The following is a 114,017-nucleotide window of genomic DNA, read 5'->3' on the forward strand; positions in this document are numbered from 1 at the left end:
GGAAGCCAACGAGAATCCACGCAAGGAGCGCAGGTTCGCCTGCCAGGAAGGGCACAATGACACACGAGAGAGCGATCATCCGTACCAGCGTGTCTGCGTCGCGGTACTCGACTACCAGGACGACCGGATCAATACCTGGAAGATCTGGGACCTCTACGAGTGCGGCGACTACGCGCTATATAACTGGTACCGCCATGGCTGGATTCGGAACAACCAATCCGGCTGGGAGCCTGCCTGGTACATCCACCCATGCTGAATGATGCACACCACGGCATCTGTATGTGATCAACTGTCGGCCCCCGGATCGTGCTGATGTCTGCGGATCCTCCCTCCTCGAAGGCATGACGATGACGATCCACGATTGTTGACTGTCTTGCTGGTCGGTTCGGCCTGCAGGGGGTTGCTCGTCACGTTCGCCGTGGTCTGGTTGCCGTAGTGGCCGCCGATCATCCCCGGGGGGAGCATCGCGACCGGCTTCGGTGTGCACGCCTTCGCCAGTTGACCTGCGCCGCTCCAACGCCACGCTGATCAGGTCCGGCGGATGGTTCTTCACCCGGCATACAGCTCACGCGTCGTCATCAGCCGCACCTTTTGTCGTATTCCCACATCGGTCATCCCGGCACCGGCGCCGATCCGGGAAACAGAGCCTGAACCCGCGGTGACTCACACGCATATCAAAGGAATGCGTTTTCCACCTGTGAGAAGTTCCGTCCCGAAGTTGTTTGTCCAGCACGCCGTACGCGTGCTGGACAACTCCGGGACGGCTAGACCAGGGGCTACGGCTTATCGAGTCACCCGACGAAAGGGATCGACATGGAACGACAGTCCCGCAGGAAGCTCACGGGCGGTCTGGGCCTTGTGGCGGCGGCCGTGTTCGCGACCGCTGTCATCGCCTCCGTACCCGGCGTGTCGTACGCTTCGGCCGCGAGCACCTCCTCGAGCAGCAAGACCGCCACGATCCTCGCCCCCAACCGATGCCACCTCAGGACAGAGGCCAATCCGAACAGCGTGTGGGTGCCCCCGAACTACGAAAACTGCTACGACTGCCTTTCAAGAGCGGCCTACCTGCACCCGCGAACCGGCATCGACTACTACTGCACCTACAACCCCAGCAATGGCAAGACCGACCTGCATTACGACCTGTAAGGCCGGATCCAGCCCAGCCCTGCATTACCGGGCGTCAGTCGTGTTGGAGCCGCCCGTCTTCCCACGGGGGCGCGGGACGGGCGGTTCATCGCGTCATCAACTCCCGATGGCTATAGTCGATTCCGGTTGTCAAGCGGCGATCTTCGCAGCTGGACAAGCGGCGATCGTACGGCCATGGGGGCGGGTTCATGGGACGACCGGAACGACCGCTCGACCCTGACGCGGGCCCGTTACAGCGGTTCGCGTACGAGCTGAGGCAGTTACGCGCCGGGGCCGCTCGGCTCAGCTACCGCGAATTGTCCAGGCGCGCGCACTACTCGGTGACCGCGCTGTCCGAGGCGGCAGGTGGGGGGATCTTTCCCACGCTGGCGGTCACCTTGGCCTATGTCGAGGCCTGCGGCGGCGACACCGAGACCTGGGAGAAACTCTGGCGACAGGTCGCCGCGGAGCTGGCCGCCGCCGACGCCGGCGCGGAGGACCAGATGGACCAGGACGCGCCCTACCTCGGCCTGGTCACCTTCGATCCTGACGACGCGGACCGGTTCTTCGGCCGGCGCGAGCTGGTGCACGAACTGTCCGCGCGATTACGCGACACCTCCCTGCTCGCGGTGTTCGGCGCCTCAGGAAGCGGCAAGTCCTCCCTGCTTCGAGCCGGCCTGCTTCCGGCGTTGCGCAACAGCGCCGCCTCGAAAGGCCAGGACCGGCCGACGCTCCTTCTCACGCCAGGCGCGCACCCCTTGGACGAACTCGCGGTGGGCCTGGCCAACCTCAGCGGAACCTCCGCCCCCTCCCTGTACGCCGACCTGGTGGCCGCCCCTTCGAACGTCCGGCTGGCGATCGGCCAGATACTGGCGGGCAGGCCGAAGAGCGCGCGCATCGTGATCGTCGTCGACCAGTTCGAGGAGGTCTTCAGCCTCTGCGACGACCAGAAGGAGAGATCTCTCTTCCTGGACTCGCTGCTCGCCGCGGCGGAGGAGACCAACGATCGAGCCCGCGTCGTCCTGGGAATCCGCGCGGACTTCTACGCCCGGTGCGCCGAACACCCGCCGCTGGTGGCCATGCTGCGCGACCGGCACCTGCTGATCGGGGCCATGGAGGACGACGACCTCCGGCAGGTGATCATCGGCCCGGCGCTCCGGGCGGAGCTCAAGGTCGAGCGGGCGCTCGTCGAGACCATCCTCAGCGACGCAAGAGGCGAGCCCGGCGCGCTGCCACTGATCTCCCACGCTCTGCTGGAGACGTGGAAGCGCCGCAAGGGCGGCACGCTGACGCTCGCGGGGTACCGGGAAGCGGGCGGCATCCAGGGCGCCATCGCGCAGACCGCCGAGCAGATCTACGACGGGCTCGACGCCGGTGAGCGAGGTCTGGCCAGGAACGCGTTCCTCCGCCTGACGGCGCTGGGGCAGGGAACCGAGGACACGCGCAGGCGCGTCCCGCCGGCGGAGTTGCTGGCCGGGCCGGACGGGGCGGCGATGCAGGCCGTACTGTCCCGGCTGACGGCGGCGCGGCTGCTCACCGTCGACGAGGACAGCGTCCAGGTGGCTCACGAGGCGGTGATCCGTTCCTGGCCGAGGCTGCGGGGCTGGCTCGCCGAAGACCGGGAACTCGTCCGGCTCCAGCGGCGGCTCACCGACGCCGCCACCGAGTGGGAGCAGCACGGGCGCGAGGACGAGCTGCTGTACCGGGGAACGCGACTGGCGGCCTGGGAGGAGCGCGCGCTCGACCGGCTCAACGACCTGGAACACGCGTTCCTGACGGCCAGCAGGGCACGCGCGCGCCGGGAGCGGGCGGCGGCGGGCCGTCGGGTGCGCGCGGCTCTGATCAGCCTGGTGATGGTGGCGAGCGTGGTCGCCGTGCTGGCCGTGATGGCGCTGGTGAACGCGGACCAGGCCGAGAAGGAGCGAGATCTCGCCTACTCTCGCCAGTTGGCGGCGGACGCGCGCGGCCAGCTCCAGCTGGACCCGCAGCTCGGGCTGCTGCTGGCCCGGCGGGCGTCTGCGGTCAGCCCAACGGAGGAGGCCACGGCCGTACTCCGGCAGGCCACCGTCGACGCGCGGATCCGGCTCATCGTCGCCATCCCTGCGGGCAAGGTCTGCGGCGTCGCCTTCAGCCCGGACGGGCGGCATCTGGCCGCCGGCAGCGGGGACGGCACCGTACGGGTCTGGCAGGTGTCCGCGCAAGGGCTGCCCACCGGCGATCCGGTGGTGCTGCACAGCCATGCCGGTGAGGCGTGGAACCCCGTGTTCAGCCCGGACGGACGCTACCTGGCGACAGGCGGCATCGACGGAACGGTCAGTGTGTCCGACTGGGCCGGCGGTGGCGATCCGCTGGTGCTGCGCGGCCACCGTGGTCCGGTGTGGGGCGTCTCGTTCAACCCCGACGGGCGACGCCTGGCAAGTGCCGGGGACGACGGCACGGTGCGGATCTGGAAGGCACCGGATGGCGGCAGGTGGACCGGCGGTTCGTCCGCGGCAGGCGGTGCTCCCCAGGTGCTGCGCGGCCACGATGGGCGGGCTCTGCAGGTCGTGTTCAGCCCGGACGGGCGGAGACTGGCCAGCGGCGGCGGCGACGGCACCGTCCGGATCTGGGACCCGGCCGGTAAGGCGAGAACGGTCGTGCTGCGCGGCCACGAGAATTCGGTGGAAGGACTGCAGTACAGCCCGGACGGGCGGAACCTGGTCAGCGGCAGTACCGATGGCACGGTGCGGGTGTGGGACGTGACCGGACAGAACGCACCAGCGGTGCTGCGCGGGCACGACGGCACGGTGGAGGGCGCGGCGGTCAGCCGCGACAGCCGGAGGATCGCCAGCGTGGGCAACGACGGCACGGTCCGGATCTGGAACATGGCCAGCAACATCGATCCGCTCGTTCTGCGCGGCCATCGTGGGACGACGTGGAACGCGTCGTTCAGCCCGGACGGGCGTACGCTGGCGAGCGCGAGCGACGACGGGACGATGCGGCTGTGGGACGTGGCCTACACCGGTGAGGCGATGATCCTGCGAGGTCATACCGGGGGGACCGTGTACGACGCCGCGTTCGGCCCGGACGGGCGACGCGTCGCCAGCGCCGGTATCGACGGCACGATCCGCGTCCAGAACACCGACGGCAGCGGTGACACGCTGGTGCTGCGCGGCCACAAGGCGGACGTCCTCGGGGTCGCCTTCAGCCCGGACGGGCGGCGGTTGGCGAGCACAGGTGCTGACGGCACGGTACGGATCTGGCACGCCGACGGGACCGGCCAGGCTGTCGTGCTGCGCGGCCACAGCGGGAACGTGTGGAACGCCGCCTTCAGCCCGGACGGCACGCGCGTGGTCAGCGGAGGTGACGACGGCACCGTACGGGTCTGGCGCACTGACGGGACCGGAGCGCCGGTCGTCATGGACAGCCCTCAGCGCCAGGTCCGGTATGTCGGGTTCAGCCCCGACGGGCAGCGAGTGGCGAGCGCGGGCGTGGACGGCACGATCCTGATCCAGAACGCCGACGGGACCGGTCAGCCTGTCCTGCTGCGCGGCCACCAAGGCCTGGTGTGGTGCCTCGCCTTCAGCGAGGACGGGCGGCGGCTGGTCAGCGGGGGCAACGACGGCACGATCCGCATCTGGAACACCGACGGGACAGCGGACCCGATCGTCCTGCGCGGCCATCAGGGCGTGGTGTGGAGCGTCGGCTTCAGCCCGGACGGGCAGCAGGTCATCAGCAGCGGCAATGACAACACCGTGCGGATCTGGATGCCGGCCGAGGGGCGCGAGCCAGTGGTCTTCAGCGGCTCCGGCACCACGGTCAACTCCGTGAAGTTCAGCCCGGACGGGCGGCGGCTACTGTCGACCTACGACGACGCCACGGTACGGATCTGGCGCTGTGAGGTATGCGGCTCCATGCACCAGGTCCAGGCACTCGCCGCCGAGCGCACCATCCGCGAGCTGACCCCCGAAGAACGCAAGATCTACCTCGAACCATCCCCTTGATCTTGCCCGGCACGGCCCTGTCGGCATCCACGGCCGGAAGCCAGTAGCGCGATGTCGGGGACGCGTGTATCGAGACGACATGGACGTCTCTCTCGCAGTCAGCATCGCCAGCGCGGTCGCCGCGTTGACGGCGGTCGCCATCTCGATATGGCAGGCACGCGCGATGACACGCCAGGCTCTCCAGCCGGTCGTGTTGGGCACCTTCCAGGAAGCCCGGGATCCGGAATGGTTCGCGGCCCGGGACTACATCTTCGAGCACTTGACCGCCGACCATTCACCGGAGCGGGGCATTTCGGGTCTGCCGGAGCCTGCGCGAGCTGCGATCCGCAAGGTCGGGTTCTTGTTCGACAACGCCGGCTTACTGATCGTCCACGGAGCGGTGCCCGAGAAGCTGGTTCTGAGCTTCTTCGGCGAGAGCATCCCGGTGTTCTGGCGGATCCTCGAGCCGTTCATTCGCAAAGAAGCGGAGCTCAGGCAGATGGGCATCATGGTGTTCTTCGAGCACCTGGTCACTCGTGCCCAAGCACACCCAGCCGCCGATATCCGCCGTGAACTGGGACTCCGCCGGGTTGAGGCCGATCATCCGGTATCAGAGTAGCGACCGCCACTGCCATGTGTAGGAACCTCGTGCGTGTGGCTGTCGCCGGGAGCGCGGACAGACAGCTGCTTCCCGAGTCGCGTGACAAACCAGTGGCGATCACCGCACCCCAGTCGAATACGCTGCTACGAGATCATCAAGCAGAAAGGGCGGTCCCTCATGCCGCAGCGAGTAGCACCGGGCCTCATCTCCTGGGCGAGCGACATCGAGCCGGGCACCATCGAACAAGCCGCCCGCGCCGCCCGCCTGCCCTTCGTCCCCGGCCACGTCGCGCTGATGCCCGACGCCCATGTCGGCATGGGCGCCACCGTCGGCTCGGTCATCCCCACCCAGGGCGCCATCATCCCCTCGGCCGTGGGCGTGGACATCGGCTGCGGCATGGTCGCCACCGAGACCGACCTGACCGCCGCGGACCTGCCTGACACCCTGGCCGCGCTCATGCCGCTCATCGAGCAGCGCATTCCGGCCGGCGTCGGCCAGGGCCACGACGACCCGTCCACCGACGCCTCACTCCAGGCGATCGGCACGCCCAGCACCTCGCTGACGGGCAAGCAGGAGCACACGGTCATCGCGCAGTTCGGCACGCTCGGCTCCGGCAACCACTTCGTCGAGGTCTGCCTGGACGAGCGCGATCACGTGTGGACGGTGCTGCACTCCGGCTCGCGCGGCATCGGCAACCAGCTCGCCACCAAGCACATCAGCCAGGCCAAGCAGCTGATGAAGCAGTGGTTCATCGAGCTGGAGGACCCGGACCTGGCCTACCTCGTGCAGGGCACGCCGCACTTCACCGCCTACATCGAGGACATGCTGTGGGCCCAGCGCTACGCCATGGCCTCACGCGCCCGCATGGCCGAGGTGCTGGTCGCCTCCCTGTTCCAGGTCGTCGGGCACGGTTCGGCCCTGCGTACGATCAACGCCCACCACAACTTCACCCAGATGGAGCGCCACCACGGCCGCGACATGTGGATCACCCGCAAGGGAGCGATCAAGGCCGCCAGCGGGGACGAGGGCATCATCCCCGGCTCCATGGGCACCCGCTCCTACATCGTGACCGGACTGGGCAACACCGCCTCCTACAACTCCTGCTCCCACGGCGCGGGACGGCGCATGTCGCGTACCGAGGCGCGCAAGAAGCTCACCGCCGCCTCGCTCGCCGAGGCGATGGGCGACCGCACCTGGAACGCCGACCGCGCCGGGGCTCTGGTTGACGAGCATCCGGAAGCGTACAAGTCGATCGACCAGGTCATGGACGATCAGAAGGACCTCGTCACCGTTCAGCACACGCTGCGCCAGGTCTTCAACTACAAGGGCTGATCCCGATTCCCGACCAGCGCGCGGGCTGGTCGGGCCTGGGACACTTCGTACACGTCGACGACCGTCCGAAACGTGATCGAGTGCGTAGAGTGGGGCGCTATCCCGCGCTCGCGACCATGTGACCGGCAGCACCGATAAGGAGAACGTCATGCCTCCGGCGGATTCCACCACTCCCTCCCCGTCGCCCACGGTCACCTCTTCGCCCAGCCCATCTCCTGAACCTTCGTCGACGAGTCCGTCGCCCTCGCCGTCGCCGACCTCGTCGGGCAGTCCCTCGCCGTCTCCGTCGACCAGTCCCCCACCCTCGGACTCGCCTTCTCCGTCCACGAGTCCGTCACCCTCTGACTCCCCTTCTCCGTCGGCGAGTCCCTCGCCTTCCGGATCTCCCTCTTCGTCGGCGAGCCCCTCGCCCTCCGGCACGCCCACACAGCCAGGGAGCCCGTCCCCCAGCGCGTCAGAGCAGGAGGCGCCTCCCACGGCCCGGCCATCGGCGCCGTACTACCCCCAACCATCGCCGGAAGGGCCTGGCAGCGGCACTGGTCAACCGGAGACGCTCACCGACAAGACCAACTTCAAGAACGTGGTCGGCGCGTTCAACGACGAGCACACCGATCTCTTGCGGGACGCCCGCAAGATTCTCGACGACATCGGCGGCCTGGGCGACTTCGCCGGCACCGACGAGGCGGGAAAAAGGTTCCGAGAGGGCTATTCCAGAGGGCTCGAGAAAGCCGGCGACTACACCGGAAAACTCGGTGCCGCATATTCGGAGATCGCCGACAAGCTGGCCAGCATGAAAACCGCCGTCGACATCGCGAACTGGGCCACCATCCAGGCCCTGCCGAAGGTGTCGGATCCGCCCAAGTTCTCGCCGTCGGACGGCACGATCAGTTCCTGATATACGCGCACCTGTTGGAGATCTGATGACCACACCTGATGAAGGCATTCCCATTGTCGACGCCGAGATCAACCGGCTGCTGGCCGAGTTTCAGGCCGAAACACGGCCCCTGGAGGCGTTGCAGGAGAACCTCAACTCTCTTCGCGGCCGAGGTGCGGCGGCGAACGGCGAGGTAGAGGTCGAGGTGCTGCCGAGCGGGGCGTTGAGCGGTCTGAAAATCAATCCTCGTGCGCTCAGGCTCGGCTCGGAGGCCTTGGCGGAAGCCGTTCTCGCCGCCGCGAACGACGCCGCGACGGACGCGGCCAGGCAGATGAGCGAGATGATGATGGGCGGCTTGTCGCCGTTCGCGGAGGAGGCCCGGCGCTTCAGCCGCGAACAGGGCTGAGCGGCCGGGCTCCTGGCGATGTCCAGGTCGGCATCGGCTACTTGCCCGGTGCCGACGGATAGTAGCCCTGCCAGCGCCTGAACTGGTCCTGGCCTCCTGCCACCGTCAGTTTGACGAGCATCTGCTGCCACGTGGGCAGGAGGCTGCCGGGGTCATCGACCACGGCGCCGGGGTTGTTGAGCGCGTTTCCGGTGATGGAGAAGACGGTGGATCCGGTCAGGAACACGACGGCGTTCTGTGCCGCCTCGTTCTTCGGCAGGATCTTGAAGGCGTGTTTCCCGAAATTGGCCGGGTCCACGTTGTAGAAGACCATGCACGCGGCGAAGTTCTTCAGCATGTACTCGCCGCGGTCGCCCCACGACCCCATGTCCTCGCCCCTCGCCCCCTTGACCCCGTCGACGATCAACTGGTCGAGGAGCGTGTAGGCGGTAGTGCCCCCGGTGGCGTACAGGAGCCGCTTGCCCACGGCATGCTCGAATATCTTCGTCAGCAGTCGCGCCTGCGCCTTGCGCTCCGCCCAGTCGATGAAAAGCCGGACCTTCTTGTCGATCGACGGCCAGCAGAAGAACATCAGCAGTTCCAGCCACTGGGTGATCGCCATCGAATGGAGCGCGTGCTGGACCTGGGCCAGCATGTCGGCGTAGTCGTCCACCGCATCAGCCAGTCCGCGCAAATACGCCGACAATCGCACCGGGTAAGGGGCGATCTCGGTCCAGAAATATTTTTCGAAGGCAGTGACGCCGGCGCCCAGATTATGTTGCCCCAGGCTGTTCGCGGCGCCTGTGGCCGTTTCCTCGCTGGCATCCACCCGCGCCGCCAACTGCCGTAACAACTGCGCCGCCTGGCGTGCCTTTTCCGGATCCCCGTCGGGAAATGTGACCGCCAGCATCTGCCAGACGATCGCGGTCATGCCCGCAGCGGAGAGGAGGAATCCTCCCACCGGGAGCGCCTTGCCGGACGTCATTGGACTCACGTGCGAAGCCTTTCTCCAGGTCGGGGATGAAGATCCATCCGGCGCGCGCGAGCGGCCGGATCCGCCGGGCCCTTCGGCGACGACAGGTAACCGGCCAGAACCCCGCACACGCGCGGGCCCCGTGAATTGTCCCGGCCTTGACACCCCGAACCCCGTTCATCTTGCGGGTTACCTTAGCCCCGTAAGGCCGGTCCCACCATTCCGCGGCCCCCCTTTTCGCGGGCGGAAGTCCGTGCCGTCGGTAGAAGAAACGCGGGCTTTACAGGATCGAAACGCGGAATGCAGCCGAACGGCTATCCCAGCACGGTCCGTATCGCTATGGCTACTAACGGCATTACGACCCGTTGTAGATCTCCGCGATGAACGGCGTTCATCCTGGCAACGCTTGCCACGCCGCCCGCACCACTCTCCCGCTGGTGAGGAAACGCTCACTTCGGCAACGTGATCTGACTCCGGGATCTCGAACATGATTCCCCATCGACACTCATCGTAGTGATATGGATACTCTTCGTGTAAGCCCTCTGTCTCCCCGATCACTTCCACCTCGCGAGTGGCTTCACGCTGCCCGCGGACGGCGGTGAGCCGGGGAACAACGTAAGGAGAGCGATGCACAAGAAGTCCCTCGCCCTGGCCGTCCTCCTCACCGGCGCGTGCCTGGCGACGGCCACCGCCGTCACCGCGGCCAACGCCACCTCCGCTCCAGCCGAAGCCGCACCCGCGGCCGCGGTCCACGCGCTGCCGCCCGGCTACCAGCTCGTGACGCTGCCCAACGCGAACGTGCCCAACTTCCAGCGCCGGACCCTCTACTGCCCCGGCGCCAAGAAGGTCCTGGGCGGCGGCGCCGAAGCCCGTGGCAACGGCGCGATCCTGGTCGGCTCGTTCCCCACCGATGACGGCCGCGGCTGGATCGCCCTCGGCCGCCAGATCGGCTACAACGACGTCGGCATCAGCGTCTTCGCCATCTGCGCCGACTGACGTTCCGCAGTCTCCGGCCCCGGTCGCTCGCCGACCGGGGCCGTCCGCATGACGGAAACGAGCAGGGACACTACGAGGGGGACTTTCTGCCGCCAACCCGGGAGGCGCGATGCTCAAAGGCGTGATCACGCTGGTGCTGCTGCTGGTGGCCGGTTGCACCGCCGCCCCCGTGTCCTCGGCTCCCGTCTCCTCGACGACGACGATGACGTCGCCGCCCTCCGCCGACGGCTGCTCGAAGGGCGCCCGGCTCGGACCGGGCAGCCACACCTTGACGTTCGGCGGTCTCAAGCGCCGCTACCTGCTGTCGGTGCCCAAGGGCCGCGGCCCGCATCCGGTCCTGCTCAATCTGCACGGCCTCGGCTCCAACGCCGCCCAGCAGGCCGCCTACAGCCGCCTGCCCGAGGCCGGGTCGCGGCGCGGCTACATCGTGGCCACCCCGCAGGCCGCCGAGGGCCGGCTCGGCTGGACGCTGCCCTACACCTACGGCCCGGACGATACCGGCTTCCTCACCGCGCTGCTCGACCACCTCGAACAACGACTGTGCGCCGAGCGCCGGCGCGAGTTCGCCGCCGGCCTGTCCTACGGCGCCGGCATGTCCACCGGCCTGATCTGCGCCATGAACGGCCGCCTGGCCGGGGTCGCGCCCGTGGCCGGGATCAACATTGTCCAGCCCTGCGCCGAGGCCGAGCCGACCACGATCATCGCCTTCCACGGCACCGCCGACGACATCGTCCCCTGCCAGGGCGGCCACCCCCTGCAGAACTCCTCCGGCCGGCTGCGCGTCCTGGCCGACATGGTCGTCCTCAAGCCCGTCGAGCAGGTCGTCGACGCCTGGGCGCGCGTCCTGGGCTGCACCGGCCGCACCACCTCCGCCGTGTCGGCCCAGGTACGGCTGCGCGGCTGGAAATCCTGCCGCGACAGCGTGTCGGTAGGCCTGTACACGGTCAAGGGCGGCGGCCACACCTGGCCGGGACCCCTCCAGGTGCCGCGGCTGGGCGCCACCGCCCGCGGCCTCGACGCCACCGCCCTCATCCTGGACGCCTTCGACCGCACGCCGTCCCGCTGAGCCTCCGGACCCGTCCAGCCGCGCCTGTCCCGCTGAGCTTCTGGGCCTTCCAGCCGCGCCCGCCACCCTGTATGACCCATGCATGAGCGACGACGTAAGCGTCATCATCGAGGCCGTCCCCCGCGCCGGGCTGAGCGCCGAGCAACTGCGCCAAGCCGTGGCCCGCCACCCGGGCGTGCTGTCCGCGCTGGAGGTCGCCGATCCCGACCGGCTGACCATCGGCCCCGCCGCCGCACTCGGCCACGACCCGGGCGAGAACGCCCCCTTCCGGGCCACCGTCTTCGACCCGGCGGGCAACCGCGCCGTCGAACTGCGCGGCACCCTCGACCGGCCCGAACGCGCCGAGATCCGGCCCAGCGCCCACCGGCCGCCGCCCAGCCACGACGAACTGATCGAGGCGGCCGCCATCCTGCGCGCCGACCCCCACTTCCCGGCGGACGGCGAGGCGATCGTCTACCGGCCCATGCCGCCGCTGGCCGACCTGGAAAACCCCGACGGCACCACCGTGCGCCGCCCCACCCTCGGCATCTACACGCCGAACGAGCCCACCGGGGTACGCCACCGCATCGTCGCGGTCGACACCGCCGCAGGCGCCGTCGACTGGACTCCGGCGGGCATCGATGTGCGCATGCATCACGACTGCGAGCACACCGTCCCCGAAGGCATCGACCCCCTGGCCGACCGCGGCGGCCCCGACCAGGTGCGGGTACGCGTCCTGAGCGGCGCCACCGAGCTGTGGAACCTGCTGGTCGTACGGCCACGCGCCTCCGCCCCGCAGAACCCCGGCGTCGGATCGGGCGTGGAACTACGCGAGGTCCGCTACCGGGGCCGGCTGGTGCTGCGCCAGGCGCACGTCCCCATCCTGAACGTCGAGTACGAGCAGGGCACCACCTTCCGCGACGACGCCTCCACCGAGACCCGCTTCTCGGCCGGCGGCACCGACCCGGTCGGCTGGGGCTGGCGGCTGTGCGACAGGCCGCCGCGTACCATCCTCGAACGGCCCGACAGCGACTCCGGCGGCTTCCAGGGCGTCGCCTTCCACCACGACGGCGACGAACTGCGCATCGTCAGCGAGATACAGGCCGGCTGGTACCGCTACGCCAGCGACTGGCGGCTCGGCGACGACGGCACCATCCGGCCCCGCTTCGGCTTCGCCGCCACGGCCAACCCGATGACCTGCATGGTGCACCGCCACCACGCCTACTGGCGCTTCGACTTCGACATCGAGGGCGCCGCCAACGACGTCATCGAGCAGATCGACCAGGGGCCGATCGTCCCCGACCCGGTGCCCATCATCCGCGAGACCACCCGCCGCCGCGCCCCCGGCCGCTACTGGCAGGTACGCGACAAGTCCTCAGGCCGCGGCTTCCAGATCCACCCCGGCCCCTTCGACGACACCGCCGACGCCTACGGGGTGTCCGACCTGTGGTTCCTGCGCCACCACCCGGCCGAACTGGAAGACGGCAACCCCGGCCCGCGAGACCGGGCCGCACTCGGACGCTTCCTCAACAGCGAGAGCATCGACGGCGCCAACGTCGTCGTCTGGTACGCCGGGCACTACTACCACGACCAGGCCCACCCGCAGCCGCACCAGGGCGAGCTGATAGGGCCGGAACTGGTGCCGATCTGACGGCTAGGCTTGGCGTCCATGGATCAGGTGGGTGAGACGACGGCGCGGGCGCTGCTGCGCAGGCTGGCCGTCGAACAGGCCGAGTGCAGGGTGCCGTCGCTGACGGCGGCGATCGTACGGGAGGGGAGGCTGGCCTGGTTCGGCGCGCGCGGCTTCTCTGGTGAGGGTGACAGCGGGGTGCCCACCTTGGACACCCAGTATCGGCTCGGCTCGATCACCAAGAGCCTGGTCGCCACCGTCGTCATGCGGCTGCGCGACGAGGGCCGCCTCGACCTGCTCGACCCCCTGGCCAAACACCTGCCGGACACCCCGTTCGGCGAGGTGAACATCGCCCAGCTGCTCTCCCACACCGGCGGCCTGACCGCCGAGCCGCCCACCGGCTGGTGGGAACGCACTGCCGGCCTGCCGTCCGGCGAACTGCTCGCCCGGTTCGGGCCGGAGCACGCCAAGCACCGGCCCGGCCGCCGCTTCCACTACTCCAACGTCGGCTTCGCCCTGCTCGGCGAGCTGGTCACCCGGCTGCGTGGGGTGCCGTGGCTGCGGGCCGTACAGCAGGAGGTTCTCGATCCGCTCGGCATGTCGGCCACCACCGAGCGGCCGCGCGCCCCGCACGCCACCGGGTACGCCGTCCACCCGTGGGCCGACGTGGTGCTGCCCGAGCCCGAACACGACCACGCCGCCATGGCGCCCGCCGGGCAGCTCTGGTCCACGACCGCCGACCTGGCCCGCTGGGCGGCGTTCGTGGCCGGCGACACCGGCGGCGTCCTGTCTCCCGCCACCCTCGCCGAGATGCGTGAGCCCGCCACCGTCGACGACGGCGACGCCTGGACCTCCGGCTACGGGCTCGGCCTGCAACTGACCCGGCACGCCGGACGCCGCCTGGCCGGTCACACCGGGTCCATGCCCGGCTTCCTGGCCACCGTCTGGGCCGACCCGGCCGACCAGGTGGGGGTGCTGTACATGGCCAACACCACCAGCGGCCTCACCTACAGCCTGCCTACCGACCTGCTGGACATCCTCGACGAACACGAACCCCGTCTGCCGCAGCCGTGGCGCCCCGCCCCCGCCGACCCGGCCCTGCTGGCGCTGACGGGGCTGTGGCACTGGGGGCCCAAGCCGTACTCGCTGCGACTGCTGCCCGACTGCGGCCTGGCACTGACGCCGGTGGGCGGCGCGGGCCGGGCGTCCCGGTTCGTGCCGCAGGACGACGGGACGTGGCTGGGGCTGGATGGCTACTACGCCGGCGAGACGCTGCGGGTGGCGGCCGATCACCTCGACATCAACACCTTCATCTTCACGCGTGACCCGTACGACCCGAAGGCGCCCGTACCCGGCGGCGTGACGGACTGGCACGCCTGATCGCATTGTGCGGTCGCACTCAGCCGACCTCACCGGAGCTTGTCCGGGTTGGGCCGTGCGTTTTGGGGCTCTCGTCAGGCGTGGCCCGCAGCAGACCGTCGGTGGCGGTGAAGGTGTTCCGGTTGGGGCTCGCCCTCGAAGGGGGCGCTCTCCCGGGCGTCGGCCGGGAAGTGGCCGGTCAGCCCAAGAGCGTCGCCGGCGGTGGCTGAGACCCCTCGAGCGCCGGCGCCAGGGCGGCTCGCTCGCTTGGGACCGCGCCTTTGCGGGCGGTCCCAAGCGGGCGAGCTCCTGCCGGGGTCGTGGCGGCGAGGGAACGGCGTCGAGGTGGCAGCATGGTCGTGTGCGTGTGGCGATCCTGGGGCCGCTTGAGGTCGAGTCCGCCGCGATCGGCGGCGCCCGGCTACGTTTGCTGCTGGTACGGCTGGCGCTGTCGGCCGGGCGTACCGTCGCCGTCGAGGAACTGGCCGAGGCGTTGTGGCCGGACGAGCGGCCTGCCGACCCGGCCAACGCGCTGCAGTCGCTGGTCTCCCGGCTACGGCGAGCCCTGCCGGACCCGTCGGCGCTGGCCCTGGTACCTGGGGGCTACCGGCTTGACGCCGTCACGGACGTACGGGAGTTCGACCGGCTGACGGCGCAGGCGCGACGCGAAAACGACCCGGAGGCCACGGCCAGACTGCTGAACGAGGCACTGGCCCTGTGGCGCGGCCCGGCACTGGGCGAGGTCGCGACGGCGCCCTTCGCGACCGCCTACGCGGTACGCCTTGAGGAGTCCCGGCTGACGGCCATCGAGGACCGCGCGGAGGCCGACCTGGCACGCTTCACGCAGGAAAGCACGGGCCCCACGATCCCGTCCCACGACGGCGCCACCCAAGACCGCCCTGCCCAGGACGTGACCGACCAGGACCGTGCCGCCCATACCTCTCACGACAGCACCACGCGGGACCGCGTTGCCAACGGCAGCACGGCCTACGACCACACGGGCCAGGACCTCACTGCGCAAGGCACGCCGACCGTACGGACCGGCGACTCGACGGACGCTACGGCACACCCAAGCGGCCCTACGCTCGGCGCGACCCCCGCGACCCCCGCGACCCCCGCGACCCCCGCGACCCCCGCGACCCCCGCGACCCCCGCGACCCCCGCGACCCCCGCCACCGAGAGCGGCGAGAGCGGCGAGAGCGGCGAGAGCGCGACAGGAGATGGAGGCGCGGCCGGGGGCGAGCGGGCGGCGGAGAATGGCACGACGGCAGTCTTTGGGGGCACAGCAGAAGGCGAGGGCGCGGCCGGAGGTGGGCGGGGGGACGGTGAGTTGGGCGGGCTGTTGGCGGAGCTCGGTGAGCTGACGGCGCGTCATCCTCTGCGCGAGCGACTGCACGCCACCCGCCTCAAGGCGCTGCACGCCGCCGGACGCCGAACCGAGGCGCTGGTCGCGTACGAGCACTTCCGGCGGGGTCTGGCCGACGAATTGGGTGCCGACCCGGGCCCGGAGCTGCGGGAGATCCATCTGAAGCTGTTACGAGCCGATCCCGTCCGCCGTCCGCGTACCAACCTGCGCACTCCGCTCACCAGCTTCGTCGGCCGCGCCGCCGAGATCGCCCAGGTACGCGCCCAGCTGGGACGGAGCCGCCTGGTGACGCTCGTCGGCCCGGGCGGCGCCGGCAAGACCAGGCTCGCCACCACGATCGCCACCGCCCTCCTGAACGAGGCCAGCCGCCAAAGCAGCCCTGACAACGGCTCCCCGCACGGCCAAGGCCGGGGCGGACACGACGGCATGGACGGACGCTCAGGCCATGCGGGCCGAGACGGACGGCCGACGTATGAGAGACCGGACGGACGGCCGACGTACCAGGGACCGGACGGACGGCCGACATACGCGGAACGTGGGCGGCGGGGGTATGAGGGACCCGACGGGCGGCGGGCGTACGAGGAGGGGCAGGCGGGCCCGGCCTACGGCGAAGGGTATGCGCGGCCGACGCACAACAGCGGGCCCACGTACAACAGCGGGCCAGCACACAACAGCGGGCCAGCACACAACAGGGCGCCAGCCTACGACAGCGAGCCGGCAGACACCAGCGGTCCCGCGAGCCCAGGCGGACAGCCGGCGTACGAGGGGCCGAGTGCGGTGTGGCTGGTGGAGCTGGCGCCCGTCAGCGATCCGGCCGACGTGCCGCAGGCGGCGTTGGCCGCGCTCGGGCGGGCGCCGATGCCGGCCGGTCCCGCCGCGCCGACCGACACCCTCGACAGGGTCGTCGAAACTCTCTCAGCGGGCCGGGTGCTGCTGGTGCTCGACAACTGTGAGCACCTCGTCGACGCCGCCGCCCGCCTGGCCGAAGAGCTGCTCGGTCGCTGCCCGCGGTTGCGGGTGCTGGCCACCAGCCGCGAGCCCTTGGGCATCGTGGGCGAGGTCGTCAGCTCGGTCCCGCCGCTGCCGGTCGTGCCGGCGGTGGAGTTGTTCGCCGATCGGGTCGCGGCGGCGTGTCCGGGGCTGGTGCTGGATCAGGGTCTGGTGCGGGAGGTCTGCCGCCGGCTTGACGGGCTGCCGCTGGCCATCGAGCTGGCCGCGGCCCGGTTGCGGGCGTTGAGTCTGGAAGAGCTGGCCGTACGCCTGGATGACAGGTTCCTGCTGCTGACCGGGGGCAGCCGTACGGCGTTGCCCCGGCATCAGACGCTGCGCGCGGTCGTGGCGTGGAGCTGGGATCTGCTGGAGGAGCCGGAGCGGCGGCTGGCCGAGGGGTTGGCGGTGTTCGCGGGCGGGTTCGACCTGGCCGCCGCCGAGCACCTGGGCGGGACCCTCGACCTGGTCGCGGCCTTGCTGGACAAGTCGCTGCTGCAGGCGGCCGGCGGTGGCCGTTACCGCATGCTGGAGACGATCAGGGAGTACGGCCTGGAACGCCTGGCCGAGACCGGGAAGATCGGTCCGGCCCGTGCCGGGCACGCGGCCTACTTCCTGCGGCTGGCCGAGCTGGCCGAGCCCTATTTGCGCGGGCGGGAGCAGCTCACCTGGATCGCGCGGCTGCTGGCCGAGCATGACAACCTGCTGGCCGCGCTGCACTTCGCCGTCGACCGCGGCGACGCCGACACCGCGGTACGGCTGGCGGCGGCGATGGGCGTGTTCTGGACGATCCGCGGCAACCGGCAGGAATCGGTGGGCTGGATGAACCTGGCGCTGAACGTGCCGGGGACGGCGCCGTGGCAGGCCAGGCTGATCGTCTCGGCGACGTTGCTCATCAACGGCGCGCTGGGCGGTGATGACTCCATGGTGGAGTCGGACGTGCGGGAGCTGCGCCGCCTCGCCGAGCTGGCGGAGGGTGAGCCGGGCCATCCGGTGCTGGCGATGATCGGGCCGGCGGTGGCGCTGTTCACCGATGACAAGGCGCTGGGGCTGAGGGAGGTCGAGCGGCGTCTGTACCATCCCGATCCGTGGGCTCGCGGGATGCTGCTGATGGTTCGGGCCGCCATCAAGGAGAACGACGGTGACATGGGCGGCTCGCGCCAGGACCTGATCGCCTCCGCCGCCGAACTGCGGGCGGTGGGCGAGCGGTGGGGGCTGGCGATGACGTTGATGTCGCTGGCCGAGGCGCATGCGATGTTCGGCGACTTCGATGACGCGCTCGCCTCGATCCAGGAGGCCACGGCGTTGATGTTGCAGCTCAACCCCGATCTCGACCCCGGCCACCAGGTGTGGCAGGCGACGATCCGCATCCGCAGCGGCGAGGTGGAGCAGGCGCGCGCCGAGTTGCGCGCCATGACGGAGCAGCCGCATCGCGAACAGTCGGCGCGCAACGCCGCCTTCGCCCACGCCGGACTCGGCGACCTGGCGCGGCTGGAAGGCGATCTCGCCACGGCCGCGCGTGAGTATGGGCTGTCGGCGGCGACGATGGAGCAGTCGCCCTCGATCGTGCCGCAGTTCCGGGCGCTGGTGCTGATCGGCTGGGCGCATCTGGCGCTGGCGGTGGGCGATCAGGCGGCGGCCGGGCGGCACATCGTCCAGGCCGCCGAGCTGAGTCTGTCGGCCAAGGACATGCCGGTGCTGGCCCGGGTGGGTGTGGCGGTGGCGGAGTCGCGGGCGCTCGGCGGCGATGCTCCGGCCGCGGCCCGGACGCTGGGTGCGGCCGAGCAGTTGCGGGGCGCGCCAGACGCGTTCAACCCCGATGTGGCGCGCCTGTCCGCGTGGCTGCGGGCCGAGCTCGGCGACGCCTACGACGCCGCCTACGCGGCGGGCCGGGGCCTGGACCGGCCCGCCGCCCTGAAGCTGGTACGCGCCCCGGCCGCGCCCTCATAGCGGCCGGGACCTGCCGAGCCCCCTCCCAACGACCGGGACCGACCGAGCGCCCTCATAGCGGCCGGGACCTGCCGAGCGCCCTCACAACGGCGGGGACCGACCGCGTGCCGGCAGGGGACGATCGCCCGGACCGGGCCGCGTGCTGTCGGTCGAGATGTCAGGCGCGACGCCGGTAGGCGGCGACGGCCAGGGGCGCGAAGATCGCCAGGAACACCAGGCCCGACACGACCGTCCACACCACCGAGCCGGCGGTCGGGCCGCCGAGCATCAGGGCCCGTGCCGCCTCCATCGCGTGGTTGACCGGGTTCACCTCCAGCCAGGCCTGCAACCAGCCGGGCAGCGTGTCCTTGGGGGTGATCATGCTGGTGCCGAACGTCAGCGGGAACAGCACCACGAACGAGGTGCCCTGCACCCCGCCGGGCTCCCGCATCAGTACGCCCAGCAGCACGAACGCCCAGCTCAGGCAGAACGAGAAGAAGATCGTCAACAGGCAGGCGGCCAGCGTGGGCACCAGCCCGGTCTGGACCCTGAAGCCCAGTGCGGCCCCCGCCCCCATCAACACCACGATCGCCACCACATAGCGGATCAGATCGCCCAGCACCGATCCGATCAGCGGCGCCGAGCGGGCGATCGGCAGGCTGCGGAACCGGTCGAAGACGCCCTTCTTGATGTCGGTGTTGAGGTTGACGCCGGTGGCCATGCCGCCGAACATCACCGTCTGCACCATGATCGCGGGCAGCAGGAACTGCAGGTACTCCTCGGTCGAGCCGGACACGGCGCCGCCCAGCAGGAACACATAGATGATCAGGAAGAGGATCGGCTGCAGGGTGACGTCGATGAGTTGTTCGGGGGTGCGCAGGGTCTTGATGACGCTGCGCCCGGCCAGGGCCAGGCTGTGGCGGATCAGGCCGAAGGGGCGCTGCTCCAGGCGGGCGGGGGCCGCGGTGCGTTCGGTGGTGAGGGTCATGCCGCGCTCTCCTGGTCCGCGTGGTGGCCGGTCAGGGTGAAGAAGACCTCGTCCAGGCTCGGCAGGCGCAGCGACAGCTCGGTGACCGCGATGCCGGCGGTGTGCAGTCGCGCCACGATCTCGGTGAAGGCGGCGTCGCCGTCGACGGGCACGGTGGTCACCTCGCGGCCGGGTGATTCGGCGGGGCGGCCGGCGACGGCGGAGATGATCTCGGCGGTCTCGCGCAGCCTGCCGCGGTCGGCGGGCCGCACGAGTACGGTCTGGCCGCCGACGACATGCTTGAGCTCGGCCGGGGTGCCGTGCGCGATGACCTTGCCGTGGTCGATGACGGAGATGTCGTCGGCCAGCGCGTCGGCCTCCTCCAGGTACTGGGTGGTCAGCAGGACGGTGACGCCGTCGGTGACCAGGCGGCGGATGATGTTCCAGACGTCTTCGCGCTTGGCGGGGTCCAGGCCGGTCGTAGGCTCGTCCAGGAAGATCACGTCGGGCCGGCCGACCAGGCTGGCGGCCAGGTCCAGGCGGCGGCGCATGCCGCCGGAGTAGGTGGAGGCGCGACGGTCGGCGGCCTCGGCCAGGCCGAAGTCGCTCAGCAGCTGCGCGGCCCTGGCCTTGGCCTCACCTCCGCGCAGGTCGAGCAGCCGGCCGATGAGGACCAGGTTCTCGGTGCCGGTCAGGTCCTCGTCGACCGAGGCGTACTGGCCGGTCAGGCCGATCATGCGGCGTACGCGGGCGGGGTGGCGTACGACGTCGACGCCGCTGACGGAGGCGTGGCCGGCGTCGGCGCGCAGCAGGGTGGCCAGGATCCGTACGGCGGTGGTCTTGCCGGCGCCGTTGGGGCCCAGGACGCCCAGGACGGTGCCTTGGCGGGCCGACAGGTTGATGCCGGCCAGGGCGGTGGTCTTGCCGAAGCGTTTGACCAGCCCTTCGGCTTCGAATGCGTTCATGCCGGACATCGTGGACGGTGGCGCTGACAGGCCGCGCACAGATCGCTGTCATGGCGACAGGCGCGCCGCAAGGTCGGCGGCGGGGCCGGGTGGGAGGCTGCCGTGCAGGAGTTCGACGCGGTGCACCAGCCGGGGCGACACCAGCGGCACACCGGAGGCGGCGGAGGCGGGCAGCAGCGTCAGGCCGTGACCGGCGGCGACCAGGTTGAGGACGGTGTGCACGTCGTCGCCGGTGTAGTCGAGCGCGGGCCGGAAGCCGTCGCCCAGCAGGTCACGCAGCCGCTCGAGCGGGCACAGGGTGGTCTGCAGCCAGTGCGCGTCGACGAGGTCGGCCAGCCGCAGCCCCGTCCGGCCGGCCAGGGGGTGGTCGCCGGGCAGCGCCACGACCAGGCCCTCCTCGGCCACGCCGACGGTGGTCAGCGGGCCGACATCGGGCAGGCGCAGCGGGTCGTTCGGCGCGGTGATCCCGTCGGCCAGGCCCGCCTCGGCCGTGCCGTCGGCCACCTGCCTGGCCACCTCGTCTCGGCCGCAGGTGCGTACCGTCACCCGCAGCCGGGGCTGCGCCGCCCGCGCCGCCGCCAGACGTACGGCCAGGACCGAGTTGAGCGCCAGAGGTGTGGCGGCCAGGGTCAGGCGGTGGGCGGGTAGAGCGGCGGTGCGCAGCACGTCGGCCCGCGCGGCGCGGATGCGCAGCAGCAGCGGCCCGGCGTGCTCCAGCAGGCGCAGGCCGGCCTCGGTGGGCGTGACCGGGCGGCGGTGCAGCAGCGGCAGGCCCAGGTCGGTCTCCAGCGCGGCGACCTGCTGGGAGATGGCCGACTGGGTGTAGCCGAGGCGTTCGGCCGCCGCCGAGAACGAGCCCGTCTCGGCGACGGTGACGAAGGTACGCAGCAGATGAGGGTCCATCAGTGTTTCTTATAGCACGTACAGACATCATCGTTGGCGCTTAAGGAGGGGTTCGCCGCACCATGGAGGCATGAGAATCGCCCTGGTCGGAGACCGCTCGCCCAGCGTCCGCGCGCACACCCGCATCCCGCTGATCATCCAGGCGCTGCGTGAGCGTGACGGCATCGCGCTCGACCCCTACTGGATCCCGTCCACCGACGTTCACGACGACGCCCTCCAGCGCTTCGACGGCATCTGGATCGTGCCCGGCAGCCCGTACCGCAGCGAGGAAGGCGTGATCAGCGCCGCGCGGACCGCGCGCGAGCACGGCATTCCCGTGCTGGGCACCTGCGGCGGCTTTCAGCACCTGCTGCTGGAGTACGCGCGTGGCGTGTGCGGGCTCGACGTGGCGCACGCCGAGAACGACCCGGGGGCGCGCGACTTCCTGCTGATGCCGCTGGAGTGCTCGCTGGCCGGCCACGAGGGGCTGGTACGGCTGGCGCCCGGCACGCTGATCGAGCAGATCATCGGCTCGCCCACCACGATGGAGGCCTACAGCTGCTCCTACGGCCTCAACGACGGCTACAAGCACACGCTCGTCGAGCACGGCCTGGTCTTCTCCGGGCACGCCGACGACGGCATGGTGCGGGTGGCCGAGTTGCCCGGGCACCCGTTCTACCTGGCCACGTTGTTCCAGCCGGAGCTGTTCGGCGACGGCAGCCGCCCGCACCCGGTCATCTCCGCCTTCGCCGCCGCGGTCAGCCGTACGTCGGCTCGGCGTGCCGTAGCTCCCGCAGGCCGGGCAGGGTGAGGGCGCCCAGCCGCGCGCCGGTGCGCGGCTGGAGCCGCAGCACCTGCTCGCCCGCGCCGGCCAGCAGCTCGCCGTTCAGCCAGGCCAGTCCCCGGGCCTGGCCCGGCAGGTCCCAGGCGCCGGTTCCCGCCAGGGTCTGGCCGTCGGCCGACAGCAGCCGCTTGCCCGCCGCCAGGTAGGCGCGGCCGTCCGCGGCCACCGCGTACGCCTCGCCGCCGGGCTGCTCGCCCAGCAGGCCGGCGTGCTTGATCTGCAGGTCGTCGGTGGAGGCGACCACGACCCGGCCGGTGGAGGCGTCGAAGACGTACAGCCGCCTGGCCTGGGCGTCGAGCGCCATCGCGTGCGCGAGCGGCGGGCCGAGGCCGAACGGCTCGGGCAGGTCCAGGCAGTAGGCCCAGCGCTCGTCCAGGCTGAGCACGTGCACGAACGCGTGCACCCCGGGGCTCAGGTCGTGGCCCGCGATCAGGTCGCGGGTGTGCAGGTGCTCGTCCTGATGGGTGTAGAGCGTGTAGAGGGCGGCCAGGTCCGGGTCGTGAACGGCCTGGCGGCCCGTGCCGCGCATCTCCTCCTCCTTCGACAGCGGCACCGGCTGCTTGGCGCGGGTCCACAGCGGCGTCATCCGGCCGGCGGCCAGGTCGTACATGCGGACGCGGTAGCGGTCGGGGTGTTCGGGCGGCAGGTGGTCCAGGACGTACATGACCTGGCCGTCGCCGGAGAACGCCTCCGGTTCGATGTTGCCGTCGAGCTGGAGCGTCCGGGTGCCGTCGGCTCCGGTCAGGGTGATCGTGGTACGGCTGCGCGGGCCGGGCTCGGGGCCGAGGGCGACGACCCGGTCGGAGACGGCCTTGATCCGCTCGCCGGAGGCGTCGGTCTGCTCGACGAGGCGGCCGGTGGTGGTGTCGTAGGTGCGCAGGTGGCCGTGGTCGAGCTGGTACAGGCGCAGCCAGCGGGCCCCGGGCACGGCCCCGGGGTAGGTGGCCGTCACCGCGCCGGTGGACAGCTCGACCAGGGAGAGCCCGGCGGCGGTCTCGGCGAGCAGCCGGCCGCGCGGGGCGAGGGGCGCCGCCTTGGGCGGCGGCTGGGTGATGGCGCAGGCCGATACGGCGGCCGCGGCGCCGAGCGCCAGGGCTTGGCGTCTGGTGATGGTGGTCACGTCTTCGGTACACCGGCGGGCGGGTGGAGGTTCCCACCCTCCCGCCTACTCGCCGGGTGGGAGGGTGGCGGTGAGGTGGAAGCCGCCCTGCGGGTGGGGGCCCGCCTCGATGCCGCCGCCCGCCTGGCCGAGCCGTTCGGCCAGGCCACGCAGCCCGCTGCCGGTGTCGGCGGTTGGCTGCGGAGCGTTGGTGCCGTTGTCGCGGATCGTCAGGGTCAGGCCCGTCAGGTCGAACTCCGCCTCGGTGGCGCCGCTGTGCCGGATGATGTTGGTGACGCCCTCGCGTACCACCCAGCCCAGCAGCGCCTCGGCCTGCGCGGCCAGCGGCGGTCCGGTGCGGTGGACGCTCACCCGCACCCCGGCCGCCGCCAGGGCGTCGCGGGCGCGGGTGAGCTCGTCGGCCAGGCTGCCCGCCCGGTAGCCGGTGACCGCCTCGCGTACCTCGGTCAGCGCCTGCCTGCCGACGGCCTCGATGTCGGCGGCCTGGCGTTCGGCCTGGGCGGGGTCGCGGCGGGTCAGCCGGCGTACCGCCTCGGCCTTGACGACGATGACCGACAGGGTGTGGCCGAGCAGGTCGTGCAGGTCGCGGGAGAAGCGCAGCCGCTCCTGCGCGACGGCCGCCTCGGCCAGCCGCTGCCGGGTCTCGTTCAGTTCGCCGATGATCGCATGCAGGTGCAGGATGACGGCCACGACCACGCCCGCGCTGAACGTCCCCCACGAGAACGCCAGGATCGACTCCAGGCTGCCGCCGCCGGCCCACACCACCAGCGCCGCGCCCAAGGGGACCGCCGCCGTGGCGACGCGCACCGCTCGGCCGTACAGGGTGATGCCGCACGCGATGCCCAGCAGCGGGAACAGGTAGTACCAGCCGCCGCCCAGCACGATCGCCAGGGCGAAGACGACCGCGGCCAGCGCCGCCAGCGTGACCCGGGCGGGCACGGTCCGGCGCCGGAAGGCCGTGATCACCGTCAGCACGTACAGGGCGGACATGACGGCCAGGCCCGTCCACGACAGCCAGGCGGGCCGCAGCGAACCGTCGACGGTCTCCCAGATCGCGCCCGTGGCCAGCAGGACGAAGGGCAGGAACGCCTTGACGCCGGGCGCGTCGTACGGTGTGCCGCCGGGGTCCGGGGGCTGGGATCGAAGCAGCATCACGCCCACGTTACGAGCAGATCGGCGCCGCCGCGACGACCCGGGCAGCTCAGGCGAAGACGGTGCCGGTCTCGGTGAACAGGGCGTTGAGCGCCCGCAAGCCGCTCCACGCCTTCGTCATGCCGAACTGGGCCGAGAACCGTACGACCGCCAGGACCTCCTCGGGGGTGGCACCCGCGCTGAAGGCGCGCGTCACGTGGACGCGGAAACTCTCCTCCAGCGTCTGGTAGAGGACGTCGACGGTCATCGTGGCGAACGCCCGCTCGCGGACGGACAGCCGCCGCATGCCGGCGCGCATGCGCGACTGCAGGTCCATGTAGTCGGCGAAGCCGGCGTCGAGGTTGTGCACGGCCCGCCGGGTCGGCGCGGGGATCGGGCTTCCCGAGCCGTCCCCGTTGACCGGATGACCCTGCCCCGTGGGGCCGGCGAGGCCCTGTTCGCGCTCGATGTCGGTCAGGCGGGCCAGGGCCGCCAGCGCCGCCGGGTAGCCGCTGTCGTAGGAGATGAAGCGGAGCAGTTCGCGGAGGTCGTCGGCGTCGACGCCGTGTTCCAGGCCCATCGTCACGTGCGCTTCGAAAGGCAGTCCGAGGGTCTGCTGGCAGACGTCGGCGACCACGCTGAGCAGGACCTTCTCCCGTGGGGTCAGCTCCGGGTTGCCGGCCCAGGCTTTCTGGTGCGTGGCGGCGCTCATCTCCGCGTAGATCGGGTCCAGCGTCTTGATCTGGGTGTCGTACGGAACGTTCACGGTCGTGCTCCTTGCCGAAAAAATGGTTGGCCCGGCCAATGTTGGCCGGGCCAACCATAGCAAGAATCGTTGGGCATGCCAACGGGTTAGATCTTGGGGGTGGCCCGCATGCCGACGTACACGCAGTCGGTGCCGTTGGCCAGGGTGGCGAAGACCACGGGCATGTAGTCCTCGCTGAAGGAGGGGCCGGCGCCGGAGGCGGCGAAGACCGTCTCCGTGACCGGCTCCAGGGCCATCTCCAGGGGCGGGGAGAGGTCCTTCATGTCGTCGACGAACTCGTAGCGCATGTGCGCGTTCCCGTCGTCGTCGCGGCTGACGGTGATGACGACGCCTTCGCGCCGGTACGTGCCCAGCAGGGGCGTGAGGTCGACGGCCGGAGGCTGGGCGGGTGGTCCGAAGGAGGCGGGCATGGTGACGCCGGCGAGTTCGCCGAGCAGGTCGCGGAACAGGTCCCGGTAGAGCAGCCGGGCGCTGCCGCCGTTGGTCATCAGGGCCACGGCCACGCCCGCGTGCGGCACGACCCGCAGGTAGGCGTACTGGCCGATGGCGGCGCCGTCGTGGCCGTAGCCGGCGATGCCGTCCCAGTCGTACAGGGTCCAGCCCAGGCCCCAGCCGTCGGCGCTGACGGTCCACTTGTCCGGCACGTCCACCTCGCGGTGCCGCATCGCCGCCACCGCCTGCGGTGACAGCACTCCCTTGCCGTCCTCCAGGTGCATGTGGGCCAGGCGGGCCATGTCACCGGCGGAGACCAGCACCCGGCCGGCGGGGCCCGCCGAGCGCGGCATCATGTCCCACACCGGTGCCGGGTCCGGGTCCTTGCCGGGCTCGCCCAGGTGGCTCATGGCCACGCGGAAGCGCAGGGCCTCCTCTGGCAGCGTCATCGACCGTTCCAGCCCCAGCGGGGTGAACAGCAGGTCCTTCAGCGCCTGGTCCCAGGTCAGCCCGGTGACCACCTCGATGACCCGGCCCAGCACCACGTAGCCGAGGCCGCCATAGGAGACCGCGGTGCCGGGCGGGCAGTCCAGCGCCACCTTCCGGGCCGCCTCGACGTACTTGGCCAGGCAGTCGTCGCCGCGGCCCGAGTCGTGGTTGAAGTCGTTGGTCACCCCGCCGGTGTGGGACAGCAGCTGCCGGATGGTGATCGTCTTGGTGGCTTCCGGGTCGGGGGTGGCGAACTCCGGCAGCACGTCCACCACCGGCGCGTCCAGCTCCAGCCGGCCTTCGTCGACCAGCCGCATCACCAGCGTGGCGGTGTAGACCTTGGCGATCGATCCCGAATGGAAGATCGAGTCCGGCGTCACCTCCACACCGGTCCCCCGGTTCAGCACCCCGCTGGCCAGCTCGTGGACCTGCCCGTCGACCAGCACGGCCAGCGCCGCGCCCGGCACGTGGTGGGCGGCGCGCAGCTCGTCCAGCCGCGCCTGCCAGCGGGCGCGGTGGAAGCTTCGGCCGGTGGAGCCGCTGCTGCCCCACTCCCCCGAGGCCGTCCAGTTGCCGTCAGCGTCCCAGGCGAGGTTTTCCGACATGTTCTTTATCTCCTTGATGGTGTGAAGGGGGGTGGAGGTCAGTGGTGGCCGGCCAGGGCGGGCTCGCGTGGCTCGCCGGACAGGACCGGGTGGGTGTTGCGGGCGCGCAGGACGAGCCCGGCCAGGACCGCCGCGGCGAGTACCGCGGCGGCGCTGAGCAGGAAGACCGAGGACATGGCCGAGGTGAAGGCGTCGCGGGCGGCCTGCGCGAGCGGGGCGTCCCCGGCGGCGAGCCCGTCCGCGACCGAGCGCCGGGCCGCCTCGGGCGCGGTCGCGGGCATGGCGGCGGTGTAGGCGCTGGACAGGACGCTGCCCAGGACGGCGACACCGAGCGCGGCGCCCGCCTGCTGAATGGTGTCGTTGAGCGCGGAGCCGACCCCGGCGTGCTCGGCGGGGACGGCGCCCATCAACGCGGAGACGGCCGCGGGCATGGCCAGACCGCCGCCGGCGCCGAGGGTGAGCAGGGCGCAGGCCATCACCGCGAACGATCCGGGGACGGCCAGCAGGGCGAACCCGGCGGCCATCACGGTGAGCCCCGTGACGATCAGGGCCCGGTTGCCGATCCTGGTGCCGAGGGCGGCGCCGAGCGCGTTGCAGGCCAGCGAGGCGACCGCCATCGGGGCGAAGGCCAGCCCCGCCTGGGTGGGGGTGTAGCCGAGCACGTACTGCAGGTATTGGCTGAACACCAGCAGCAGGCCGCCGTTGCCGATCTGGACCAGGGTGAGGGAGAAGCTGCCACCGCTGAAGACGCGGTCGCGGAACAGGCGCAGCGGGACCATCGGGTACGCCGTGCGCAGCTCCCAGAGCACGAAGCCGATCAGCGCGCCGACGGCGAGGGCCAAGGCCGGCACGGACAGGCCGTGCGGCAGCTCGATGATCGTCCAGACCAGTGCGGTCATGCCGGAGGCGGACAGGATCGCGCCCAGCGGATCCGGCCTGCTCCAGGGGCCCTTCGACTCGGGCATCAGGACGAGGGCCGCGACGATCGCCAGCGCGGCGACCGGCACGTTGATCAGGAACACCGACCCCCACCAGAACCAGGCGATCAACGCACCGCCCAGGACGGGCCCACCGACCAGTCCGGCCATGGCCACGGCGCTCCAGGCGGCCATCGCCTTGCGCCGCTCCTCGTCGTCGAAGACGGTGATGAGGATGGACAGCGTGCTCGGCATGATCAGCGCGCCGCCGACGCCCATCGCCGCACGGGCGGCGATCAACTGGACGGGGTCGGCGGCGAAGGCCGCCACCAGCGAGGCGGCGCCGAACAACGCCAGGCCGATGATCATGATTTTCCGGCGGCCGAACCGGTCCGACAGGCTGCCGGCCGTCAGCAGCAGGCCGGCGAAGACCAGGATGTAGGAGTCCAGGATCCACTGGGTGTCCTGGGCCGTGGCGCCGAGGTCGGCGGCCAGCGGCGGGATCGCCACCGTCAGCACCATGTTGTCGATGACCAGCACCAGGGTGCTGAGACATAACACGATCAGGATGAGCCAGCGGCGTGGATGACGTGCTTGCATGAGAACCTTCCAGAAAACCTGCCGAGGAGCGCGCGGTGTCCCGGGCATGGGGACGCGCGTGTCCGCGGACGGAAAAACGTCACAAGGGATTGGCCGGGTCACGCCCCGGCGGGCGGAATCCATTCGGCGAGCTGGACCACGACGCCGTTGGGGTCGGTCAGGCACAGCCGCCACTCGCCCCAGGGCTCCTGGCGCAGCGGCGTGGTGATGTTGGCGCCCTCCCGGCGCAGCCGGTCGTGCTCGGCGTCGATCCCGACGACGGTGAAGGACACGACCATGTCCGTCCGGCGGCTCCGCGGCGGCTGCTCGAGGTCGCGCTGTCGTACGACCAGGTCCACCGCCGCGTCGTCGCGGCCCAGCCACACGAAACCGTCGCCGGACACCACCTCGCGAAAGCCGAGGTGCGTGCCGAAGAACCGGCTGCAGGCCGCCATGTCGTCAACGCTCAGCGACACCGTGGAGGCGATCACGTTCACGTGCGAACCTCTGGCTCTGGTCGCCGGACCGGCAGGCCCATGTCACACTTCCTTCCGATAGGTCGATCTTTGGTCACCGGAGCCCGCTCCGCTGACAAGATCAAGCATTCTGGCTGGCCAGGCCCGGAACAATGGCGGAAGACGTAATGCCGGTTAACCCAGAAGTTCACGATCGGGGGCGGGATGGAACTGCGGGACATCGAGATCTTTCTGGCCCTGGCCGAGGAGCTCCATTTCGGCAAGACCGCCGAGCGGCTGCACGTGACTCCGGCTCGGGTGAGCCAGGCGATCAAGAAGCAGGAGCGCGGCGTCGGCGGCAAGCTGTTCGAGCGCACGAGCCGCAACGTCCAGTTGACCGCGCTCGGCGAGCGGCTGTATCAGGACCTGCGGGTGGTGTACCAGGGCCTGCACGACAGCATGGAACGAGCCAGGCTGGCCGCCCAGGGCAAGACCGACGTGCTGCGCGTCGGCATGCTGCCCAGCAATGCTCACGACCTGCTCCCCTTCTGGCAGGAGTTCCGCTCCCGCCACCCCGCGTGGGGGCTGCGGATCCGGCACAACCCCTTCATCCAGCCGTTCGAGCCGCTGCGCAACGGGGAGATCGACGTGCTGGTGTCCTGGCTGCCGGTGGAGGAGCCCGATCTGACCGTCGGGCCGGTCGTCTTCACCGAGCACAGGGTGATGCTGGTGCCTGTCGGCCACGCGCTCGCCGACCGCGAGTCGGTCTCCCTGGAGGCGCTGGGCGACCACGGCGTCATGCGGCCCTCGATCGTCCAGCCCGACTACTGGGAGGACGCCTTCACGCCCTTCCAGACCCCCAGCGGCCGGCTGATCGAGCGCAGTCTGGCCGTCTCGCAGCTGGACGACGTGTTCACCCTCGTCGGCGCCGACGGGGCCGTGCACAACCTGGCGGCCCACGCTGCCCGCTACCACGCTCGCCCCGACATCGTCTACCTGCCGATCCACGACGCGCCGCTGCTGAGATGGGGGCTGGTGTGGCGCGGCGACGCCGAGACCGAACTCGTCCGCGCTCTGGCCCAGGTGATTCGCGACCTGGGCACCGCCTGCCTCTGAGCTCGTTATCAGCGCTTTAGGCGGCGATCGCCTGGCGGACGCCGGTACGGCCCTGCGGATCTGGCCGTCACGCCTGGACCAGGGTGATGACGCCCGCGCTCACGAGGGCGACCGCCCACATGCGGTCCAGGTTGAACCAGGCGCGCCGGAGCACCGTGAGGCCCACCACCTCGTACACGACCAGGGCGATGACACCCGCCACCACGAACATCGCCAGCGTGTGCAGAGCGGCCACCGCCAGGCCGCCGGTGAGGGCGTGGCCCGGGTGGCCGGGGACGTGCAGGCCGGTGAAGACCGGCAGCAGCATCAGGCCGGCGCCGTGGGCCGAGGACATCAGGAACGACCAGCAGGCCAGCTGCCACAGCGACAGCCGCATCCCCACCCAGCGGAAGTGCCGGGTCGACAGCAGCCGCCACAGGCCGAACCCGACCAGCACCACCCCGCCGCCGATCGACAGCACCCTGCCGGTGACCAGCGAGCCGGTGGCGCCGACGACGAGCGCGACCAGGGCGACCGAGGCCAGATGGCCGAGCGCGATGACCGGCAGCGACTGCAGCAGCAGGTCCCTGCTGCGCTCCTGCAGGCCGCGGGCCACGGCGAACAGCCAGCCCATGGCCGGGTTCAGGCCGTGGAAGGCGCCCAGCAGGAGCACCGTGGCGATCGTCACGGGTAGCAGTAGGAATCGGAGGAGGCATCGCCGCCCTGCAGCCGCACCTGGTGGGGGCGCAGGCCGCGAAACGCCTCGCCGTGGGGGAAGAAGCGGGTGTCGAGAGTGAAGGAGTCGGCGTCGATCTTGGCCATCCAGGCGCCGACGCCCTCAGGGTAGAACTGGTCGTCCCAGGCGCCGTACAGGGAGTTGGTGACGTAGACGCGGCGGCCGTCGCGGCTGACCTCCACCATCTGGGGGCCGCCCCGCAGGGGCAGCGACGGCTGGGCCGGGTGGGGCGCCTGCCGGACGATGCCGCCGAGCTTGACCGAGCCCAGCTCCACGGGCTTGGTCGGGTCCGACACGTCGTACTGCTTGAGCTCGCCGGTGCCCCAGCACGAGACGTACAGCCGCTGGTCGTCGACCGACAGGTCGATGTCGGTGACCAGCGGCGGCACCGCGCCGAAGGGCTGCAGCAGGGGCGGCAGCAGGCCGGCGTCGGCGGGTTCGGCGGGGATGGAGATCACCTTGCGGGCCTGCCAGCGGCCGTTCTCGTGGAACCAGAGCCAGACGGAGGCCGACAGGTCCGCGACGCTGATGACGACCCCGGCGAACCCGTAGGTGCGGGTGGGGTCGTGGGCCGGGCGGAGCTCCAGGGTCATCTGGTGTTCGTCGCCGAGGTCGACCTCCTGGACGTGCCTGCGCTTGCGTAGATCCCAGAAGTGCAGTTTGTGGCCGTACGCGCGGCCGAGCAGCAGCTCCCCCACCACCCCGTCCTCGATCATCGACGGCGTGCCCCACTCGGAGCTGATCAGCACGTCATGGTTGAGGTGCCACCAGAAGTCGTAGGCGAGATACTGCGGCCCCCGGTCCATCTCCCAGCGCCCGAGCACGTCGAAGGAGGTGTGGTCGAGGATCGCGATCCCGCCCGGCCCCTCGTTGCCGTTCGCGCCGCCGAGCGCGGACAGGTAGAGCCCTTCCGGCCCGCAGTGCACGGTGTGGGGCCGCGAGTAGCCGGCCCGCTTGGCCAGCTCCTCCGCCTCGATGACCTTGACCAGTTCGGGGCTGATCCGGTCCTTGGTGTCGAAGATGTGGATCCGCGAGGACCGCAGCCCCGGCACGACGAGGTAGCGGCGTTCGACGTGCGGATGCGGGGCGTAGGGACACAGCGCGCTGCTGCAGGCGTTCCATCCGAAGTGGTGCAGCTCGTCGCCGGTGTTGGGCAGGTCGGTCCAGCCCACCACCTGGCCGTAGGTCGGCGAGGCGGCATCGGTGTCGATGACGGCCAGCGCGTCCGGCCTGGTCGCCGACCTGTCGAAGGCGGCGACGTAGGCCAGTTTCTCGGCGGGTGCGTCTGCCGCGTCCCTCGGCGATGGATAGAACGTGGGGTCCGGAGTCCAGAGGCTCATCCTTTCACGTATCCACTAATTTCCTACAAGGTCAACCGGGTATGGGCCACGTTTTCGGAATGGTCGCGCAAGGTCTCAGCGTGAGGGCTCCCAGCCGCGCCGGGGCGTACGGGCGCCGGCCGGCTGGTCGGCGCGGCTGCGGTAGACGATGTAGGGGCGGGTCAGGTAGCCGATGGGCGCGGTGAGCATGTGCACCAGCCGGGTGAACGGCCAGATGGCGAACAGCAGCAGCGCGCTGAGCGCGTGCAACTGGAACAGGATCGGCGCGCCGGCCATCAGCGCGGGCCGCGGGCTGAAGGTGAAGATCGACCGGAACCAGGGCGAGATGGTGGTGCGATAGTCGTAGCCGGAGCCGATGACGTTGGCCGCCACCGTGGCGGCCAGGCCGAGCACGATGGTGATGCTCAGCACGGCGTACATGAGCTTGTCGTTGCGGGTGGTGGCCGTGAAGACGGGTCCGACGGTGCGCCGCCGGTAGATGAGGATCGCCAGGCCGCCGAGGGTGGCGGCGCCCGCGATGGTGCCGAGCACGACGGCGGTGACGTGGTAGGCCTCCTCGCTCATCCCTATGGCCGCCGTCCAGCTCTTGGGGATCACCAGCCCGCCGATGTGGCCGAGCAGGACGACCAGGATGCCGAAGTGGAACAGCGGGCTGCCGACGCGCAGCAGCCGCGACTCGTACATCTGCGACGAGCGGGTGGTCCAGCCGAACTTGTCATAGCGGTAGCGCCACAGGTGGCCGAGCACGAACAGCGTCAGCGCCACGTACGGCGCCACCACCCACAGCAGGATCTCCAGGCTTTTCATCTGTAAGGCTCCAATCCGACCTCCTCGGCCGGCGGTCCTTCGGCCGCCAGCCGCAGCGCGGCCTCCTTCTCGCGCGAGCCGGCCGGGGGCAGGGTGGCCGCCACGGCCGCCACCACGTCGGCGTACGGCGAGCGCTCGTCCTCCAGCGCCGCGCGCAGCAGCTCCAGGCCCGCACGGTGCTCCTGCAGCAGGCGGCGGGCCGCCCGCACGCCACCGCGGGCCGACAGCTCGCACACCACCGCCACGTGGTCGGGCAGTTCGCCGTCGGCCACCTCGAAACCGTCGGCGCGCAGGGCGTGCTTGAAACGCAGCAGCGCGCCGCCGCGCTTGCGGGTGTCGCCGTAGGCGTAGTACGTCAGGTACGGGCAGCAGCGCCGCTTGAGGTCGAAGGTCGCCACGTAATGGGCGGCCAGGTCGCCCTGCGCGGTGACGGCGGTGTGGTCGAGGAAGGCGGTCAGGCGCTCGCGCACCTCACCGCCGGGCAGCGCGGCCACGGCCCCGGCCAGCAACTGCCGGGCGTCGTACAACCGGTCGTCGGGGTAGCCGAGCAGCACCGATGCCACCATGTGCGCCGTACGCAGCTCGCCTTCGCCCAGATCAATCATGATTTGCCCCGGTTTCTCTTGGGGAACAGCCCGTCGGGAGTGCCCTTGCCGTCCCAGTTGAGGAGGTTGACGCGGCCGCGTAGCTCGTCGGCGTCCTCCAGGTCATCGCCGGCCTGCCGCTCGCGCAGCGCGTGGAAGTTCTCCACCGCGACCGGGGCGGGCAGGCCGGAGGCCTCGCCGAACGGGCCGCCCATGCCGGGCCCGCCTTCGTAGTCGAGGCTGCATCCGGTGGCGCTCTCCTCCAGCCGCGCGCCCTGCTCGGCGTGGGCCTGGGGGATCACGTACCGCTCGGCGTACGGTGCCAGGGCCAGCAGCCGGTGCATCGCCTCGACCTGCTCGCCGCTCATCCCTACAGCGGCGGCGATCGACTCGTCGGGGTCCTGGCCGAGGTTGAGGCGGCGCATGTAGGAACGCATGGCGGCCAGACGGCGCAGCACGGCTCGGACCGGCTCGGGGTCGCCGGCGGTGAACAGCTCGGCGAGGTAGCCGATCGGAATGCGCAGGGCGTCGATCGCGCCGAACAGGTTCCCGGGGTCCTCGCCGTCGTGGCCGGTGCCGGACAGCACGTCCACCACGGGCGACAGGGGCGGGATGTACCAGACCATCGGCATCGTGCGGTACTCCGGGTGCAGCGGGAGCGCGACGCCGTACTCGAAGATCAGCTGGTGGATCGGGGAGCTGCGGGCGGCCGCCAGCCAGTCCTCGGGGATGTTCGCGGCGCGGGCGGCGGCGATCACCTCGGGGTCGTGCGGGTCCAGCAGGACGCTCTTGTGCGCCTCGTACAGATCCTTCTCGTCCGGGACGCTCGCCGCCTCGGCGACCCGGTCGGCGTCGTAGAGGAGCAGGCCGAGGTAGCGCAGCCGGCCCACGCAGGTCTCCGAGCAGACCGTGGGGATGCCGACCTCGATGCGGGGGTAGCACATGGTGCACTTCTCGGCCTTGCCGGTGCGGTGGTTGAAGTACACCTTCTTGTACGGGCAGCCGGTCACGCACATGCGCCAGCCCCGGCAGCGGTCCTGGTCGACCAGGACGATCCCGTCCTCCGAGCGCTTGTACATCGCGCCGGACGGGCAGGAGGCCACGCACGAGGGGTTGAGGCAGTGCTCGCAGATGCGCGGCAGGTAGAACATGAACGCCTGCTCGAACTCCAGCTTCACCTGGCCCGACAGCTTGCGTAGCACCGGGTCGGCGGGGGCGAGCTCGGGGCCGCCGGCCAGGTTGTCGTCCCAGTTCGCACTCCAGCTGATCTTGGTGGGCTCGCCGCTGATGAGCGAGCGGGGCCGCGCCACCGGGGTGTCGGCCTGCATGGGGGCGGAGAAGAGCCGGTCGTAGTCGTAGGTCCAGGGCTCGTAGTAGTCCTGGATGGAGGGCATGAGTGGGTTCGCGAAGATGGTGAACAGCTTCTTGAGCCGCCCGCCCGCCTTCAGCCGGAGCCGGCCGCGCCGGTTGAGCTCCCAGCCGCCCTTCCATTTGTCCTGGTCCTGGTAGGTGCGGGGGTAGCCCTGGCCGGGGCGGGTCTCGACGTTGTTGAACCAGACGTACTCGGTGCCCGCCCGGTTGGTCCAGGCCTGCTTGCAGGTGACCGAACACGTGTGACAGCCGATGCACTTGTCCAGGTTCATCACCATCGCGAGTTGAGCCATGATCCGCATCAGTAGTCGACCTCCTGAGTGCGGCGGCGGATCACGGTGACCTCGTCGCGCTGGTTGCCGGTGGGCCCGAGGTAGTTGAAGGCGAAGCTCAACTGGGCGTACCCGCCGATGAGATGGGTGGGCTTGACCAGGAGCCGGGTGAGCGAGTTGTGGATGCCGCCGCGCCGCCCGGAGGTCTCGCTCTTGGGCACGTCCACCACGCGTTCCTGGGCGTGGTACATGTACACCGTGCCCTCGGGCATCCGGTGCGAGACGACCGCGCGGGCCACGACGACGCCGTTGCGGTTGACCGCCTCCACCCAGTCGTTGTCGGCGATCTTCACCTTGGCCGCGTCGGCGGGGCTCATCCAGATGGTCGGGCCGCCTCGGGACAGCGTGAGCATGAGCAGGTTGTCCTGGTATTCGGAGTGGATGGACCACTTGGAGTGCGGGGTGAGGTAGCGCACGGTGATACCGTCCGCCCCGGATTCGCCGACGCCGGGCTCGCCGAACATCGCGGTCATGTTCAGCGGCGGCCGGTAGGTCGGCAGCGCCTCGCCGGCCTCGTGGATCCAGTCGTGGTCGAGATAGAAGTGCTGGCGGCCGGTCAGCGTGTGCCAGGGTTTGCGATGCTCGACATTGATGGTGAACGCCGAGTAGCGCCGCCCGCCGCTCTCGCTGCCCGACCATTCCGGCGAGGTGATCACCGGCACGGGCCGGGCCTGGGTGTCGGCGAAGGTGATCTGCTTGTGCCTGTCGGCCAGCCCGTCGAACGACGTCCCGGTACGCCGGCCCAGCGTGGCGAACCCCTGGGCGGCCAGGCGCCCGTTGGTGGTGCCCGACAAGGCCAGGATGGCCTCGCACATGTCGCTGTCGCGGGCCAGGGAGGGGCGGCCCGTGGCGACGCCGCCGCGGACGGTGCCGTTCATCCTGCCCAGCCGGTCGATCTCGCCGGAGACGTCGTACGTCAGCCCCTTGGTCGTGGCCCCGAGCCGTTCCAGCAGCGGACCGAGCGCGGCCATCTTCCGCGCGACCGCCCCGTAGTCGCGCTCCACCGTGACCAGCTTGGGGAAGTCGCGTCCCGGAGTGGGCGGCCGGCCCGTCGCGCGCCAATCATGGACCCGCCCGTGCGGCGTGGCCAGCTCGTCGGGCGTGTCGTGCAGCAGCGGCACGGCCACCACGTCCGTACGGGTGCCCAGATGGGTCTTCGCCAGGTCGCTGAAGGCGCGGGCGATGGCGTGGAAGGCCGCGAAGTCGGTACGGGTCTGCCAGGGCGGGTCGATCGCCGGGGTGAAGGCGTGCACGAACGGGTGCATGTCGGTCGAGGACAGATCGTGCTTCTCGTACCACGTGGCGGCGGGCAGCACGATGTCGGAGAACAACGTGGTGGAGGTCATCCGGAAGTCCAGCGACAGCAGCAGGTCGAGCTTGCCGCGCGGCGCCTCCTGCGGCCAGGCCACGCTCGTCGGCCGCTGCCCGGGGGCGGCTTCCCCGGCTCGTACGTCCGAGTCGGCGCCCAGCAGGTGACGCAGGAAGTACTCGTTGCCCTTGGCCGAGGAGCCGAGCAGGTTGGCCCGCCACACGGTCAGCACGCGCGGCCAGTTCGCGGGCGCGTCGGGGTCCTCGCAGGCGAACCCGAGCCGCCCTTGGGCGACCTGATCGGCCACGTACGGTCCCGCCTCCGTACCCGCCGCGGCCGCCTCGTCGGCCAGGTCGAGCGGATTGCGATCGAAGGTGGGGTACGACGGCATCCAGCCCATCCGCGCCGAGTACGACAGCAGGTCGGCGGTGGCCTTGCCGGTGAACGCGCCGCTGCCGAGCGGGGAGGAGACGATGTCTGCCGAGTAGGTGTCATAGCGCCACTGGTCGGTGTGCAGGTACCAGTAGGCGGTGCCGATCATCTGCCGTGGCGGGCGCGACCAGTCCAGGCCGAAGGCCAGCTGCGCCCAGCCGGTGATCGGCCGGCACTTCTCCTGGCCGACGTAATGGGCCCAGCCGCCGCCGTTGACGCCCTGGCAGCCGGTCAGCGTGGTCAGCGCCAGGAAGGAGCGGTAGATGGTGTCGGAGTGGAACCAGTGGTTCGTCCCCGCTCCCATGATGATCATGGATCGGCCGCCCGACTCCTCGGCGTTGCGGGCGAACTCCCGGGCGATGCGGGTGGCCGCCGCGGCCGGCACCGAGGTGAGCGCCTCCTGCCAGGCCGGGGTGTACGGCTCGGCCGCGTCGTCGTATCCGGACGGCCAGCGTCCCGGCAGCCCGTCGCGGGCCACGCCGTACTGGGCGAGCATCAGGTCGTACACCGTGGTGACCAGGTGGCCGCCGACGCGCCGCACCGGCACGCCACGTTCCAGCACTCCTTCGCCGTGACCGTCGAAGCGCGGCAGCACGACCGCCGCCGCCTCCTGCCCGAGGCAGGTCAGCAGCGGGTCCACCTCGCCCAGGTCGAGGTTCCAGCGGCCCTGGCCCTGCTCGGAGTAGCGGAACGCGAGCGAGCCGTTCGGCACGACCGGCTCGCCGCTCCGCGCGTCCAGCAGGACCGTGGCGAACGCCGCCTCCTGCCCTTCCTGCCCCAGGTCGGCCGCGGTGAGGAACTTGTCCGGCACGTACGACCCGTCCCGCTCACGCAGCCGGATCAGGAACGGCAGGTCGGTGAAGCGCTTGACGTAATCGGTGAAATAGGGCGTCGGCCGGTCGACGAAGAACTCCTTGAGGATCACCTGCCCCATCGCCATGGCCAGCGCGCCGTCCGTGCCCGGGTGCGGCGCCAGCCACTCGTCGGCGAACTTGGCGGCGTCGTTGTAGTCGGGCGCGAGCACCACCACCTTCTGGCCCCGGTAACGCGCCTCGGCCATGAAGTGGGCGTCGGGAGTGCGGGTGACCGGCACGTTCGAACCCCACAGCATCAGGTACGCCGCGTCCCACCAGTCGGCCGACTCCGGCACGTCCGTCTGGTCGCCGAACACCTGCGGGGAGGCGACCGGCAGGTCGGCGTACCAGTCGTAGAACGACAGCATCGCCCCGCCGATCAGCGAGACGAACCGGGCACCCACCGCATGGGAGGCCATCGACATGGCCGGAATCGGGCTGAATCCGGCCACCCGGTCAGGGCCGTAGGTCTTGATGGTGTGCACGTGCGCCGCGGCGATGATCTCGGTGGCCTCGTCCCAGGTGACGCGCACCAGCCCGCCCTTGCCGCGGGCCGACTGGTAGCGGCGGCGCTTGTCCGGGTCTGTGGTGATCTCCGCCCAGGCGGCGACCGGGTCGCCCAGCCTCGCCCTGGCCTCCCGGTACATCTCCACCAGCACGCCTCTGGCGTACGGGAAGCGGACCCGGGTGGGCGAGTAGGTGTACCAGGAGAAGGCCGCACCGCGCGGACAGCCCCGGGGCTCGTACTCCGGCCGGTCGCCGCCCACGCTCGGGTAGTCGGTCTGCTGCGCCTCCCAGGTGATCACGCCGTCCTTGACGTACACCTTCCAGGAGCAGGAACCGGTGCAGTTGACGCCGTGGGTGGAGCGGACGACCTTGTCGTGGCTCCACCGGTCACGGTAGAACACGTCGCCCTGGCGTCCGCCGATCTGGTGCAACGTGCGCAGGTCATCGGAGGCTTCGCCGCGGCGCAGATGCCTGCCCAGCCGCAACAGGGCATCGCTGAGCGGTCCGTCCATACCTGCCATGCGTGCAACTCCTCATCTCACGCGACCCACCGATGCCGTACGTCTCGATCCTTTCGGCTGGCGGCGGGACGGCTCAGGGCCTTTAGTCCCACCTTCCGGATCCGAAAGACCCGAGGCGCCGGCCGGTGGCCTCCACCGTGGTGATGACGATGAACTGGTCACGGCCACGTACCCACGGCGTCAGCGGCAGTCCTTCCAGCCGGGCGATCTCCGCGGGCTCGTCGGCGACGCGGGCCAGCCCCACGACGGTGACCGACCAGCCGGTCCGCTCCACCGGGTGGAAGTCGTCGACCTCGAAGGCGACGACCGCGCGCCGCGTGGCGGCGGCCAGCTTCGAACCGGCCGCCGTGCGGATGACGATGTCGTCGCCGTCCAGGCAGAAGTTGACCGGCTGCACAGCCGGCAGGGCGCGATCGGTGAACACGATCCGCCCGATCGGGCTTGAGGGCAGCAGGCGCATGCACTCCTCGTGGGAGAGCACCTGCAGGCCGGCTGAGTCGAGTTTCATACCCCTCAGCCTGCGCCGCCCCTACCTGCGGGGTTAGGGACGAAAGTCCCGTGACGGCTGCCGATCCGCCCTCAGTCGCCGGCGTCAGTGCGCGGGCCTGGACGGCATCGGCGGCGCGGCCGGGCGTCGCCCGGCCGTGGCGCGGACCGCGGTGACCGTCAGCACCAGCATCAGCACCGACACCCCGGCCAGCAGGGCCAGGCCCAGCCCGTAGGAGCCGAACAGGCTATAGACCAAGCCCATCACCAGCGGCGGCACAAACCCGCCGAGCCCTCCGGCGGCGCCCACCAGACCCGTGACCGAGCCGACCTTGTCGGCCGGTGCCACCGTCGCCACCAGCGCGAACGTGGCCCCGCTGCCGGCGCCGAGCGCCGCCGCCATGGTCAGGAACGCGGCCGTGCCCAGCATCATCAGCGGCGGGGTGAACGCCTGCGCGGCGGCGCAGCACGCGACCACGGCGAACACGGCGACCAGCACGGGAATCGGCCCGATCCGGTCCGACAGCCAGCCGCCGATCGGCCGCATCACGACCGCGAGGATCACGAACCCGGCCATCCGGTTGGCCGCGTCCGCCTGTTCCAGGCCATAGGCCGACTGCAGATAGACCGGCAGATAGACCGAGAAGGCGACGTACCCGCCGAAGGCCACCGCGTACAGTACGCAGGCCTGCCAGGTGATCGGCAGGCGCACGGCCGCGGCCAGGCGCGCCATGATCGACTGGGTCGGCGCCGTACGGCCCGGCGCGTCACGCAGCGCGAACCAGGCCACCACGGCGTACAGGGCGAGCACCGCCGCGGTGAGCAGGAACGGGGTGGCCGAGCCGCCGGTCCTGACCAGCCTGACCGTGGTCAGCGCGCTGATCGCGGTGCCGCCCATCCCCATGCCGAAGACGCCGACGGCCAGCCCGCGGCGCTCGGGCGGGAACCAGGCGCTGACGAAGGGCACACCCACGGCGAACACCGTCCCGCCGATGCCCAGGAAGAACCCGCCCACCAGCAGCGCCGCCAGCGAGCCCTGCCCCGCCAGGCCGATGAACAGCACCGGGACCATGGTGAGCGCCGAGATCAGCGGGAACATCACCCGGCCGCCGTAGCGGTCGGTGAGCGCCCCGACCGGGATGCGGCCCAGCGAGCCGACGATCACCGGGACCGCGACCAGCAACGCCTGCTGGGTGGCCGACAGGCCCAGGATCTCCTTGAACCGCGGGCCCAGCGGGCTGAGCAGCGCCCACGCCCAGAAGTTCACCGCGAACCCCACCGTTGCCAACGCCAGCATCGACGCCGGTCGGCGGGTCGTTCCGCTGGTCCTGTCGGAGCTCATCTCATCCGCCCTTGTCGTGCCGATCCGTGCTTGAGACAGGCCGCCGTTCGTGGCAGGTGAGCGCTGTCTCCCGTCACATCCCACCGCGACGGCTGCCTGGACTCCTAGGGGCGAAAGTCCCGCACATCGAGTGCTTTGTGCTGTGGGTTCGAAGCGAATGGGTCATCGTGGCTGGAGACCGTCGAGGGCGATGTCGATGAAGCGCCGCCAGTCGCCGATGGCGTCGCGGCTGATCGCGGCCACCGCTCCGGCGATCATGTAGAGGTCCGCGACCTTGACGTCGGCGCGGAAGGTGCCGTCGGCCCGGCCCCGGTCGAGCAGGGTCTCGCCGAGGGCCAGGAGGTCGGCGCCCACCTGGCCGCGCGGCTCGGTCGAGCCCAGGGCCGCCTCGATCGCGCTGGAGACCCCGCGGCCCTCGTCGTGCACCTCGCCGATGCGGGTCAGGAAGCAGATCAGGGCCTGGCGGGTGTCGGGGTTGGGCAGGCACGCGGTCCGGGCGTAGGCCAGGATCTCGGCGAACCGCTGCTCCGTCACCGCCTCGATCAACGCCTGACGTGTCGGGAAATGTCGGTAGACGGTGCCCACGCCGACGCCGGCCGCCTTGGCCACCTCCGCCATCTGCACCTCATCCCCGTGCTCGGCGAACAGCGCGCAGGCCACCTCCAGCACGCGGCCGCGGTTGCGTTCGGCGTCGGTGCGGGGCTTGCGGGTGGTGGGTTTTGACATCCCTCGCGGTCCTCTGTCTAGACTTTAACCGGAATCGGATTCCTCTTCCGGAAAGGTTACCTCATGTCCAAGGGCCGCTTCATCCTCCTGAATCCCGGAGAGTCACGCCTGCCCATGCCGCCACCGACGACGCTCAAGGCCGGAGCCGCCGACACCGAGGGCCGGTTCTCCCTCATCGAGAACCAGGGCCACCATGACCTCCCCTCGCATGTCCACGACGCCTTCGACGAGCTGGTCTTCGTCCTGGACGGAGAGCTGGGCGTCGACTTCGACGGCCGGAGGCATCACCTGACCGCGGGCATGTGCGCGCTGCTGCCGCGCGGCGTCACCCACGCCATGCGCGCCCTGTCGGAGGCTCCGGTCCACGCGCTGCACCTGTTCTCGCCGGGCGGTTGGGAAGCGCACCCAGAGGCCGGGCAGGCGGCGGAGAGCGGCGACATAGGCCGCTTCTATGTTCTCCAGCGCGGTGAAGTGCGCCCGGGGCGGATCAAGGTGCCGCCCGCGTTCGCCGCCAAGGCCCGGGGCACCGACACCGACGGCAGGCTGTCGCTCCTCGAAATGGTGGTGGCTCAGGACATTCCCCGTCACATCCACCATGCGGCGGACGAAGGCATCTACGTACTCGACGGGGAGCTCGTCGTCGAGTACGACGACCGGACGGACAAGGTGGGCAAGGGGCAGTTCGTCCTGCTGCCTCACGGGGTCCCGCACGCGCTGCGCTGCGGGTCCGCCCCTCCCCCGCGGGTCATCCAGATCTCCTCGCCGGGCGGCTGGGAGTGTTTCGTCGAGGACCTGATCGAGGCCAGGCCGCACATCACCACGGGCGGCCGCCTCGACCCGGTCAAACTCAACCCCATCGCCGCCAAGTACGACATCACCTACGGAGTGCCGTAACCCCGGCGACGGTCGGCGCCGGGGTCATCGCCCAGAGCGCGACGGCGATGTACACGACCTGCTCGGGCACCCGCAGCCACAAAGGCGACGCCTCGCCGCCGTTGAACGGCACGTCGGCGACCGCGGCGTAGATGTTGGCCGGCAGCAGCAGCACGAAGAGCGCGACCAGCCCGATCCCGGCCGGCCGGCGCGTCCCGGCGATGATCAGTCCCACCGCGCCCATGAGCTCCAGTACGCCGGTCAGGTAGACCACCGCGTCGGCGAAGGGCACGAAGGGCGGCACCATGCGTACGAGATCCCCATGGTTGGGCATGACCGTGACGCCGTCCGGGACGAAGTGCGCGCTGGCCGTCATGAAGAGCATGACGGCCAGCGCGTGCGCCGCACTGACCGGCCACGAGGCGAACCGGCGGACCCCGAAGGCTCCCAGCGCCCGGAAGCCCAGCAGGGCCACCATCAGCACGATGATCGTTTCCACGGCGATCTCCCATTGGGTAGTTGTGCTATCTAATGTTGGATAGCACAACTATCCTACGAAGGGTCGCGATGTCAAGTGGGGTCGTTCAGTTCGGCCAGTCGCCGAGGAGGGCCCGCACTTCTCCGGCCACCTCACGCACCGACCGGCCGTCGGTCTCCACGCGCAGGTCACCCGCCTTGACGCGGTCGAGCGCCGCGGCCTCGCCCGCGGCGCGTTCGGCGACGCGGCGCAGGGCGCCGGAGTCCAGCCCCTTCATCTCGTCTCCTGGTATCGCGGGCCCGCCTCCCCCGCCGCGCCGAGCGACGCGCTCGGCCAGCGTGGCGGGCCCGGCATGCAGGCGGCACACCGTCAGCGCCGCTCCGGGCAGCAGCTCGGCGTAGCCGCGGACGGTGTCATCCCGGTCGGCGTGCCCGGAGACGATCAGGCACCGGGCCCCCGCCGCGCCGTATCCGGCCCACAGGGCCGCGAGGTTGCGCGCCTTGAGGCGGTGGCCGTCCGGGTCGTCGGCCGCGGCGGGCCGCAGCGCGCCGATCTGCTTCAGATCGACATAAGCCGCCCGTACGCCGGTCCGGATGATCTGGGTGAAGACCTCATAACCGACGGTCGACTTCCCGACCGCGTCGGCGCCGGAGAGCCACAGTACGGGGACCGGGCCGGAAGTGGGTGGGGCCACTGGGCAGGAGGCGGAGCCGCCGGGCATCGGGGCGGGACCGGTGGGCGTCTCGGCGGGGCCGGTGGGTGTCTTGGCGGGGCCGCCGGGCGGCCATCCACCGGCTCGCTCGCGGACCATCCGGGCCACCTCGGACACGGTGCGCCCGTCGGTGTCCAGGCATATGTCGGCGAAGTCGCTGAGGTCCAGCAGCTCCGCCTCGGCGACGGCCTCCGCCACCAGGTCCGGACGCCACCCTCGGGCGATGAACCGTTCCCTGAGCTCAGCGGGGTCCACGCGCAGCCGGCACACGGTCAACGCGGCCTCCGGGAGGAGGTCCGTGTACTCGCGAACCTCCTCCCGGGTGTCGACAAAACCCGACAGGACCACGCACCGCACCCCCTCCTCCCGGAAGTTGGGCCAGATCGCGGCGAGGCTCTGGGCCCGGATCCGATGCGTGCCGCTCTCCGGGAGGGGGTAACAGAGGCTGATCTGGTCGGCGTCGAGGAACGCCGTCTTGATCCCGCTCCGGCTCAGCCGCGCGAACAGCTCCCAGCCGACCGAGGACTTCCCGACACCTGACGGCCCGCACAGCCAGAGCAACGGCAGAGGATCGCTTCTCATCCGCGCGACAGTAGTAGGCCGCGCGTACGGTCGGCGATCGCATTTTCAGGCCGGGCAGCGCCCGTCAAGTGCGCTGAGGACGGCGTCGATGAACACCTGTGACGACGGCTCGTCGGCATGCGCCACACCGGCGAATTCGGCCCGGCACCACACGCCGGCGATGACGTCGTTACGCGTGTCGTCCAGCGAGCTCGCCAGCAACGTGTACTTGACCGGATCCGGCGTGGGGTCGCCGCTGTTGAGCTGGGTGATGAAACTGTTGGTGGGGCACATCTGCCCGCCTTGCCCGGCCGGCAGCAGGCACGCGGGCCAGTAGCCGAGCTGCCCGGTGCCCATCGAGATGTAGCTGAGCGTCTTGGCGGCGCCGCCGAGGAATTTCAGGTAGTGACGCGCGGACAACCCGCCCATGCTGTGCCCGACGATGCTGACCTTGCTGCCGCCGTGCTCTTGCCGTGCCTGCTCCGCGAGGGCGCTGATGGCTTGGGCGTTGGCGACGTTCTCCTCGCCGGGCAGGTCGATCGCGTACGTCGGGTAGCCGGCTTGCTCCAGTGCCGTCTGCATCTGGGCGAACTCGCCGGGAGATCCGTTCCAGCCGTGAACCAGGATGACCGGCTCCCGCTGCGCCCCCTGGGCCGGCGAACCGGTGCAGACCCCGGCCAGCAAGGCGAAAGCGATGATCAGTAACGGCCGGATGCGGTGTGGGCTCGGCGACATCGTCGCACCTCGCTCTTCGTCCGAGAGTGGTTCACTTACTGAGTACTCGGTAAGTGAATGAGTTAGATTTAACATCGTGACCCCCAGCAGGCAAGTACCTGGCAGGCAGGAACGCGCTCGCCAGCGGCGAGAAGAGATCATCACGGCGGCCGGCGAGATGTTCGCCCGCAGCGGTTACCGCGGCACCTCGCTGGCCGACGTCGCGGCCCGGGCCGGCATCACCGAGCCCGGGCTCCTGCACCACTTCGGCAACAAGGCGGGCCTGCTGCTGGCGGTGATCGAGCGGCGCGACCTGGACAGCGAGGCCTTCGCGCTCGAACTGCTCGGCATGGAACCCTCCGGGCGGCTACGGGCCCTGCCGGAGTTCGCGCGCCGAAACAAGCAGCGGGCCGGACTGGCCAAACTGTTCACCGTCCTGGTGGCCGAAAGCCTCGAACCGGGCTCGCCGGGCCATGAGCACTTCGTCGACCGCTACCGCTCGATGCGCGCCATCGTCGCCGAGAACATCCGCTCCGCCCAGGCCGCCGGACTCGCCCGCCCGGACGTCGACCCGATGGCCAAGGCCATCGAAATCCTCGCCACCCTCGACGGCCTGCAGACCCAGTGGCTGCTCGACCCCGAGGCCGTCGACATCGTCGCCACCGTAGAGTCCTACGCCCGCACCCTGGAACGCGACCTCACTTGCGGCCTGCCTTAGGCGGCGTCCGCGACTCCACCCACTGCGGCCACCGTGACCGTCCCGGCGCAGCAGCGCGCCCTGGCCTATCTCGCGCCTGCGCCGGGCCGCCTCGAAGCCCTTCCTCAGGTCGGCGACAACTGTGGTTCATAGACGGATCCTTGGCCGGGCCGCCGTGGAGTGGGCGTGGAATCGGCGTGACATGCGGCCGGGTGTTCGTCAGTCGGTGATGCCGCCGTACGCGATGACCTTGGTGGGGTGCAGGCGGACGACGAGTTCACCGGGGACGGCATTACGCCTGCCGCTTTCCTCGGCCTTGTCCGCGCCCATGTAGCGGGCACCGGCCCGGCTGGCGACGTCGAAGAGCTCGTCCGGGTCCTCACTGAGCGTTACGTCGCCGCGCGCTTCGACATAGGCGAAGGGCGGGGCGTCGTCAGCGACAGAGAGGGACGCGCGAGGGCTGCGCCGCAGGTTGCGGGCCTTGGCCGTGGTGCCGCCCGTGGTGAACAGGAAGTCCTCGCCGTCGAAGATGAACCAGACGGGGGTTATGTTCGGGGTGCCGTCGGCCCCAATGGTGGCAAGCCGTCCGGTGGGCGCCCCGCGGTTGACGAAGGCGTGCCATTCCTCGGTCGACATCGTGTGCATGGGTGGTCCTTGTCTGTGGTCGGTCTGTGGTCATCCGGGACGGCGGTTGCGCGGAACCGTCTCCAGAACGGACGCCCGTGACTGATCCCGGGCAGCGCCAGTGCTGTGTCACGCGCGGTGCCCAGGAGCTTCTCGGCACTGACGGAACCGAAAGGCATGACGCAGGTTAACCTCGGCGGCCATAGGTGTGCGGGCCGACAGGCCGCTCGCGCTTGACCTTGACCCCAAGGGCCGGGTTTAGCGTCCCGCACATGGAAGACACCCTTCACGGCCGGGCCGTGCTCATCACTGGTGGCGGTACCGGGATCGGCCGGGCCACGGCCCGGCGCTTCGCCGCCGCGGGCGCCGAAGTCCTCATCGTCGGGCGTACGGCTGAGACCCTGGCGGCGGCCGTCGAGGAAGGTCCCGGCATCCGGATGTTCGTGGCCGACGTCGCCGCGCCGGATGGCCCGGACGCCATCGTGGCCGCCGCGCTCGACGCGTTCGGCCGGATCGACGCTCTGGTCAACAACGCCGCCATCACCCGTCCGGCGGCACTGGAGGCGATCGACAGGAAGGTCGCCGAGGAGCAACTCGCCACGAACCTGCTGGGACCGGTGTTCCTCACCCAACGCGCGCTGCCGTACCTGGAGAACGGGGGCACCATCGTCAACGTCACCTCCAACCCGCCGCACTATGGCTGGGCGAACAATTCGATGTACGGCTCCACGAAGGTGGCCCTCGACTTCCTGACCCACACCTGGGCGGTCGAGCTCGCGGAGCGCGGTATCCGGGTCGTGTCCGTGGCGCCGGGGGTGACGTCGACGCCGGTGCTCGGCAATGCCGGTTTCTCGGCTGAGGAGATCGCCGCCGTGGGAGAGTCGCTTCGGGCCCGGATCCCGTTGGGTCGGCTCGCGCGGCCGGAAGAGATCGCCTGGTGGATCGTGAACGCGGTACACCCGGAAGGCGGCTATCTCAACGGTACGGTCATCCGTGTCGACGGTGGGCTGAGTGCGTCTGGGTGAGAAGAATGCTGATCGGAGAGCTGGCCGGCAAGGCAGGCACCACCATCAAGGCGCTGCGCTATTACGAGCAGGAGGGCCTGCTGCACCCCCGGCGGGCACCGAACGGTTACCGGGAGTACGACGAGGCGGCGGTCGCCCAGGTAGGCACGATCAAGGCGCTGCTCTCGCTCGGCCTTACCGCCAACGACCTCCGGGCCTTTCTGCCCTGCCTCGGGGAGGGCATCCCCGAGGGGCCTATCTGTCCCGACAGTGCGCGGGTCATCGCCCGGAAGCTCACCGTCGTGGAGGAGAAGATCGCCGCGCTGGAGGTGCTGCGCGGGCGGCTGATCGACGTGCTGGCTTCTTGATCCGGCGGGGCTACTCGGCGAGAAGCCCGCCGTTGAGGGCGGCCGGGCCGTACTGCGCATAGGGCTTTCCCTCGACGAATGCCCAGTAGCGGTCGCCGTAGGACCAGTGCCACCACTCCGTGGGATAGTTCACGAAGCCGGTCGCCGTCATGGCGTCGATCAGGACCTGCCGGTTGCTTCTCGCCTCCGCCGAGATCCCCGCCGAGTCCGTGTAGCACTCCTCGCCGTATTCCGGAGGGGTGGCGTTGACCTGTGTGCCCATCGGGAGTTCGGTCCCGTCCTCGGTGCAGAGTGTGACGTCGATCGCTCCGCCGGCCACGTGCGGCGCCACCTCGGGCGGTGAGACGTACTTGGCCGCCTCGACGCAGAGCCGCTCCCACGTCCAGTCGGGGTGGGTGTGCCGCATTCTGTCCAGGGAGCTGGAGAAATAGCGTTCCTGCAGCGCGTACGGGCGATACCCCTCCACCAGGAGCAGCCGGAGTCCCCGGGGAAGCCGGATCTGCGCGGCCGTGAGGCGGCCGACGATGCCGAGCCGGACATGCGCGTGGGCGCCCTCGTGGTCGGCCAGTCGCGAGTCCACCCGGATGGCCTTCCCTTCGCGAAGGTCGACGAGGGGCTCGCCGCACTCCTTCACCGGCAGCGCGGCGATTCGCGGGTCGGACAGAAGCACGTGCTGCGCCATACGAGCTCTCCATGGGCCATCTGCGGCGAAAGTTCCTCACAGCATGGATCAAGACCCTCAAAGTTCTCTGTAACCCGCTTTATAGCGACAGCTCGCCGTACTCCCTGGCGCCGTACCGCCGGAAGATCTCCTTGGCCTCGGCCTTGATCGTCTCGGCGGTGGTGAGGTCGCCGAGAGCCTCGTGCACTTCGGCCAGGTTGCGCAGGGTGCGGGCGCGGAACAGGGTGGCACGCTGCAGCTCCCAGATGCGCAGCGCGTCCTCCAGGAGTTCCTTGGCCTGGTAGAGCCGCCCCTCCGCCAGGTGCAGCTCGCCGAGTACGCGGAGCGTACAGGCCTCGCCGAAGGCGTCGTTCAGGGTACGCAGGAGCGTCAGCGACTCCCGCAGCGGCCCCCTGGCCTCGTCGAACCTGCCCTGGCGCAGGAGCGCCTTGGCCAGCGCGCGCTCGCAGTACGCCGCCATCAACCGGTCGTCGGCCGCCTGGAAGATGGCCAGCGCCCGCCTGGCGACCTCCTCGGCCTCGGCCAGCTCGCCCCTGGCGCGGTGGTAGAGCGACATGCTGCGCAGCGTCAGGCCCTCGCCGCGGCGGGAGCCGACGGCGGTGAACAGTGACAGCGCCTCCGCCAGATCGGCCCACGCCTTGGGATAGTCCCCCGTCTCCACGCGCACGGTCCCGGCCAACCGCCTGACGTGCCCCATCGCCGAGGCGTCGTCGAGATCGGCCAGCAGCTCCCGTGCCCGGTCGAGGAAGCGCAGCGCCTCGGGCAGGTATCCCTGCTCGCGGCAGGAGGCGCCGAGCGCGGCGAGGGTGGCGCCCTCGCCGCGGATGTTCTTGGCCGCCCGGAACAGCGACAGCGCGTGGCTGAGATAGGCGCGCGACTCGGCGTACATGTCCCGCTCGTAGTGGAGCTGCCCGAGCCCGGCGAGCAGGATCGCCTCGCCGAGGATGTTGTCCGTGCGGCGGGCGGCGGACAGGGCCGCCTCGTGCGTCCTGTGCCAGCTCGCGAACCGGTCGTCGAAGACGTACTGGTGTCCCCCGAAGGCCGTGCACGACAGCGCGGCGGTCAGCTCGACGGCGAGCTCGTCCAGGTCCATCGCGGCCGCCAGCTCCACGCCGGTGATCAGCGCCTCCTGCTCGCCGCGGAACCAGGCGCGCGGATCGGCCACCACCGACCGCGCCACCTCGGCGTCCACCGGGCAGGCCAGCCGGTAGGAGGCGGGCACCGAGATCAGGTACGGCGGCGCCGCCTCGTTGATCCGCTCGACCAGCCAGATCCATCCGCCCAGGACCCGCGTCACGACGGCCTCGCGTGTCTTCGCGTCGTCCTCCGCCAGGGCGCGCTCTCTGGCGAACAGGCGGATGAGGTCGTGCAGCCGGTAGCGGAGCTGTCCGCTCGCGTCGACACCTTGGACGTCGACGAGCGAGACGTCCACGAGGTGTTCGAGGATGCGTTCCGCCTCGCTCAGGCTCGTCTCCAGCGCGGCGGCGGCCACCCAGGCCGGGAAGGACGGCAGGCCCATCAGGCCGAGGCGGCGCAGCGCCGTACGGGCCGAGGACGGCAGGTGCGCGTAGCTCAGGCTGATGCCGGCCCGTACCTGCTGATCTCCGACGGTCAGCTCGTCCAGCCGGTGCCGCTCGTCGGCCAGCCGGCTGAGCAGTCGCGCGAGCGGCCACTGGCGGCGTGAGGCCAGCCGGGCGCCGGCGATGCGGATGGCCAGGGGAAGCTGGCCGCACAGTCGTACGATGTCGCTCGCGGCATGGTGCTCGGCGGCCACCCTGTCGCGGCCGGCGATCCGTGCGAGCAGGTCGATCGCCGTGTCGGCGGGCAGCACGCCGAGCTCGACGAAGCTCGCCCCGGCGAGCCCCACGAGCCGGTTGCGGGAGGTGACGAGCACCGCGCAGCCGGATGCGCCGGGCAGCAGCGGCCGGACCTGCGCCTCGACGGCGGCGTCCTCCAGGACGACCAGCTTGCGCTGGTTCGCGAGCAGCGTGCGGTAGCGGCCGACGCGCTCCTCCAGCGTCACAGGCAGTCGCGTCGTGGCGGGATCGAGCTCGCGCAGCAGCCGGCCGAGCACCTCTTCAGGGCCGGCCGGGGCGTCGCTCGTGCCGCGTAGTTCGATGTGGAGCTGCCCGTCGGGGAAGTGCTCGGCGACCTCGTGGGCCGCCCGGAGGGCGAGGGCCGACTTGCCCATGCCGCCGGCACCGGAGATCACGCAGATCGGCATGGCGTCCGGCTGGGTGAGCGCCGTGCGCAGGGCCGCGATCTCCTCGCCCCTGCCGATGAAGTCGGCCGGTGGCGAGGGCAGCTGGCGGGGTCGTCTCCTGCGTACGGGGGCCAGCAGGGCGGGGTCCGAGCGCAGGATCGCCTCATGCGTCTGCCTCAGCTCGGGCCCCGGCTCGATGCCGAGCTCGTCGATCAGCACCTGCCTGCCCTCGCGGTACACGGCGAGCGCGTCGGTCTGCCGCCCCGCCTGGTAGAGCGCCACCATGAGGGAGCGGCGCAGGCGTTCGCGGGCGGGGTGCAGCGCGACCAGTTCGGCCAGTTCGTCGAGGAGCTGTTCGCCCTGGCCCATCGTCAGCTCGGCGGCGATCCGCTCCTCGATGACGGTGATCCTGAGCTCGTCCAGCCGCGCGGCCTCGGTGCGCAGGAAGGAGTCGCTGATCCCGCCGAGGGCCGGGCCCCGCCAGAGCGCCAGGGCGGCGCGGAAGCTCTCGCGCGCCTCCGATAATCGGGTCTCCTGTACGGCTTTCCGTCCTTCGGCGACGAGCCGCTCGAAGACCTGCAGGTCGAGCGCGTCAGGCGGCACCTCGGCGAGATAGCCGACCCGGTCGGAGACGATGACGTTGGCCATGCCCACGCCCTCGAACGACCGGCGCAGCGACGCGACGTAGGTCTGCAGTACGGGCCGCGCGGTAGCGGGCGAGCGCTCGCCCCAGACCGCGTCGATGAGCCGCTCCACCGGCACCGTGCGGCCGGGGTCGAGCAGCAGCGCGGTGAGCAGCGCCCGCGGCTTGGCTCCGCCGAGCGGTACTTGCCGGTCCCCCTTCCATGCCTCAACCGGGCCGAGAAGCCGGAATTGCATACCGCCTCCTCAAGGACGAGGGCTTCTAAAGGTCATTTATAGCCCCCCACCAGGGTCAAAGGGCGATTACAGCGAAGTTTGATCGCGGTCCCGCACGCTCTCGAAGTCCGATCACGACGATCCGAGAGACGAGGGATCACCATGAGTGAACTCCGTATAACAGGCCGGCGACTCGCAGCGGGTCTGGCCACGACGGCGATCGTGGCCACCGGCGTCACCGCCGTCATGGCCGGCCCGGCCGCCGCCGTGAGCAGGCCCGCGATCGTCTCCGCCGCCCAGGCGGAGCTGAACAACGGCACCCGGAATCATGAGAGCCCCATGGGCAGCGGGTGCAACTACTACACCGGTGTCTTCCGTACGTGGAAGGACTCCGCCGGCTGCCCCAGCAGCGATGGCGTGCAGTGGCGCGACAGCAACTGGTGCGCGGACTTCGCCAAGTACGTCTGGCGCAAGGCGGGTGTGCCCCACGCCGACGTCGCCGAGCTGGACGGCGGTGTGCTCACCGGGTGGGCCAGCTCGTTCAAGGACTACGGGACCAAGTACGGGACCTGGCACACCAGAGGCAGCGGCTACACCCCGCAGCCGGGAGACGCCGTCGTCTTCGACTGGGAGCAGAACGGTGACATCGACCACGTCGGCATCGTGAAGAGCGTCGACAGCGGCACGATCTACACGATCGAGGGCAACAGCGGCGACAAGACCTCGGCCAACTCGCACTCCCGGTCGAGCACCGACATCGTCGGCTACAGCGCCCCGGTCGACGCCAACGACGGTGGTGCGTCGAACGAAGACGGTGGGGATTTCAACGCCGATGGGGTGGGTGACATCTTCTCGGCCGCTACCGGGACGCTGACGGTCTGGAACGGTAAGGGTTCGAACAACTTCGCCTCCGCCGTCGAGGTCGGGCCTGGCTGGGGTTCCTACAGCAAGCCGATCGCCGGCGACTTCAACGACGACGGGATCAGTGACCTGGCGGCGGTGAAGGATGGCAGCACGCTGACCATCTGGAACGGCAAGGGCGACAACAACTTCTCCAGTGGCGTCGAGGTCGGCCCGGGCTGGGCGCTGTATGACAGCACCCTGACCTCGCTGGGTGACGTCAACGGCGACGGCCACACCGACATCGCCGCCGTCCGTGAGGGCACCGGCACCTTGTATCTGTGGAACGGCAAGGGCGACAACAACTTCGCCTCCGCCGTCGAGGTCGGCCCGGGCTGGGCTGCCTTCAGCAAGCCGGTCGGCGGTGACTTCAACGGTGACGGCGTCGGCGACCTGGCCGCCGTCAAGGACGGCAGCACCCTGCACATCTGGAACGGCAAGGGCGACAACAACTTCGCCTCCGCCGTCGAGGTCGGTCCCGGCTGGGCTCTCTACGACAGCACCCTGATGTCCCTCGGTGACGTCAACGGCGACGGCCACACCGACATCGCCGCCGTCCGCGAAGGCACCGGCACCCTCTACCTGTGGAACGGCAAGGGCGACAACAACTTCGGCTCCGCCACCGAGCTCGGCCCCGGCTGGGCCCCCTACTTCTAACCACTCCGCTCAGACCCTTCCCACGACTTGGAGCGTCAGACAATGACAAGAACATTCGCTCGCCATGCGGCAACGGCGATGCTCACCACCTTCGCGATCGTCGCCTTATCCCCCTCGGGGCACGCCGCGGCTGATCCGACCGGGCCACCGACCGGCCGGGTGACCGCCTCCTACGCCACCGCCGCATGCGACCCCAACGGCACGACCAGCGGGGACGCGGCCCTGGCCACACAGCTGAACGGCGTCCTGACAGCTACGATGAAGGGCTACATGACGGCGTACCGCGTTTCGTGCGCCCGCATGATCGTCAAGGCCGCCCGCGATCGCGGCCTGGCTCCCAGAGCGGCGGTCATCGCGGTCACCACCACGATCGTGGAGTCGACCATCCAGAACATCAGCGAGACGGTCGACCACGACAGCCTGGGGCTGTTCCAGCAGCGTGCGTCGTGGGGCAGCGCCGCCGAGCGGCTCAATCCGATCTGGGCCACCAATGCCTTCCTCGACAAAATGATCAGGGAATACCCGAACAACGCCTGGAAGACGGCGCCGATCGGCGAGGTATGCCAGGCAGTACAGGTCTCGGCCTACCCGGACCGCTACCAACCCCAAGCCGGAGACGCGCAGAAGATCGTCGACGCCCTCTGGAAGCCGCGGAGTTCGCAGAGCGCGGACTTCAATGCCGATGGGGTGGGTGACATCTTCTCGGCCGCGACCGGGACGCTGACGGTCTGGAACGGTAAGGGTTCGAACAACTTCGCCTCCGCCGTCGAGATCGGGCCTGGTTGGGGTTCCTACAGCAAGCCGATCGCCGGCGACTTCAACGACGACGGGATCAGTGACCTGGCGGCGGTGAAGGATGGCAGCACGCTGACCATCTGGAACGGCAAGGGCGACAACAACTTCTCCAGTGGCGTCGAGGTCGGCCCGGGCTGGGCGCTGTATGACAGCACCCTGACCTCGCTGGGTGACGTCAACGGCGACGGCCACACCGACATCGCGGCCGTCCGTGAGGGCACCGGCACGCTCTATCTGTGGAACGGCAAGGGCGACAACAACTTCGCCTCCGCCGTCGAGGTCGGCCCGGGCTGGGCCGCTTTCAGCAAGCCGGTCGGCGGCGACTTCAACGGTGACGGCATCGGCGACCTGGCCGCCGTCAAGGACGGCAGCATGCTGACCGTCTGGAACGGCAAGGGGGACAACAACTTCGGCTCGGCCGTCGAGGTCGGTCCCGGCTGGGCGCTGTACGACAGCACCCTGATGTCGCTGGGCGACGTCAACGGCGACGGCCACACCGACATCGCCGCCGTCCGCGAAGGCACCGGCACCCTCTACCTCTGGAACGGCAAGGGCGACAACAACTTCGGCTCCGCCACCGAGCTCGGCCCCGGCTGGGCCCCCTACTTCTAACCACCCCACCCATTCCCGCCGGGGCGTCGACACACCAAGACGCTCCGGCGGGATTTGTCTATGACCGTTCGTAGCTGAGCAAGTCTCCCGGCTGGCAGTCGAGTGCGTCGCACAGCCGCATGAGCGTGGAGAAGCGGATCGCCCTGGCGTGGCCGTTCTTCAGGATCGACAGGTTGACGACGGTGATCTGGACACGGTGCGACAGCTCGGTGAGCGTCAGGCCGCGCTCTTTGAGGACTTCGTCCAGCCGTACGCGGATGACCGGCTCGGCCATCAGACGGTGGCCTCGACCTCTTCGAGGAGCATCACGCCGCGCCTTACGATCTCCGACACGCCCAGCACCGCCATTCCGGTCACGACCCCCATCAGCGCGTCACCCATCTGCAGGTAGAACGGATAGTCCTTGGCCAACAGTATCGAGGTCAGGATCGACTCGCTCACCGTGCCGAGCACGCCCGTGGCGAGCGAGCCGATGATCAGGATCCAGCCGAGGCGACGCAGATGGGCGGCGGTGATGGCGGAGAACAGCGCCCTGTCTCCTGACCTGGCCCGGCGCACCGCGCGGACGACGGTGAACAGGGCGAGCAGCGTGGTCGCACCGCCCGGCACCCACAGGAGCAGATAAAGCAGGGCGACGAGCGGTGCGGAGCCCTGGGGGCGGACCTGGACCTCGGCGGTCACGTTGGTGATCGTGGCATCGGGCGCCGCTATGCCCGCGACCGGCACGTCGTACACGTGCAGCGGCACGCCGATACCGTTGGCGCCGACGAAGGCCATCATGACGGTGGAGAACAGCAGCGCCAGCGCGCCCAGGCAGCTGATGATCAAGGAGAAGGTCAGCAGGATTTCGAGTCGGTTGAGCCACTTCGTAGCCATAATGATAATCGTAAATAACGATAGTCGTTATGTCTACTGGGCTGCTCCTCTCCACAGACGCGCGACCACCACCGCTAACCCCGCCGCCGCAGCAGTCACCAGCCAGATCATGAACGTCGGATAGAGGTAGACCACCTGGATCCACATGATGTCCCTGCCTCGGGCGAGCACCCGGAAGACCGGCGCGATCGCCGTACACAGGACGATCGGCAGCAGATACGGCAGCAGCCGCCACCGTTGCCGGCCCGTCCGGCGGGCGGCCCAGCGCCGGGAGCGGGCCACGCCGCGTGCCGCCAGCGCGACGGTCGCCAGGGTCAACAGCGCGAACACCAGGTCGGTGGCCAGGAAAGGCGAGGAGGGCGCGTCCGGTTGGCGCCCCTCGATCAGGGCGACCAGGCCGTCCATGAGGGCGGCGCTGTCGGCGAAGGCCATGCCGGTGTTGGCCATGACCGCCACGCCGTATCCGGAGCCGGGTATCAGCAGTTGCTGGGCCGTGGAGGTGAACAGGTCACCGCCGTGCCGGAGGACAGGAGTGCCGCGCGCGGTCTTGTCGAGCTCCCAGCCGAGGGCGTAATCCGGGTTCTGGGCGGAGGGTGTGCGCATCTCCTTGACGCTCGCGGGAGACAGGATGCCGTTGTTCTGGGCGATCAGCCAGCGGGCCATGTCGCTCGCGCTGCTGAGCACGCCGCCGGAGCCGTTGCCGAACCCGGGCGGCTCCGGCACGGCGATCGCCTGGCCGAGGATGTAGAGGTGGCCCCGGGCGCTGCCGGGCAGGTCCCGGTCGGTGTCGATCGTGCTGCTGTGGCGCAGGCCGAGTGGCGTGAACACGTGCGCCTTGAGGTAGGCCGCGAACGGCTCGCCGCTCACCACTTCGACCAGCCGGGCGGCGACCTGGTAGTTGGTGTTGTGGTAGCTGTAGGCGGTCCCCGGCGCCGTGGCGAGCCGCGCGTCTCTGAGGCGGGCCACCGCGTCCTGGAGCGAGTCGGGCTGAGGCAGGCTCTTCTCGCGGAAGGCCGAGTCGGCCATGCCCGAGGTCTGGTCGAGGAGCTGGCGCACGGTGATGCCGGCCGCCCGGGGATCGGCCAGCTGGAACTCGGGCAGGTAACCGTGCACCGGTTTGTCCAGCTTGACCTGGCCTTTCTCCACCAGTTGCAGGACGGCCAGTGAGGTGAAGGACTTGCTGACCGACGCGAGCGCCATGGGGGTGTCGGCGGTCACGGGGTCACCTGTCGCGGTCCGGCCGTAGCCCGCGGCGTGAATGACCTCCTTTCCCTTGGTGACTGTCACCGCCACACCTGGCAGTCCGGTCGCTTCACGGTATTGAGCGATATATCCGTCGATCGTCGCCGGGGTAAGAGCGGGGCTGCCTGGTGCAGCGGGGAGTACGGCCAGGCAGAGCGCCGCGAGGGTGTTCAAGAGCACGCGTCAACGCTAGGCACCACGCCTCGACGGCACATCGCGGAAAACCGTCAACCCGCACTGCGGAAAACCGTCAACCCGCACTGCGGAAAACCGCCATCAGATCCCGGTGACTTCGCCGTCCTTGCCCGGTTCGGCGAAGGCGAGCAGCCTGGCCGCCTCATCCCTGATCTCCTGGGCCCGCCCCGGCGACACCGGCTCGAACATCTCGACGCTCACCACCCGCTTGTCCCGCTTCCACACTCCCTGCACGAACCCGTCGACCAGGACCGTCCCGAGCACCTGCCCGTTGATGGTGATGACCCGCTTGCGGTGCTCGTCGGAGATGATCCGGGTCCGGTCGGCATGGCTGAGCAGCACGTTGTCGAACGGCGCCAGCAGCCGCACCGGCGCGTCCACGTCCGGGCCGGGCCGTGGCGCGTCCGGCAGGTCGAACAGCCCCCTGTCCAGCTCCACCAGCCGCGGCCGCAGCCGTTCGACCACCTCGCGCAGCCCGGTCAGCCCCGACCACGCCTGTACGTCGGCCACGGTGGCGGGCCCGAAGGCGGCCAGATAACGCACCACCAGGTCCTCCAGCGACGGCGACGGGTGCAGCTCGCGGCCCAGCCACGACTCGGCGGTCGCGTACGCGGTCTGCCCGGCCTTGCCCCACACCGCCCTGGGCGGCACCTGCACCAGCGGCGCCAGCATGCGCATGACCTGCGCCAGGTCGGCCGCGATCGTGCCGGGGAAGCGCCCGGCCAGCAGCGTTCCGAGCTTGGCCGCGGTCAGCGGTCCGTCGGTCAGCGCCTCGCGGCCCGCCTCGACGACCGCCGCCAGGTCCAGGCCCGCGAGCTTCGTGCTGTACGCGGTGTGCAGGTATTTGGTGAGCAGCGGCTGCGTCATCGGCCGCAATGTCAGGCAGTCGGCGGCGCTGACCAGGTGGACGGTGCCGCGCATGAGCACGATCCTGACCACCTCACGCCCGGTCAGCAGCCCCGCCAGCTCCTCGGGCCGGAACCCCTCCAGACGCGACCAGAGCCCGAAGTACGGCGGGAACGGCGCCTGCGCCTGCAATCCGACCAACTGCTCCACGGCCCGCAAGGCGGGCATCGCGTGCCGCTGGAGCAGGAGTTGCCTGGCCAGCGTGGCCCGGTTGAGCTCTCTGGCAGTGATCATCGGTCCATCCCGTCGAGGAGGTAGCCCAGGCCGCGGGCGAAGGTGTCGTCCCAGTCGTGGCCGAGCCCGTGCGCGGCCAGTGTGGGATAGGTGTCACGCTGGGCGCGCAGATGCCCGTCCAGCGCGGTGGCGGACTGCTCGCGGGCCTGCGTCGTGGCCGATCCCGTGACGAACGTGGACAGGCTGTGGGCGGCCGCGACCAGGTCCGGCCCGGCGAACCCGGCTCCGGCCAGCGTGGCGTACAGGAACTCGGTGCGTTCCAGCGCGTTCGGGCCCATCATGGGCCGGTCGAGCAGCCCGATCGACCAGGGATGGCGCAGCAGCGCGGCCCGCCAGCCGGTGACGAGGCCGGCCACCCGCTCCCGCCAGCCGGACCGGCCGCCGGGCAGCGCGACCTCGCCGAACACGGCGTCCAGAGCCAGGTCGAGCACGTCGTCCTTGGTCTTGACGTGCCAGTAGAGGGTGGTGGAGCCGGTGTCGAGCCGCTCGGCCAGGTGGCGCATGGTCAGCCGCGCCTCCCCCTCCTCATCCAGCAGGGCCACGGCCTCGGCGACGATCCGCTCCAGGGTGAGCGGTCTGCGTTCCTGCTTGCGCGGCCGCAGCCACACGCTGTCGTTGGACACCAGGCGATAATACGTTGTACCAGAACCGGATCGATGGTCTAGTACTAGAACGATGAGCCATATCCAGGTCGATGAGCTGACGTACCTGCTGCCCGACGGACGACCGCTGCTGCACGAGGTGTCGTTCAAGATCGGCGATGGGGCCAAGGCCGCGCTGGTCGGGCCGAACGGCGCGGGCAAGTCCACGCTGCTGCGGCTGATCGCCGGAGAGCTGCGGCCCGACGCGGGGCGGGTGGCCGTCACCGGTGGGATCGGGGTGATGAGGCAGTTCCTCGGCCACGGCACGGTCGCCGGGCTGCTCCTGGCCGTGGCGCCGCGGTCGGTCAGGGACGCCGCCGCCGAACGCGCCGCGGCCCAGGCGGCACTCGGCGCATGTGACGACGAGCCCGCGCAACTGCGGTACGCCCAGGCCATCAGCGACTACGCCGACGCCGGCGGCTACGAGCTGGAGGTGGTCTGGGACGTGTGCGCGACCGTCGCGCTCGGCCTGCCGTACGAGACGGTCCAGGGACGGCCACTCGGCACGCTGTCGGGCGGCGAGCAGAAACGGCTCATGCTGGAGGCGCTGCTGCGCGGCCCCGACCAGGTGCTCCTGCTCGACGAGCCGGACAACTTCCTCGACGTGCCCGCCAAGCAGTGGCTCGAAGGACGGTTGCGCGACAGCGCCAAGACCGTGCTGCTGGTCTCGCACGACCGGCGGCTGCTCGCCGAGGCCGCCGACCGCGTCGTCACGGTCGAATCCAGGGGCGTATGGGTGCACGGCGGCGGCTACGCCGGCTACGCCCAAGCCCGCCGCGAGCGTACGGCGCGGCTGGAGGAGCTACGCCGCCGCTGGGACGACGAGTATGCCAGGCTGCGCGGCCTGGCCGACAGCCTGCGCCGGCGCGCCACCCACAACGACGCGCTGGCCGGCGCCTACCAGGCGGCCCTGACCAGGCTGTCCAGGTTCGAGCAGGCCGGGCCGCCGCAACGCCCGCCCAGGGAGCAGAACATCCGCATGCGGCTGCGCGGCGGCCGCACCGGCAAGCGCGCCGTCGTCTGCGAGCGCCTCGGGCTGAGGGGCCTGCTCGACGCCTTCGACACCGAGATCTGGTACGGCGAGCGGGTCGCGGTGCTCGGACTCAACGGCACCGGCAAGTCACACTTCCTCCGCCTGCTCGCCGGGGAGCCCATCGGCCACACCGGCACGGTCAGGCTCGGCGCCCGCGTCGAACCCGGCCTCTTCGCCCAGACCCACACCCGGCCCGACCTGCATGGACGCGCTGTCGCCGACATCGTCATGGCCGATCATCGGCTGGAACGCAACGACGCCATGGCCGCGCTCGCCCGCTACGAACTCGCCCCCGCCGGATCGCAGCCCTTCGAGACGCTGTCGGGCGGGCAGCAGGCCCGGCTGCAGATCCTGCTGCTGGAGCTGTCGGGGGCGACCTTGCTGCTGCTCGACGAGCCGACCGACAACCTCGACCTGGCCAGTGCCGAGGCGTTGCAGCGGGGACTGGCGGCGTTCGAGGGGACCGTGCTGGCCGTCACCCACGACCGGTGGTTCGCCGACGACTTCGACCGCTACCTGATCTTCACGGCCGACGGCCGGGTCCGCGAGGCGGCCGAACCGGTGTGGGATCGCTGAGGAACTCCCGCAGGACCGGGGCCAGCGCCCGCGGGTCCACGTCGTGCGTCTGGCCCGCCAAGGTGCGATGCCGCCCCTCCGGACAGGTCAGCCGTTGGCGGCGTCGAAGAAGGCGTAGAGGTGGCGGATGCGCCCGTCGGCGAAGACGGCGACGTCGGAGCCGGTCGCGGCGGGGGCATCGGCTTCGGGGGCGCCGAACCGCCAGAAGAAGCGGGCCTGGTGATGGTGCGTGTCGACCGGGGCGGCCAGGCTGAACCGGAAACCGGGCGGGATCCGCTGCTGCAGGTCGGCGAACGCCGCATCCAGCGCGTCATGTCCTTCGACGGCGATCTCCGGATCGGTGTAGGTGCAGTCGGGGGTGAGGATCTTCTCGATGGTGGCGCGACGGCGGGCGGCGTCGGTGTCGTTGATGGCGTCGATGAAGTGGCCGATGAGGTCGGCGTAGGCGGGGCTCATCAGGTGGCTTCCTTTCGTGGCGGTCAGTGCTGGACGGTTCCTGGCGGTCAGTGCTGGACGGTGATGACGATCTTGCCTACCTGGGTGTTGGACTCCATGTGGTGGTGGGCTTCGACGATGTCGGTCAGGTCGAAGGTGCGGTCGATCACCGGGGTGAGTGCTCCGGCGCGCAGGCCGTTGGTGATGAACGCCTCGGCTCGGCGGGTGCGCTCAATGTCGGCGAACAGGTGGAAAATTGCGTAGCCGTAGACGTTGATCGGCCACCACATCGGCAGTGGGGTGGGCCGTCCGTCCAGCGAGCCGTAGACGATCAGCATGCCGTCCGGGGCCACCGCCTGGGCGAGATCGGGCAGGCCGGGACCGGCGACGCCGTCGAAGACCAGGCGTGCGCCCCGGTCGCCCGTGAGCGCGTGCACCTGCTTGACCACATCCCCGTCGTCGGTGGCGATCACATGTGCGGCGCCCGCCCGCAGGAGCCGGTCGGTCTTGGCGTCGGTCCTGGTCACCGCGATGGGCGTGGCGCCCAGGTAGGCGGCGATCTGGATGGCCGCCAGACCGACGCTGCTGGAGGCGGCCGTGACGACCACGGGATCGCCGGGTTGCAGCCGCCCGACTTCGACCAGCGCGCCGTAGGAGGTAAAGGCGGGCACCCAGATGGCCGCGCCGGTCACGGCGTCCATGTGATCCGGGCGGCGGATCAGCCGCCGCGCCGCCACGATGGCCCGATCGGCGTAGATGCCATGGATGGACATCCCCTCGTCGTTCGGCTTGGCCACGATGCTGACCGCGTCTCCGACGGCGACATCCGCCACGTCCGGTCCGACGGCCTCCACGACACCGGCGGCCTCGGTGCCCAGGCGCGAGGCGGGCAATACCGCGTCGTAGTAGTAGCGGCCCGTACGCAGGAACGCCTCGCCTCGGTTGAGGCCGAACGCGTCGATGCGCACCCGCACCTCACCGGGACCGGGCTCACCGATCTCCACGTCTGCGAGGTAGAGCACCTCGGGGCCGCCGAGCTCGTCGAACAGCACTGTCCTGGCTTTCATCAGGCAAATCCCCTCTAACTACTGTTTCGGTCACCGCTGACACCCCTCAGTGGGTGTTCGCCGTTCAAAGAAAGAACGCCGTTCAGACTTTGTGCGCCGTACTCTAACGTAGCGCTGTAAGCTGTCAAGCGTGCAAGAGCAGACAGTGGGCCGACGGGCACGGTTGCGGGCGCAGACCACCGCGGAGATCAAAGCCATCGCGCTAAAGCACCTGACAGAGGGCGGCCCCGACGCGGTCTCACTACGGGCGATCGGCCGCGAGATGGGCATGAGCGGCAGCGCCATCTACAGCTACTTCGACACCCGGGACGCGTTGATCACCACCTTGATCAACGACATCTACACCTCGCTGCTGGATCAGGTGGAGACGGCACGCGACACCGTCGCCCCCGACGACATCGCCGGCCGGATCCTGGCCTGGGGGCAGGGTGTGCGCGCCTGGTCCCTGGCCAACCCCGAAGGCTTTCGCCTCATTTACGGCGATCCGGTGGCCGGCTACCACGCGCCCGCCGGCGGGCCGGCCCCTGAGGCCGCCAAACGCGCCTGCCTGGGACTCACCGAACTCGCCGCTGCCGCCTGGCCGTACGCGAGAGCCACCCAGACATCCACCGACCACCAGTGGTCGGACTTCTCCCCCGGCCTGGTCGAAACCGTCCGCGAGCATTTCCCCGACCTGCCCCCGGCCGCCGTCGCCCTCGCGCTGCGCATGTGGGGTCGCATGCACGGCCTGATCTCCCTGGAGGTCTACGGCCACCTCGGTACGCAGACCGGCGATCCCGCTAAGCTCTACCACGCCGAACTGCTCGACCTGATCAGATCGCTGGAGCTGCCGCCGACGACTTCGACCACTACCTGATCTTCACGGCCGACGGCCGGGACCGCGAGGCGGCCGAGCCGGTGTGGGATCGGTGAGGAACTCCCGCAGGGCCGGGGCCAGCGCCCGCGGGTCACGTCGTGCGTCTGGCCCGCCAGTGTGCGATGCCAACCGCCACGCGCCCGGCCGCCGTGGTACCCCGTCGCGCGGCCAGCGTTCCAGCGCGGCCGCGAACGCGTCCTGCGTGCAGTCCTCGGCCAGCTCCCAGTCACCGGTCATCCGGATGAGCGTGGCGAGATGACCTGCTGTCCCACGCGCGCCCACGGATGGGCGGCGGCCAGCTCGATGGCCTCGTCGAGGTCGGCGCAGTCGATCACGCTGAACCCGCCGATCTGATCCTTGGTCTCGGCGAACGGCCCGTCGGTCAGCAGCACCTCGTCACGCCGTACGCGCAACGTGGCTGAGTCGCTGTTGGGCCGCCGTCCCGTCGCGCCCCGCAGGATTCCGCGGCGCTTCATGTCCTCGATCCAGCCGCCGCAGCCGACCATGTCCGGATCATGGCCGGCGACCTGCCAAGTGCCACGAGAGTGTCAGTGAGTTTCTGCCATGAGAATGTCAGTGATGCCGGTCATGTCACGTCTCTGGGTCAAGCAGCAGGGTGTCATGGAGATCGATGGGGATGTTCAGGCTGAAGGCGACCTCGGGAATGAGCGTGATCGCGGTGGGTTGGCCGTTGGCATCGATACGGCAGGTGATGTAGCCGGCGGCGATGGCGGCGTCCAGCAGTTCGGGATTGCGGATCAGCACCTCGCGGATGCGCCGGCGGTCACAGTACCCGGCGCGGTAGGCGATGAGGGCCATCCCGGTCATGGGGCCTTGTTGCTGGTAGGCGAGCTGCTGAAGCCGTGTGCGGGCATCGGGGTCGAGGACGTCGGACGGGACGATGAGCCGTTGGGCGCGGTCGTCACCGGCGATGAGACGAAGGCTCTGGTGCCCCGGGAGCCGCTGGGCGAGGTGGTTCGTGGCCGCCTGGGCGCGTTCGAGTGGCCAGTCCAGAATGTGAGCGATCTGGTCCAGGCGCAGTGGCTGGCCGAGAGCCAGGGCGAGGACGGCGTGAACGCGGTCGGTGTCGCTGGGAGAGTCCACGGTGGGTGCGGGGCTGGTCGGGTCGGTGCGGTCGTCGGGGCGGGTGTCGACGGGTTGGAGCCAGTCGGGCCAGGGCAGGTTGAGGTGGCTGGCCATGGCCCGGATCGCTCGTACGGGCAGCTCGTCGAGGTCGGCGGCGGTGATGAACTGGCGGATGCGGTGAACGGGTAAGCCGAGCAGGTCGGCGAGCTGCTCGCCGGTCATGCCGTGGTTTCGGGCCCGGCGCAGGAGCCAGGTTCCGAGCGGCTCGGGCTGGTTCATGTCCATACGGGGGTGCTCAGGTCCAGGGCGTGTGCGTCGCCGACGAGGTTGCGCAGGGCCAGGCGGCGTTGCCTCATCCAGAGGGTTCCGTGCCCGGCGGGGGGCTCAGCGTCGATGGGGCGGGCGTCGCCGGAGGCGGTGGTGGCTGCCAGGGCTCGTTCGGCCAGGACGCGCAGATCTTGGTGCGGTTTGGTGACGCCGAAGAACGGGTCGGTTGACCGGGCGCCCTGCAGGTGGCGGAAGGCGAGGTGGGCCAGCAGCGCGGGCCGGGCGAGGTAGGGGACGGGCAGGGACTCGCCGTTGATCTTCAAGGTGGTTGCGGTGGCGGTGAGGTCGTCCATGGTCAGCTCGGTGGGGTGCCAGTACCGTTCGCGGTCTCGCCGGTCGAAGGGGAACAGCAGGTAGAGGGTCGCGGCGGCGGCCTGCGTGGTGGAGATGACCCGGTTGATGGCCGCGACCGCGACGGGGCTCAGGCGGTGGCCCAGCCCGGGCTCGCCGGGCCAGGCCTGGTGGTGCAGCAGCAGCCCGTCGCGCAGGAAGGCCGCCTGGGTGGCGCGCAGCCGGACCAGGGCTTCGCCGGCGGTGGCGGACCGGTAGAGGCGGGCGGCCAGGTGCAGGCTGAGCGGTAGCGCGAGCTGGGTGGGTGCCTGATGGACCTCTCCGATTCTGCGGTGGCTGCTCAGCCAGGCGCGAGCATCGGTGAAGGTGCGCAGCCACAGCTGGTCGACCCGGTCGGCGGTGCTGCGGTCCAGGGAGCGGACGCAGGCGGCGCGGAAGGTCAGGAAATTGTCGGTGGGCAGGTCGTTGGAGATGAGGTCGCTCACGGCCGACGCGATGGCGGTAGAAGGTGGTCTGGGGGCGCAGCCGGTCCAACTCCTGAGGCCCGAAGACGGTGACCCGGGAATCGGCCTCGCCGTGCATGGCGGTGATCACCGAGCTGGCGGTGGTGCGGGAGGCATCGATAAGCCACAACCTGGTGCGGTTCGCACGGGGCAGGCCGATCAGCTCGCGCAGGTAGGGAGTGAACTGCGGGGGCACGGTGTGGGCGCGGTCGACGACCAGGTGAGATAGCCGGTAGCCGGTGACCCAGGCCAGGGTCTGCTCCCAAGGACGCAGCGGGGCCGGCAGCCGGGCGGGCAGCGACTTGCCGAGCCCTTCCAGGACACAGAACAGGAAGTCCTTCGTCGAGCTGCTGTAGGGGACGGGGCGCAGCACCACGATGCCGTGGTCGGGGTCGCCCAGCTGGCGGAGCCGCTGGTGGGTGGCGGGCAGGTCGCCGGGGTCGCGGATCACGGTGACCTGCACCGGTCCGGCGGCGGAGTGGTCGTCAGCGGGCAGGTCATCGGCGGGCAATGTCAGGGCCTCCGCCGTGCAGCGCGAACGCGTTGGTGACGATCTCCTCATCGATGACCGAGCGGCCGGTGCGCTGGGCGAGCAGGTGCGCGGTGGAGGAGAACGACGCCCAGTTACGCCAGATCCCGTGAGCGAACCGATCATCGATGTAGTGCAGCAGTTCGTCGTCGACCGCCTGGTAGATCGGGTGGTAGCCGCGGATCGCGTCGGGGACGATGTCGCGCTGCAGCGGAGTGATGGCCAGGCGCCGCCAGATGCGTGAGGCCAGCATCGGCTCGCGGGAGAGCACCTCCCAGCAGCCGTGCCCGCCGACGTACAGCAGCCCGAACCGGGTGTCGGGGTCGTCGTGCAGGTGCCGCAGCAGCTCGATCCCGTGCCCGGTCAGCCGTTGCGCCTCATCGACCACGATCAGCCGCGGGATGCGGGCCAGCTCGGCGATCAGCTCGCGGGTGAGGTGGAAACGGCTCTTGGACGAGCCTTGGCTGCCGGTCAGCGCCAGCAGCAGCGCGTCCACGATCTGGCGCAGCGTGGGCTGCGGGCTGAACGACACGGTGTACACGCTCGGCGCCTCCAGCCGTCCGGTGCCGGCGGCCAGTGCCTGGGCGCAGGTCCGCACGGCGAATGTCTTGCCGAGCCCGGCGTTGCCGTGGATCACCCGACCGCCCGGTGGGCGGTGATGTCGGTGACCACATGCCGGGCCAGCTGCAGCTGAGGGGTGGCGATGATCCGGGCGCCGGGCGGCCCGGCTTCGGGAGCCCTCACCATGGCCGTCCCTCCTCGCCCTGGTCCAGATGGGTCAGATGGGCCAGATCGACCGGCTCGATCGGGCCGATCGGCCCCAACCCCAGCAGGCTCACGCTGGATTCGGCCCACAGATCGGCCTGCGCCAGGGGAAGCCGGCCGGTGTCGGCCGCCGGGATGCGCCGGGCCGACTCGGCGCTCTCCTGGCTGGCCGACAGGGTCGCCAGCCGGCGGCGCCCGCGTTTCCGGGCTGCACTGCGCTGTGCGGCGGCCTGCTTCTCCTGGGCGCGGGCGGCGGCGTAGAACTGCTCTTCCTGCTCGCCGGTGAGCGCGTCACGCGGGTGGCAGGTGGCCAGGAACTCCCCGTTGAGGTAGACGTGGATCTGCCGGTCATCATGCGGCATGTACCGGATCACCACCTGCTGCCCGCGCCGTTCGCGGATCAGCCCGCCCGCATCGACCCAGGTCAGATTCCGGAAGCGGATCCCGCGCGGGCCGATGGTGCGCGGAGCGGCGGCCAGCAGCAGATGCCGCAGCTGCTGCTCGGGCACGTCGAAGATCGCGGTGACATCCTCGGCCCAGGCCTGCGCCGGCGTGCGGCCGTCCAGCTCGCTGTGGCGGTGCTCGGTGTTGTAGGACCGCACCCAGGCACTGAAGATCGACGCGAAGGTCTCCAGCCCCAGCGGGAGCACCGTCTCCTCCCCGGCCGCGGCTGCCTCGGCGTACGCCTCGCGTGCGCGCGCCCGGGCCGGCCAGCCGCCCGCTCGCCTCCCGGGCGGCGCCGGTGTAGCCGGGCAGCGTACACAGCAGCATCTGCTCGACGGTCAGGAACGCGCGCTCGATCTTGCCCTTCTTGTTGGGCTGATAGCCGGGCATCCGCCGACACTCGACGCCGAGCGCCCCGGTCGCCGCCTGCACGGACGCGGCGGCGAACTCCAGCCCCTGGTCCAGACGCAACAAGCTGGGGACGCCGTGCGCGGGCCCGGTGGCCGGATCCTGCAGCATGCCCATGCGTAACGCCGTCAGCACCGTGCCGGCGTGCGGGGTCAACGCGATCGCCCACCCGGTGATCAGGCGGGTGGCGTCGTCGAGAAACATCGTCACCCACGGGGTGACGGCCTTGCCGCGGGGCGGCAGCACCACGATGGGCAGGTTCTTGTGATCGCCCTCCCACACTGGTTGCGGAAAGTCGCCGGGCGCTGCAGGTAGACCAGCTTGGCCCGCCGGGCCCGCTCCCCGCCGCTCACCCCGGCCACGAACGCCGGCGTGAGTTCCTCGGTGAAGGCCCGGTATAACGAGCGCAGCGCCACCGGCGGCGCGCCCGCCCAGCCCTGCAGCAGGTCGGCGTCGATCGGCGCCCCGGCGGCCGTCGTACGCCCCGCGATCGCTGCCGTACGAGCCCGGTGCACCGCCGCGACGTTCCCGCCGAAGTCGGTGAACGCCGCGATGTCGGTCGGAGACAAGGTGAACCGCGGCCGCGGCCGCCGTGGGCGGCTCAGCCGACGCCACACCGTCCGCTCGGCCACGCCCAGCCGGGCCGCCGTCGCTTTGACCTCGGCTGTGACGGACTTTCCGTCATCGCTCAGCTGCCGCAGCCGATACAGCGCCGCCTCTCACTGCTCCGGGGTCGTCCGGCTCCCGCTCATGCGCTCTGCTGGGCTTTCACCCGATCCAGGACCCGGTAGACGGTCGCACGGCCGACGGTGAAGACCTCCATCAGGTCCGCGATGCTGTACTCGCCGGAGGCGTGCATGCGCACCAGTTCGGCCTGCTGGCGGACCGACAGTTTGGGCTGCTTGCCCTTGAGCCTGCCCTTGGAGCGGGCGATCGCCATGCCCTCACGCGTGCGCATCTTCAGCAGGTCGGCCTCGAACTCGGCGAAGACCGCCAGCATGTTGAAGAACATCTTCGACATGGGGTCGGCGGGATCGTAGATGCTTCCGCCGAGCGAGAGGCGAATGCCGCGATCGACGAGCGTGTCGCCGATGTCGCGGGCGTCGGGGACCGAGCGGGCGAGGCGGTCGAGTTTGGGGACGACCAAGGTGTCGCCGGCGCGTACGGCTGCCAGGGCCTGGTCAAGGCCGGGGCGGCTGCGGTTGGTTCCGGTCAGGCCTTGTCGAGGTAGATGCGGTCGTCGGCGACGCCGAGGGAAGCGAGGATCTCGCGCTGGGAGGTGAGGTCTTGCAGGACGGTCGAGCATCTGGCGTAGCCGATCAGTTCTCCCACCCGCCGATCGTACCGTTTAGCCCCCCATCACCGGACAGTTTCACGGACTACCTATCTGAGACGACGTCGCCGCAGGTCGCGTCGCCACCGACCGACGACGAGACGTGTCTCGTTGAGCGTTCCCCTTACGAACGCGGTTTGCCCGTCCGCAGCGGCACCTACTGCTTCAGGCAGAGGACCCCTATGGTCGGTTGAGGTGTATGGCCCGCCTGGAAATGCGCCAGCCGTCGGCAGCGCGCCGCAGTTCGTCGGTGTAGACGGCGCTGATGACGGTGCCGCCGTCCATGACGCCCAGGCCTTTGGACCGGACACGAGCCTCCTCGCCCGGCCCTTCCGACACGACGATGTTCGTCGTGTGATGAGCGCGCGCGTGCCCGTCGGAGCTCAGGACGGAAGTGATCGCCTCCAGCCCGGCGACCGGCTCGAAGCCGAAAGCGCTTGCGTCCCATACCGCGTCCTTTGTGAGGACTTCGCCGAGGCGGCCCCACTCGCGGTCGTCCATGATGTGGCCCCATAGGGCAAGGACCTGTGCTATTTCGACGGTGTCTTCGTTGGTGGGTTTCATGTCGGCCCTTTCGATCTCTGTGTCGCGGGAGGAAGCGAGTGGCTGCGGGCGTCGCTCAGACGCCGCTGAGCATGGCCAGGACGTCGTCGTAGGAGCCGTTGGCCTCCGCGTCGCGCACGAACCTGGCCCGCTCCACGACAAGTTCCTTCGCGTCGGGCTTCTCGCGCAGAAGGTCGAGGGTCTCGGTGAGGAAGTCCTCCAGCGGCATGGCGTTCGCGTCGTCCTGCCGGCCCAGCAGCGTCGTCCGCACGCCCGGCGGGGCCACCTCAATCACCTGGACGCCGGCGTTGGCGCCGACGAGTTGCACGCGCAGACTCTCGGAGAAGGAGTGCAGCGCGGCCTTGGTCGCGTTGTAGGTCGGGGTGATCGGCAGCGGTACGAACGCCAGCGCGGAGGTGACGTTCATGACGGCCGCGTCGTCCTTGCCCACCAGTAGCGGCAGGAAGGCGTACGTCATCCGGATCGTGCCGAGCAGGTTGATCGTGACGTGGTCCTCGGCGACCGGGAGACAGGCCGGGTCGAGAAGGTTCTCCCGCAGCATGATGCCGGCGTTGTTGATCAGGACGTTCAGCGCCGGGTGACCGGCCGTCACCGTTTCGGCGGCGCGGACGATCGACGCGGGGTCGGCGATGTCCAGGACGATCGATTCGATACCCGGGTGCTCGGTGGTGATCTGGTCGAGCAGTTCCTTGCGCCGACCGGCGACGATCACCTTGTTGCCGGCCTCATGCAGGCGCAGGGCCAGACCGAGCCCGATGCCCGACGTGCCGCCGGTGATCAGAATCGTGTTGCCGGTCATCTTCATGGGTGTTCTCTCCTTCGCTGCCGCGAGCCGGTGAGCGCCCGCAGCCCCTGACCGTAGGAGCGCCTGTGCGAGGGGCGGAAGAGGACGGCTTGTCCATGGATCGGCAATCCCTGCCGGTAACCTCGGGTTGCCGCTGGTCACACGCATGGAGGAGCTCAGCCAGGGATCGGCGGTCTCTGGATGGAAGCCAAGGAAGCGGCCACGATGAACGACATAGACAAGAAAGAGCTGGCGGATTTCCTGCGCCGGCGGCGTGAGACGCTGCGCCCCCGCGACGTTGGGCTGGTCGAGGGCCCGCGCAGGCGGACCCAGGGGCTGCGACGCGAGGAGGTCGCCGCTCTCGCCGGCATGTCCACCGACTACTACACCCGCCTGGAGCAGCAGCGCGGCCCGCAGCCCTCCATGCAGATCGCCACCGCCCTCGCCCGGGCGCTGCGGCTGACCCTGGACGAGCGCGACCACCTCTTCGGCCTCATCGGCCACAACGCCCCGGCCCGCATCCACCGTCTGGAACACGTCAGCCCGACCCTGATGCGGGTCCTGGACCGCCTGGACGACGCCCCGGCCCTAGTGCTGTCCGACATGGCCGACACCCTCGCGATGAACCCACTCGCCACCGCACTGATGGGCGACCAGACCCGCCACACCGGCCTGGCCCGCAGCGCCTATTACCGCTGGTTCACCGACCCAGCCGAGCGCCTGTACTACCCCGAAGAAGTCCACCCGCGCCACAGCCGCACCCAGGCGGCCCGCCTGCGGGCTGCGCTGACGACCGGCAGCGACACCCCTAGAGCCGCCCGGATCGTCGCCGAACTCCAGGAACGCAGCCCCGAGTTCGTCCGCGCGTGGGAACGGCAGGAGGTCGCCCAGCGCTACGACGAAAGCAAAACCATCCTCCACCCCGAACTCGGCCGTATCGACGTCGACTGCCAGGTCCTGTTCACCGAGAACCGCGCCCAGACCCTCATCGTGCTGACCACGCGCCCCGGCACGGAAAGCCACAGCAAGCTCGAACTGCTATCCGTCATAGGACACCAGCAGCTCACCCCCTGACCAGCCGCCACTTCAGGCGACGACTGCCAGCAACCCGCGCGTCGGTCTGCCTGGGGCACGCGAGAGCCGAGGCCGCAGAATCCCGTGAGTGGGGGGCCTTCAATGGCCGGCGCTGCCGATCACCTTGGCGGACGGCACCCTCTCTCTGGGCCGCTGCTGACACTTTCGTGGCGGAGCCACTGACATCCGGTGGCAATACCCACTGACACCCTCGTGGCACTTGGCAACACCCACCATCGACTCGAACACATTATCGCATGGTCGATGAGCCAGGAAGTGGAATACCGACGAGGCAGCCATGCGGTTGCCGCGATGCATGTCCACCTGGTCTTTGTCACCAAACACCGGCGAGGCGCGTTCAACAACGAGATGCTGCCAGCGGCCCGCGGGTGGCGGTGGCAGGCTAACGCCTGGGGCCTGGCAGGACGCGTTCGACCACGTCGGTGACCAGGTCGTGGATCTGGCTCTCGGGAAAGACGTCGGGCAGCGTGAGCCGTTCGAGGATCAGCCAGTTGAGCGCCAGGTAGAGCAGGACCACGGTGGTCGCGTCACCGGGCAGGCCGGACTGCGTGTGGTAGCTGATGTTGGCGTCGACGTCGGCGCGGATGCGCTCGGTGAGCAGGCGGCGCAGCTCCGGGCGGCGCGTGGACTCCAGCCGGAGTTCCAGCAGGGCCAGATAGCCGGAGCGGAAGTGGCTGACGCGCTCCACCAGGTCATGCATGAGCTCGGTGACCCGGTCGCGGTCGCGCGGCCCTTCCAGCGGGGCGGCCACCATCCCCGCCTCGGGCTCCAGCCGTTCGTAGAAGCGGTGGCCGACCTGGGTGAGCAGGTCGTCGCGGTTGTTGAAGTAGTTGGAGGCCGTGCCGTTGGGCACCTGCGCCTCGATGTCCACAGCCCGGAAGGTCAGCCCGCGCGCCCCCTCACGGGCCAGCACCTCGATGGCCGCGTCGAGGAGTGCCGCCCGTCGTGCCGGGTTCTGCCGCATCGAATCTCTCCCGAATCCAGAAATCAAACCACTCTAAGCATAGTACTATGTTGGACATACGTGAATTCCGTTCACCTGAATTCGAGAACGACGGCCGGATATAACGAGGAACGTGACTCGCATTCATCCGCCGATGGCGGATCCCGCGTGGTTCGTCGCCCGGCTTCACCCCGGCGACGAGCGGGGGGTGGCGGCGGCCGCCGCCGTCGTCAACGCCGCGCTCGGCCATGGCGTGCTCACCGTCGGCCGGCTCCTGCGGCACCTGCGCGATGACGAGACGGTCCAGCTCCTGGCGGCCTTCCCGCAGGGGTCGATGACGCCGGTGGGGGCGGCGCTGGCCCAGGTGGTCGACGACGAGGGATATCGCGCGTTCATCGCCCCGATGCCGGACGGGACCCTCTCCCCCGACCCGCCGTCCGCCGGCGGACGGCGGGTCGGCATTCTGAGCGCGATGGCCGTGGTGCCGTCGATGCGCCGTCGCGGCCTTGGCACCGCCCTCGCCGTCCAGCGCACGGCCTGGCTGAGGGAGCGGTGCACGGAGGCGTACGCCATGGTGTGGCTGCGTGACCGCCCGGGGTGCGGCGACGGTGTGCTGAAGGCGGCCGGGTGGGAGCCGGTGACCACCGTCCGCCGATACTGGGAACAGGCTTCGGTGGCGGGCGACTGCCACTGCCACCGGTGCGGCTCGCCCTGCCACTGCGACGGCCTGCTGATGCGCCTGCCCCACAGGCCGACCGGCGGCGGGAGTCTGTACTCAGGGCGTGAGCACGACGCGTCGGCCGGGGGCGACTGGGGTGTTCCACACCTGCTCGACCTGGTCCAGCGGCACGGGCAGGGGGTTTACGGCGAAGGTGCAGGAGGTGATCTCCTGGGCGATCTCCTGGGCGAGGGACGGCAGTTCGGCGACGATGCCGGCGGTGGCCATGACGGTCAGGTTCGCGGCGCGTAACAGGAACGAGGGCGGTGTGATGTCGATGCCCTACGATTACGCGGCGCGGGAGTATCTCGAAGAGAAAGACTGATCTTGTGGCAGAAGACTTCGCGATCTATCAAGCCTCCGTGGGTGATGGGGATGTGGTGGGCGAAATCCACGCGGAGTCCTGGAAGGCGGCCTACGTCGACTTCTTCGACCCGGCGTACTTCGCCGAAGCGGTACAAAGCCGACGCGGGAAGTGGCACAACATGCTCGCCACCAGGCAGGACACCCTCCTGCTCGCCGCGCTGGCCGGACGACCGCTGACCTTCTCCTACTTCGGTCCTTCGCCGGTCCGGCCAGGATGGGCCGAACTCTTCGGTTTCTACAACCACCCGGACGCGTGGGGCACCGGCAGCGCGGGCGCCCTGATGGTCGCCTCCCTGCGCAGGCTGCGCGAGGACGGCTTCGACGGGGTGCATCTGTGGACGCTGCGCGACACCCCCCAGTCACGCCGCTTCTACGCCAAGAACGGCTTCACCGAGTCGGGTGCGGGCCGCCGGCACGATTTCGGTGACGGCAACCCGATCGAGCAGGTCGAGTACGAGCTGACCCTCAGCTGACCCCTACCCGGACAGGGACGCGCCGCCGCACATCACCAGGTGCTGGCCGGTGACCGAGCCTCCTTCCGGTCCGAGGAGGAAGGCCGTCAGTCCCGCGACCTCCTCGGGCCTGATGAACCGGCCCAGCGGGGGAACCCGTGGCGGCGTGGTGGCACGTCCGGGATCCCGCAGCATGGGGGTGTCGGTCGGGCCGGGGGCGACCACGTTGACGGTGATGCCACGCGGCGCCAGTTCCATGGCCCAGGAACGCGACAAGCCCACGAGCGCGGCCTTGGTCGCCGCGTACTGGCTCTTGCCCGCCGCGCCCGTCATCGTGCGGCTTCCGATCAGTACGACGCGGCCACCTGGGCGGAGCGCGCCGGCGAGGGCGTTCACCAGAACGGTCGCGGCATCGACGTGGACCCGCCACATGAGGGCGCCGTCCTGTGCCGAGAGGTGTCCGAGCGGCGCGGAGCGTTGCAGGCCCGCCGCGTGCACGATGGCGTCGACGGCGCCCACCGCGGCTGATGCGTCGGCCAGTTGGTCGAGGTCGGTCAGATCCGCCTGGACCCACGAGTAGGCCGGGGTGTCCTGGCGCTGCTCCGGAGGGTGGGTGCGGCTCATCCCGGTGATTCTCCAGCCCTCGCGGAGCAGGCGTGTGGCGACGGCCCGGCCGATGCCGGAGCTGGCCCCGGTCACCACCGCGTGCCGCTGCTCGTCCGCGGTCTGTCCGGTGTGGCGGTCCGGCGTGGCGTCCATCGGCACGTCAGATGCCTTCGGTGCGGGCGGCCCACTCGGGTCGTACGCGGACGTACTTGATGACGCGGCGGTGGTAGGTGAAGGCGATGTGCAGGTCACCGTCGGCGGTTTCCTGGATGGACGGGTAGGAGAACTCCCGGTTGAGACCGTCGCGGGAGTTGTTGGTCAGGCAGTAGCCGTCTCCCACCTCGAGATCGCGGCGGATCGGCCAGGTGCGCCCTCCATCGCCGGACAGCGCGAGCGTCATGGGGGCACGCGGAGCACCCCAGAACGCGGTTCGCTCATCGCGCCCGACGGGTGCCGGCACCTCCCCGGCGGGTCCGGCCGGCCCGTCGCCGGCCGGACCCGCCGGGGTCTCGGCGAGGCCGTCATCGTCGATCTCGTCGTACAGGGACACCCGGCGCTCGGTGGCGTCGGCCGCGCTGCTGGCGTTGAACACCAGCGCCAGCCGACCGTCACGCAGCGTGACGTATTGGACGGAGGAATTGTTGTTGGGCAGTTCGGTGGGGCCGGGAGCGCTCCAGGTAGCGCCCTCGTCTTCTGACCGGCTCGCGTAGATCGAATCCGCCCAGCGACTGCGGAACAGCGCGAGCAGCGTGCCGTCGGCCAGGAGGTGGACGTTCATGTGGACGCAGCCGGTGCTCTCCGGAACGGGCTGTTCGCGCCAGGTTCGTCCCTCGTCGTCGGAGATCATGAGGGAGCTGGTGTCACGGTCGCCGACCCAGCGCTTGCCCGGTGTGGTGACGCAGTTGAAGACGGGTAGCAGCCACCGGCCGGACGGCAGCACGAGCACGGGCTGCCGGACGAAGACCCCGCCGCGGCTCGTGGCGGGAAAAAGGGTCTGCACAGGTCCCCAGGTGTGACCGTCGTCTCGCGAGATGCGGCGGCGAACTTCGGCCGTGTCCTGGTTACCGGCATGCTGGGCGGTGTACAGCAGCCACAGCTCGCCGGCGGGAGTGGGGAACAGGACCGGGTTCTGCTCGGAACGCGTCAGGTCGTCGGACAGCCGCGTGGGAGTGGACCAGGTGTCCGCGCCCTTCTCCAGCCGGGAGAACCACACCGAGATGTCCGAGACGCCTTCCTGCGTACCGCCGAACCACACGCAGCCGAGATCGCCGTTGCGTAGCGCCATGATGTTGGCGGCGTGGTTCTGCACGGCGGGCGCGATCAGGTACGCCTCGTGGCGATCCGGGTCGTCGTCGCGGACGCGGATCAGGCCGTCCACGGGCAGCTGGCCGGAAACGGGCGTCTGGGGCTGACTCACTGTTCTCCTTGGCGGAACTGGTCTCGGGCGTCGGTCAGGTGGGACTTGGCGACCTGTTCGAGGTGGACGAGGTCTGAGGCGACGCTGGCGAAGGTGTATCCCTCGGCCAGGCGCTTGGCGGCGGTCCCGCCGTCGGGTGTGTGGATGCCGGCGGCGACACCGGCGGACCTGGCGGCTTCGCGCACCGTGACCAGCGCGTCCTCGAACTGGGAAGCGATCGCCGGGTCGCCGGGGAAGGCGCCGCCCAGGGCCAGACACAGATCGGACGGGCCGACGTAGACGCCGTCCAGGCCGGGGGTGGCGCAGATCGCCTCGACGTCGGCCAGCCCCTGTGCCGTCTCGATCATGGCGAGGACCAGCACGGTGGCGTCGCTGTCCGCGGGGCGCGGCCCGATGCGGAGCGCCGAGCGCATCGGCCCGTACGAGCGGCGCCCTTTCGGCGGATAGCGGGTCGCGGAGACGGCCGCGGCGGCATCGTCGGCGGTGTCGATGAGCGGCACGATGACACCCGCGGCGCCCGCGTCGAGGGCCCGGCCGATGGGGCTGGGGTCGTTCGCCTCGACTCTGACCAGGCCCGCGGACACGCCGCCCGCGTCGATCGCGGTAAGGCCGCTCAGCAGCCCCGAGTAGCCCAGCAGTCCGTGCTGGGCGTCCAGGCACACGTAGTCGTAACCGAGGCGCGCGATGCGCTCGGTGGACACCGGCGAATCGAGCACGGACCAGTAGCCCAGTGCGGGCTCCCGGGCCCGGATCCTGGCGGTGACGTCGATGATGCTCACGGCTGGCCTTCTCCTCGGTGGTCGGCTCTCATCGGTTGTAGGCGGGCATGGGGCCGCGCAGCGCCGCGCCCACGCGGTCGCAGGCTGCCACGACGTCCTCGGGAAGCGCCCCGGCCGCGGCGATCGCGATGTTCGCGCGGAGGTGTTCGACCTTGGAACCGCCGAGCAGGATGGCCCCCACGCCGTCGCGATGGCCCAGCCACCGCAGAGACAGCTCGACGAGGGAGATGCCCGACTGCGCGGCGATCTCGCCAAGGGCGGTGACGGCCTCGAACAGCGCCGGGTTCCAGTACCGCTGCCGGTACATGGGGGCGAGCGTGGAGTCGCCGAAGCGGCCGGCGGCGGGGTCCTGCTCGAAGGTGTGCCGCCCGGTGAGCAGGCCCCCGCCGAGCGGGTTGTAGACCATGGTCGTCAGGCCGGTGCTCCGCGCGAACTCCAGATATTCCTCCTCGACCCTGCGGGCCAGCAGGTTGTAGAGCTGCTGGGCGACGACCGGCCGCGGCGCGCCGACGGCGTCGGCGGTGTGGTTGATCTCGGCGATCTGCCAGGCCGCGTAGTTGGAGACGCCGAGTGCGCCGATCTTGCCCTCGGCGACGAACTCGGCGATGGCGCCGAGCGTCTCGGCCGGCGGCGTGCGGCGGTCGGGCTGGTGCAGGTAGAACAGGTCGACGTGGTCGGCCCGCAGGCGGCGCAGACTGCCTTCGAGGCTCGCCCGCAATCCCTTGGCGGACAACGGCGCGTGATCGCCGGCGTCCGGATGGGGCATACCGGCCTTGGTCGCGAGGACGACCCGGTCGCGCCGGGTGGCGAGCAGCGGCCCCAGGATGGACTCGGTCGCGCCGCCCGCGTAGACGTTCGCGGTGTCCACCCCGGTGACGCCGGCGTCGAGCGCCACGTCCAGCATGCGCGCGGCCACTTTCGCGTCGGCCGTGTCGCCGAACGTCATGGTGCCCAGCACCAGGCGGGACAGCCCGATGGGCGCCCCGGACGGTGTCGCCGCTGGTACGGAAGGTGTCATCGGTCGGTTCCTCGCTCAACGGTTGTGCCGGGGGACTGCGTGGTGGACGGGCCGCACACCAGATTGCGCGGCTTGCGCCCGCGCATCGTGGCCGGGTCCAGCGCGGCCCTGCGGAGGGCGCGGGTGTACGGGTGGGCCGGTGCGGCCAGCACCTTCCGGGTCGGACCGGACTCGACCAGGCGCCCTTTGCTCATCACGACGATGTTCTCGCTGATCTCCCTGACCACACCGAGGTTGTGGGAGATCACGACATAGGTGAGGCCGGTCTCGGCCTGGATCGTCATGAGCAGGGCGAGGACCTGAGCCTGAACGGACACATCCAGCGCGCTCGTCGCCTCGTCGCAGACCAGCAGGTCGGGATCGGAGGCCAGGGCCCTGGCGATGCCGATGCGCTGGCGCTGCCCGCCGGAGAACTCCGGCGGGCGCCGCTCCAGGGCCGTAGCGGGCAGGCCTACCTGGTCGATGAGCCTGGCCGCCTCCTTGGCCCGTGCGCGCCTGTCGCGCATTCCGCGCACCCGCAGCGGTTCCGCGACGATCTCCTCCGCCGACAGGTGCGGGTCGAGCGATCCGTACGGGTCCTGGAAGATCATCTGGATCCCGCTGCGCATCGGGCGCAGCTGTTTCTCACTCAGCCGGGCGATGTCGGTGCCGTCCACCACGATGCGGCCCGCGGTGGGCTTGACCAGCCGGACGATCGACCGGGCGATCGTGGACTTGCCGCAGCCCGACTCCCCCACGATGGCCAGGGTGCCGCCCCGCCGTACGGTGAAGCTGACGTCGTCGACCGCGCGGAACACGCCGTGGGCGACGGGATAGTCCACGACGAGGCCGTCGACCTCGAGGAACGCGTCGTCGGTCATCGGGATTCTCCCAGCGCTATCGGGTCGGCGGGCGACCCGTCGTCGGCGGGCACGTCCGGGGACTCGCCGTCTTCGTCCCAGGGGCCGAGCCGTGGGACCGCCGTCAGCAACTTCCTGGTGTACGGGTCGCCGGGTTCGTGGACGATCTGTTCGGCCTCGCCGGACTCGACGAATCTCCCGTCCTTCATGACATGGATGCGGTCCGAGACGAGCCGGGCCACACCGATGTCGTGAGTGATCATGAGAATGCCGATGCCGGTGTTCTCCTGTACTTCGAGCAGCAGGTCGAGGATGCCTGCCTGGACGGTGACGTCCAGGGCGGAGGTCGGTTCGTCGGCGACGAGCAGCACGGGCGACCCGGCGAGCGCGAGCGCGATGAGCACGCGCTGCAGCATGCCTCCGGACAGCTGATGCGGATACTTCCGGAGCTGGGACTCCGGATCGGGGATATGCATCCGGGCCAGCAGGGCGACGGACCGCGAGACGATTTCCGACCTGGACAGGTCGCGGTTGCACAGCCGCACGGCCTCACGGAGCTGCCGCCCGATGGTGTGGACCGGGCTGAGCGCCGTCATCGGATCCTGCGGGATGAGGGAGACGGTACGCCCGCGTACCTTGCGCACCGCGCGCGGGTCGGCGATGACGTCGACTCCCTGGAAGCGGGCTCTGCCGGAGAGGACCGCCAGCTCCGGAGGGAGCAGTCGCAGGATGCCCATGGCCGTGGTGGACTTGCCGGAGCCTGACTCGCCAATGATCGTCACGGTTTCGCCCTGGCGGATGAGGAAGCTCACGCCGTCGACGGCGCGGACGATGCCGGCTTCGGTGATCAGCTCGATCTGCAGGTCCTCGACCTCCAGCAGGGGACGATCGGCCTGGTCGAACTCGGCTGCCATGCTCGGCTCACCTTCCTTTCCGTCTGCGGACGCGATCCCTCAGCCCGTCTCCGAGCAGGTTGACCCCGACGACGAGCAGCACGATGACCAGTCCGGGCAGCGTGACCAGCCACCACGACGTCGTGATGTAGTCCTGGCCGTCGGAGATGATGCGGCCCCAGGTGGCGAACGGGCGCTGCGGACCGGCGCCCAGGTAGCTCAGCGCGCTCTCCAGCAGTACGGCCTGGGCCAGCAGCAGGAGGATCACGAGCGTGGCCTGCTTGACGACGTTGGGCAGCACGTGCCGGAGCAGGATGGTGATGCGGCGAAGGCCGAGCACCCGGGCCGCGGCCACATAGGGTTTCTCCCGCTCGACGAGCACCAGGGAACGGGTCAGGCGGGCCACCTCCGGCCACTGCGCGATCGCGATCACGAAGGTAATGACCGGAATGGAGGGGCCGAAGAGCGCGACGATCAACAGCAGCATCAACAGCAGAGGCAGCGAGAGCTGCGCTTCCAGCAGGCGGGAGACGATGGTGTCGACCCAGCCGCCGAAGAATCCGGCCGCGGCACCGGCGATGAGGCCGATGATGCCGGACACGACGATGGCCAGCACCCCGACGGTGAGCGAGACCTGGCCGCCGTGCAGGACCCGGGAGAGAAGATCCCTGCCGAGCTGGTCGGTTCCGAACAGGTGCCCGCCGGTCAGCGGTGGCAGACGGCGCAGGCTGAGGCTCTGCTCGTCCGGCCCGGGGATCGGCAGCACGCCGGCCAGGACGACGGGCACGACGACGAGGGCCACACACACCGAGCCGACCCATGTCTTCAGCCGCGCGCCCTTGCGGCGGAGGACCGCCGCGGATCGCGCGAGATCCTTGGCGGTCACCGCGCTGGGCCGTGCGGAGGGCTCCGGGGTCTCCCGGCCGCCGAAGCCGTCGGCGGGGCCGGCCTCCGTGGCGGTCATGAGGACACCGCCTTCCCGAGTCGTACCCGCGGGTCGAGCAGCGGGTAGGTGAGATCGATGAGGAGCTGGACGGCCACTGTCAGGATGGCCGTGACCAGGACGGTCGCCTGGATCAGCGGGTAGTCCCGGGTTTCCAGCGCACGGACGACGAGCGATCCGACACCCGGCCAGGCGAAGACGACCTCGACCACCACCACGCCGTTGAGCATGGCGGCGAACCGGGTGCCGAGCGCGGTCACCACCGGGACGGCCGAGTTGCCCATGGCGTAGCGCCAGGTCAGGCCGCGTTCGGAGATGCCGCGGGAGCGGGCGATCGTCAGATAGGGAGCCGCGAAGCCGGTCCCCATCTCCCGGCGCACCAAACGGGAGATCAACGCGATCTGCAGGATGCCGACCGTCACGGTCGGCAGCACCAGGCCGGCCCAACTGGTGAAACCGGATGCCGGGAGCACAGGGACGAGCACCGCGAAGACGGTCAGCAGCATGATGCCGCTCCAGAACTCCGGCATGGACTGACCGGCGATCATGGCCACGTTGGCCCCGAGCTCACGGGCGGTGTCGGCGTGCCGCGCCATCCAGACGCCGAGCGGGATGGCCACGACCGCGGCGAACAGGATGGAGGACACGGCGAGCATGACGGTGTACGGCATCCGGCTGAGGACGACGTCCAGGGCGGGGGCCTGGAAGGAGAAGGACGTGCCCAGGTTGCCGCCGAACAGGTCACGAACGAAGATTCCGTACTGCTGTATCAGCGGTTTGTCCAGGCCGAACTGGACACGGATGCGTTCGAGCTCCGCCGTGGTGGCCAGGGGGCTGGCGTAGGCGGCCGCCGGATCGCCTGGCGCCAGCCGTACGAGGACGAAGACCGTGGAGATGGTCAGGAAGATCGCCAGGAGGCTCTGCCCGACGCGTTGGGTGACGTAGCGGACCACGACTCATCCATTCAGCCGGACAGATGCCAGGTCGTAGGAGTTGGTGGGACTGAGCAGCACGTTCTGCACGCGCTTGCGCCGGGCGATGACGGTCTTGGGGACGAAGGCCCACATGCAGGGCCAGGTGTTCCAGATCTCCTTCTGGGCGGTGCTGAGGAGACCGTCCCGGGCCGTCTGGTCGGTTTCGCGGGAGGCCTTCTGGAGCAAGGTGGTGATCTTGGGGAACACGTAACCGTGGTAGGTGTCCCGGGTGGCCTCCTTTTCCGCCGTGCCGGCGAACATGCCCTGCAGCGGAGTCAGTGCCAGCCCGGTCGGGCCGGGGTAGCCGTTGCCGAGGACGTCCCAGTCGCCGCCCTTGCCCTGCCGCCACTTGGAGATGTCGCCGCCCGGCTGGAACTGCTGGAGCTCGGCCTGTACGCCGACCGCCTTGAGCATCTCCACCACGGCCTCCATGACGCTCGTGTCGTTGGCGAACTCCCCGGTCTCCCAGATGATCTTGATCTTGAGATCTTTCACGCCGGCGGCCTCGAGCATCTGCTTGGCCTTCTGCGGGTTGTAGACGTACTCGCCCGTCTGCACCGCCCCGGTCAGGGTGTCGGCCACCACGCCTCGGGCCTGGGTCACCGAATCGGCGAAGACGTCCTTGATCAGGGCGGGGCCGTTGATGGCGTAGCTGAGCGCCTCGCGCACGCGTACGTCGGCGAGTGGGTGCCCGGAGGGTTTGCGGAAGTTGTAGAAGAGCTGGGTGATGCGCGTGCTCGGCACCTGCTGTATCTCCACGTCGCCGATGCCGGAGAGCTGGCTGATCGCATCGGGGGAGATCGCGTCGATCACATCGACCTCGCCGCTGCGCAGGGCGACGACGCGGTTGGCCTCCTCCGGGAGGAACCTGACCTGTACGGTCTTGATCGCGGGCGCGGGGCCCCAGTACTTGTCGTTGACCTGCAGTGTGTACTCGCCGGTGCCCCGGTTCGCGGCGGTGACGACGTAGGGGCCCGATCCTATGCCGCCCTGGAGTTCCTCCGGTTTGTTGGCGGCGGCGGGGGTGATCAGGATGTTCGCCATCAGGTAGTCGAGTGTCGGCATCGGGTTCTCGGTCACGAGCTTGAAGGTGCTCGCGTCGACGGGGGTGACCGTCGGCCATTCGGGGAAGAGGCCGGCCAGGAACGATCCGGGGACCTTCTGGTACATCTGCAGGGCCGTGGAGACGTCTTCGACCTTGATCGGGCTGCCATCGGAGTAGTGGACGCCGTCGCGCAGCTTGACCGTCCACTCGGTGGGAGCCGTCAGCTTGAAGCTCTCGGCCAGAACGGGCTGCACGGTGAGCTTCGGATCGATGAAGGTCAGCGCCTGGCGGACGCCACGCTGGACGGTGACGGCGGCATCGAACTGGTTCAGCTTGTTGTCCAGAGACACGAGTGAGCGGTTGAGCGCCAGTGTGAGCCCCGGCCCGGCGGTGGAGCCGGCGCTGGCGCCCGTGCCAGTGGCGGGCCCCGGTCCCGCGCAGGCGGCGAGGGGGCCCAGTGTCATGGCCGCGCCTGTGAGAGCACCGAGACGGAGAAGACTTCGGCGGGAGTACTGGGGGCCGCTTCCGAGCTGGGTCACTGGGCTTCTCGCTTTCTGAACCGTCCGTAGCGGTGCGCTTCTCAGCGGGGGCCGCCTGCCAGGACCGGATGTTTCCCACGTCACAACGACGTTGCTGCACCATTACATGCATGCGCGCTTCGCGCAAGAGGCCTAGCGCAATTTGTGCAAGCTGTGACATCATCCAGTCGAGACGAGGGCTGCGCCAGCGTGCGCGCCTGGTTCTGAAGCGGATCGCGCACGAGGTTCGCGGGGGCAGTGAGAGCCTGTCTGACGTGCATAGATCGCTCTCATCGGAGGGGTTACTTGACGCCCAGGCCAAGCACGGCCGCGCACGGTGTGCTCATCGTGGCCGACGACCTCTCGGGGGCGGCTGAGTCGGCAGCGCGGGTCATGATGCGCGAAACGCGCACAAGGATTGTCCTCGCTCGACCTGCCGTGCGGGGAGAGCGCGATGCCGCCGACCTTCTGGTGGTCGATACCGACTCCCGGCACCTGCGTCCCACCGAGGCCGCCGCGGCGGTGCGTTCCGCGATCGCCCTGGCCTCGGCCGGACGTCCGCGGCTGGTTTTCAAGAAGATCGACTCTCTGCTGCGTGGCAACGTCGCGGCGGAGGTGGCCGCGCTCACGGCGCCTGGGACCGGCATCGTCGTGGCCCCTGCCCTGCCCGGCCTGGATCGGGTGGTACGCGGCGGCGTGCTGCATCTGGCCGGTGTGGCCCTCCATCGGGCGAACGCCTGGGCGGTGGACGGCGTCCCCGCTCCGACGTCGGTCGAGGCGGCCCTGGCGCCGCTTCCGGCCCGCGTGCTGGACCTCGCGACCGTGCGATCGGATCGCCTTTCCGACGCGATCGCCTCCTGCGCCGAGGACTCGCGCATCGCGCTGTGCGACGCCGAGACGGATCGCGATCTGGACGCCGTGCTACGTGCCGCGCTGACCGTACCGTCGGTGCGGCTGGTCGGCTCCGGTGGGCTCGCCGACGCGCTCGGGCGTCATCTGCGGAGTCTCGGCGCGGCCGTCGAAGAGCCTGAGCCGGACCTCGCGGAGGGCACACGGCACGGCGACGTCGAGGAGTGTGAGCCCGTCCCCGCGCATGCCGCGCGGCACGGCGACGTGGCCTGCCCGGCGCCGCTCGTCGTGGTGGGCAGCGCCGAGCCGGTCGCGGCCGAACAGGTGCGCCGGCTGGTCGAGGCGGGAGCCGTACCCGTGGCCCTGCCTTTGGCAGCGCTCCTCGGCGCACCCGCCGGACGGGCAGCCCTCCCCCGCATCCCGGTCGGCGACCAGGCGGTCGTGGTCTTCCTCGACTCCGCCGGCGCCGTCCACCCGGCGGCCTCGCGCGACATCGCGCGGCGGCTGGCCGAGGCCGTCGCGGACGCGGTGCGCGCGTCCCCGCGGACGGTGGACCTCGTGCTGACCGGCGGCGAGACCGCCCGGCGCGTCCTTGACGCCCTTCAGGTGCGGGAACTGACACCGGTCGGGCAGGTGCATCCGGGAGCCGTCCACTCCCGGATGCCCGACGGCCGTTCCGTGGTCACCCGCCCGGGCAGTTTCGGGGGACCCGACTCGCTCGTCGAGATCGTCCAGGCCTTGGCCCCGCACTCCCTAACCCCTCCTCAGAACCAAGCGAAAGGCCCCATAGTGAGCACCACCACCGCCGCCGTCAGCCCTCAGCCGCGCACCGCGGCCACTCCGATCATCGCCGTCACCATGGGTGACGGGGCCGGCGTAGGCCCGGAAGTCATCGTCGGCGCCCTGCAGGACCCCCAGGTCGCCGAGCTGTGCCGTCCCGTCGTCATCGGCGACGCCGTACGGCTGCGCCAAGCGGCCGACATCCTCGGGATCGACACCGAGATCGTCGCGATCGACACCGTGGCCGATGCCGTCTTCCAGCCGGGACGCGTCAATGTCATCGACCTGGCGCTGCTGCCGGAGGACCTGCCCTGGGGGAAGGTCTCCCCCGTGGCGGGGGCGGCCGCGTACCACTATGTGCGCGTCGCCAGCGGGCTGGCGATGGCCGGGGAGGTGCAGGCGATCTGCACCGCACCGCTGAACAAGGAGGCCCTGCACGCGGGCGGCCACATCTTCCCGGGACACACCGAACTCCTCGCGCACCTGACCGGGATCGACGAGGTGTCCATGATGTTGTCCTCGCCGAAGATCCGGGTCATCCACGTCACCACGCACATCGGACTGATCGACGCGATCGCGAAGATCGAACCCGGCCTGGTGGAACGGACCGTTCGCCGCGGCCACGAGGCGCTGCGCCGGGCCGGGATCGAGAACCCGCGCATCGGCGTGTGCGGCATCAACCCGCACGCCGGGGAGAACGGCCTGTTCGGGTATGGGGAAGAGGCCGAGAAGATCGTGCCCGCCGTCGAAGTCCTGAAGGCCGACGGCATCGACGTGCAGGGGCCGCTGCCCGCCGACACGGCGTTCTTCGTCGCGGGGCGCGGAGACTACGACCTCATCGTGGCGATGTACCACGACCAGGGCCACGGCCCGGTGAAGATCCTCGGCATCGAGGCCGGGGTGAACATCACCGTGGGCCTGCCCGTCATCCGCACGTCCGTGGACCACGGAACCGCCTTCGACATCGCCGGGAAGGGCATCGCCGAGGTCGGTAGCATGATCGAGGCGCTGCGGCAGGCCGCCCAGATGTCCCCCAGCCCGGCGATCTGACCCCGGGACGTTGACCGACAAGCCGAGAAGGAGGAGCGTTGTCCGGAAACCCTGACCGTCGGCGCGCCGAGATCGTGCGCCTGGCCACGACCAGTGGCCTGGCCAGCGTCGAAGAGCTGTCCTCGACGTTCGACGTGACGTCCTCCACCATCCGGCGTGACCTCGCCCGGCTGACCGCGCAAGGGCTGCTGGCCCGCACGTACGGCGGTGCGATGGCCGTCGTCGCGCACCCCGAGGACTCGTTGCGTCAGCGCTTCGGTGACGCCTTCGAGGCCAAACGCGGAATCGCCCGATGGGCGGCGCAGCAGATCGGAGCCGGGGAGTCCGTGTTGCTCGACGCCGGCTCGACCGTCGCGGCGCTGGCTCACGAGCTGCGCTCCAGCACCCAGCTCCTGATCGCCACCACGAGCCTTGCGGTACTGAAAGAGCTCGACGACGTCGAAGGCCTCCATGTGGAGTGCCTCGGTGGCCGGCTGCGCCACCTCAGCCAGGGGTTCGTCGGCCCCACCACCGAGACCGCTCTGGAGCGGATGTCGTTCGACCGCGTCTTTCTCGGGGCTGACGGAGTCACCGCCGACCGCGGGATCTGCGAGGCCGACCTCCAGCAGACCCGGCTCAAGGAGCTCATGGCGCGCAGCGCCCAGAAGACCTACGTGCTGGCGCACGCGGCCAAGATCGGGCGACGGCCGTTCCACGCCTGGGTTCAGCTCCCCCGGCCCTGGACGCTGGTGACCGACGTCGGCGCCCCGGAGGACGCGCTGGCCCCGTTCTCGGCCGAGGGAGTCGAGGTGGTCGTGGTCGACGCCGAAGGGCAGATCAGCAAGCCGAAGCCGGCCGCGGGTCAGCCGATCGCCCCATAGCGGCCTTGCCGCGAGCCCGTCGATCAGTCCGATGTGCGTGGTGACGTGGACCGGCGAGCCTGCTTCGCCTCGCGAACGACCGCCCAGGCGTCCGCCACCGGACCCAGGTGTCCGAGCTTGTCGGGGTTGATCACCGCGCGGATCATCTGGATCCGCCCATCGAGGATGTCGAGCGTCCAGGTGTTGACCACCTTGCCGTCCTGGTCGCGGAAGATCGCGCCCGGCTGGCCGTTCACCTCGTGTGACTGCACGACCCCGCCGATCGCGGCGAACGGCGCGAGCATCGCGACCAGCGTCCGGGCCACGTTCTCGGCGCCGAAGACGCCCTTGCCCCACAGCGGCGCCTTGCCCCCGCTGTCGCCGACCATCTGCGCGTCGGCGGCCAGCAGCTCCCGCAGCCCGGCCACGTCGCCTTCCCGGAAGGCGTCGAAGAATCGCCCGGCGAGTTCTTCTCGCTCCCGGCGGTCGGCCTCGAACCGGGCGCGGCCGGCGTCCATGTGGCGGCGCGCCCGTACGGCGAGCTGGCGGCAGGCCGCCTCCGAGCGCCCCACCGCCGACGCGACGTCACCGAAGCCGAACCCGAACACCTCCCGCAGCACGAAGACCGCCCGCTCGAGTGGGCTGAGCCGCTCCAGCAGCAGCAGGGCCGCCATCGACACCGAGTCGGCCAGCTCCGCCGACCGCTCCGGGTCCTCATACGGGTCGGTCAGCAGGGGCTCGGGAAACCACAGCCCGGCGTACTCCTCCCGCCGGACGCGCGCCGAGCGAAGCACGTCGATCGCGATCCGGGTGACCACGGCCGACAGGAACGCCTTGACCGACGCGGGTCGCGTCGGGGAGGCCTCGTAGCGCAGCCAGGTCTCCTGGACCGCGTCCTCGGCCTCGCCGACACTGCCGAGAATCCGGTAGGCGATCGAGAACAGCAGCGGCCGCAGTTCCTCGAACTCCTCGGCCCGGCTCACGCCAGCTCCTCCTTGAACCCCTGCCGCCAGGAGGGGTAACGCAGCTGCCAGCCGAGCTCCCGCTTGGCCTTGGCGTTGGAGAAGCCGCGCCCCTCGGTCATCATGGTCACCGCGGTCTGCCCGGCGAGCGGCCGGGCCAGCCAGACGGGCACCCGCATCGGCGGCTTCGCCCCCGCGCACTCGGCCAGGTAGGGCAGCCACTCACGAGCCGGGGCCGGCTCGTCGTCGATGATGTTGAACACACCCCTCGCCTTGTGCTCCACGGCCAGGACGGTGGCGCCGGCCGCGTCGTCGAGATGTACCCACGAACTGTAGCCGCCGCCGTTCCCGACGACCGGGTACTGCCGTTTGCGCACGAGTTCGACCTGATCGTCGGTGGCGCCCGGACCGTAGAACGCGCCGTACCGCAGGACCGCGCCACCCGCTCTGACGACCGCGTCCTCAAGGTGACGGAGCGCCTTCGCCCCCTTGCCGGTGCTCGTCGGGTCCAGCGGGTCCTCCTCGGTCTTCACCCATCCGCCCGTACGGACGCCGTTCCAAGAGGCGTAACCCTGTGCGATGAAGTGGGATACGCCGGTCGCTTCCGCGGCGGCCAGCAGGTGGTCCGTCCCCTCGGTACGCAGCCGGTTGGTGGTGGCGAACCAGCGGTCGAAGTGCTTGATATCTGGCTTGCCGGAGATAGCGGTCATCTGGTGCACGATCACGTCCGGTCGGGCCTTGGCCACCGCCTCCCCGACCGACCCCGCATCCAGCCCGTCCATCACGATCGCCTCGGCGCCCAACCGCTCCACCATGCCTGACTTCGCCGAGCTCGTCGTCGTCGCCATCACCTGGTGGCCACGCGCCACAAGCTGCGGCACCAGCCGCCGCCCCAACACCCCGGCTCCGCCGGCCACGAATACCCGCATGATCATCGCCTTCCCGATCCCACAACCTGTCTTCCATACCGGAGACGAGACCACCCGGCCGTTCTGTGACATGGCCCGGCAACTTCCTCATGTGTCACAGAACGACCAGGCTGTCTCGTCTCGGGGCAGACGGGTAACCAGGGAAAGGACAGTCGTCATGCGTATCGCAGTCTTCGGGGCCAACGGCCCGACCGGCCGCCTGCTCACCGGCCAGGCACTCGCCGCCGGACATCAGGTCGCCGCGGTGACCCGGCAGCCGGACACGTTTCCCGTGCACCATGATCGGCTTGAGGTGGTCGGTGCCGACGTGCTCGATCCGGCGGCCGTCGACGCCGCCGTGGCGGAACGGGATGCGGTGCTGTCGACGCTCGGGGTGCCCGCCGGCAAGGCACCGATCAGCACCTATTCGCGGGGCGTGGCCAATATCGTCGCCGCGATGCGACGGCATCGGGTGCGTCGGCTCGCCGTGGTGAGCTCTAGCGGGGTCGACCCGCACGCGTACTCCGAAGGCGGGTTCCTGTTCAACCGAGTCTTGCTGCCGTACGTGACGCGGGTGCTCGGTAAGACGCTGTACGACGACATGCGGCGGATGGAGGCGCTGGTCCGCGCCAGCGATCTGGACTGGACGATCGTGCGCCCCAGCGGGCTCTTCCAACTGCCGGCGGTCACCGACTACACGCTCGTCGAGGGCCACGCCGACAGCAGGTTCACCGCCCGTGCCGACCTGGCCGCGAGCATGCTGGCCCTGCTGGACGACGACCGCTATCTCCGCACCACCGTCAGCGTGATCACCACCGCCGACAACCCCAGCTTGCTCCAGTGGATCCGCCGCGAAGCACTCGCCAAAGGCTGAGCCGATGCGTCCGATCGGCTGCCGATCGCGCCCACCTGGGCGGCGGGCCATGGTCGGCTCGGACCGGCTTACTCGAGCCAGTTCCCATCGTTGGTGATCTTTAGTTCGCGCATTTTCCGGTACAGCGTCGTCCGGCCGATACCGAGCTCTTCGGCCGCCCGCGACCGGTTGCCCCGCCACTTCGCCAGGGCCGTGACGATGGCGGTCCGTTCGGCTCGCTCGATGCCCGACAGCGACGCTGAGCGATGTGCTTCGGTGATGCGCGGCGGCAGATCATCGACCTGGATGACCGCGCCGCGCGCGGTGGCCGCGGCTGCCTGGAGGACGGACCGCAGCTCTCGGACGTTGCCTGGCCAGTTCCAGCGCAGCAGCGCCTGCAAAGATGACGACGACAGCCGCCAGCGGACCCGGCCGTCGCTCAACGATTCGAGTATCTCCTCAGCGATGCCCGGAACGCATTCGCGCATCTCGGCCAAGGATGGCAGGTCGATCGTCACCGCCAGGCGATCGAGCAGGTCGCTGACCGCCTGGGGCGCGCGCGTGCGGTCGACGGTCGCGACGAGCAGCCCCCGCCGCTGCTTCGTCTGCCGCGCCGAATCCGACAGGATCGACTCCATTGCGGCAATGGCGCTGACCGGCATCTGCTCCGCGTGCCTGATCACCACGCGGCTGCCCGCGGCCATCCCGCGGACCGCGCGGGCAAGCCATTCCTGGGACGACGCCGCGTCGAACGTGGTCGCGTTCAGCACCAGCAGATCACGGCCCTCGGCCGACGCGAGTTGCGACGCGGTCCGTAGCCGCCCCGAGCCCGGCGGGCCGTTGAACGCGAGTACGTCGGCAGCCGCGGCGGCGGCCAGCACGCGGTCGCTGACCTCCGGGACCGCGTGGACCCGCAGCGCGGGCTTACCCCGCTGGACAGTCGCGGCCAGACCGGGACGGCGACGACGGAACGGTTGGGCGGGGAATTCAAGCAGGTAAGCGGGCCCGTCGGCATCCACTATCCGCCGCGCCTCGACGGACAGCGCGACGTCGCCGACCGTGACGTCCAGCTCGGCTGTGCCGTCCGTCCAGGCGTGCCGCTGGGCGGCTTCCCATAGCGCAACGTAGGTGGACGGGATCATCAGCGGCAGCAGCGCGGTGTCGGCCAGCACGCTGTCGTCGGTGAGAAGCATTGATGGGCCCCTGTGGGCTTTGGACCGTTGGAATGCTGAGACCAGGGTGGCCTCGCGCGCCCAGACCAGTTCCTTCAGCGCCTGCTCGACCTGACTCGCGGCGAGCTTGGTCAAGGACATCATCATCGGGTTCGCCGCCGCCGCGGTCGCCGCGAGCGAGAGGGATCCGGCCACGACACCGTTTCGAGGGCTGAGGATCGGTACGCCGGCGCACGCGAAGACCTGGAGCGCCTCGTTGAAGTGTTCGGCGCCGTGTACCCAGAGGGCTTGCTTGTCTTCGAGGGCTGTTCCCAGCCCATTGGTGCCGACAGTTGGCTCCGAGTAGTCGAATCCCTCGAGGACGTAGTGGTCGTCCAGCCGGTCGCGCTGCCGGAAGTCCGCGACCCGCCGGGCGATGATCCGGCCCGACCGGTTGGTCATCAGGACGGCGACGCCGAGATCAGCGAGTTCGCCTTCCAGGTGATCCAGAATCGGAGCGGCCGCGCGGGTGAGCAAGCCGGATGCGTTGCCGCGCTCGATGCGGCGCGTTCGGATCTGCTCTGACGGGGTCGAGGCCGACACGCACCGCCGCCAGCTTCGCAGGATATCCGGCCGCACGTCGCTCGAGCGGAGCGCGGTGGTCAGCAGGCCGCCACTGACCAGGGCATGGCGCGCGGTCTGGAGACTTTCGTCACTATCTCCAGGCTTCATGATCGTCTTCTCTTCATGATGATCTGAGGGTCCTCATGTAGGGAGCTTGGCGCCATGGGCACCTGTCCCGGTTATGCGCTGTTTCCATCACGGGTTCGCCCAGGTCTCAGCGGATCGGGCGATTGGCCCGGTGGGGGCACTTGGCAGCCCGACCGGGGCGGAGCGGACGCCATGGCCCGGCGTGCCGCTCAGCCGACAGGATTGCGCTCACCGTATTCACACTGTTCGAACGGGATTGCGCTCACTGTACCTGCACTGTTCCGAATCGGCACAGTTCAAACCGGCAATGTGGTCACACACTTAGTGAGGAACCGCACCGGGCAGTGTCCATCCGTCTCAGGAATATCGCATACACCAACCGCCACGCCGACCCGCCCAGTGGGGTGGCGCGTGCCGGAAACGCTTCACTCGCCTTCGCCACGGCTGTTGCGACGTCAAATCATATTCACCGAGTACAGATTGGAGACCCGCTGTGATCTATCGTCGTGCGTTGCCGCGTGACAGCGGCGCGGTTGCCCTGGGAGCGATTCGGTGAGAGCCACGCCATCAACATGGCCACCATCGGCATCTGGAACCGCCGCAAGCGCTACATGGACGAGGAATTCCTGTTCCGGGACAACAAATTCTTCTATTCACAAATCGGGCTGGCATAGCTCCTGCTCGACTACAACCCGGAACTCGGTGACAGCGGCCCGCTCGCCGGTCCGGCGGGTGCACCAGACCGAAGCGGTTACAAGGTGTGGGCAGCACGACGTATCACCTCGTCGGTACGGCACGTATGGGCGACCCGGCGGCCCGAGATGATCCGCGCCGGCTGACGTTGAGTGCGCCACAGTCAAGTCCCCTACCTCCCCTCGGAGGGATGAGCATGGACCTGCCTCCAAGGAGGCCTACCTCAGATCACACGGGCATACCGAAGGCGTCGATGGTCGTCGCGGCCCTGTCCGCGGTGGTGGAGTGGTACGACTTCACGCTGTACCTGTTCATGGCCACGGTCATCGCCCGCGTCTTCTTCGGCCACAGTGCCGCCTCGGTGCTCACCACCCTTGCCCTGTTCGCCATCGCCTACCTGATGCGGCCGCTGGGCGCGCTCGTCTTCGGGCACATCGGCGACCGGTACGGCCGGCGCACGGTCCTGCTCGCTTCGATGGCGGTAATGGCGGTCGCCATGCTCGAAACCGCCCTGCTGCCAACCCGCGCGCAGATCGGGTCCGGGGCGGGGGCGTTGCTGTTGGCCTTGCGCTGCCTCGTGGGCTTCTCCGTCGGTGGCGAGTACATCGGAATCACCGCTTACCTGCTCGAGGGCGCGCCACCCCGTCGCCGTGGCCTGGTCGTGTCGCTGGCCGCGGCGGCCAGCGAGATCGGTGCGTTGCTCGCCGTGGCCGTGGCCGCGATCACCGTGTCGCTGTTCGACGGCGCCGCCCTGGACAGTTGGGGCTGGCGCCTGCCCTTCCTGTTCGGCGCGCTGCTGGCGGCCGCTACCTTGGTGGCTCGGTCGACCATACGCGAGTCCCCGGCGTTCGAGCAGGAGAAACGCGCCCATGCCGGTCGTCATGCCCCGCTGCGGTTGATGCTGCGTACCCAGCGCCCTGGCTTCTGTCGGACGTTCGCGATCTCGGCGCTCGCCTCGGTCACCTACTACGTCGGCATCACCTATGTGCCGACCTATCTGAGCTCTGTGGGGGGCTTGGCCGAGCGGGATTCGCTGTGGCTGTCGACCATCGCGGCGGCCGTGGTCATCGTGGTCACTCCGTTCGCCGGCGCGTTGTCCGACCGGGTAGGGCGCCGGTTCGCGCTGTTGCTGTTCGGCGTGCTGTCGCTGGCCTTGCCGGTGGCGATGTTCACCTTCATGGCCGACGTCACCGTCCTGCGTGCGGTGACCGGCGCCGTGGTGCTGGCCGTGCTGGCCGGCAGCATCCGCGCGGTCAGCACGGCCGCCACCGCGGAGCAGTTCCCGGTCGCCGGCCGGCTCTCCGGGCTGGCCGTGGGTGCGACGGCCGCGACCACCGTGTTCGGCGGCCTCACCCCGTATCTGGCACAGGCCATGACCGATGCGAGCGGCTGGGCCCCCGCGCCCGGTGTCCTGGTTGCCGCTGTCGCGGTGGTCGTCCTTCCGGTGCTGTGGTGGATGCCGGAGACCGCGCCCGTGCGCGCCGTTTCGCCGCGCCCGGAGGCGTCCCCCGCGTGAGCCCAGGTATGCGATCTGCCAGGTAGCCAACCACGTGAAACGCTCGTGCGCGCAGTCTGGTACGACCAGCAAGGTTTCGCCGCACGCCGAAGCCGACCGCGGGTCAGCCGATCGCCCAGCCGTCGCCTTGTGCGTGGCGGCCGGGGCCGGGGAGCCGCGCAGGATGGAGAGGCCATGGAAGACCAGATGCGACAGCCGCAGGCGAGCCCCGAGGTGCGGGCGCGCATCCAGGCCAGTTTCGATCGGCAGGGACTGATGCGCCATCTCGGTGCGCGCATTGTCCACATCGCAGCGGGATGCGTACGCATCGTGCTTCCCAGCCGGCCGGAAGTCACCCAGCAGCACGGTTACGTCCACGCGGGAGCCAGCAGCGCCATCGCGGACAGCGCGGGCGGCTATGCGGCGTTCACGCTGGCCCCGGAGAACACGTCGGTGCTCACGGTCGAGTACAAGATCAATCTCCTGGCGCCTGCCGAAGGCGATCACATCGAGGCCGTGGGGACGGTCCTGAGGTCCGGGCGAACGCTGGCCGTGTGCCAACTGGAAGTGTTCGGCGTCCAGGACGGGCACCGGTCGCTCGTCGCGACAGGCCAGCAGACGCTGATGTTCGTCAAGGAAAGAGCCGAACAGCCGGACGACCAGCGCTGAATCGTCGTGAGGGTCAGCACTGGCCACTGTCGTCCGTAGCAGGCATCGCATCCTCAGCTCCCGCGAAAGCCACGACGAGCTCCAACCCGCCCCCCGGGTTGGGGCTCGCTCGCACGTCGGCCCCGTGAGCCTTCGCGATCGACGCGACGATCGACAACCCGAGCCCGGCGCCCTGTCCACGGGTCGTCTGCAGCCGCCGGAAGGGCTCGAAGAGATCGCCGAAACGTTCCTGGGGCACGTGCGGGCCGGTGTTGCGGACCGTCAGAACTCCACGGGAGAGCGCTACCTCGACGGTTCCGCCGGGATGGTTGTAGCGGACCGCGTTGTCGAGGAGGTTGGTGACGAGCCGGTTCAGCAGGACAGGGTCCCCATCGACGACGAACGGCTCCGTTCGTTCCGTCACGGTGACGCCGTCCGAGCCTCTCTCCGTCAGGACGAGCCGTACCACCTGGTCCAGGGCCACCGGACTCCTGTCGTCCAGGCCGTGTTCCGCCTGGGCCAGGACCAGCAGGGCGTCGATGAGCTTCTCCGCGCGGTGGTTGTGGAGCAGGAGCGTGCCGCGGATCGCCCCGACGTCCTCGGGGAGCCCGATCTCGATCGCCGCCCGCTGGACGGCCAGCGGGGTCCGCAACTCGTGGGAGGCGTTCGCGATGAACCGCCGCTGTCCCGCGACGGAGCGTTCGAGCCGGTCGAGCATCGCGTCGAAGGTGTCGGCCAGTTCCTTCAGCTCGTCCTTCGGCCCGGCGAGCGCGATCCGTTCGTGCAGGGTCGACAGGGACAGTCGCTGCGCGGTGGCGGTGATCCGGTGGATGGGCCGCAGGATCCGCCCGGCGACCAGCCATCCGACGACCAAGGAGACCAGCGCCAGGATCCCGACCGTCAACGCGGTCACCCTCCACTGGTGACTGATCACGTTGTTCACCAGCTGCGGCAGTGGTAGCCGCACCCCCCTCGTCGGCGTGATCGGTGCCACCGCTCCCCCGGGCAGCCGGCCGATCTGCGTGTCCAGTGTCTGGCGCAGCAGGAGGTTGACCGTGACCAGCAACACGACCGAGGTCAGCAGGAACAGTCCGGAGTAGATCAGCGTGAGCCGTACGCGGATCGTCGTCACAGCAAGTATCCCGCACCGGGAACCGTCTGAATGCACGGCGGGTCGCCCAGCTTGGCCCGTAGGCGGCTGACCAGGACCCGCACCACCGTGGTGAACGGATCGGCGTTCTCGTCCCATGCCTCTTCGAGCAGCCGTTCGGAGCTCACGACCGCGCCGTCCGCCCTCATCAGCACCTCAAGGACGGCGAACTCCTTGAGCGACAGGTGCAGGTGCCGCCCGTCCCGCGAGGCTTGCAGCCGGTGAGTGTCGAGCACGATGCCGTGCCGCGTCAGCACCGGTGGTATCTGCGACTGGCTGCGCCGCCCCAGCGCCCGCACCCGGGCGACCAGCTCGGCGTAGTCGAACGGTTTGGGCAGGTAGTCGTCGGCCCCCATCCCGAGACCCGCGACGCGCTCCGGCACCGACGCCGCCGCCGTCATCATCAGGATCCGCGTACGGCTCCCGCGCGCCACCAGCTCGCGGCACACGAGGTCGCCGTGCAGCTCGGGCAGGTCCCGATCCAGCACGAGAACGTCGTAGTCGTGCACCGCCAAGCGCTCCACCGCGGCGGCCCCGTCGTACACCACGTCGACGGCCATGGCATGGCGGCGCAACCCCACCGCCACGAGATCGGCCAGGTCTCGTTCGTCTTCGGCCACCAGAACCCGCATGCCGACGTTCATACCCGAACCGGGGTTTCACTGGCGTTAACGGATCCGTTCACGACCGTGCAACCCGCTTCAGGCCACGCTGGCGGCCATGATCAGAGCCCTCTGCGCCGCCGTCCTGATGGCGGCCTGCTCCCTGTCCGCACCAGCGTCAGCATCGGCCACTCCAGGCGGGGGGTGCGCCACCAGCACGGCGCCACCGCCGAGATCGGCACCGCCTACCTCGGTGAACACGCTCCGCCAGGCGTACTTCTGCGTGCTGGACAACTATTACAGCGGCCCGGCCATGGATGCGAAGGCGCTGCTGAAGAGCGCCTTCGCCGCCTACACCCAGAACCTGATGCGGCGCGGCGCCGACCGGGCCGACCTTCGGCTGCCCGCCCTGACCGGGAACCGCGACACCGACTGGGCCGCCTTCGCGAAAGTCCTCGGCGCCGGCGACCCCGCCGCCCTGAGCGCCGCGATCACCGGCATGGTCGCCGGACTGCACGACAACCATGCCCGCTCGGTCCGGCCGACCCCGTCGCAAGAGGGCGGCCAAACCGGAACGGGCATCGTGGGCGCGTCGGCTCAGCAGGGAGGATCGCAGCTCGACCCCGCGGCCCGGCCACCGATGTTCATCACCCGCGTCCTGCCCGGCAGCCCCGCCGCCAAGGCCGACATCAGACCCGGTGACATCATCGTCAAGGCCGACGGCGTGCCCGCGTTCATCGGAGACACCGTGAATCAGAGCATCCTCGACGTCTTCGCCTCCGGCACGGTACGGCTCACGCTCAAGCGGCCCACGACGGGACGGACCCGCACCGTCGAGCTCAGACAGGGCCCTATCACGCGGCCGGCTCCGACGGTGACGTCAAAGAAGCTCGCCGACGGCGTCACCTACGTCCAACTGCCCGGATTCTACGAAGGCGCCGCCGACCAGGTCATCGCCAAGCTGCAGGGGAAGCCGAAGGCGGTGGTCCTCGATCTGCGCGGCAACGGCGGCGGGTCGCCTCGCGAGGTCACGCGGCTGCTCGGCGCGTTCGCGCACGGCAAGATCACCAGCTACTTCTGCCCGCTCAAGGGCGACTGCGTGCCCAACCGGACCGACGACAGCGTCCCGCTGCTCGGCTCGCGCCTGATCGTCCTCACCGACCGCGGATGCGCCTCGGCCTGTGAGGACTTCAGCGCGGCGGTCAAAGACAACGGCCTGGGCACCCTCATCGGGACCCGCACCGCTGGGGCCGTCTCCGGCCCCAGCGAGGCATACCTCCTCGACGACGGCAGCGCCGTGGCCCTGCCCAGGGTCCGGCACCTCGGGCCCGCCCGCGAAATCATCGACACGATCGGCGTACCGGTCGACCATTACGCCCCCATGACCGCCCTCGACCTGGCCACCGGGCGCGACCCGGGCGTGACCAAGGCACTGGCGCTTCTTTGACGCGCCGGCTCACGGCATGTGGAAGAACCGGACCTATCGAAGGAGTGGATCGTGAGCAATGCCGCCGACGCGCCCGTACTGAGCGCCCGCGGGTTACGAAGGGAGTACGGCAAGGGAGAAGGGCTGGTACGCGCCGTCGACGGGGTCGATCTCGACGTCAGCGCGGGAGAGACGGTATCGATCATGGGACCCAGCGGCTGCGGTAAGTCCACGCTGCTGCACCTGCTCGGCGGGCTGGACCGGTCCTCGGGTGGCGAGGTGTCGCTGAACGGCCGGCGCATCGACAACATCAGCGAGAAGGCCCTGGCCAGGATGCGACGGACCGACGTCAGCTACGTCTTCCAGTCCTTCCACCTGATGGAGGAGCTCACCGCCGTCGAGAACGTCGAGCTGTCGGCGTTGCTGGCCGGACGCTCGCCGCGGGCCGCCCGGCGGCGCGCGGAGGAACTGCTGGATCAGCTCGGCCTCGCCGGCCGGTCGCGCTTCCTGCCCTCCGCGCTCTCCGGCGGCCAGCGGCAGCGGGTCGCGGTCGCCCGGGCGCTGAGCAACGAGCCGCTGGTCGTCCTCGCCGACGAACCGACCGGCAACCTGGACAGCGCCGCCACCCTGGACGTCCTCCAACTGTTCAAGGACCTGCACGAGTCCGGGCAGACGCTGGTCATCGTCACCCACGACGCGCGGATCGCGGCCACCGCGGACCGGAGGTTCTCGATGCGCGACGGCGCGCTCGTGGACGAGACCCGGCTGACCGGTGACACCACCGGGCAGCTCGGCGCGCTCGTCGGGCTGGAGGACTGACCGGAATGGGCCGCGTACTTCTCGTGATCCGTCTCGCTCTGCGAGACCTCCGGCGGCGCCGCACCGAGGCCGTGCTTCTGCTGATCGCCATCCTGGCCGCCACCACGACGCTGACGCTCGGGCTCGTTCTGCGCGACGCGGCCGGCGACCCGTACCAGAGCACCCGGGCGGCGACCAAGGGACCCGACGTGGTCGCCAACGCCGGCCAGGCCGCCGGCCTCGCGGAGCTCGGGAAACTGGCCACCGCCTCCGGCGTCACCGCGCACAGCGGACCGTACCCCGTCATCGCGGGGAAGCTCGAGGCGTCAGGACGCACGTCGGACGTGCAGGTCGAAGGGCGCGATGCCACTGTCGCGGCGGTCGATCAGCCCCAGGTGACGCGGGGCAGCTGGGTCAGCGACGGCGGCGTGGTGCTCGAGGCCGCCTTCGCCGACTCGCTCGATGTGGGCGTCGGGGACTCGGTCACCCTGAGCGGTAGGTCGTTCAAGGTCGTCGGCGTCGCGGTCACCGCCGCCATGCCGCCCTATCCCGGGGCGTCCTGCATCGTCCCCGCCGGCTGTATCAACGGCGCCATCCCCGACGACCGGGACCTGCCGGCGGGGATGCTGCACAATCCCGGGCTGGTCTGGCTCACCCAGGCGGAGGCGCGGAGCCTCGCCTCGGACCGAAGTCCCCTGTCGTACGTGATGAACCTGAAGCTGGCCGACCCGGACGAAGCCCAGGCATTCGTCGACCGGACCGGCGGCGATCATGGCGGCGCCCTGCCGATGCAGACCTGGCAGAACATCCTCGAAGACGCCACCGATCTGGCCCGGGACTCCCAGATCCTGCTGCTGATAGGAGCCTGGCTGCTCGGCCTGCTCGCCGTGGCCAGCCTCTCGGTGCTGGTCGGTGGCCGTATGGCCGACCAGAACCGGCGCGTCGGACTGCTCAAAGCAGTCGGCGGCACCCCGAGCCTGGTGGCTGCCGTGCTGCTCGCGGAGTATCTCCTCGTGGCCGTCGTCGCGGCCGCCGCCGGGCTGGCGATCGGCGCGCTGACCGCTCCGTTGCTCACCGAGTCCAGTGCCGGCCTCGTCGGCAGCGCGGGGACGGCGTCGTTGACCTGGTCCACGATCGGTCTGGTCACCGCCGTGGCACTCGGTGTCGCGGTGGTGGCGACCGCTGTTCCGGCCGTGCGCGCGGCCCGCTCCAGCACCGTCAGCGCGCTGGCCGACGCGGCACGCCCGCCTCGCCGTACCGGTTGGCTGATCACTGTCTCGGCGCAACTGCCCGTCCCGCTGCTGCTCGCCTCGCGGGTCGCCGCCCGCCGGCCGCGACGGGTCGTGCTGGCTGTGGTCAGCATCGCGGTCACGGTCAGCGGGGTGTACGTCCTGCTGGTGCTCAACGCCTTCCTCGGCGACCAGCCGGGCACTGGCGCGTACACCGCAGCTCAGGTGGAGACGCTGCGCCACGTGCTCCTCGTCTGGACGGTCATCCTGCTCTCCCTGGCGGCGGTCAACGCCATCGTCATCACCTGGGCGACGGTGCTCGACAACCGGCATGCGTCGGCGCTGGCCCGCGCCCTCGGCGCCACCCCGGGGGAAATGACCGTCGCCCTGGCGGCCGCGCAGGTGCTGCCCGCGCTCGTCGGTGCCGTTCTGGGTGTCTTCCCGGGAGGCTGGGCGCTGTTCGCCGCCATCAACGCGATCACCGGCGGCGACAGTGACAAGGCCACGCTTCCGGTGCCCTGGCAGCTGATCGCGGTGGTGCTGGCGACCGTGCTGGCGGTGGCGGCGCTCACCTCTGTTCCCGCCCACCTTGGCGGCCGCCGTCCCGTGATCGCGACTCTCTGAGCCGGCCGCAGCCGTCGGCTGTTCCGCACGGGCCGCGTGGCGAGGCCGCCTGTGCCGATCGCCGCCGCGTTGCCCGGACGGGCTAGCGTCCTCCGGTGAAGGGCGGCTCGCCTTCCTTGAGCGGGCGGAAGCGTAGCGCCGACCAGATCTCGTCCACCGCGACCTGCCCGTTGGGCCGCAGGCCGTACTCGGCGACGATGGGCCAGAGCGTGTCGCGGTTGATGTCGGCCTTGTTGCCCTTCGGGTAGGCCACCCACAGGGCGGCGGGCTTGGCCAGCTGGTCGCGGTGCTCGTCGAGGAGCCGGCGGGCCGCGGCGGCGTCGGCGGCGAACAGCACCGCCACGCCCGCCTCGCCCAGGTCGTCGATGTGCCGCGCGCCCTCGGGCAGCGGCTCGACGAGTGAGCGGTGCTCGTCGTCGGAGATCCAGACGGCGGTCTGCGGCTTGACCAGCAGCTTGTCGGCGACGGTCTTGGCGGCCACGTCACGCCTTCCCGTAGGTGAGGGAGAGGACACCGGTGCTGAGCGTCTGGGAGCCGAGCAGCTGGAGCGGGATCTCCCCGGTGCCCTCCTCGAACAGGCGCTTGCCGGTGCCGACCACGATCGGGTGGACCAGCAGGCGCAGCTCGTCGAGCAGGCCGTCGGCCAGCAGCGACCTGACCAGGGTGGCGCTGCCGGTGATGCCGATGTCCTTGCCCGGCTGCTGCTTGAGCTCGGTCAACTGGGCGGCGACATCGCCCTTGATGATCGTGGTGTTCTGCCACTCGGCGGTGTCGAGGGTGGTGGTGACGACGTACTTGGGCGTGTTGTTCATGCGGTCGGCGAACGGGTTGGCAGCCGGGTCCTCGTGCGGCCAGTGCGCGGCGAACTCCTCGTAGGTCCGCCGGCCGAGCAGCATCACGTCGGCCTGCTCCATCTGCGAGCCGACGATCTGCCCCATCTCTTCGTTGAAGTAGGGGAAGTGCCACTTCTCGGGTGACTCCACGACGCCGTCCAGGGAGATGAACAGGCCCGCCACGATCTTTCTCATCGCTGTGCTCCTTGTCTGAGGTGCCTTGAGCCTCCCACCGAAAAATATAATTGTCAAGACTTCTGCAATGGTCGGAAAGGGGCCGTCAGGAGTCGCGGAGCCGTAGCGCCAGCCCGCCGCCCAGGAGCGCGGCGGCGGCCCATGCGGCCAGTACGCCGAGCCCCGCCCACGGACTGAGGGGCAGACTCGACAGGTGGGTGGTGGCCTGGATGGCGAGACCGGCGCTCATCGGCGCGATCCGCCAGAGCAGCCTCTGCCAGTCCGGGTCGTAGATCACGAAGGGCAGGATCGAGAGGAAGTAGAGCAGCCCGAACACGATCCCGATGGCCGCAGCCGAGTCCCGTACGATGGCCGCCACACCGAGGCTGAGCAGGGCGATCAGCCCGAGATAGAGGACCGAGCCGAAGGCCGCGCGCAAGGTGGGTCCGTCGGCCGGCGACAGCGGCGCGTAGCCGTGTGCGGCGGTGAAGCCGTTGCCGGGCAGGATGAGCCGTCCGGCCAGTACGGACGCGAGCACTGCGATGGTCGCCGCGGCCAGCGTCAGCCCGGTGACGATGATCGCCTTGGCGGCCAGGAGGGTGACCCGCCGCGGCATGGCGGTGAGGGTGGTGCGGATCATGCCGGTGCTGTATTCGCCGCTGATCGCCAGCACCGCCAGGATGGCGACGACCGCCTGGCCCGCCTGGACCCCCATGAGGCTGAGCTTGGTGATGTCCTGGTCGCATCCCGCCGACGGGCAGGACACGGCCGCGGCGGCCGCGGCGCTCATCGTCGCGGTCAGCGCGATGACGGCGAGCAGCAGCCAGGCGGGACCCGCGACGGTACGCGTCTTCGTCCACTCCGCGTGGAGTTCTTGTCTCATGCGTCCCTCCCACACAGCCGGAACATGGCTCCGGTGGTTGCTTGCATGCCAACGCACACTAGGCAGCGGTCCGTCACCGGTCGTCACGCCGCCGAGCGATCTTCACCGTCACTGACGCGAGGGACCTCCCGTCCCCCACATGAGGGATGCCAGCACCCCACACAAACCGGAACAATGACCTGCGTGGAGCGAGCGGGCGGATGGGCGGACAGGGGACGGCGGTTCGCCGCGGCCCCGTACGCGCCCGTCGTGGTGGGCGTGCTGCTGGCGCTGCTCGCGGTGGCCGAGTCGATCGCGCAGGCCCAAAGCCCGCGGCTGGCCCAGGTGATCGGGCTCGTCGACACCGAGCCGGTGGGCGCGACGATCCGGCACGCCGCGAGTACGCCGCCGCCCGAGTACGCCGCCACCCCGCTGTACCTGGTGATACTCCCCCTGGTCGGCCTGGCCACCACGCTGCCGGTCGCGTTCTCGCGGGGGCACGCGATCGGGGCCGGGGTGGCGGTGTTCGCGACGATGGGGCTGTCACTCGTGGCCTTCCAGACGCTGACCGTGGCGGGCGTGGGCGCGCAGCTGATCGCCGGATACCGGCTCGGCCGCGCGGGTTCGCAGCGGCTGGCGCTGGTTCTCGCCGCGCCGTACCTGGTGCTGGCCCTGTCCGGTGTCGCCACGGCAGGCGGTGAGGTACGGATTCTCATCCTGCTGCTGGCCTGCCTGACCCCGGCGGCGGCCCTGGCCGGAACGGCCCGGCGGGCGCGCAACGAGGCCGTGGCCAACACCACCGCCCGGCAGGCCATCGCCGACACCCTGATAGAGCACACGGCACGCGGCGAACGCGCCCGCATCGCCCGCGAACTGCACGATGTCGTCGCCCACCACATCTCCATGGTCGCCGTACAGGCGGAGACCGCCCGGCTGACCACTCCCGGCATGCCGTCCGCCGGCGCCGAGCGGCTGTCCGCCATCGGCGACACCGCGCGGGCGGCGCTGACCGAGATGCGGCGGCTGCTCGGGGTGCTGCGCGAGGACGCGGAGGCGGACCCGGCGGTCCGGCGCCCCCAGCCCGGCCTGCGCCTGCCGGAGCTCAACGAGTTGCTCGACGAGTCACGGGACGCGTCGGGGACGGGGACGCGCCTCATCCTCCGCGGCCCGCCGCTCACGCTCGACCCTGGCGTCGAACTCGCGGCCTACCGCATCGTCCAGGAGGCCCTCACCAACGCCCGGCGGCACGCGCCCGGCGCCGCCGTCGATGTGGAACTGCACTACACCGGCGACGACCTGCGGGTGCTCATCCGCGACAACGGTCCCGGGCTGTCCACCGAGACGCCCGGCGGCGGTCATGGACTGTCCGGCATGCGCGAACGCGCCGCGGCCGTCGGCGGCGCGTTGCGCGCCGGCCCCGCCGAAGGCGGCGGCTTCCTCGTCGAGGCCCGCCTGCCGGGAAAGGAGGAGATGGCCCGATGAGCGCCGAGCCCCCGGCGGATGGCCGGTTGGGTGCCGAGCCCCTGGTGGATGACCACCGGCCCTCAGCGGTCCGGATCGCCGTTGTCGATGATCACCCGGTGGTCCGCACCGGTTTCGCCGAACTGCTCGACACCCAACCGGACTTCGAGGTCGTCGGTACGGCCGCCGACGGCGCCGAGGCCGTACGGATCTGCCGCGAGCTGTCCCCCGACGTCGTCCTCATGGACGTCCGCATGCCGGGCATGGACGGCATCGAAGCCACCCGGCGACTGGCCGGCTCCACCGCTGCCGGGCCGCGCGTCCTCATCCTGACGACCTTCGACCTGGACGAGTACGTCTATGACGCGCTGCGCGCCGGAGCCAGCGGGTTCCTGCTCAAGGACGTCACCGCCGAACGGCTCTTCGACGCGGTACGGGTCATCGCCGCCGGTGAAGCGCTGCTGGCCCCGGCTGTGACCCGTCGCCTCATCAGCGAGTTCGCCCAGCTGCGGCCGAAACCTGAGGCTGCCTCCACTGCCGCGCTCACCCCCCGCGAAACGCAGGTCCTGCGGCTCATCGCCGAAGGGCTGTCCAACCCGGAGATAGCCGGCCGGTTGACGGTCACGGAGGAGACCGTCAAGACGCACGTGAGCCGGGTGCTGAGCAAGCTCGGGCTCCGCGACAGGACGCAGGCGGTCGTCACCGCGTACGAGACGGGACTGGTCGTGCCGCGCTTCCATGGGTCGAGATAGCGTGCCGCGCTCCGGCGGGCTGCGATAGCGTGCCGCGCTTCCATGGGTCGAGATAGCGTGCCGCGCTCCGGCGGGCTGCGATAGCGTGCCGCGCTTCCGTGGGTCGAGACGGCGGGTCGCCGCCCCGCAGGCCGGGACAGTCCGCGCGGAGCGGTCGGGCCGACGAGCTGACGCGCGAAACGGACGGGCTAACGAGCCGACGCGCGGAACGGCCAGGCTGACGAGCCGACCGGCGGAGCCGCAGGACCGACGAGCCGTGGCTGGGGACGTTCCGCAATAATCTTCCCTCATGCATGTCTTCGTCGCGGGCGCTTCGGGCGCCGTCGGCCGGTTGCTCGTCCCGCTGCTGATCGGCGCCGGACACCGGGTCACCGGAGGTTCCCGCTCCGACGCGGGCCTGGAGTCACTGCGCGCCCAGGGGGCGACCCCGGTACGGGTGGACGTCTTCGACGCCGCCGCAACACAGCGCGCGCTCGCCGACGCGGCCCCCGACGCGATCATCCACCAGCTCACCGCGCTGAGCGGCGGGGCCCTCGCCGAGAACAGCCGCATCCGCCGGGTGGGCACCCGTAACCTCGTCGACGCCGCCAAGGAAGCGGGCGTCGGCCGTATCGTCGCCCAGTCCATCGCCTGGGCGTACGAGCCGGGAGACGCGCCGGCCACCGAGAGCGTCCCGCTCGACGTCAGCGCGGCCGAGCCCAGGGCGGGCATGGTCGGCGGCGTTCGCGCGCTGGAGGAGACGTCGGCCGAGCTGGAACACCACGTCATCCTGCGCTACGGCATGTTCTACGGCCCGGGCACCTGGTACTCCCCCGACGGCCTGGCCGCGGCGCGGCTGCGTGGCGAGGCGGCGGCGGGGTTCCCGGGGAAGCTGGTGGCCAACGATGCCGTCACCTCGTTCCTGCACGTGGCGGACGCGGCGCGGGCGGCCGTCGCCGCCCTTGATTGGCCGAGCGGCCCGGTCAACATCGTCGACGACGAGCCCGCGCCGGCCTCCGAGTGGCTCCCGGCGCTGGCCAAGGCGGTTGGCGCGCCCATACCCGTCCCGGACGAGCGGGCCGGGCGCGCCGGGTGGGAGCGTGGCGCCGACAATGGCCTGGCCCGCGCCACACTCGGCTGGCGGCCGGTCCACCCGACCTGGCGGACCGGCTTCAACGCCGGCTGAGCCCCCACCCGATCTGGCGGATCGGCTTGGAGGCCGGTTGAGTGTTTACCAGCCCCGGCGCTCGCGCGTCAGGCCGGGAGGTCGCCCAGGCGGTCGGCCCAGCCCATCCGCTCCAGGGCCACCCGCAGGAGCGGCTGCCCCTTCTGCACGACCTCGTACTGCAGCAGCTCGGCCGTCTCCTCGTTGATGATCATCCGGAACTCGACCCCGTCGTCCCCCGCCGTCGACAGGGCGACCCCGGTACGCCCCACCGCGTCGGTGACCTGACCCTGCGAGGTGATGCCCTTCTGCTCGGCCAGCACCTTGAACAGGGCCGACCGGGTGCCGGGCGTGATCGGCGCGGTCATCAGGTCCACGCCCGTCTGCCACAGGTAGACGGTCATGCCGGTCCGGGCGCTGTTGGGGCTCTGCTTGAACAGGGTGTCCAGGCGGCGCTTCATCGCGTCCTGGCCGGTGGGCAGCCGCGAGATGTTCTGGATCGTCAGGCTCGGGTTGTCGATCGACAGGATCCGTTCGCTGCTCTCGTCGTGCGTGGTGGGCTTCTTGTCCACCAGGGCGGGTGAGCCCGCGGCCTTCCAGTCGGCTTCGTCCTGCGGGGAGCCGAAGGTGACGTTCACGTCCTGGTGTCCGGCGAAGCGGTTGGCCTCGCCCGGCTTCATCGCGCGCCAGGATTCCTGCGTGTCGGAGGTGAACGCCTGGTACGGCAACTCGGAGGTCTTGAGCTTGACCATCTTCCGCGTGATGTCCTTGCGCTGGGCGGCGAGCTCGTCCGGCTTGTCCTTGAGCTCTTTCTCCTTCCGCTTCTCCTCCGCTATCAGGGCCTCCATCGCCGCCATGTACTCGCTCGGCACGACGTGCACCTTCTGGTAGGTGCGCTCGCGGACGTACCAGTAGCGGCCGGAGGTGGCCGGCTCGCGCACCGCGGTCGCGGCCGCCGCGAGCAGGAACGAGCGGGCGTCCACCGGCTTGGCCACGATCGCGGTCTGCGCGGTGGGAAGCGTGGCGGTCGGCGTGATGGCCGGGGGCGCGGTGCGCGAGCCGGCCACGACGATCACCGCAGCCGCGGCCACTCCGGCCGCGGCCGTGCCCGCGACCAGCAGGAACGGGATCCGGAACCGCGTTCGGGGCGGGTGCGCGGAGCGGGGGATCTGGAAGGCGCGGGCCAGGTCGGCCGAGCGGCGCCGCCGATGGGCCTCTTCTGTCATCTCGTCCAGCTCCGCGGGCTTGAGCTGGGCGAACAAGTGATCGGTCATGTCATCCTCCGGGTGGGGTGCTGCGGGCATCAGGTCTCTGAGCTCTCTTGGAACCGGCCGCGGACCGTACGGGCCCGAGGGCGCGCGCCGCCCGGCTCCAGGCGCAGCGCGTTGGCCAGCCGTTTGCGCGCGCGGTGGAGCCTGACGTTGTACGTCCTGACCGAACAGCCCATGACGGCGGCGGCCTGCTCGGGCGGCAGGCCGTACCAGGTGGCGAACACCATCGCCTCCACGTCCTGCTCCGGCAGGGCCGACAGCGCGGCCAGCGCGCTTTCGCGGTCGATGACGTGGTCGGCCACGTCCCAGCTCACGTGTTCCCGCGAGGTGGTCAGTGCCGTTATCCGGTCGACCAGGGCCTGCCGCCGATGGCGCGAGTCGCGCTGCTTGGCCAGCAGGTTGCGCGCCACGCCGAGCAACCACGGCAGTGGCGGCTCCGGCAGGTCGTCCAGCCGCCGCCAGGCGACGAGGAACGTCTCGCTGGACACGTCCTCGGCCGCGTCACGCTCGGCACGCAGCAGCGCGTAGCCCAGAACGCTCCGGTAGTGCCGGTCATAGAGCTCGGTGAATCGTTCTTGAGGATCGTCCACACCCAGTAGTCCCTCCAACCGCTCCGGGATTACCGCACCGTTCCTGAACAGTGAACGTGAGTTGCACTGGCGTGCCCCGAACGGTGTTGGGCGCGCTGGTCTCCCGCGTTCTGGCCGCATCCGGGCCGGGCGCATCGTGTGCGTGGTCCGGTGTGCGGTGGCGGGTTCCCTCACGCCCGGCAGCACGCCGACCGGCCTGGGCGGTCCGATGCCCCATACGATCGCTCTGGTCGTGTGGGGGCGGTGCCGTCCGTCGCCGGATCGGGTGCTGCTGGGCGCGTCGTCCTATCGCCACGGCCGCGGCGTCGTGACGGGTGGTCTTACGGTTGTTCGAGGCGAGGGGCTTTTGCCAGTGTTGAGCTCCCCATTTGGAGGTGTAGGCGGGATCCACAGCGATGATCGCGATGCCGGTCGCCTGGGCCATGCTGGACAGACGGGCGCGAAGTCTGCCGGTGGGCATGCCGGAGATGAGCTGCCGGAACCGCTTGTTGCGGCCGTGTTTCTCGCGGGTCTTGTCGGCGGTGAAGTCGAGGTCTTCGACGGCGATGGCGCGCACTCCGCACGCTTGGGCCCAGTGCAGCAGGCGGGTCAGGGCGTGTCGGACCTGGGCGTCGCGGTGGCCGGCGGTGCCGGACAGGTCGTAGCCGAAGCGGCGCGGGTGGCCGATCGGGTTGCCGTGCATGTCCAGCCGCCAGGCGGCCAGATGATCGGCGTTCATATCGACGCCGATGACTCCGTTGGCGAGGGCGGCTGCGATCGGGATGGCCTGAGTGACCGGATGCTGCCAGGAGGCGGTCAGATACCAACGGCCGCGTTCCACGTCCAGGTGGATGCGGTAGGCGACGGCCCGGTTGGCTTGCACCCGGTCGGCCCACTGCTGCCCGCGGTGCGCAAAGCGCACCTTGGCGGCGAGCACATAGCGGCCGTGCTCGGCGTTGGCGTATGCGGCGAGCGGGGCCGGAAGCTTGATGGACACCTCACCGTCGGGGGTGACGCGGATGGTTTCGTTGCCGTAGCGCTTGCCCGACTCGCCGTCGGTTTGCAGGAACCACCGCTCGGCCTGCCACCGCTGCCGCCATTCGCTCTCGGTGAGGTGGGCGGCGGCCAGGTGGTGCCGGGTGCGGGCCAGTTGCTTGCCGCCCCGCACGATGTGGACGCGTCCGGCCTGCCAGTCGGCACGTTCGCGCTCCAACTGCCCGGTCAGTACGTGCAGGCGGCGGGTTTTGGCGTGCCACTCCTGCCTGCTTCGGTAGCCGCCCGGCGCCTTCTTCGAACCCTTGGCGCCGATCGGCTGAGACAGCCGGTGCGTGATCGCCGCGATGCCTGCCTCAAGGAACCGGAGGTGGGCCAATTGGCAGCGGCGGGCCAGCGCCCACTGGTCATGGCTGGCCCTGGTTATACTGCTCGCCCACCGTGAGGACGACTCGGGTGTCAGCTCTCGCTTGCGCGTCGCCCACCGCGTCGTGGAGTGCTCCAGCCCATCACGGCAGCGCGCCGCGAGATCCCTCGAGGCCAGCGAGCCCAGATGCGCGCCCACCAGCCTCAGCACCTGCTCATCGCGCGCTGTCAGGCCCTTGAGTCGATCCCGGATCGCCACCCCAGACGGCCCGGCAGCCACGAACGGCGCAGCGATCGGCCGCAACGGGTCAGCCACTCGCGGCCGCCAGCGCCGTGTGGGTGAGCACATTCACCGGCCGACGACCAGAGCGGAGGGCGCATGAGATCAGTGCAACCACGACAGAACCCCACCAATACACCGAGATCACCTACACTCCACCTCCAGTCCTTCACCGACGGTGACCGTTAGACTACCGAAATTTGCCCCGCCGGGTAGAACATTTGAGCGATACACAGCCGCCGCTCAAACCACGTCCACCCCACTACGACCAGGCACGACCGGCATTGCAAACCTCGACGCCCACCGCGATCAGGCCGATCAAAATCTCTCAGCCGCAATCGGGAACGCGCCGTCACGCAATCACCGGGAGACCACATAAGACCTCCCCCGCGCGCCCATTCCGTCGCATTCACATGAAGACCGACGCAATGAGAAGCACACCATGCACACTCGACAGCCAACAGTTCGCAACTCCATCCGGAATCTAGTCAGCCGCCCGGTTTGCGAGCCCAGAACAGGGCGTGCCCACTGTCCCCTTCCGGGATGAACTCCTCCGAGATGATCTCCAGCCCGGCCTCCCGCAGCCAGGACCGGTAGGTGGCCACATCGGTGTGGCTCCACCACATGGGCGTGGCGCCGCCGAGCCACCCGTCCTCGGTACCGGTCCATGGTTCCCAGCCTGCGGTGGCCAGGAGCAGACCCGAGGGCCGCAGCCAGGCGGCGATGCGCTCGATGAGCCGCGGCTGACGTTCCAGTGGCAGGTGGATGAGGGTGTACAGGCAGACGACCGCGTCGAAGGAGGCGTCCGGCAGGTCCAAGGCCGTGGCGTCGCCCCGGACGAAGGTGGCGGCGGGCACGAGACGGCGAGCCCGTTCGATCTGGACGTCGCTGAGGTCGACGCCCGTCACGCCGTGCCCGGCCGCGGCCAGCGACCGGGCGACGGGGACCCCGCAGCCGCAGCCGAGATCCAGCACGGAGGCCCGGGGCGGCAGACGGGAATGGAGCTCTTCGAGCCACGGGGCGTATTCGCCGTCGTCGTCCTCGTCGCCCCGGTAGAGGTAGGACAGCTCGTTGTAGCCGTGCCGGACCAGGTCGGTTTCCTCGCTCATACGGTTACTAGATCACGTACCAGGAGACGAGAACGGACGGCCGTCGAAGGTGCCGGAAAGGGCGGGGCGCTCCTGCGCGGTGAACGCCTGCCAGGTCAGCGTGATGTCGTGCGCTCGGCCGTCGGCGCCGGTCGCGCGTAGCGCGGCGGTGGCCTGGCCGGTCACGCTGAGGCGGATGTCGCCGTCGGCCTGGAGGTCGGTGACGAAGCGGGTCTGGTCCAGGGTGATGGTGTCGTCGTGGAAGTCGACCCGGCCGCCGCGCAGCCCCGGTTCGGTCTTCAGCCGGGCGTGGAGCAGCGCGTACGGATTGCGCCGGGAGGTGGCGTCCACGGCCGTGGCGAAGACCGCCGAGACGGTACGCCGCTCGGACTCCCTCAATCCAGTGGCCGGGATCGCGGTGACATCTGCCGAAGATCGCGGGAATGCTCCGGCCGCGCGATAGTTCTCCGCATCGCACCGCAGGTCAGGGACCCGATGGGCGGGGTCGGACAGGAAGGCGCGCAGCCCCGTACGCACGCACTCGCCGACCGGCCCGCCGCCCCAGGCGAGGCTGTGCCCGCCATAGCGGACCCGGACGACCTTGGCGTTCGGGAAGGTACGCAGGGCGCGGGCGACCTCGGCGGGGCTCTGGGTGTCGAAGTCGCCGCCGACCACCAGCACCGGTACGGCCGGGCGCGTGGCCCGCGGCGGGACCGGAGGGTTGTCGCGCGGCGTGGGCCAGTTCACGCAGAACTCCAGGGCCGCCGCGCCGGTCACGCCCATGTCGGCGGGGGTGAAGGGCGCGAGGGGGCGTTCCTCGCGGAAATAGCGTTCGATCTGGCGCTCGCGCTCGGCCGCAGTGGCGTCCCGGTCGAAGGGGAACGAGCCGTCGCCGCAGCGGTGAGCCAGGTAGCCCGCCCATTCGGCGCCCTCGACGGGCTGCTGGGGGCTCCCGCTCACCACGCGGGCCAGCCGTCGCAGCGGTGCCGGGTCGCCCCGCAGGTAAGCGGTGGCGGCGGCGCTCGACTCCCGGCCGAACACCGGCTGCTGCACGTTGCGCACGACGGCGATGAGCGAGCCGATCGGCAGTTCGGCATCGGGCTCGGCCCGCAGGTGGGCCACCAGGCGGGTCCAGGTGCCGCTCGCGTCTCCCGGCAGCGCACGGCAGGCGCGGGACCGCTCGCAGACCAGGTCGAGCCGGTCGAGGCGGCTCCGCATCGGCCAGAGCGCGTACCCGTCGGGTGCGGTGATCGTGGTGCTGTCGAGGAAGGCGGCGGACAGGCTCTCGGGGTAACGGGTCGCGTACGCCTGGGCGTACAGGGTGCCGTACGAGTTGCCGTAGAAGGTGATCTCCGGCACGCCGAGCGCCCGCCGGACCGCGTTCATGTCGGCCACCACCTGGTCGGCGGTGAAGTACTGGGCGCGGGGGCCGAGCTGTCGCGCGCACGCGGTGATCGTGTCCGGGGCCATCAGGTTGAGGCCGGGGCACAGCAGCGGCGACGACTTGCCCAGCCCGCGCGGTTCGACGACGAGCAGGTTCTGCCGGTCGAGCACGGGGCCGAGTGTCTGCTGGATGATCGGGATCTGCGGCAGCGCGGGAAGGGGCCCGCCGGGATTGGCGAGGATCGTGCCCTTCGCGCCGGCCTTCGCGGGCAGCCAGGCGAAGGAGACGGTGATGCGCTCGGAGGACGGGTCGTTCCAGTTCAGCGGCACCGATACCGTGCCGTCGCAGCGGCTGACCGCCGTGGCGCACTCGTGCACGGGATCGGCGAAGGCGGGGATGGCGGGCAAGGCGGCCGTTGCCAGCGCGATGCCTACCACTAACGCTCTGAAATCCATCAGTCCAGCATCATCATCAGCCGATAGGTATTCTTCCGCCCTTCGTACGATTTCCGGCTGGGAGCAGGATCCTAGTCACTACTCCGCGCCGGGACCGGCGTCGTGGAAGAGCCGGTTCGGGGCAGCAGGGACGCCGGTAGCAGGGCGAGGGCGGCCAGAGCGGCCAGGACCAGCAGGGCGGGCCCCATCGCGGTGGCGGGCGAGCTGATCAGCATGACGCTGGTGGCGACGGCGATGCCGAGGGTCGGGCCGATGTTCATGGCGGTCTGCTTGAGCCCGCCGACGACTCCGGCGTACCCGGGCGGCGCGTCGCCGACGACGGTGCCGGTGGCGGTGACCATGACGGTGGCGAACCCCGCGCCGAGCACCGCGAAGCTCACACCGGTCGCCACCGACACGCCGGCCGGACCGAGCCGGGACAGGGCCGCGATGCCCAGGACGAGCAGGACCGTACCGGCGATCGCGGTGTGGCGCGGGCCGAAGCGGCGCAGCGCGGCGGCGGCGACGGGCGCGCCGGCGACCATGAGCGCGGTCATCGGAAGGACCAGCAGGCCGCCGGCGAGCGGATCCAGCCCGAGCGTGTCCTGGAGATAGAACGTGGCCACGAACAACGCGCCGAACAGGCCGGCGGTGACCAGGAGCAGGATCGCCATCGACGCGGTCACCGGTAAGGACCGGGCCACGGCGGGCGGCACGATCGGCTGCGTGCCGCGGCGTTCGCGTACGACGAGTGCGGCGGCGCCGGCCGCGGTGGCGGCGAGTTCGAGCAGCGTCGGCGCGGTCCATCCGCGGGCCGGCAGGGCGACCAGAGTGTGCACCAGGAGTGCGAGCGTGCCCGCGAGCAGCGCCGCTCCGGTGAGGTCGAGCCGCTGGGATCCGGTGCGGTCCGGCGCCGGTACCCGTACGGCGAGGGTGAGCGCGGCGATCGCCAGGGCGATGGGGATGTTGACCACGAACACCGCCCGCCAGCCCAGGTTGGTGACGAGAACGCCGCCGAGCAGCGGGCCGGTCGCCGCGGCCACGCCGATGGCGCTGGTACGAACCGCGATGGCCCGGCCGAGCCGTTCGGCCGGGTAGGCCAGCCGCAGCAGGGCGAGCGTGGCTGGCTGCAGGAGCGCGCCGAACACGCCCTGCACGGCCCGCAGCGCGATCACCCAGCCGACTCCGGGTGCCAGCGCGATGCCGGCCGACGCGGCGGCGAAGCCGAGCACGCCGGCGAACAGCAGGCGCCGGTGCCCGTACCGGTCGCCGAGGCGGCCGGCGATGACGAGCAGCGCGGCCACCGCGAGCAGGTAGGCGGTGTTGGTCCACTGGACCTGCGCGATGCTCGCGCCCAGGCCGCGTTGCAGGCTGGGCTGCGCCACGATCAGGACCGTGCCGTCCAGCGCGACGATCATCGCGCCGCCCACGCTGGCCAGGAGCGCCAGGCGATGCCGTACGGACGCGGTCACGAGCCCACCGGGCCGAGGTGCGCGTCCAGGGCCGCCGCCACCAGTTCGTCGAGACGGTCATCACCAGGCGCGTCGCCCGGTGGCGGGGCGCCGAGGGCGAGCGGCAGGCTGCCCCAGGCCCATAGCTGGGCAATGCCATGCAGGTTCGCCCAGAGGGTGGCGGCCGTCACTTCCGGTGGCGGCCCAGCCTCGCCGAGAAGGCCCACATGGTCCGACTGGTATCGAGTGACGAGGGCGACGACGTGCTCGAACAGCGGCAGGGTCGACTCCCGAAGCCGCGGCGGGTCGGCGGAGTGCTGTTCGCTGTCGAGCAGGTCGTGCCGGAACATCAACTCGAACATGCCACGACACTCCAGCGCGTACCCGACGTACACCCGCGCCAGCGCCCGCAACTGATCGCGTGGCGCCGCCTCGCCGTCGCCCGCCGCCACGAACCGGGCCGTGAGGTCGGCGAAGCCACGGCGGGCGATCGCGGACAGCAGCGCGTGATGTGTGGGGAAGTAACGGCGCGGGGCTCCGTGCGACACCCCCGCCCGGCGGGCGATCTCCCGCAGCCCCAGCGAGGCGGCTCCGTCGGTCATCACGAGGTCCACTCCGGCGTCGATCAGCCGGTCTCGAAGATCCATAGACAGTGTCTACCAGCCGGGCGTAGACACTGTCTACGCCCTCGTCTCATACCTCAGAGCTACGCGAAACGTGCACTCTCCGGCGGGAGGCCGACCACAGGGTGGGATCCGTAGCTTCGGTGCCGCAACCACCGGCATACGGAAGGACCATCCGCCATGGCATCCCCCCAGCTCATCCGGCGGATCGAGTCGGCGACCCCGCCCGCCCGCGACCGGGCCGTCGACGCGCTGCGTGCGCTGGCCATCCTGGGGGTGGTGCTCGGCCACTGGCTGGTGACCGCCGTGGTCGTCGGCGACGACGGGACGGTGCGCGTGGCCAGCCCGCTCAAGGAGCTGCCCCAGCTCGCCCCTGTCTCCTGGGTGTTCCAGACGCTGGCGGTGTTCTTCCTGGTGGGCGGGCAGGTGGGGGCCAAGGGCTACGCCTCCGCCCGCGCCCGTGGCATGACGTACGGGCAGTGGCTCGGCGGGCGGATGGCCCGGCTGTCCCGGCCGGTCGCCGCCGTGCTGGTGGTGTGGGCCGTGGCGGCGGTCGCGCTGCTGGCCGCCGGGGTCAGCCTGGAGACCGTGAGCGCGCTGGTCAGGCTGGTGCTGTCGCCGCTGTGGTTCCTGCTGGTCTTCGCGGCGCTGACGGTGGTGACGCCGCTGGTCGCCAGGCTGCATCCGCTGTGGCCGTTCGCCGTCGTGCTGCTCGTCGACCTGATCCTGTACGGCCTGGACGGCCCCGCCTGGCTCGGCCGGATCAACGTGGTGGCCGGCTGGCTGGTCCCGTACTGCCTGGGCGCGGCCTGGGCCCGAGGCGACCTGTACGACCGCAGGACCGGATGGGCACTGCTGCTCGGCGGCGCCGCCACCTCGGCCGGGCTCGTCCTGTGGGCCGGATACCCGGCCGCCATGGTCGGGGTGCCCGGTGCCCCGATCTCCAATCTCGACCCGCCCACCCTGGCGGTCGTCGCCTTCGGGCTGGCCCAGTGCGGGGCGGCTCTGCTGCTGCTCGGTCCGCTGCGGCGGGTCTTGCGCCGTCCGGCCGTCTGGGCGGCGGTGGCGCTGGTGAACCTGTCAGCGATGACGATCTTCCTGTGGCACCAGACCGCGATGATCGTGGTCACGGTGGCCGGGCTGTTCGTGGGGGACGCGCTGCCCGGTCTGCACACCGCTCCCGACGGATTCAGGTGGGTGCTGGTCCGGCTGGTCTGGCTGCCGGTGTTCGGGGTTGTCCTGCTGGGGTGCTGGGCCGTGGTCCGAACGTACGAGCGGGATGTCAGCCGGCCGGCAGACGGAGGACGGCGACAGCGCCGTCGGGGGCGTTGGCCAGGGTCAGGTCGGCGCCGATGACCTGGGCCTGCCCCAGCGCGATCGTCAGCCCGAGGCCGTGACCGCGACCGCGTTCGGCGGCACCCGTGCGGAAGCGTCTCGGGCCGTCGGCGAGCAGCTCCGGAGGGAAGCCCGGGCCCCGGTCGCGGACCTCGATCACGTGGTCGTGGACGGTGATCTCCACCGGGGGCGCGCCGTGGCGGTGGGCGTTGAGCACGAGGTTGGCGAGGATCCGGTCCAGGCGGCGCGGGTCCGTCTCGGCCACCGGATCCCCCGACGCCAGCACCCGCGCCTCGACCCCCACCCGGGCCGCGGACTCCTCGGCCACCTCGGCCAGCGGCACCCGTACCCGCTCGGCGACCTCGGCGCCCGCGTCCAGCCTGGAGACCTCCAGCAGGTCCTCCACCAGCGAGCGCAGCACCCGCACCCGGTCGCGTACCAGATCGGTGGCCTCGCCCTCCTCCAGCAGTTCGACGACGGTGACCAGGCCCATCAGCGGGGTACGCAGGTCGTGCGCGACGTCGGCCGTGAAGCGCTGTTCGGCCAGTAGCCGCCGCTGCAGGCCGGCGGCCATGGAGTTGAGTCCGGCGCCGATCTCGGCGATCTCGTCCCGGCCGCGCGCGTCGGTGCGA

At 70.4% G+C, this 114,017-nt stretch carries 108 protein-coding genes and 1 pseudogene (2 of these 109 running past the window's edge); 39 read left to right on the forward strand and 70 right to left on the reverse strand.

From position 1 onward, the window contains the following. From KME78_RS11220 to KME78_RS11250, 7 genes are all read left to right on the forward strand, one after another. Positions 1-256, forward strand: the 3' portion of a protein-coding gene (locus tag KME78_RS11220) for a hypothetical protein (RefSeq protein ID WP_219528766.1). Its footprint begins 8 nt before the window's first position; 256 of the gene's 264 nt are visible here — the last part of the coding sequence; its start codon lies beyond the left edge, outside the window; its stop codon occupies positions 254-256. A 557-nt stretch (positions 257-813) separates the two neighbouring features. After that, the gene (locus tag KME78_RS11225) at positions 814-1,146 is read left to right on the forward strand and encodes a hypothetical protein (protein ID WP_219528767.1); all 333 of its coding nucleotides are present in this window, start codon (positions 814-816) and stop codon (positions 1,144-1,146) included. Between the two features lie 188 nt (positions 1,147-1,334). Then, entirely contained in the window at positions 1,335-5,108 is a 3,774-nt protein-coding gene (locus KME78_RS11230; protein ID WP_219528768.1) for a WD40 repeat domain-containing protein, read from the forward strand. Between the two features lie 79 nt (positions 5,109-5,187). Beyond that, on the forward strand, positions 5,188-5,706 hold the full coding sequence (locus KME78_RS11235) for a DUF4760 domain-containing protein (RefSeq protein WP_219528769.1): 519 nt from the start codon (positions 5,188-5,190) through the stop codon (positions 5,704-5,706). A gap of 159 nt (positions 5,707-5,865) precedes the next feature. Next, positions 5,866-7,020, forward strand: a complete 1,155-nt coding sequence (locus tag KME78_RS11240; RefSeq protein WP_219528770.1) for an RtcB family protein — start codon at positions 5,866-5,868, stop codon at positions 7,018-7,020. A 580-nt stretch (positions 7,021-7,600) separates the two neighbouring features. Beyond that, a complete protein-coding gene (locus KME78_RS11245; protein WP_219528771.1) occupies positions 7,601-7,915 on the forward strand; it encodes a hypothetical protein in 315 nt (104 codons plus the stop codon). Between the two features lie 25 nt (positions 7,916-7,940). Then, positions 7,941-8,300: a YbaB/EbfC family nucleoid-associated protein gene (locus tag KME78_RS11250; RefSeq protein ID WP_219528772.1), complete on the forward strand. Its 360-nt coding sequence runs from the start codon at positions 7,941-7,943 to the stop codon at positions 8,298-8,300. 37 nt (positions 8,301-8,337) lie between these two features. On the opposite strand, the gene KME78_RS11255 is transcribed toward KME78_RS11250, so the two are convergent. Then, positions 8,338-9,210, reverse strand: a complete 873-nt coding sequence (locus tag KME78_RS11255; RefSeq protein ID WP_219528773.1) for a hypothetical protein — start codon at positions 9,208-9,210, stop codon at positions 8,338-8,340. A 669-nt stretch (positions 9,211-9,879) separates the two neighbouring features. On the opposite strand from KME78_RS11255, the gene KME78_RS11260 reads away from it, so the two are divergent. The 6 genes from KME78_RS11260 (at position 9,880) to KME78_RS11280 (ending at position 18,585) form a co-directional block, all read left to right on the forward strand. Next, complete coding sequence (locus KME78_RS11260; RefSeq protein ID WP_219528774.1) at positions 9,880-10,248, forward strand: hypothetical protein; 369 nt, start codon at positions 9,880-9,882, stop codon at positions 10,246-10,248. 109 nt (positions 10,249-10,357) lie between these two features. Further along, entirely contained in the window at positions 10,358-11,314 is a 957-nt protein-coding gene (locus tag KME78_RS11265; RefSeq protein WP_219528775.1) for a CE1 family esterase, read from the forward strand. Positions 11,315-11,396: 82 nt separating this feature from the next. Continuing rightward, positions 11,397-12,944: a hypothetical protein gene (locus KME78_RS11270; protein WP_219528776.1), complete on the forward strand. Its 1,548-nt coding sequence runs from the start codon at positions 11,397-11,399 to the stop codon at positions 12,942-12,944. A gap of 18 nt (positions 12,945-12,962) precedes the next feature. Continuing rightward, a complete protein-coding gene (locus KME78_RS11275; protein ID WP_219528777.1) occupies positions 12,963-14,303 on the forward strand; it encodes a serine hydrolase domain-containing protein in 1,341 nt (446 codons plus the stop codon). Between the two features lie 80 nt (positions 14,304-14,383). Continuing rightward, positions 14,384-14,512, forward strand: coding sequence for a hypothetical protein (locus KME78_RS66060; RefSeq protein ID WP_281428692.1), 129 nt, complete (start codon positions 14,384-14,386; stop codon positions 14,510-14,512). 131 nt (positions 14,513-14,643) lie between these two features. After that, the gene (locus KME78_RS11280) at positions 14,644-18,585 is read left to right on the forward strand and encodes a BTAD domain-containing putative transcriptional regulator (protein WP_219528778.1); all 3,942 of its coding nucleotides are present in this window, start codon (positions 14,644-14,646) and stop codon (positions 18,583-18,585) included. A gap of 157 nt (positions 18,586-18,742) precedes the next feature. Here the strand turns inward: KME78_RS11280 and KME78_RS11285 are convergent, their stop codons facing one another. From KME78_RS11285 to KME78_RS11295, 3 genes are read right to left on the reverse strand one after another with little or no spacing between them, the layout of a single operon-like run. Then, positions 18,743-19,552 (reverse strand): ABC transporter permease, encoded by an 810-nt coding sequence (locus tag KME78_RS11285; protein ID WP_219528779.1) that lies wholly within the window; start codon positions 19,550-19,552, stop codon positions 18,743-18,745. Beyond that, positions 19,549-20,496 carry an ATP-binding cassette domain-containing protein gene (locus tag KME78_RS11290; RefSeq protein WP_219528780.1) on the reverse strand — a complete coding sequence of 316 codons (948 nt, stop codon included), beginning with the start codon at positions 20,494-20,496 and terminating at the stop codon, positions 19,549-19,551. The genes KME78_RS11285 and KME78_RS11290 overlap by 4 nt, the downstream gene beginning before the upstream one ends. 48 nt (positions 20,497-20,544) lie before the next feature. Beyond that, the gene (locus KME78_RS11295; protein WP_219528781.1) at positions 20,545-21,399 is read right to left on the reverse strand and encodes a LysR family transcriptional regulator; all 855 of its coding nucleotides are present in this window, start codon (positions 21,397-21,399) and stop codon (positions 20,545-20,547) included. A gap of 70 nt (positions 21,400-21,469) precedes the next feature. Between KME78_RS11295 and KME78_RS11300 the strand changes: the two genes are divergently transcribed. Then, the gene (locus KME78_RS11300) at positions 21,470-22,189 is read left to right on the forward strand and encodes a CTP synthase C-terminal region-related (seleno)protein (RefSeq protein ID WP_219528782.1); all 720 of its coding nucleotides are present in this window, start codon (positions 21,470-21,472) and stop codon (positions 22,187-22,189) included. Here the strand turns inward: KME78_RS11300 and KME78_RS11305 are convergent. From KME78_RS11305 to KME78_RS11330, 6 genes are all read right to left on the reverse strand, one after another. Beyond that, the gene (locus KME78_RS11305; protein ID WP_219528783.1) at positions 22,137-23,342 is read right to left on the reverse strand and encodes a YncE family protein; all 1,206 of its coding nucleotides are present in this window, start codon (positions 23,340-23,342) and stop codon (positions 22,137-22,139) included. The two genes, KME78_RS11300 and KME78_RS11305, sit on opposite strands and share 53 nt — an antisense overlap. A 45-nt stretch (positions 23,343-23,387) precedes the next feature. Beyond that, a complete protein-coding gene (locus tag KME78_RS11310) occupies positions 23,388-24,494 on the reverse strand; it encodes a sensor histidine kinase (RefSeq protein ID WP_219528784.1) in 1,107 nt (368 codons plus the stop codon). A 49-nt stretch (positions 24,495-24,543) separates the two neighbouring features. Next, on the reverse strand, positions 24,544-25,239 hold the full coding sequence (locus KME78_RS11315; protein WP_308126897.1) for a carboxymuconolactone decarboxylase family protein: 696 nt from the start codon (positions 25,237-25,239) through the stop codon (positions 24,544-24,546). A gap of 86 nt (positions 25,240-25,325) precedes the next feature. Beyond that, on the reverse strand, positions 25,326-26,765 hold the full coding sequence (locus tag KME78_RS11320) for a serine hydrolase domain-containing protein (RefSeq protein ID WP_219528785.1): 1,440 nt from the start codon (positions 26,763-26,765) through the stop codon (positions 25,326-25,328). Positions 26,766-26,803: 38 nt separating this feature from the next. Beyond that, positions 26,804-28,282 carry an MFS transporter gene (locus KME78_RS11325; protein WP_219528786.1) on the reverse strand — a complete coding sequence of 493 codons (1,479 nt, stop codon included), beginning with the start codon at positions 28,280-28,282 and terminating at the stop codon, positions 26,804-26,806. Between the two features lie 98 nt (positions 28,283-28,380). After that, the gene (locus KME78_RS11330; protein WP_219528787.1) at positions 28,381-28,758 is read right to left on the reverse strand and encodes a VOC family protein; all 378 of its coding nucleotides are present in this window, start codon (positions 28,756-28,758) and stop codon (positions 28,381-28,383) included. Between the two features lie 183 nt (positions 28,759-28,941). Between KME78_RS11330 and KME78_RS11335 the strand changes: the two genes are divergently transcribed. Next, entirely contained in the window at positions 28,942-29,832 is an 891-nt protein-coding gene (locus KME78_RS11335; RefSeq protein ID WP_219528788.1) for a LysR family transcriptional regulator, read from the forward strand. A gap of 67 nt (positions 29,833-29,899) precedes the next feature. Here KME78_RS11335 and KME78_RS11340 read toward each other — a convergent pair whose 3' ends face one another. The 9 genes from KME78_RS11340 to KME78_RS11380 form a co-directional block, all read right to left on the reverse strand. Next, the gene (locus KME78_RS11340; RefSeq protein WP_219528789.1) at positions 29,900-30,499 is read right to left on the reverse strand and encodes a hypothetical protein; all 600 of its coding nucleotides are present in this window, start codon (positions 30,497-30,499) and stop codon (positions 29,900-29,902) included. Beyond that, positions 30,496-31,887, reverse strand: coding sequence for a selenium-binding protein SBP56-related protein (locus tag KME78_RS11345; protein ID WP_219528790.1), 1,392 nt, complete (start codon positions 31,885-31,887; stop codon positions 30,496-30,498). The genes KME78_RS11340 and KME78_RS11345 overlap by 4 nt, the downstream gene beginning before the upstream one ends. A 75-nt stretch (positions 31,888-31,962) precedes the next feature. Then, positions 31,963-32,694 carry a respiratory nitrate reductase subunit gamma gene (gene narI / locus KME78_RS11350; RefSeq protein ID WP_219528791.1) on the reverse strand — a complete coding sequence of 244 codons (732 nt, stop codon included), beginning with the start codon at positions 32,692-32,694 and terminating at the stop codon, positions 31,963-31,965. Next, on the reverse strand, positions 32,691-33,299 hold the full coding sequence (gene narJ / locus KME78_RS11355; RefSeq protein ID WP_219528792.1) for a nitrate reductase molybdenum cofactor assembly chaperone: 609 nt from the start codon (positions 33,297-33,299) through the stop codon (positions 32,691-32,693). Before narJ ends, narI begins: the two co-directional genes overlap by 4 nt. Continuing rightward, positions 33,296-34,951 (reverse strand): nitrate reductase subunit beta, encoded by a 1,656-nt coding sequence (gene narH, locus KME78_RS11360; RefSeq protein WP_219528793.1) that lies wholly within the window; start codon positions 34,949-34,951, stop codon positions 33,296-33,298. The genes narJ and narH overlap by 4 nt, the downstream gene beginning before the upstream one ends. Then, complete coding sequence (locus tag KME78_RS11365) at positions 34,951-38,604, reverse strand: nitrate reductase subunit alpha (protein ID WP_219528794.1); 3,654 nt, start codon at positions 38,602-38,604, stop codon at positions 34,951-34,953. Before KME78_RS11365 ends, narH begins: the two co-directional genes overlap by 1 nt. Before the next feature lie 82 nt (positions 38,605-38,686). Beyond that, the gene (locus KME78_RS11370; RefSeq protein WP_219528795.1) at positions 38,687-39,112 is read right to left on the reverse strand and encodes a pyridoxamine 5'-phosphate oxidase family protein; all 426 of its coding nucleotides are present in this window, start codon (positions 39,110-39,112) and stop codon (positions 38,687-38,689) included. An 84-nt stretch (positions 39,113-39,196) separates the two neighbouring features. Continuing rightward, positions 39,197-40,432, reverse strand: coding sequence for an MFS transporter (locus KME78_RS11375; protein ID WP_219528796.1), 1,236 nt, complete (start codon positions 40,430-40,432; stop codon positions 39,197-39,199). A 162-nt stretch (positions 40,433-40,594) separates the two neighbouring features. Next, positions 40,595-41,158: a TetR/AcrR family transcriptional regulator gene (locus tag KME78_RS11380; protein ID WP_219528797.1), complete on the reverse strand. Its 564-nt coding sequence runs from the start codon at positions 41,156-41,158 to the stop codon at positions 40,595-40,597. A gap of 63 nt (positions 41,159-41,221) precedes the next feature. Between KME78_RS11380 and KME78_RS11385 the strand changes: the two genes are divergently transcribed. Next, on the forward strand, positions 41,222-42,052 hold the full coding sequence (locus KME78_RS11385; RefSeq protein WP_246650917.1) for a cupin domain-containing protein: 831 nt from the start codon (positions 41,222-41,224) through the stop codon (positions 42,050-42,052). On the opposite strand, the gene KME78_RS11390 is transcribed toward KME78_RS11385, so the two are convergent. From KME78_RS11390 to KME78_RS11400, 3 genes are all read right to left on the reverse strand, one after another. Continuing rightward, on the reverse strand, positions 42,033-42,530 hold the full coding sequence (locus KME78_RS11390) for a DoxX family protein (RefSeq protein ID WP_308126898.1): 498 nt from the start codon (positions 42,528-42,530) through the stop codon (positions 42,033-42,035). The two genes, KME78_RS11385 and KME78_RS11390, sit on opposite strands and share 20 nt — an antisense overlap. An 85-nt stretch (positions 42,531-42,615) precedes the next feature. Then, on the reverse strand, positions 42,616-43,803 hold the full coding sequence (locus tag KME78_RS66065; RefSeq protein WP_219528798.1) for an adenylyl-sulfate kinase: 1,188 nt from the start codon (positions 43,801-43,803) through the stop codon (positions 42,616-42,618). Between the two features lie 45 nt (positions 43,804-43,848). Beyond that, positions 43,849-44,517: an esterase/lipase family protein gene (locus tag KME78_RS11400; protein WP_219528799.1), complete on the reverse strand. Its 669-nt coding sequence runs from the start codon at positions 44,515-44,517 to the stop codon at positions 43,849-43,851. Between the two features lie 76 nt (positions 44,518-44,593). Here KME78_RS11400 and KME78_RS67105 point away from each other — a divergent pair, with 76 nt between their 5' ends. Further along, a complete protein-coding gene (locus KME78_RS67105) occupies positions 44,594-45,214 on the forward strand; it encodes a TetR/AcrR family transcriptional regulator (protein ID WP_219528800.1) in 621 nt (206 codons plus the stop codon). Between the two features lie 198 nt (positions 45,215-45,412). Here the strand turns inward: KME78_RS67105 and KME78_RS11410 are convergent, their stop codons facing one another. Beyond that, positions 45,413-45,838 (reverse strand): PPOX class F420-dependent oxidoreductase, encoded by a 426-nt coding sequence (locus KME78_RS11410; RefSeq protein ID WP_219528801.1) that lies wholly within the window; start codon positions 45,836-45,838, stop codon positions 45,413-45,415. A gap of 251 nt (positions 45,839-46,089) precedes the next feature. Between KME78_RS11410 and KME78_RS11415 the strand changes: the two genes are divergently transcribed. Together KME78_RS11415 and KME78_RS11420 are read left to right on the forward strand one after the other, a co-directional pair. Beyond that, positions 46,090-46,842 carry an SDR family NAD(P)-dependent oxidoreductase gene (locus tag KME78_RS11415; RefSeq protein ID WP_219528802.1) on the forward strand — a complete coding sequence of 251 codons (753 nt, stop codon included), beginning with the start codon at positions 46,090-46,092 and terminating at the stop codon, positions 46,840-46,842. 5 nt (positions 46,843-46,847) lie between these two features. Then, positions 46,848-47,189, forward strand: coding sequence for a MerR family transcriptional regulator (locus tag KME78_RS11420; protein WP_219528803.1), 342 nt, complete (start codon positions 46,848-46,850; stop codon positions 47,187-47,189). Between the two features lie 10 nt (positions 47,190-47,199). Here the strand turns inward: KME78_RS11420 and KME78_RS11425 are convergent, their stop codons facing one another. Continuing rightward, positions 47,200-47,871, reverse strand: a complete 672-nt coding sequence (locus KME78_RS11425) for a M15 family metallopeptidase (protein WP_219528804.1) — start codon at positions 47,869-47,871, stop codon at positions 47,200-47,202. Positions 47,872-47,950: 79 nt separating this feature from the next. Continuing rightward, positions 47,951-50,953: an AfsR/SARP family transcriptional regulator gene (locus KME78_RS11430; RefSeq protein ID WP_219528805.1), complete on the reverse strand. Its 3,003-nt coding sequence runs from the start codon at positions 50,951-50,953 to the stop codon at positions 47,951-47,953. Positions 50,954-51,094: 141 nt separating this feature from the next. Between KME78_RS11430 and KME78_RS11435 the strand changes: the two genes are divergently transcribed. Together KME78_RS11435 and KME78_RS11440 are read left to right on the forward strand one after the other, a co-directional pair. Beyond that, positions 51,095-52,489, forward strand: a complete 1,395-nt coding sequence (locus KME78_RS11435) for an FG-GAP-like repeat-containing protein (protein WP_219528806.1) — start codon at positions 51,095-51,097, stop codon at positions 52,487-52,489. Positions 52,490-52,531: 42 nt separating this feature from the next. After that, a complete protein-coding gene (locus tag KME78_RS11440; RefSeq protein ID WP_219528807.1) occupies positions 52,532-53,896 on the forward strand; it encodes an FG-GAP repeat domain-containing protein in 1,365 nt (454 codons plus the stop codon). A 58-nt stretch (positions 53,897-53,954) separates the two neighbouring features. On the opposite strand, the gene KME78_RS11445 is transcribed toward KME78_RS11440, so the two are convergent. The 5 genes from KME78_RS11445 to KME78_RS11465 all read right to left on the reverse strand — a co-directional run bounded on the left by KME78_RS11445 (position 53,955) and on the right by KME78_RS11465 (position 57,972). Beyond that, a complete protein-coding gene (locus KME78_RS11445) occupies positions 53,955-54,170 on the reverse strand; it encodes a helix-turn-helix domain-containing protein (RefSeq protein ID WP_219528808.1) in 216 nt (71 codons plus the stop codon). Next, a complete protein-coding gene (locus KME78_RS11450) occupies positions 54,170-54,772 on the reverse strand; it encodes a DUF2975 domain-containing protein (RefSeq protein WP_219528809.1) in 603 nt (200 codons plus the stop codon). The genes KME78_RS11445 and KME78_RS11450 overlap by 1 nt, the downstream gene beginning before the upstream one ends. 33 nt (positions 54,773-54,805) lie before the next feature. Next, a complete protein-coding gene (locus KME78_RS11455; RefSeq protein ID WP_219528810.1) occupies positions 54,806-56,194 on the reverse strand; it encodes a serine hydrolase domain-containing protein in 1,389 nt (462 codons plus the stop codon). 96 nt (positions 56,195-56,290) lie between these two features. Continuing rightward, positions 56,291-57,349, reverse strand: coding sequence for a winged helix DNA-binding domain-containing protein (locus tag KME78_RS11460; RefSeq protein WP_219528811.1), 1,059 nt, complete (start codon positions 57,347-57,349; stop codon positions 56,291-56,293). Beyond that, entirely contained in the window at positions 57,346-57,972 is a 627-nt protein-coding gene (locus KME78_RS11465; protein ID WP_219528812.1) for a TetR/AcrR family transcriptional regulator, read from the reverse strand. Before KME78_RS11465 ends, KME78_RS11460 begins: the two co-directional genes overlap by 4 nt. A gap of 52 nt (positions 57,973-58,024) precedes the next feature. On the opposite strand from KME78_RS11465, the gene KME78_RS11470 reads away from it, so the two are divergent. Beyond that, the gene (locus KME78_RS11470; protein WP_219528813.1) at positions 58,025-59,599 is read left to right on the forward strand and encodes an ABC-F family ATP-binding cassette domain-containing protein; all 1,575 of its coding nucleotides are present in this window, start codon (positions 58,025-58,027) and stop codon (positions 59,597-59,599) included. A gap of 87 nt (positions 59,600-59,686) precedes the next feature. On the opposite strand, the gene KME78_RS11475 is transcribed toward KME78_RS11470, so the two are convergent. Next, positions 59,687-60,055 (reverse strand): nuclear transport factor 2 family protein, encoded by a 369-nt coding sequence (locus KME78_RS11475; protein ID WP_219528814.1) that lies wholly within the window; start codon positions 60,053-60,055, stop codon positions 59,687-59,689. Between the two features lie 47 nt (positions 60,056-60,102). After that, the gene (locus KME78_RS11480) at positions 60,103-61,101 is read right to left on the reverse strand and encodes a zinc-dependent alcohol dehydrogenase family protein (protein WP_219528815.1); all 999 of its coding nucleotides are present in this window, start codon (positions 61,099-61,101) and stop codon (positions 60,103-60,105) included. A gap of 130 nt (positions 61,102-61,231) precedes the next feature. Here KME78_RS11480 and KME78_RS11485 point away from each other — a divergent pair, with 130 nt between their 5' ends. Beyond that, positions 61,232-61,957, forward strand: coding sequence for a TetR/AcrR family transcriptional regulator (locus tag KME78_RS11485; RefSeq protein WP_308126899.1), 726 nt, complete (start codon positions 61,232-61,234; stop codon positions 61,955-61,957). A 3-nt stretch (positions 61,958-61,960) separates the two neighbouring features. Here KME78_RS11485 and KME78_RS64135 read toward each other — a convergent pair whose 3' ends face one another. From KME78_RS64135 to KME78_RS11535, 11 genes and pseudogenes are all read right to left on the reverse strand, one after another. After that, a complete protein-coding gene (locus KME78_RS64135; RefSeq protein ID WP_246650918.1) occupies positions 61,961-62,194 on the reverse strand; it encodes a sigma factor in 234 nt (77 codons plus the stop codon). After that, positions 62,191-62,463: a YciI family protein gene (locus KME78_RS11495; RefSeq protein ID WP_219528816.1), complete on the reverse strand. Its 273-nt coding sequence runs from the start codon at positions 62,461-62,463 to the stop codon at positions 62,191-62,193. The genes KME78_RS64135 and KME78_RS11495 overlap by 4 nt, the downstream gene beginning before the upstream one ends. Positions 62,464-62,548: 85 nt before the next feature. Further along, positions 62,549-63,322 (reverse strand): hypothetical protein, encoded by a 774-nt coding sequence (locus tag KME78_RS11500; RefSeq protein WP_219528817.1) that lies wholly within the window; start codon positions 63,320-63,322, stop codon positions 62,549-62,551. Continuing rightward, a complete protein-coding gene (locus KME78_RS11505; protein WP_219528818.1) occupies positions 63,319-64,146 on the reverse strand; it encodes a hypothetical protein in 828 nt (275 codons plus the stop codon). Before KME78_RS11505 ends, KME78_RS11500 begins: the two co-directional genes overlap by 4 nt. 515 nt (positions 64,147-64,661) lie before the next feature. Then, complete coding sequence (locus KME78_RS11510) at positions 64,662-65,330, reverse strand: AAA family ATPase (protein WP_219528819.1); 669 nt, start codon at positions 65,328-65,330, stop codon at positions 64,662-64,664. Positions 65,331-65,433: 103 nt separating this feature from the next. Next, positions 65,434-66,108, reverse strand: a complete 675-nt coding sequence (locus KME78_RS11515; RefSeq protein ID WP_219528820.1) for a Mu transposase C-terminal domain-containing protein — start codon at positions 66,106-66,108, stop codon at positions 65,434-65,436. A gap of 157 nt (positions 66,109-66,265) precedes the next feature. After that, a pseudogene (locus KME78_RS68515) lies at positions 66,266-66,514 on the reverse strand (transposase); the annotation flags it as partial. Between the two features lie 2 nt (positions 66,515-66,516). Continuing rightward, entirely contained in the window at positions 66,517-66,879 is a 363-nt protein-coding gene (locus tag KME78_RS11520) for a hypothetical protein (protein WP_219528821.1), read from the reverse strand. 179 nt (positions 66,880-67,058) lie between these two features. Then, entirely contained in the window at positions 67,059-67,526 is a 468-nt protein-coding gene (locus KME78_RS11525; RefSeq protein WP_246650966.1) for a recombinase family protein, read from the reverse strand. Between the two features lie 297 nt (positions 67,527-67,823). Next, on the reverse strand, positions 67,824-68,207 hold the full coding sequence (locus KME78_RS11530) for a nuclear transport factor 2 family protein (RefSeq protein WP_219528822.1): 384 nt from the start codon (positions 68,205-68,207) through the stop codon (positions 67,824-67,826). Positions 68,208-68,262: 55 nt separating this feature from the next. Next, positions 68,263-69,012: an SDR family oxidoreductase gene (locus KME78_RS11535; RefSeq protein WP_219528823.1), complete on the reverse strand. Its 750-nt coding sequence runs from the start codon at positions 69,010-69,012 to the stop codon at positions 68,263-68,265. A gap of 204 nt (positions 69,013-69,216) precedes the next feature. Between KME78_RS11535 and KME78_RS11540 the strand changes: the two genes are divergently transcribed. Next, positions 69,217-70,065: a helix-turn-helix transcriptional regulator gene (locus KME78_RS11540; RefSeq protein ID WP_219528824.1), complete on the forward strand. Its 849-nt coding sequence runs from the start codon at positions 69,217-69,219 to the stop codon at positions 70,063-70,065. A 403-nt stretch (positions 70,066-70,468) separates the two neighbouring features. Here KME78_RS11540 and KME78_RS11545 read toward each other — a convergent pair whose 3' ends face one another. Then, complete coding sequence (locus tag KME78_RS11545; protein WP_219528825.1) at positions 70,469-71,050, reverse strand: TetR/AcrR family transcriptional regulator; 582 nt, start codon at positions 71,048-71,050, stop codon at positions 70,469-70,471. A 112-nt stretch (positions 71,051-71,162) separates the two neighbouring features. Between KME78_RS11545 and KME78_RS64140 the strand changes: the two genes are divergently transcribed. Both KME78_RS64140 and KME78_RS11555 read left to right on the forward strand, forming a co-directional pair. Next, the gene (locus KME78_RS64140; RefSeq protein ID WP_219528826.1) at positions 71,163-71,999 is read left to right on the forward strand and encodes a GNAT family N-acetyltransferase; all 837 of its coding nucleotides are present in this window, start codon (positions 71,163-71,165) and stop codon (positions 71,997-71,999) included. A gap of 110 nt (positions 72,000-72,109) precedes the next feature. Further along, on the forward strand, positions 72,110-72,586 hold the full coding sequence (locus KME78_RS11555) for a GNAT family N-acetyltransferase (RefSeq protein WP_308126900.1): 477 nt from the start codon (positions 72,110-72,112) through the stop codon (positions 72,584-72,586). Between the two features lie 3 nt (positions 72,587-72,589). Here the strand turns inward: KME78_RS11555 and KME78_RS11560 are convergent, their stop codons facing one another. From KME78_RS11560 to KME78_RS11600, 9 genes are read right to left on the reverse strand one after another with little or no spacing between them, the layout of a single operon-like run. Then, positions 72,590-73,324, reverse strand: coding sequence for an SDR family NAD(P)-dependent oxidoreductase (locus tag KME78_RS11560; RefSeq protein ID WP_246650969.1), 735 nt, complete (start codon positions 73,322-73,324; stop codon positions 72,590-72,592). A 7-nt stretch (positions 73,325-73,331) separates the two neighbouring features. Next, complete coding sequence (locus tag KME78_RS11565) at positions 73,332-74,588, reverse strand: sialidase family protein (RefSeq protein WP_219528828.1); 1,257 nt, start codon at positions 74,586-74,588, stop codon at positions 73,332-73,334. Beyond that, on the reverse strand, positions 74,585-75,367 hold the full coding sequence (locus tag KME78_RS11570; protein ID WP_219528829.1) for an HpcH/HpaI aldolase family protein: 783 nt from the start codon (positions 75,365-75,367) through the stop codon (positions 74,585-74,587). Before KME78_RS11570 ends, KME78_RS11565 begins: the two co-directional genes overlap by 4 nt. 28 nt (positions 75,368-75,395) lie before the next feature. Further along, complete coding sequence (locus KME78_RS11575; protein WP_219528830.1) at positions 75,396-76,385, reverse strand: aldo/keto reductase; 990 nt, start codon at positions 76,383-76,385, stop codon at positions 75,396-75,398. Next, positions 76,382-77,245: an ATP-binding cassette domain-containing protein gene (locus KME78_RS11580; protein WP_219528831.1), complete on the reverse strand. Its 864-nt coding sequence runs from the start codon at positions 77,243-77,245 to the stop codon at positions 76,382-76,384. The genes KME78_RS11575 and KME78_RS11580 overlap by 4 nt, the downstream gene beginning before the upstream one ends. Beyond that, the gene (locus tag KME78_RS11585; RefSeq protein ID WP_219528832.1) at positions 77,242-78,138 is read right to left on the reverse strand and encodes an ABC transporter ATP-binding protein; all 897 of its coding nucleotides are present in this window, start codon (positions 78,136-78,138) and stop codon (positions 77,242-77,244) included. The genes KME78_RS11580 and KME78_RS11585 overlap by 4 nt, the downstream gene beginning before the upstream one ends. Before the next feature lie 7 nt (positions 78,139-78,145). Then, the gene (locus KME78_RS11590; protein ID WP_219528833.1) at positions 78,146-79,081 is read right to left on the reverse strand and encodes an ABC transporter permease; all 936 of its coding nucleotides are present in this window, start codon (positions 79,079-79,081) and stop codon (positions 78,146-78,148) included. Continuing rightward, entirely contained in the window at positions 79,078-80,013 is a 936-nt protein-coding gene (locus KME78_RS11595) for an ABC transporter permease (protein WP_219528834.1), read from the reverse strand. The genes KME78_RS11590 and KME78_RS11595 overlap by 4 nt, the downstream gene beginning before the upstream one ends. Positions 80,014-80,016: 3 nt before the next feature. Continuing rightward, positions 80,017-81,543, reverse strand: a complete 1,527-nt coding sequence (locus tag KME78_RS11600; RefSeq protein WP_219528835.1) for an ABC transporter substrate-binding protein — start codon at positions 81,541-81,543, stop codon at positions 80,017-80,019. Between the two features lie 360 nt (positions 81,544-81,903). Here KME78_RS11600 and pdxA point away from each other — a divergent pair, with 360 nt between their 5' ends. Together pdxA and KME78_RS11610 are read left to right on the forward strand one after the other, a co-directional pair. After that, a complete protein-coding gene (pdxA, locus tag KME78_RS11605; protein ID WP_219528836.1) occupies positions 81,904-84,276 on the forward strand; it encodes a 4-hydroxythreonine-4-phosphate dehydrogenase PdxA in 2,373 nt (790 codons plus the stop codon). A 38-nt stretch (positions 84,277-84,314) separates the two neighbouring features. Further along, positions 84,315-85,136: a DeoR/GlpR family DNA-binding transcription regulator gene (locus KME78_RS11610; RefSeq protein WP_219528837.1), complete on the forward strand. Its 822-nt coding sequence runs from the start codon at positions 84,315-84,317 to the stop codon at positions 85,134-85,136. A 23-nt stretch (positions 85,137-85,159) separates the two neighbouring features. Here KME78_RS11610 and KME78_RS11615 read toward each other — a convergent pair whose 3' ends face one another. Together KME78_RS11615 and KME78_RS11620 are read right to left on the reverse strand one after the other, a co-directional pair. Beyond that, the gene (locus KME78_RS11615; RefSeq protein WP_219528838.1) at positions 85,160-86,098 is read right to left on the reverse strand and encodes an RNA polymerase sigma-70 factor; all 939 of its coding nucleotides are present in this window, start codon (positions 86,096-86,098) and stop codon (positions 85,160-85,162) included. Beyond that, positions 86,095-87,006 (reverse strand): NAD-dependent epimerase/dehydratase family protein, encoded by a 912-nt coding sequence (locus KME78_RS11620; RefSeq protein ID WP_219528839.1) that lies wholly within the window; start codon positions 87,004-87,006, stop codon positions 86,095-86,097. Before KME78_RS11620 ends, KME78_RS11615 begins: the two co-directional genes overlap by 4 nt. A 157-nt stretch (positions 87,007-87,163) precedes the next feature. Here KME78_RS11620 and KME78_RS11625 point away from each other — a divergent pair, with 157 nt between their 5' ends. Then, positions 87,164-87,859, forward strand: a complete 696-nt coding sequence (locus KME78_RS11625) for an NAD(P)-dependent oxidoreductase (RefSeq protein ID WP_219528840.1) — start codon at positions 87,164-87,166, stop codon at positions 87,857-87,859. Positions 87,860-87,927: 68 nt separating this feature from the next. Here the strand turns inward: KME78_RS11625 and KME78_RS11630 are convergent, their stop codons facing one another. Continuing rightward, positions 87,928-89,721, reverse strand: coding sequence for a sigma-54-dependent Fis family transcriptional regulator (locus KME78_RS11630; protein ID WP_281428693.1), 1,794 nt, complete (start codon positions 89,719-89,721; stop codon positions 87,928-87,930). A 497-nt stretch (positions 89,722-90,218) separates the two neighbouring features. Between KME78_RS11630 and KME78_RS11635 the strand changes: the two genes are divergently transcribed. The 3 genes from KME78_RS11635 (at position 90,219) to KME78_RS11645 (ending at position 92,557) form a co-directional block, all read left to right on the forward strand. Continuing rightward, positions 90,219-90,374, forward strand: coding sequence for a hypothetical protein (locus KME78_RS11635; RefSeq protein ID WP_219528842.1), 156 nt, complete (start codon positions 90,219-90,221; stop codon positions 90,372-90,374). A 272-nt stretch (positions 90,375-90,646) separates the two neighbouring features. Then, on the forward strand, positions 90,647-91,909 hold the full coding sequence (locus tag KME78_RS11640) for an MFS transporter (protein WP_219528843.1): 1,263 nt from the start codon (positions 90,647-90,649) through the stop codon (positions 91,907-91,909). Positions 91,910-92,083: 174 nt separating this feature from the next. Next, positions 92,084-92,557: a PaaI family thioesterase gene (locus KME78_RS11645; RefSeq protein WP_219528844.1), complete on the forward strand. Its 474-nt coding sequence runs from the start codon at positions 92,084-92,086 to the stop codon at positions 92,555-92,557. A 13-nt stretch (positions 92,558-92,570) separates the two neighbouring features. On the opposite strand, the gene KME78_RS11650 is transcribed toward KME78_RS11645, so the two are convergent. The 3 genes from KME78_RS11650 to KME78_RS11660 form a co-directional block, all read right to left on the reverse strand. Next, entirely contained in the window at positions 92,571-93,668 is a 1,098-nt protein-coding gene (locus KME78_RS11650) for a HAMP domain-containing sensor histidine kinase (RefSeq protein WP_219528845.1), read from the reverse strand. Continuing rightward, positions 93,665-94,318 (reverse strand): response regulator transcription factor, encoded by a 654-nt coding sequence (locus tag KME78_RS11655; RefSeq protein WP_219528846.1) that lies wholly within the window; start codon positions 94,316-94,318, stop codon positions 93,665-93,667. Before KME78_RS11655 ends, KME78_RS11650 begins: the two co-directional genes overlap by 4 nt. 69 nt (positions 94,319-94,387) lie before the next feature. After that, positions 94,388-94,549: a hypothetical protein gene (locus KME78_RS11660; protein WP_219528847.1), complete on the reverse strand. Its 162-nt coding sequence runs from the start codon at positions 94,547-94,549 to the stop codon at positions 94,388-94,390. On the opposite strand from KME78_RS11660, the gene KME78_RS11665 reads away from it, so the two are divergent. Genes KME78_RS11665 through KME78_RS11675 form a run of 3 tightly spaced genes read left to right on the forward strand, consistent with a single transcriptional unit; the run spans position 94,542 to position 98,365 of the window. After that, on the forward strand, positions 94,542-95,735 hold the full coding sequence (locus tag KME78_RS11665) for a S41 family peptidase (protein ID WP_219528848.1): 1,194 nt from the start codon (positions 94,542-94,544) through the stop codon (positions 95,733-95,735). The two genes, KME78_RS11660 and KME78_RS11665, sit on opposite strands and share 8 nt — an antisense overlap. Positions 95,736-95,786: 51 nt before the next feature. After that, on the forward strand, positions 95,787-96,533 hold the full coding sequence (locus KME78_RS11670) for an ABC transporter ATP-binding protein (RefSeq protein ID WP_219528849.1): 747 nt from the start codon (positions 95,787-95,789) through the stop codon (positions 96,531-96,533). A 23-nt stretch (positions 96,534-96,556) separates the two neighbouring features. Then, entirely contained in the window at positions 96,557-98,365 is a 1,809-nt protein-coding gene (locus tag KME78_RS11675) for an FtsX-like permease family protein (protein ID WP_308126901.1), read from the forward strand. Positions 98,366-98,447: 82 nt separating this feature from the next. Here the strand turns inward: KME78_RS11675 and KME78_RS11680 are convergent, their stop codons facing one another. From KME78_RS11680 to KME78_RS11690, 3 genes are all read right to left on the reverse strand, one after another. Next, positions 98,448-98,846: a hypothetical protein gene (locus tag KME78_RS11680; protein WP_219528851.1), complete on the reverse strand. Its 399-nt coding sequence runs from the start codon at positions 98,844-98,846 to the stop codon at positions 98,448-98,450. A 1-nt stretch (position 98,847) separates the two neighbouring features. Continuing rightward, positions 98,848-99,393 (reverse strand): dihydrofolate reductase family protein, encoded by a 546-nt coding sequence (locus KME78_RS11685; RefSeq protein WP_219528852.1) that lies wholly within the window; start codon positions 99,391-99,393, stop codon positions 98,848-98,850. Between the two features lie 85 nt (positions 99,394-99,478). Then, positions 99,479-100,255: an ABC transporter permease gene (locus KME78_RS11690; RefSeq protein WP_219528853.1), complete on the reverse strand. Its 777-nt coding sequence runs from the start codon at positions 100,253-100,255 to the stop codon at positions 99,479-99,481. Between the two features lie 183 nt (positions 100,256-100,438). Between KME78_RS11690 and KME78_RS66080 the strand changes: the two genes are divergently transcribed. The 3 genes from KME78_RS66080 to KME78_RS11705 all read left to right on the forward strand — a co-directional run bounded on the left by KME78_RS66080 (position 100,439) and on the right by KME78_RS11705 (position 103,612). Then, positions 100,439-101,716, forward strand: a complete 1,278-nt coding sequence (locus KME78_RS66080; protein WP_308126902.1) for a sensor histidine kinase — start codon at positions 100,439-100,441, stop codon at positions 101,714-101,716. After that, on the forward strand, positions 101,713-102,447 hold the full coding sequence (locus tag KME78_RS11700) for a response regulator (RefSeq protein ID WP_219528855.1): 735 nt from the start codon (positions 101,713-101,715) through the stop codon (positions 102,445-102,447). The genes KME78_RS66080 and KME78_RS11700 overlap by 4 nt, the downstream gene beginning before the upstream one ends. A 289-nt stretch (positions 102,448-102,736) precedes the next feature. Next, positions 102,737-103,612: an NAD-dependent epimerase/dehydratase family protein gene (locus KME78_RS11705; protein ID WP_219528856.1), complete on the forward strand. Its 876-nt coding sequence runs from the start codon at positions 102,737-102,739 to the stop codon at positions 103,610-103,612. Positions 103,613-103,680: 68 nt separating this feature from the next. On the opposite strand, the gene KME78_RS11710 is transcribed toward KME78_RS11705, so the two are convergent. From KME78_RS11710 to KME78_RS11740, 7 genes are all read right to left on the reverse strand, one after another. After that, a complete protein-coding gene (locus KME78_RS11710) occupies positions 103,681-104,865 on the reverse strand; it encodes a CU044_5270 family protein (RefSeq protein ID WP_219528857.1) in 1,185 nt (394 codons plus the stop codon). Between the two features lie 29 nt (positions 104,866-104,894). Next, a complete protein-coding gene (locus KME78_RS11715) occupies positions 104,895-105,452 on the reverse strand; it encodes an RNA polymerase sigma factor (protein ID WP_219528858.1) in 558 nt (185 codons plus the stop codon). Beyond that, positions 105,415-107,001 (reverse strand): transposase, encoded by a 1,587-nt coding sequence (locus KME78_RS11720; protein ID WP_308126903.1) that lies wholly within the window; start codon positions 106,999-107,001, stop codon positions 105,415-105,417. Before KME78_RS11720 ends, KME78_RS11715 begins: the two co-directional genes overlap by 38 nt. A gap of 557 nt (positions 107,002-107,558) precedes the next feature. Further along, positions 107,559-108,179, reverse strand: a complete 621-nt coding sequence (locus KME78_RS11725) for a class I SAM-dependent methyltransferase (RefSeq protein ID WP_219528859.1) — start codon at positions 108,177-108,179, stop codon at positions 107,559-107,561. Positions 108,180-108,191: 12 nt separating this feature from the next. Continuing rightward, positions 108,192-109,997 carry an alpha/beta fold hydrolase gene (locus tag KME78_RS11730; protein ID WP_219528860.1) on the reverse strand — a complete coding sequence of 602 codons (1,806 nt, stop codon included), beginning with the start codon at positions 109,995-109,997 and terminating at the stop codon, positions 108,192-108,194. A gap of 71 nt (positions 109,998-110,068) precedes the next feature. Next, positions 110,069-111,448 carry an MFS transporter gene (locus KME78_RS11735; RefSeq protein ID WP_308126904.1) on the reverse strand — a complete coding sequence of 460 codons (1,380 nt, stop codon included), beginning with the start codon at positions 111,446-111,448 and terminating at the stop codon, positions 110,069-110,071. After that, positions 111,445-112,074: a TetR/AcrR family transcriptional regulator gene (locus KME78_RS11740; RefSeq protein WP_219528861.1), complete on the reverse strand. Its 630-nt coding sequence runs from the start codon at positions 112,072-112,074 to the stop codon at positions 111,445-111,447. Before KME78_RS11740 ends, KME78_RS11735 begins: the two co-directional genes overlap by 4 nt. Before the next feature lie 156 nt (positions 112,075-112,230). On the opposite strand from KME78_RS11740, the gene KME78_RS11745 reads away from it, so the two are divergent. Next, a complete protein-coding gene (locus KME78_RS11745) occupies positions 112,231-113,406 on the forward strand; it encodes an acyltransferase family protein (RefSeq protein ID WP_219528862.1) in 1,176 nt (391 codons plus the stop codon). Here the strand turns inward: KME78_RS11745 and KME78_RS11750 are convergent. Beyond that, positions 113,333-114,017, reverse strand: partial view of a sensor histidine kinase gene (locus KME78_RS11750; protein ID WP_219528863.1) — the 3' portion only. Its footprint extends 503 nt past the window's final position; only the last 685 of its 1,188 coding nucleotides appear in the window; its start codon lies off the right edge, out of view; the stop codon is at positions 113,333-113,335. The genes KME78_RS11745 and KME78_RS11750 overlap by 74 nt on opposite strands.

The organism is Nonomuraea guangzhouensis (assembly GCF_019396345.1).
Taxonomy (GTDB): domain Bacteria; phylum Actinomycetota; class Actinomycetes; order Streptosporangiales; family Streptosporangiaceae; genus Nonomuraea; species Nonomuraea guangzhouensis.

Coding starts and splice junctions, on each gene's coding strand:
- KME78_RS11225 (WP_219528767.1), top strand. CDS start 814: ATGGAACGACAGTCCCGCAGGAAGCTCACGGGCGGTCTGGGCCTTGTG.
- KME78_RS11230 (WP_219528768.1), top strand. CDS start 1,335: ATGGGACGACCGGAACGACCGCTCGACCCTGACGCGGGCCCGTTACAG.
- KME78_RS11235 (WP_219528769.1), top strand. CDS start 5,188: ATGGACGTCTCTCTCGCAGTCAGCATCGCCAGCGCGGTCGCCGCGTTG.
- KME78_RS11240 (WP_219528770.1), top strand. CDS start 5,866: ATGCCGCAGCGAGTAGCACCGGGCCTCATCTCCTGGGCGAGCGACATC.
- KME78_RS11250 (WP_219528772.1), top strand. CDS start 7,941: ATGACCACACCTGATGAAGGCATTCCCATTGTCGACGCCGAGATCAAC.
- KME78_RS11255 (WP_219528773.1), bottom strand. CDS start 9,210: ATGACCGCGATCGTCTGGCAGATGCTGGCGGTCACATTTCCCGACGGG.
- KME78_RS11260 (WP_219528774.1), top strand. CDS start 9,880: ATGCACAAGAAGTCCCTCGCCCTGGCCGTCCTCCTCACCGGCGCGTGC.
- KME78_RS11265 (WP_219528775.1), top strand. CDS start 10,358: ATGCTCAAAGGCGTGATCACGCTGGTGCTGCTGCTGGTGGCCGGTTGC.
- KME78_RS11270 (WP_219528776.1), top strand. CDS start 11,397: ATGAGCGACGACGTAAGCGTCATCATCGAGGCCGTCCCCCGCGCCGGG.
- KME78_RS11275 (WP_219528777.1), top strand. CDS start 12,963: ATGGATCAGGTGGGTGAGACGACGGCGCGGGCGCTGCTGCGCAGGCTG.
- KME78_RS11285 (WP_219528779.1), bottom strand. CDS start 19,552: ATGACCCTCACCACCGAACGCACCGCGGCCCCCGCCCGCCTGGAGCAG.
- KME78_RS11290 (WP_219528780.1), bottom strand. CDS start 20,496: ATGAACGCATTCGAAGCCGAAGGGCTGGTCAAACGCTTCGGCAAGACC.
- KME78_RS11295 (WP_219528781.1), bottom strand. CDS start 21,399: ATGGACCCTCATCTGCTGCGTACCTTCGTCACCGTCGCCGAGACGGGC.
- KME78_RS11300 (WP_219528782.1), top strand. CDS start 21,470: ATGAGAATCGCCCTGGTCGGAGACCGCTCGCCCAGCGTCCGCGCGCAC.
- KME78_RS11310 (WP_219528784.1), bottom strand. CDS start 24,494: ATGCTGCTTCGATCCCAGCCCCCGGACCCCGGCGGCACACCGTACGAC.
- KME78_RS11320 (WP_219528785.1), bottom strand. CDS start 26,765: ATGTCGGAAAACCTCGCCTGGGACGCTGACGGCAACTGGACGGCCTCG.
- KME78_RS11325 (WP_219528786.1), bottom strand. CDS start 28,282: ATGCAAGCACGTCATCCACGCCGCTGGCTCATCCTGATCGTGTTATGT.
- KME78_RS11335 (WP_219528788.1), top strand. CDS start 28,942: ATGGAACTGCGGGACATCGAGATCTTTCTGGCCCTGGCCGAGGAGCTC.
- KME78_RS11345 (WP_219528790.1), bottom strand. CDS start 31,887: ATGAGCCTCTGGACTCCGGACCCCACGTTCTATCCATCGCCGAGGGAC.
- narI (WP_219528791.1), bottom strand. CDS start 32,694: ATGAAAAGCCTGGAGATCCTGCTGTGGGTGGTGGCGCCGTACGTGGCG.
- narJ (WP_219528792.1), bottom strand. CDS start 33,299: ATGATTGATCTGGGCGAAGGCGAGCTGCGTACGGCGCACATGGTGGCA.
- narH (WP_219528793.1), bottom strand. CDS start 34,951: ATGCGGATCATGGCTCAACTCGCGATGGTGATGAACCTGGACAAGTGC.
- KME78_RS11365 (WP_219528794.1), bottom strand. CDS start 38,604: ATGGCAGGTATGGACGGACCGCTCAGCGATGCCCTGTTGCGGCTGGGC.
- KME78_RS11370 (WP_219528795.1), bottom strand. CDS start 39,112: ATGAAACTCGACTCAGCCGGCCTGCAGGTGCTCTCCCACGAGGAGTGC.
- KME78_RS11375 (WP_219528796.1), bottom strand. CDS start 40,432: ATGAGCTCCGACAGGACCAGCGGAACGACCCGCCGACCGGCGTCGATG.
- KME78_RS11380 (WP_219528797.1), bottom strand. CDS start 41,158: ATGTCAAAACCCACCACCCGCAAGCCCCGCACCGACGCCGAACGCAAC.
- KME78_RS11385 (WP_246650917.1), top strand. CDS start 41,222: ATGTCCAAGGGCCGCTTCATCCTCCTGAATCCCGGAGAGTCACGCCTG.
- KME78_RS66065 (WP_219528798.1), bottom strand. CDS start 43,803: ATGAGAAGCGATCCTCTGCCGTTGCTCTGGCTGTGCGGGCCGTCAGGT.
- KME78_RS11400 (WP_219528799.1), bottom strand. CDS start 44,517: ATGTCGCCGAGCCCACACCGCATCCGGCCGTTACTGATCATCGCTTTC.
- KME78_RS11410 (WP_219528801.1), bottom strand. CDS start 45,838: ATGCACACGATGTCGACCGAGGAATGGCACGCCTTCGTCAACCGCGGG.
- KME78_RS11415 (WP_219528802.1), top strand. CDS start 46,090: ATGGAAGACACCCTTCACGGCCGGGCCGTGCTCATCACTGGTGGCGGT.
- KME78_RS11420 (WP_219528803.1), top strand. CDS start 46,848: ATGCTGATCGGAGAGCTGGCCGGCAAGGCAGGCACCACCATCAAGGCG.
- KME78_RS11425 (WP_219528804.1), bottom strand. CDS start 47,871: ATGGCGCAGCACGTGCTTCTGTCCGACCCGCGAATCGCCGCGCTGCCG.
- KME78_RS11430 (WP_219528805.1), bottom strand. CDS start 50,953: ATGCAATTCCGGCTTCTCGGCCCGGTTGAGGCATGGAAGGGGGACCGG.
- KME78_RS11435 (WP_219528806.1), top strand. CDS start 51,095: ATGAGTGAACTCCGTATAACAGGCCGGCGACTCGCAGCGGGTCTGGCC.
- KME78_RS11440 (WP_219528807.1), top strand. CDS start 52,532: ATGACAAGAACATTCGCTCGCCATGCGGCAACGGCGATGCTCACCACC.
- KME78_RS11445 (WP_219528808.1), bottom strand. CDS start 54,170: ATGGCCGAGCCGGTCATCCGCGTACGGCTGGACGAAGTCCTCAAAGAG.
- KME78_RS11450 (WP_219528809.1), bottom strand. CDS start 54,772: ATGGCTACGAAGTGGCTCAACCGACTCGAAATCCTGCTGACCTTCTCC.
- KME78_RS11460 (WP_219528811.1), bottom strand. CDS start 57,349: ATGATCACTGCCAGAGAGCTCAACCGGGCCACGCTGGCCAGGCAACTC.
- KME78_RS11470 (WP_219528813.1), top strand. CDS start 58,025: ATGAGCCATATCCAGGTCGATGAGCTGACGTACCTGCTGCCCGACGGA.
- KME78_RS11475 (WP_219528814.1), bottom strand. CDS start 60,055: ATGAGCCCCGCCTACGCCGACCTCATCGGCCACTTCATCGACGCCATC.
- KME78_RS11480 (WP_219528815.1), bottom strand. CDS start 61,101: ATGAAAGCCAGGACAGTGCTGTTCGACGAGCTCGGCGGCCCCGAGGTG.
- KME78_RS64135 (WP_246650918.1), bottom strand. CDS start 62,194: ATGACCGGTGACTGGGAGCTGGCCGAGGACTGCACGCAGGACGCGTTC.
- KME78_RS11495 (WP_219528816.1), bottom strand. CDS start 62,463: ATGGTCGGCTGCGGCGGCTGGATCGAGGACATGAAGCGCCGCGGAATC.
- KME78_RS11500 (WP_219528817.1), bottom strand. CDS start 63,322: ATGAACCAGCCCGAGCCGCTCGGAACCTGGCTCCTGCGCCGGGCCCGA.
- KME78_RS11530 (WP_219528822.1), bottom strand. CDS start 68,207: ATGAAACCCACCAACGAAGACACCGTCGAAATAGCACAGGTCCTTGCC.
- KME78_RS11535 (WP_219528823.1), bottom strand. CDS start 69,012: ATGAAGATGACCGGCAACACGATTCTGATCACCGGCGGCACGTCGGGC.
- KME78_RS11540 (WP_219528824.1), top strand. CDS start 69,217: ATGAACGACATAGACAAGAAAGAGCTGGCGGATTTCCTGCGCCGGCGG.
- KME78_RS11545 (WP_219528825.1), bottom strand. CDS start 71,050: ATGCGGCAGAACCCGGCACGACGGGCGGCACTCCTCGACGCGGCCATC.
- KME78_RS11560 (WP_246650969.1), bottom strand. CDS start 73,324: ATGGACGCCACGCCGGACCGCCACACCGGACAGACCGCGGACGAGCAG.
- KME78_RS11575 (WP_219528830.1), bottom strand. CDS start 76,385: ATGACACCTTCCGTACCAGCGGCGACACCGTCCGGGGCGCCCATCGGG.
- KME78_RS11580 (WP_219528831.1), bottom strand. CDS start 77,245: ATGACCGACGACGCGTTCCTCGAGGTCGACGGCCTCGTCGTGGACTAT.
- KME78_RS11585 (WP_219528832.1), bottom strand. CDS start 78,138: ATGGCAGCCGAGTTCGACCAGGCCGATCGTCCCCTGCTGGAGGTCGAG.
- KME78_RS11590 (WP_219528833.1), bottom strand. CDS start 79,081: ATGACCGCCACGGAGGCCGGCCCCGCCGACGGCTTCGGCGGCCGGGAG.
- KME78_RS11600 (WP_219528835.1), bottom strand. CDS start 81,543: ATGACACTGGGCCCCCTCGCCGCCTGCGCGGGACCGGGGCCCGCCACT.
- KME78_RS11620 (WP_219528839.1), bottom strand. CDS start 87,006: ATGCGGGTATTCGTGGCCGGCGGAGCCGGGGTGTTGGGGCGGCGGCTG.
- KME78_RS11625 (WP_219528840.1), top strand. CDS start 87,164: ATGCGTATCGCAGTCTTCGGGGCCAACGGCCCGACCGGCCGCCTGCTC.
- KME78_RS11630 (WP_281428693.1), bottom strand. CDS start 89,721: ATGAAGCCTGGAGATAGTGACGAAAGTCTCCAGACCGCGCGCCATGCC.
- KME78_RS11640 (WP_219528843.1), top strand. CDS start 90,647: ATGGTCGTCGCGGCCCTGTCCGCGGTGGTGGAGTGGTACGACTTCACG.
- KME78_RS11645 (WP_219528844.1), top strand. CDS start 92,084: ATGGAAGACCAGATGCGACAGCCGCAGGCGAGCCCCGAGGTGCGGGCG.
- KME78_RS11655 (WP_219528846.1), bottom strand. CDS start 94,318: ATGCGGGTTCTGGTGGCCGAAGACGAACGAGACCTGGCCGATCTCGTG.
- KME78_RS11685 (WP_219528852.1), bottom strand. CDS start 99,393: ATGAGAAAGATCGTGGCGGGCCTGTTCATCTCCCTGGACGGCGTCGTG.
- KME78_RS11690 (WP_219528853.1), bottom strand. CDS start 100,255: ATGAGACAAGAACTCCACGCGGAGTGGACGAAGACGCGTACCGTCGCG.
- KME78_RS11700 (WP_219528855.1), top strand. CDS start 101,713: ATGAGCGCCGAGCCCCCGGCGGATGGCCGGTTGGGTGCCGAGCCCCTG.
- KME78_RS11705 (WP_219528856.1), top strand. CDS start 102,737: ATGCATGTCTTCGTCGCGGGCGCTTCGGGCGCCGTCGGCCGGTTGCTC.
- KME78_RS11710 (WP_219528857.1), bottom strand. CDS start 104,865: ATGACCGATCACTTGTTCGCCCAGCTCAAGCCCGCGGAGCTGGACGAG.
- KME78_RS11725 (WP_219528859.1), bottom strand. CDS start 108,179: ATGAGCGAGGAAACCGACCTGGTCCGGCACGGCTACAACGAGCTGTCC.
- KME78_RS11730 (WP_219528860.1), bottom strand. CDS start 109,997: ATGGATTTCAGAGCGTTAGTGGTAGGCATCGCGCTGGCAACGGCCGCC.
- KME78_RS11740 (WP_219528861.1), bottom strand. CDS start 112,074: ATGGATCTTCGAGACCGGCTGATCGACGCCGGAGTGGACCTCGTGATG.
- KME78_RS11745 (WP_219528862.1), top strand. CDS start 112,231: ATGGCATCCCCCCAGCTCATCCGGCGGATCGAGTCGGCGACCCCGCCC.